The sequence below is a fragment of the Streptomyces kanamyceticus genome, from assembly GCF_008704495.1.
GTDB classification, from domain to species: Bacteria; Actinomycetota; Actinomycetes; order Streptomycetales; family Streptomycetaceae; genus Streptomyces; species Streptomyces kanamyceticus.
The window spans coordinates 3501305-3616647 of record NZ_CP023699.1 but is presented as its reverse complement, the minus strand read 5'-3'; the positions used below and the strand labels follow the sequence as shown (position 1 = coordinate 3616647).

The window sequence follows — 115343 nt, the reverse complement described above, 5'->3', positions numbered from 1 at the left end:
CTCGCCGTCGGCGGAATCGCCCTCTCCGCAGGAGCCGCGCGGCTCGCGCTGGGGCTCGGGGGCGCGGTCGCCGTGGCGGTGGCCCTGCGCATCGCCCTCCGGTACGGGCCACTGCGCACCTCGGCCCGTCCGGCGCCGTCCACGCGCGCGTGGACGTGCTTCCTCCTCGCGTACGCACTCCTGGGCGACGGGCTGTTGGCGGGCGCCGTGGCGGGCGGACCCGACGAGCTCTGGACGCCGTCCTTCGCCGCGGCCCTCGCTCTCTCCCTCGCCGTCGCGCCCGCGATCTGGTGCGCCCGGCTGTTCGCCGTGCGGGCCGGGGGGCGGCTCGGGGCCAGCCGCGGACTCGATGAATTCGCCCACGCGGTGCGGCCGTTGCTCCTCGGCGCGGTCGGCATCTTCCTGGCGGCGCTCGCGGCCCTCCTCGTGCTGTCCGGTGCGGTGCTGGGCGAGTGGGGCGATGCGCCCGGCGGCGTGCCGGGCGGCGCGTCCGGTGCCGCGCTCGGCGACGTGTCCGGCGGTGCCCTCGGCGGGGCCGGTGCGCTCGGGGCGCTGCTGCTGCTCGCACGGCTGCTCGGGGCGTACGGCTCCACGCGGGCGCCCGCCCTGCTGCTCGGCGCGGCCGGTGCGGCCGAAGCGGTGGCCGTGGCCCTGGTGTTCGCGGGGCGGCTGCCCGGCTGCGAGGTGCTCGCGGAACCCGTCACGGCCGTCGTCGACGTCTGGGGCCCCGGCGCCGTACCCACCCTCGCCTGCGGCATCGCGGCCCTCGCCCTGCTGATCCACGCGACCAGGACCCTGACCAGGGCCTCCGCCCACGCCCGCCCCGGCGACGCGCTGTGAACCGGCGCGACGCGAGCGCCCGCGTCGGGAGCGCCCCCGACCGCACCTCAGCCCGCCCCGCAGGGGCCCTCGCGCACCACCGTGCAGACCACTCTCCCGCGGGGCCGACACCGCGGGCCTTATCCCGTGCACCACGGCAACCTCCCGAAGGAGAAAGACAGATGATCACCCGCAGCCGCCTCCACCTCCGCCTCCGCGCGGTAACCCCGGGAGGCCCCCGATGAGGGTGCTGCTGATCGGAGCCAACGGCTACCTCGGCCGCTTCGTCGCCGACCGGTTGCTCGCCGACCCGGCGGTGCAGCTGACCGCGCTCGGCCGCGGCGACGACTCGGACGTACGCTTCGACCTCGCGAGCGGCAGTCCCGGCGCGCTGACCCGCTTCCTCGACGCGGTGCACCCGGGCGTCGTCATCAACTGCGCGGGTGCCACGCGAGGGGGTGCCCGCGAGCTGACCCGGCACAACACCGTCGCCGTCGCCACCATCTGCGAGGCCCTGCGCCGCAGCGGCTGCGGGGCCCGGCTCGTGCAGCTGGGCTGCGGCGCCGAATACGGGCCGAGCCAGCCGGGATCCTCGACCGCGGAGGACGCGGTGCCACGGCCCGGCGGGCCCTACGGCGTCAGCAAGCTGGCGGCCACCGAACTCGTGCTCGGCTCCGGGCTCGACGCCGTCGTCCTGCGCGTGTTCTCGCCCGCGGGCCCCGGCACCCCCGCGGGCTCCCCGCTCGGGCGGCTCGCGGAGGCCATGCGGCGCGCCATGCAGGCGGGCGACGGCGAGCTCAAGCTCGGCGGCCTCGGCGTGCAGCGGGACTTCGTCGACGTACGGGACGTGGCGCGCGCCGTGCACGCCGCCTCGCTCTCCGCCGCCCAGGGCGTGGTGAACATCGGCGCGGGCCGCGCCGTGCGGCTGCGCGACGCGGCCGCCGTGCTCGCCCGCGTCGCGGGATACGGCGGTGCGCTGCACGAACTGGACCAGGTGCCCGTACGGCCATCCATCGGGCACCCCCGCACCGAATCAGAGCACGGGGCCCCGGCCGCGTACCCCTACCCGGACGGCTGCGGCAGCTGGCAGCAGGCGGACGTGCGCACCGCGCGCGACCGGCTCGGCTGGCGGCCCCGCATCAACCTCGAAGAGTCACTCGCCGACATCTGGATGGAGGCCGCATGCCGCATCTGACCAGGACCGCTTGGGGCACCGCGAGCACCGACGTACGCATCGGCTTCGGCATTCCGGGCTTCGCCCACCCGCTCGTGGCCGCCGCCGAATGGTCCGAACTCACCCGCCCAGGAACCCCTTTGAAGTGGGTTGTCCTGAATGTCGCGAACGGACCAGGGGAGCGCCCCGATCCACACTGCCTGGAGGCGGCGGGGCGGCTGCGGAACGCGGGCGTCCGCGTCCTCGGGCACCTCGACATGACGTACGGCGCCCGCCCCTTCGGCGAGTTGGTCTCCGACGCCCACCGCTATCTCGACTGGTACCAGGTCGACGGCTTCTCGCTGGACCGCTGTCCCACCGAGCGGGCCGCGCTGCCCGAGGTCCGCAGGACGGTCGCGACGCTGCGCGCACTGATCGACGACGCGCACATCGTGCTCGGCCACGGCACCCATCCGTACCCCGGATATGCCGAGACCGGCGACCAGTTGGTGACCTTCACGGGCCCGTGGAGCGACTACCGCTGGTCGCAGGTGGCCGAGTGGACCGCCGACTATCCGCCCGAGCGTTTCTGCCACTTCGTGCACGGCATGCCGCGCGGGCATCTGGAGGAGGCGTTGCGCATCGCGCGCTGGCAGGGCGCCTCGACGATCTACTTCACCGACCGGGTCGGTGACGGCGGTACGAACGCGCCCTGGGAGTCCATGCCCGGTTACTGGGACGAAATCGTCTCGCGCATCGGAACAGGTGTCTCGGAATGAAGGAGGGCGTGGCAGTGTTACACGCAGAACAACCGTTCCGAATTTCCGACCAACGGAGTCCCCGTGTCGCTGCCACCCCTGGTCGAGCCCGCCTCTGAGCTCACCGTCGACGAGGTCCGCAGGTACTCCCGCCACCTGATCATCCCCGATGTCGGGATGGACGGGCAGAAGCGGCTGAAGAACGCCAAGGTGCTCTGTGTGGGCGCCGGTGGTCTCGGATCGCCCGCCCTGATGTACCTGGCCGCCGCCGGTGTGGGCACGCTCGGCATCGTCGAGTTCGACGAGGTCGACGAGTCCAACCTGCAGCGCCAGATCATCCACAGCCAGGCGGACATCGGCCGCTCCAAGGCGGCGTCCGCGAAGGACTCGGTCCTCGGCATCAACCCGTACGTGAACGTGATCCTCCACGAAGAGCGGCTCGAGGCCGAGAACGTGATGGACATCTTCAGCCAGTACGACCTGATCGTCGACGGCACGGACAACTTCGCGACCCGCTACCTGGTCAACGACGCGTGCGTGCTGCTCAACAAGCCGTACGTCTGGGGTTCCATCTACCGCTTCGACGGCCAGGCCTCCGTCTTCTGGAGCGAGCACGGTCCGTGCTACCGCTGCCTCTACCCGGAGCCCCCGCCGCCCGGCATGGTCCCCTCCTGCGCCGAGGGCGGCGTCCTCGGCGTGCTGTGCGCGTCGATCGGCTCCATCCAGGTCACCGAGGCGATCAAGGTCCTCACGGGCACGGGCGACGCGCTGGTCGGCCGCCTGATGATCTACGACGCCCTGGAGATGCAGTACCGCCAGGTCAAGGTCCGCAAGGACCCCGACTGCGCGGTCTGCGGCGAGAAGCCCACCGTCACCGAGCTCATCGACTACGAGGCCTTCTGCGGCGTCGTGTCGGAGGAGGCCCAGGAGGCGGCGGCCGGTTCGACGATCACTCCCAAGCAGCTCAAGGAGTGGATCGACGGCGACGAGAAGATCGAGATCATCGACGTCCGCGAGCCGAACGAGTACGAGATCGTCTCCATCCCCGGCGCCAAGCTGATCCCCAAGAACGAGTTCCTCATGGGCACCGCCCTGGAGAGCCTTCCGCAGGACAAGAAGATCGTCTTGCACTGCAAGACGGGTGTCCGCAGTGCGGAAGTCCTCGCGGTCCTGAAGTCGGCGGGCTTCTCGGACGCGGTGCACGTGGGCGGCGGCGTGATCGGCTGGGTCAACCAGATCGAGCCCGATAAGCCGGTCTACTAGACAAGCCGGTCTACTAGGCGTAGCGCCTGAACGGAGACGGGGGGCCCGCACCTTTTGGTGCGGGCCCCCCGTTCTTGCGTCAACTGCTCGCCTTGAGGGCTCGTCCTCAAACGCCGGACGGGCTTGGTTCCCCGCGGGTTCCCTCAGGACGAGCAGACCTTGCCGTCCTTCGGGACCGTGCCGGTGAGGAGGTAGTCGTTGACCGTGCCGTCCACGCAGTCGCTGCCGTTGCCGTACGCCCCGTGGCCCTCGCCCTTCCAGGTCAGCAGCGTGCCGACGCCCTTGCCGAGCTCGTCCGCCATCTTGCGGGCGCCTTCGTAGGGGGTCGCCGGGTCGCCGGTGTTGCCGACGACGAGGATCGGGGCGGCGCCGGGGGCGCTCACCTCGGGGGACTCGTACTGTCCGGCCACCGGCCAGTCGTGGCACCAGCCCGCCGTGTCCCAGCCGAGGAACTCGCCGAAGACCGGGGAGATCTCACGGAACCGGCCGAGCCGCTGCTTCGCCTCCTCCGGAGTCGTCCGCGCCTTGTCGTCCAGGCAGGAGATCGCCCGCTGCGAGTGGCTCTGCGTGCTGTAGTGGCCGGACGGATCGCGTTCGTTGTAGGCGTCGGCGAGCTGAAGGAGCGCCGTGCCGTCGCCCTTCTCCGCGTCCTGGAGGGCGCGGGTCAGCGTCGGCCAGGTCTGCTTGCTGTAGAGCGTGATGGTGATGCCGGTCATCGCCAGGGACTCGGTCAGCTCGCGGTCGCCCGAGGTGCGCAGCGGCTCGGCGTCGAGGCCCTTGAGCAGCTTCACGACCTTCGCGGAGCCCTTCTTCGGGTCCTCGCCGAGCGAGGTGAAGTAGTTGTCGAGGGCGCGCTGGAAACCGCGTGCCTGGTTCTCCGCGTGGCCCACGGAGTCCGCGCTGGGGTCGACGACCGCGTCGAGGGCCAGGCGGCCGACCCGCTTGGGGAACAAGTGCGCGTACGTCCCGCCGAGTTCGGTGCCGTACGAGATGCCCATGTAGTGCAGCTTGTCGTCGCCGAGGACCTGGCGCATGACGTCCATGTCGCGGGCGGCGTCGGCCGTGGAGACATGGCCGATGACCTTCTTCGCCCCGCGCGCGCAGCCCGCGCCGAAGTCGGCCGCGTCCTTGAAGTACGTCTCCTCCTCGGCCGCCGTGTCCGGCGTGAGGTCCACCTTCCGCTCGGCGGCCTGCGTCGCGCTGTCGTCGCGGCACCGCACGCCCTCGCTGGCCGCGACGCCGCGCGGGTCGAAGCTGACCAGGTCGTAGCGGGTGCGCAGCTTGTCGTACATGTCGGCGAAGGAGGGCAGCCCGGAGACGCCCGAGCCGCCGGGGCCGCCGAAGTTGAAGAGCAGGGAGCCGATGCGGTCGCTCTTCTTGCCGGTGGTCTTGGCGGTGGTCTTGGCGGTCGATGTGGCACGGATCAGGGCGATGCCGATCGTCTCGCCCTTCGGCTTCGCGTAGTCGAGGGGGACCTTGAGGGTCGAGCACTGCCATTGCGCGCCCGGCGCGGTGCCTCCCTCGGGCGCCTCGCAGCGGGACCAGTCCAGCTTCTGTGCGGTGACCGAGGGCGGCAGGGAGGAGGAGGGGTCGGGCTTCGGCGCCGCGTCCGAGCCGCTCGCCGCGGAGTCCTCGCCGCTGCTCTTGCCGCTGCCTTTGGCGTCCCCCTCGCCGTCGTCCGAAGAACAGCCGACGGCGAGCCCCGCCATCAGGACCCCGGCCGCGGCCAGGGCCGCGGAACGCACGAAACGCTGCATGGACGCGCTTCCCCCCTTGGAAGACAGTCAGGCCATAGTAGGCGGGGCCACTGACAGCGGCCGGGGCGGTGGTGCGAGTGTGGGTGTGGGTGTGGGGGCGGGTGCCGAGGTCAGCCGCAGACCGTTCCCGCCTTCGGCACGGTGCCGTCAAGGAGATAGCCGTTCACCGCGTCCCGTACGCACGCGTTCTTGCTGTCGTACGCCCCGTGGCCCTGGCCCTTGTACGTCAACTCGACCCCGACGCCCTTGCCCAGCGCCTGCGCCATCTTGCGCGCGCCTTCGTAGGGCGTGGCCGGGTCGCCCGTGTTGCCGATGACGACGATGGGCGGCGCCCCTTGCGCACCGACGTTCGGGTGGTCGGCCTGGCCCTCCACCGCCCAGTCCGTGCAGCCGACCATGCCCCAGGCCAGGTAGTCGCCGAACAGCGGTGACGCCTCGCGGAACTCGGGGAGCTTCTGATCGACGTACTCCCTGGTGTAACGCGCTTTGTCGTCCGCGCAGTTGATGGAGACGTTGGCCGCCTGGATGTTGCTGTACTCGCCGTCCTCGCTGCGTCCGTTCATCGAGTCGGACAGTGCCATGAGGATCTTGCCGTCGCCGTCGTACGCCTCTTCGAGTCCTTGGGTGAGGTACGGCCAGAAGTCCTTGGAGTACAGGGACTGCGCGATGCCGTTGGTGGCGGCGGTCTGGGTCAGTTCGCGGGGCGGCAGGCCGGTGATGGGCTTGCTGTCGAGGTCCTTGAGGAGCTTCGCGATCCGGTCCTTGACGTCCTGTTCGGTGTCGCCGACCGGGCAGTCCTCCACCTTGGAGGTGCAGTCCTTCGCGAAGTTGTCGAGCGCGAGCTGGAATCCCTCGGCCTGGCCGAGGGAGCCCTCTTCGGCCGTCTGGGTGGGGTCGACCACCGCGTCGAAGACGGCCCGGCCCACCTTCTTGGGGAACAAGTGGGCGTATACGCCGCCGAGTTCGGTGCCGTACGAGATGCCGAAGTAGTGCAGCTTGTCGTCGCCGAGGACCTGGCGCATCAGGTCCATGTCGCGGGCCGCGTCGGTGGTGCGGACGTGCGGGAGAGTCTTGCCGGAGTTCTTCTCGCAGGCGTTGTTGAACGACGTGACGTTGTCCACGAGCTTCTTCTTCTCGGCGGCGTCGTCGGGGGTGGAGTCCTGCTGGAAGTAGTCGTCCAGCTGTTCGTCGTCCTCGCACTTGATGCCCGCGCTGCGGCCGACGCCGCGGGGGTCGAAGCTGACCAGGTCGTAGCGGGTGCGCAGCTTGGCGTAGTCCGCGCCGAAGGCGGGCAGGGTGGTGACGCCCGAGCCGCCGGGGCCGCCGAAGTTGAAGACCAGGGAGCCGATGCGGTCGTCCTTGTTCCCGCTGGTCTGGGCCCTGATCAGCGCGATGTCGATCGTGTCGCCCTTGGGCTTCGCCCAGTCGAGCGGCGCCTTCATGGTGGCGCACTGCCACTCGGCGCCACCGGGCAGCGGCGACGGAGCGCCGCCGCTGCCCTCGGCGGCCGAGGGCGCGGGGCAGTCCTTCCAGCTCAGCTTCTGGTCCGGCAGGGCCTCGTCCTTGGAGTCGCCACCGCCACAGGCCGCGAGCGTGGCGACGAGCAGGGCGGCGGTGGTGGCGGCGGCACGTGGCTGGAGCAGTGTGGGCATGAGCCCATCCTGCGGGGGCTCCAGACGGCGCGCTCGGGGCGCGGGCCGTGTGGGTGAGGTGTGGGGCCGCCTCGGGCCGTGGGGCGCGCTGCTGTGGGCAAGCGTTCCGCAGGGCGGAACGGGTGGGCACAGCCCCCGGTGCCGAGGGGCGAGGGCTCGGGCCACGGTGCGGGTGGGTACGGCCATGGTGCCGAGGGGGCAGACGGGGGCACCTGCCGCGGTGTGGGCGGGCACCGGCCACGGGGCGGATCTCACCCCTCGGTGAGCGCCCGCGCGGCCCCCGTCCCAGTGGAAACGCACGCCGCGACCCCCACCCCCTCGTACGCCGCCCCGCACAGCTGGATCCCGGAGAGCTTCCCCACCGCCTCCCGGACCCGGGCGACCCGCTCCTTGTGGCCCACCCCGTACTGCGGAAGCCCCCGCTCCCAGCGAGTCACCCGCGCCGCGACGGGCTCGCCGATGGAGCCGAGCGCCTGGTGCAGCTCGATGACCGAGCTGCGCACGAGGTGCCGGTCGGGGACGTCGAGGCGGTGTTCCTCGCAGACGCGGCCGATCGAGGTGCGCAGCAGGAAGACGTCGGGCGCGGCCTCGCTCTGCCACCGCCACTTGTTGGAGAGGAACGTGGCGGCCTTGATGGTGTGGCCGTCGACGGCCGGCACCAGGAAACCGTTGCCCTCGGGCAGCGCGTCACCCCGCGCGAGCGCCTTCGTCCGGGGGAACGCCATGGTCACCACGGCGGTACTGGCGTGCTGGATGGCGCCGAGATCCGCGTCGGCGAGCGGCGCGTGCGGACGCAGTAGTTCGGCCGCCTCGTACGCGGGCACCGCGAGGACCACCGCGTCCGCCTCCATCAGGAGCGGCCCGTCACTGGTCACGGCGAGCACCCGCCACCGCCCCGCCGCGGTGCGCTGCAGCTCACGCGCGCGCGTGCCGGTCAGTATCCGCGCGCCGCTCGCCTCGGCGACGGCCCGCGGCAGGCGACCGGTGCCGCCGCGCAGCCCCTGGACCGGGACGACCCTGGGGCCCTGCGCCGCGCCCCGGGGCGTACGCATCCTCCGCAGCGCGGACAGCAGCGGCTCGCCCCGCTCCGCGACCGCCGCCACCCGCGGCAGCGCCGCCCGCAGCGAGAGCCGGTCGGGGCGGCCCGCGTACACCCCGCCGAGCAGCGGCTCCACCAGGCGGTCCACGGCCTCCTGGCCGAGCCGCCCGCCGAGGTACTCGGCCACGGACACGTCCTCCGTGAGGGCCTCGGCGGGCAGCGCCTCCTCGTGGCGGAGCCGGGCCGCGCCCTCCTCGGACAGCAGCCCGGTGCCCGCCAGCGCGTCGGGCTCGGTGGGGATGCCCATGACGTGGCCCTGCGGCAGCGGCCGCAGCGCCCCGTCCGACCACAAGGTGGTGGGCGCGGGCGCCGGATCGCACAGCTCGGCGCCGAGGCCGACGTCCTGGGCGAGCCGGACCGCCTCCGGGCGCAGCGCCATCAGCGACTCCGCGCCCTCGTCGACGGGCGCGCCCGCCAGCGTGCCCGTGCGGAGCTTGCCGCCGATGCGGGGGCCGCCCTCAAGGACGGTCACCTCCGCGTCGCCACGCAGCCGCCAGGCGGCCGTCAGACCACTGATGCCGCCGCCGACGACGATCACTGAACGCGTCATGCCGCGCTCCCTTCCGTACGGGCGGCGCGCGTGGGACGGGCAGGCGCCGCGTCCGCGAGCAGCTCCCGCAGCTCGTCCTGGTACGGGAAACTGCCCGGCTCGTACGCGCACCACGGGTCGGCGGCGAGCACCCGCCCCGTCGCCCCGTACGCACGCGAACGGGAGCCCCCGCACACGGTGTTGAACTCGCAGCGCCCGCACGCGCCGCCGAGCAGCGAGGGGTCGCGCAGCGTCGCGAAGAGCGCGGAGCCCCGGTAGATGTCGCCGAGCGGATGGTGCTTCACGTTGCCCGCCGACAGCGGCAGGAAGCCGCTGGGGTGCACCTCGCCGGTGTGCGAGACGAAGACGAAGCCGCGCCCCGAGGAGACGTCCATGGGTGGCCTGCGCACCGCGCGCCGTTCCCCGTCGTGCAGACCGAGCTCACGCGCGCGTGCAGTCAGGCGCGCGTACAGGGGGCCCAACTCGGGCGTCTCGCCGTGCCGTTCCAAAATGGTGCGCTGCAGCGCCACACGGCGGAAGTGGTGGCCCTCGGTGGTCTTGGTGGCGAGCACCGCGCCCGTGTCGTACAGGAAGTGCAGGACGTCCTCGACCTCGTCGGCGCCGAGCGCGGAGAGCTGTTCGCCGCGGCCCGTCGGGACCAGCACGAAGCCGCTCCAGAGCATCGCGCCCTCGCGCCGCACCAGGGCCGCGATGTCCGCGAGGTCCTCCAGGCTGTCACGCGTGACAGTGGTGTTGACCTGCACCTTCAGGCCCAGCTCACGGGCGGTGCGCCAGCCGTCGATGGTCCATTCGAAGACGCCGTCCACACCGCGGAAGGCGTCGTGGCGCGCGGGCGTGGACCCGTCGACGCTCAGGGACAGGGCGATGGCTCCCGCGTCCCGCACCGCCGTCAGATTGGCCCGGTCGAGCGTCGGCGTCCCCGAGGGGGAGACGGCGACGCGCAGGCCGAGCGCCGTGCCGTACGCGATGAGGTCGGTCAGGTCGGCCCGCTGGAACGGGTCGCCGCCCGTGATCACGAAGAGCGGGGACGGCTTCCCGAAGGCCGCGATCTGGTCCATCAGACGGCGGGCGTCAGCGCCGTCGAGCTCGCGCGGGTCCCGTTCGGGCTGGGCCTCGGCCCTGCAGTGCAGACAGGCCAGCGGGCACGCGCGCGTGGTCTCCCAGATGACGATGAAGGGCCGCTCGTCGACGGCGTGCCGGGGCCGCCGTACGACGCGTGCGGGGCGTGCTCCGGCGGCGCTCATGAGACGCGCTCCCAGCCGCGCTTGGGCTTGCGCCCCGCGAGCTGGCGGGGGTCGCGGCCGCGGTAGACGACGTACGGCCTGAAGAGGTACTTGAAGGGGGCGCTGACGATGTGCGCGAGCCGTGAGAAGGGGATCAGCGCGAACAGCGCGAAGCCGAAGACGATGTGCAGCTTGAAGGCGAGCGGCGCCGCGCCCATCAGGTGGTAGTCGGGCTGGAGCGTGAACAGGCTCCGGAACCACACGGAGATGCCCTCGCGGTAGTTGTAGTCGACCACTCCGGAGGAGTTCAGGACGGTCGCGATCAGGCCGAGCAGCATCGCGCCCAGCAGGACCGTGTACATCACGTGGTCGCTACGGAGCGTGGCCTTTCGTACGGCGGGCACCCGTAGGCGCCGGTAGACGAGGATGCCGATGCCCGCGGCCGCGGCGAGCCCGGCGACGGCTCCCGTGGAGACCGCCATCAGGTGGTACGCGTGGTCGCTGACGCCCACCGCGTCCGTCCAGCTGTCCGGGATCAGCAGCCCGACGACGTGGCCGAGCACCACGAACGCCATCCCGAAGTGGAAGAGCGGCGAGCCGATCCGCAGCAGGCGCGACTCGTGCAGCTGCGAGGAGTGCGTGGTCCAGCCGAACCGGTCGTAGCGCGCCCGCCACACCAGGCCCGCGATGAGGAGCGTGACGGCGACGTAGGGCATGACGCCCCACAGGAGGAGGTCCATTACGCCGGGGTCCTTTCCGGGACGGTGGGCCAGGGGAGTTCGACTCCGGGGCCGAAGGGTTCGAGCCCGACGGTCTCGCGCGGCGGCCCGCTGCGGGCGAGCGCCTTCGCCTCGGCCCGCGTCTTCGGAGAGGGCCCCGGGAGCGTCCCGCAGACCGCTTCGAGCACGCGCGCGTAGGGCGTGCCGACGTCGGTGACGGCCAGGCGGAGGAGTTCGAGTCCGGCGCGGTGCTCCTCCAGCAGGGCGGTGCCCGCGGCCTCTTCGCGCGCGGCGAACTCGAGGAGGACGGGCAGGAAGTCGGGGAGCTCCTCGGAGGCGAACTCCAGGCCGTGCTCGCGGTAGACCCGCTTGACGCGCACCAGGGAGAGCCCGCGGTTGCGGGTGTCGCCGTCGGACCACCAGGTGAGGTAGAGGCAGCGGCGGTTACGGGTGTCGAAGACGTCCGTGTAGTGCGCGGCGAGGTCCAGCGGCCGTTGCCCACGCGCGTGGGCGATGAATTCCCGCAGGGCGGGCTGGTCCACCGCTTCGTGGAGCAGGTCCAGATCCGCGTAGAGGCGCTCGTCGGGGTACTGGAGGAGCCGCCCCGCGACGAGCCGGACGAGGGCGTCGGGGGTCATGCGCTCCTCCGGGTGGGGCTGAGGTTGAGCAGGACGCGCTCTCCGGAGGCGCCGTCCGGGGCGTCGGCCACCGGACATCCTCCGGCGGCGTCCTCGAAGGGGTGCGCGTCCGCGAGGGCGTCCGCTTCGGTGCGGGCCGCGGTCGGAATCACGTACCTGTCCTCGTACTTGGCGATCGCGAGGAGACGGAACATGTCCTCCATCTCCTGCCCGGTCAGGCCGACCGCCGTGGCGATGGACTCGTCGCGCTCCTGGCCGAGGTTGACGCGGCGCATGTACGCGCGCATGGCGGCCATCCGGCGCAGCACCGCGTCCACGGCGTAGGTGTCGCCCGCCGTGAGGAGCGCGGCGAGGTACTCCACCGGGATCCGCAGCGCGTCGATGGCGCCGAACAGGTTGCCCGCGTCCTCGCCGTCCCGGCCGGCCGCGGCGACCGCCTCGACCACCGGGGAGAGCGGCGGCACGTACCAGACCATCGGCATCGTGCGGTACTCCGGGTGCAGCGGCAGCGCCACCTGGTACGTCCTGATCAGGTCGTACACGGGGGAGCGGCGGGCCGCGTCGAGCCACTCGTCGGTGATGCCGGACGCGCGCGCGGCGGCCGCGACCGCAGGGTCGTGCGGATCGAGGAAGCACTCCAACTGGGCCGGGTAGAGGTCGTGTTCGTCCTCGACCGCGGCGGCCTGCGCCACCTTGTCGGCGTCGTACAGCATCACGCCGAGGTAGCGCATGCGCCCCACGCACGTCTCGGAGCAGATCGTCGGCAGCCCGGCCTCCACGCGCGGGAAGCAGAACGTGCACTTCTCGGCCTTGCCGGTGGAGTGGTTGAAGTAGACCTTCTTGTACGGGCAGCCGGTCACGCACATCCGCCAGCCCCTGCACTGGTCCTGGTCGACCAGGACGATGCCGTCCTCCACGCGCTTGTACATCGCTCCGGAGGGGCACGAGGAGACGCACGCGGGGTTCAGGCAGTGCTCGCAGAGCCGCGGCAGGTAGAACATGAAGCTCTGCTCGAACTCGAAGCGGATCTTCTCGCCGACCTCGTCGCGGATCTTCTCGACCAGCGGGTCCTTGGGCGCGTGCTCGGGGGCGCCGCCGAGGTTGTCGTCCCAGTTCGGGCCCCACTCGATGGTGCCGATGGGCTCGCCGGTGACCTGGGCGACCGGCTTGGCGACCGGCATGTCGTCACCGGCCGGGGCGTCGGTGAGGTTCTTGTACTCGTACGTCCAGGGCTGGTAGTAGTCCGAGAGCTCCGGCAGTTCGGGGTTGGCGAAGATCTGGCCGAGCCGCTTGAGGCGCCCTCCGGCCCGCAGCCGCAGCCGCCCCGACCTGGTCCGCTCCCAGCCGCCGCGCCACCGCTCCTGGTCCTCCCAGCGGCGCGGATAGCCCTGTCCCGGGAGCGTCTCGACGTTGTTGAACCAGACGTACTCGGTGCCTTTGCGGTTGGTCCACGCCTGCTTGCAGGTGACCGAACAGGTGTGGCAGCCGATGCACTTGTCGAGGTTCATGACCATGGCTACTTGGGCCATCACGCGCATGGTGTCAGTACTCCGGGGCTTCTAGTAGGACACGGTCTGCGAGCGGCGGCGGATGACCGTCACCTCGTCGCGCTGGTTGCCGGTCGGGCCGAGGTAGTTGAAGGCCCAGGTCAACTGGGCGTAGCCGCCGACCAGATGGGTGGGCTTGAGCATGATCCGGGTGAGCGAGTTGTGGATGCCGCCCCGGCGGCCCGTCTTCTGCGTCTTCGGGACGCCGACCGTGCGCTCCTGCGCGTGGTTCATGTAGACCGTGCCGGGCGGCATCTTGTGCGAGACGATCGCGCGGGCGGTGATGACGCCGTTGCGGTTCACGGCCTCGATCCACTCGTTGTCGCGGACGCCGATGGCCTCCGCGTCCTGCGGCGACATCCACACGGTCTGCCCGCCGCGCCCCAGCGACATCATGTAGAGGTTGTCCTGGTACATGGAGTGGATCGCCCACTTGTTGTGCGGGGTCAAGAAGCGCACCGCGACCTCACGGCCGTCCGTTCGAGATCCCAACTCGGGCTCTCCGTAGAGGCGGTGCATGTTCAGCGGCGGCTTGTAGACGGGCAGCGCCTCGCCGACCTCGTGGATCCAGTCGTGGTCGATGAAGAAGTGCTGCCGCCCGGTGAGCGTGTGCCAGGGCTTCAGGTGCTCGGTGTTGACGGTGAACGCGGTGTAGCGGCGCCCGCCCGACTCGCTGCCCGACCACTCCGGAGACGTGATGACCGGCACCGGGCGGGCCTGGGTGTCCGCGAACGTGATGCGCTTGCCCTCCGCCTCGGCCGCCAGGTGCGCCAGATCCGTCCCGACGCGCTTCTCCAGGGTCTTGAAGCCCTGAGTGGCCAGGCGGCCGTTGGAGGTCCCGGAGAGCGACAGGATCGCCTCGCAGGCCCGCTGCGCGGTGTCCAGACGCGGCCTGCCGTCCGCGACGCCGCCGCGCACCGTGCCGTTCTTCTCCTTCAAGTACGCGATTTCCTCCGCGACGTCGAAGGTGACCGCCTTCGTGGTGACCCCGAGCCCGTCGACCAGCGGGCCGAGCGCCGCGAACTTCTCCCCGACCGCTCCGTAGTCGCGCTCCACGACGGCGAGGTTGTACATGGTGCGCCCCGGGACCGGCTCGCACTCGCCCTTCGACCAGTCGAGGGCGACCCCGCCGGGCTGGGCCATCTCGCCGCCCGGAGTGTCGTGCTGCAGCGCCGTGGCGACCAGATCGCGGCGTACGCCCAGGTGCTCGCCCGCGAGTTCGCCGAAGCGCCGGGCCACCGCGTGGAACGCGTCGTAGTCGGTGCGCGCCTGCCAGGGCGGGTCCACGGCCGGTGTGAAGGCGTGCAGGAAGGGATGCATGTCGGTGGACGACAGATCGTGCTTCTCGTACCAGGTGGCGGCAGGCAGGACGACATCGGAGAGCAGCGTCGTGGACGTCATCCGGAAGTCGAGGCAGAGCAGCAGATCGAGCTTGCCCTCGACGTCGTCGGCGTGCCACTTCACATCGCGCGGCGCGCAACGCGGCCCGTCCTCGGGCAGGTTGGAGTGGGTGCCGAGCAGATGCTTCAGGAAGTACTCGTTGCCCTTGGAGGACGAGCCGAGCAGGTTGGCCCGCCATACGTTGAGCACGCGCGGCCAGTTGCCCGGCGCGTCGGGATCCTCGCCCGCGAAGCCCAGCGTGCCCTCCTTGAGTTCGCGGACGGTGCTCGCCACCGGGTCGTCGGCCTCGCCGAGATCCAGCGGATTGCGGTCGAAGGTCGGGTAGGACGGCATCCAGCCCATCCGCGCCGACGCGGCCAGGCAGTCGGCGCCGGACATCCCCTCGAAGCGGCCTTCGCCGAGCGGCGAAGCGAGGGACTCGGCGGGCAGCGTGTCGTAGCGCCACTGGTCGGTGTGGAGGTAGAACCAGCCCGCGCCGATCATGTGCCGGGGCGGCCGCGCCCAGTCGGACGCGCTCGCGAGCGTCGCCCAGCCGGTCACCGGGCGGCACTTCTCCTGCCCTACGTAGTGACCCCATCCGCCGCCGTTGCGCCCCTGGCAGCCGGTGAGCGTGAGCAGCGCGAGGAAGGTCCGGTAGATGGTCTCGGAGTGGAACCAGTGGTTGGTGCCCGCGCCCATCAGGATCATGCAGCGGCCCTGCGACGCCTCGGCGGTCTCGGCGAACTCCCGCGCCACGCGCGTGGCCTGCGCCGCCGGTACCGAGGTGAGCGTCTCCTGCCAGGCGGGCGTGCCGGGCTGGGAGGCGTCTTCGTAGGAGTCGGGCCACTCACCGGGCAGCCCCGCGCGCGGGACGCCGTACTGGGCGAGCATCAGGTCCAGGACGGTGGTGACCAGACGGCCGCCGATCCGGCGCACCGGCACTCCCCGGCGGATGACGCCGTCCGCGTCGTCCTCGAAGCGGGGCAGCAGGATCTCCGCGCTCTCGGCGCCCTCCCCGTGCAGCGTGAGCCGGGGCACGGTGTCGCCGAGGTCGAGATTCCAGTCGGGGGTCTCCGACTCGCCCCAGCGGTGGCCGAGCGTGCCGCCCGGCACCGTCGGCTCGCCGCTCGCGTCGTCGATCAGGACGGTCTTCCACCGCGCGTTCTCCGTCTCCTCGCCGAGGTCGGCCGCGGTGAGGAACTTGTGCGGTACGAGGCCCTTTTCGGTCTCGTCGAGAGTGACCAGGAAAGGGAGATCCGTATAACGGCGTACATAGTCCTCGAAGAACGGCGTCTGCCGGTCGACGAAGAATTCCTTGAGGATGACGTGGCCCATGGCGAGGGCCAGCGCGCCGTCCGTGCCGGGATGCGGGTGCATCCACTCGTCCGCGAATTTCGTGTTGTCCGCGAAGTCCGGCGAAACGGTGACGACCTTCTGCCCCCGATAGCGTGCCTCGGTCATCCAGTGCGCGTCCGGCGTCCGCGTCACCGGAACGTTGGAGCCCCACATCATCAAATACGCGGCGTCCCACCAGTCGCCCGATTCCGGCACGTCGGTCTGGTCTCCGAACACCTGCGGCGAAGCCACCGGAAGATCCGCGTACCAGTCGTAGAAGGAGAGCATCGGGGCGCCGATGAGGGAATGGAAACGCGCGCCCGCGGCATGCGACGCCATGGACATCGCGGGAATGGGGGAGAAGCCCGCGACCCGGTCGGGGCCGTGCTCCTTGATGGTGTGGACGTGCGCGGCCGCGACGATCTCGACGGCCTCGTCCCACGTCGCCCGTACCAGACCGCCCTTGCCGCGGGCCTGCTGGTACTTCCTGCGGCGCGCCGGATCGGCCTGGATGTCCGCCCAGGCGAGCACCGGGTCCTTCAGCCGGGACTTCGCCTCCCGGTACATCTCCAGAAGCGTGCCGCGCACATGGGGATAGCGCACGCGTGTCGGCGAATACGTGTACCAGGAGAAAGAGGCGCCGCGCGGACATCCCCGGGGTTCGTATTCGGGACGGTCGGGTCCGACGGACGGATAGTCCGTGGCCTGCGTCTCCCAGGTGATGATGCCGTCCTTGACGTACACCTTCCAACGGCACGATCCCGTGCAATTCACGCCGTGCGTGGAATAGACGACCTTGTCGTGGCTCCAGCGGTCCCGGTAGAAGGCTTCGCCGTCCCGGCCCCCGATGTGCTGCACCCGGTGCAGATCATCGGACGTCTCAGCGGTACGGGAAAAGAAACTCCCGGCCTTCACGAGCGTCTCCGCGACGTCTTTTCTCTGCTGCAACGTCACATCTCCTGGGCGTCCCGAAGAAAAGGCCGCACGGCACGTGCCGCCTGCATCGACCCTAAGCCTCAATTCGGTTGCCACCCCGGGGACTTAGGTCCCGTACAGGCGTGACCTCCTGCCGGAATTCCGCGGGCCCTGTGCTGCCAGACTGGCCGCATGGCCAAGAAGAAGAGGGGCGTGCTCCGCACCTGGCTGCCGAATCAGCACGGCGCGTGGGCGATGCTCGCGGTGCCCTTCGCGGCGGGCGTCTTCCTCCCCGACGGACCGGGGCAGGGCCCCCGGTGGGCCCATCTGCCGCTCTTCGCCGCCTGGTTGACGGGGTACATCGCCGCCTTCCACGTACAGCAGTGGCTCAGGCTGCGCCGCATCTCCCGCAACCCGCGCGCCCCGCGCCGTCACGTGCGCCCCGCCCTGGGCTCGACGGCGCTCTGCGCGGCCTGCGGAGTGCCCCTCCTGTTCGGCTACCCGTGGCTGCTGCTCGCGGCGGCCTGCGCGGCCCCCTTCGTGGCGCTCAACACCTGGTACGCCCGGCGGAACAGGGAACGGGCGCTCCTCAACGGCCTGGCGGCCGTGGTCCCCGCCTGCGGCATGCTCCTGGTGACCCTGCGGATGGGCGGCGGCGACCTCACCGACGGCTGGCGCCCCGCCCTGGCCTGCCTGCTCTTCTTCGTCGGGACGGTGCCGTACGTGAAGACGATGATCCGCGAGCGCGGCTCACGCGCCTACTACGGGGCGTCGGTGACCTACCACGCGCTCGCGGTGCCCGCCGCGTACGCGCTGAACCCCTGGCTCGCGGTCCCGTTCGCGGCCTACCTGGCCCGCGCGGCACTCCTGCCCGGCAAGGGCGTGAAGGTGCCGGTGGTCGGCGCGGTGGAGGTCGTCGGGGCCGCACTGCTCCTGACGGCACTCCTGCTGCTGTTCTGAAGGGGGCGCCCCGTAAGGGGCGCGGGGAACGTCGCGCCAAGCCCCCACGCACCCGCAGGAGAACCCTGCCCCCCAGCGAAGCGCTAAAGCAGCCCCTTCCTTGTGAGGTGGTTGAAGAACAGCCACCCCGGAAGCACCGGCAGCCACAGCGTAAGAAGTCGATAGAGCAGCACCGCGGGCGCGGCCACGTCCCGGGGCACACCCACCGCGATCAGACCGAGCGTCAGCGTCGCCTCGACCGCGCCCACACCGCCGGGAGTCGGCGCCGCGGAGCCCAGCGCGTTGCCGGCGAGGAAGACCACCGCGACGCTCGCCAGACTCAGGTTCGTCATCTCGTCGCTGCCGAACGCCCTGACCGAGGCGTCGAGACAGAGCACGAAGAGGAACGTGAGCAGCAGCATGCCGCCGAGGCCGGTGAGCAGCTTCTGCGGCCGCTGCAGTACGTCCAGCATGCGTGGCACGACACCGGCGAAGAGCGAGCGCACGCGCGTGACGACGAATTTCCGCAGGAACGGGATCGCGGTCACCACGAGGACGAGCACCGCGACCGAGAGGAGACCGGCGATGACGGTGCGGGACGGCGTGAACGACGGCGTCTTCTCCGTACCGGTCAGATAGCCGAAGACGAGCAGCAGCATGATGTGCGAGCCGAGCCCGAAGAGCTGCGAGGCCCCCACGCTCGCCACCGCGAGCCCCGACCGCACTCCGGAGCGCTGCAGGAAGCGCGTGTTGAGCGCGACACCGCCGACCGCGGCGGGCGCCACGATCTTCACGAACGACCCGGCGACCTGCGCCGCCACCGTCCGCAGGAACGGCACCCGCTCCGGCACGAAGCCGAGCAGGCTCATCGCGGCGGCGAAGTAGCTCAGCGCGGAGAAGCCCACCGCGGCGGCCACCCAGCCCCACTGCGCCTGCTGGAAGAGCGTGCCGAACTCGACGTGCGTGAGCTGCGACAACAGGAAGTACGCGCCGATGGCACCGGCGATGAAACTCATCAGCGTGCGCGGCCTGATCCGCTCGAGCTGCGCGGGCTCGACCGGCGCGGTCGGGCGGATCAGCAGCACCTGGTGACGGATCTGGGTGAGCAGATCCTCCTCGCGGGCCTGCTCAAGGGCGTCGTCTATGGCCTGCTTCTCGGCCTGCCGCTCCTGCTTGGCGGCCTGCTTCTCCTGCTTCTGGGCCTGCTTGCCCGTCTGCTCGTCGTCGGCCACGTGCGCGCGTGCGCCCTGTTTGGCCGTGCGGGACGCCTCGAGGACCGCGTCACGCTCGCGCTGGGAGCGCTCGCGGGCCAGCTTGCGCAGGGTGGCGCGGGTGGCGCGGGTGAGGGCGATCGGCTGCAGCAGCGGCAGACAGTCGGCCACCGCGTCGGGACCGAGGACCTCGACGGCCGACGCCACCGTGCGCTCGGCGCCCACGCGCAGGCCGACGGCGGTCAGGAGCTGGGCGATGTCCATGCGCAGCACCAGGTCGCCGGCGGCGATCTCACCGCCGCGCAGATCGGTGAGGATCACCGTGCCGGAACGATCCACCAGAATCGCGTCTCCCGCGAGCCTGCGGTGCGCGATCCTGCGGGACTGCAGCGCCTGCACCTGCCGCCAGGTGTCGCGCAGCAGCTCGTCGGTGACGGCATCGTCGGGCAGGGAGTCCAGGGACCGGCCGCCCGTGTGCTCGTAGACGAGCATCACCGCGTCCGGGCCGAGCTCGGAGGTGGCGATCAGCTTGGGCGCGTTGGCCCCTGCCGCGATCGCCGCGTACGCGAGCAGGGCCTCCTGCTCCAGCGCCTGGCGCAGCGACTGCAGGCTGCGCCGCTGGGTGATCCCGCGCAGCGTGAGCCTGCGCCACACGCGGTAGAAGAAGCCCTGCGCCTGCTGCTCGCGGTCGATGACCGTGACATCGAGCGGAGGGCCGTCCTCCAACGTGACGAAATAGCGGCGCCCCCGGTCGCCGTGCTCGCTGTCGGGGGACTCCTCGCGCGCGGCGCTCACGGGATGGAAGCCGACGTGCCGCAGGCCCGCGAGCAGGGTCTGCCCGGTGGGCCGCACGTTCGGCGAGCCGACCGCGTAGAGCGTTCCGTAGGCCACGGCCCAGCCGATCAGCACCGTCAGGATGATCGAGAACGGCGTCGTATAGCCGGTGACCAGCATGGTGAAGGCGTCGAGCAGCAGAATCACGAACAGGACGAGGCGCCAGCGCGGCCTGCGGGACATGCCGACGGCCGTCATGTACGCGATGACGGGCGCGAGATAGCCGTGCACCGGATCGGTGAACGCGTGGATGTCGGCGGGGGACGGCTTGGTGAGCGCGTCCTGGATGGAGCCGGGGGCGGCCTTCGCGACCCAGAGATCGGTGGCCAGCGTCACGCCGTGGGCCAGGACGGCGGCGAGCACCCCGTCGGCGATGCGCAGTCCGTCGCGTTTGACGAGGCGCTCGATGGCGAAGGCGACGGGGACGAGGAGGACCCCGATGCTCGCGACGAGCCCCGCCACCTTGATCAGCAGGTCGGGTGCCTGCTCGGTGCCCTTGTCGATGTCCTGTTCGAGCCCGGACGTCGTGCCGTGCGCGAACGCGGCGATCGCGAGGAGTACGGCGATGGCCAGGACGCCGACGAGCAGCCGCATGAGGTCGGAGGGGCGGTGCACGCGCGCGGCGAGGAGCGGTTCGTCGCGCTCCACGCGGTCGGTGTGCGCGGCGTCGCCCTCGATGCAGTCGGCGCCGTGGTCGGCCTGCTGCTCCGTCTGCTCGGCCTGCTCGGCCTGCTCGGTCTGGTTCTTCTCGGTCTTCTCGGTCTTCAGGGCGCGCTCACCGGTGTCCAGGTGTGACTCGGACGCAGAGGTGCCCGCTTTCTCATCGGGATGCACGCCCTGCCGTTCCGTCGTCTCTTCTTGATCTCGTATCACCAGTCACCGCCCGCACGATGGTGGCATGCCAGGTCGCCGCAGGGGGGCAGCAGGGGGCAACGCAAGGACGCGAAGTGGTCACGAAACGACACTTTGTGCCCTGTCGCACGGGGCGCGGCACGTTCCGTTCCGAGCCCGTCACCGTGTCGGCGGGGTGCGGCAGGATGGGCCGGATGAACGAGGAGAGCCGAAGGGAACAGGCCCCGTCCGACCGTGCGGCGCAGGTCTTGCCGGAGTACGCGGAGCGGGTTCTCGATGTCACGGAACTGATCCCTCCGGGGCGCGTGATGACCTACGGAGACATCGCCGAGTGGCTGGAGGAGGGCGGCCCCCGGCAGGTGGGACGGGTCATGGCCCTCTACGGAGAAGTCGTTCCGTGGTGGCGTGTCGTGCGCTCGGACGGAGTACTTCTGCCGGGTCACGAGCTGCACGCGCTGGAGCGGTACCGCGAGGAAGGCACGCCGTTGCGACAGGCTTCGCGCGCCGCCCAAGGGCATGTGCCGAAGATCGACATGCGCAGGGCGCGCTGGGACGGCGGTGACGCGGGTCACGGTCTCGGTGGTGCCGACGATGACGCAAGGGCCGCGGCGCGGGCTGAGACAAGGGCCGACACCACGGGGGACGCTCGCCCGCAGGCTCCGGAGGCTCACACCTGACAGCTTCCGCCATCCCGGGGCTCGATGGCGGCCCGGTGGCCCGTACGGGGGAAGCGCCGCGTCCTCCCTGCCCACTGGCGTAGCGTCGACAGCACGCATCCCCCTCACCCCTCGGCCACCGCCCGGCCGCTCATCGACCAGCACACCCACCAGGACCGGCGACCCACGTGAGCTCCCCTTCTTCCGCCCGGATCATCCGGCACCCGTCGCACCACCAGGTACGACAGGGGACCCCGGGTGCCTACCGACTGGTGCGTACCCTGCCGGACCGGCTGGATCCCCCTCGCTTGGACGCACGTCAGCGCGCGGTGGTTGACCACAGGAGCGGGCCGCTCCTCGTCCTCGCGGGACCGGGCACCGGCAAGACCACCACGCTCGTGGAGGCCGTCGCCGCGCGTGTCGCCGAGGGCGCGGACCCCACACGGATCCTGGTGCTCACCTTCAGCCGCAAGGCCGCGGTGGAGCTGCGCGACCGCATGGCGCTGCGCATCGGCGCCGCGCGCGCCCCGCAGGCGACCACGTTCCACTCCTTCTGCTACGCCCTGGTCCGCGCCCACCAGGACGCCGACCTGTTCGTGGAGCCGCTGCGGCTGCTCTCCGGGCCCGAACAGGACGTGGCGGTGCGCGAGCTCCTCGCGGGCCAGGTCGACCTCGCGCGGGAGGGCCGCGCGCACATCCGCTGGCCGGACGAGCTGCGCGCCTGCCTCACCACCCGCGGCTTCGCCGACGAGGTGCGCGCGGTGCTCGCCCGCAGCCGCGAGCTCGGCCTCGGGCCCGCGGCCCTGAACGACTTCGCCCGGCGCAGCGGCCGACCCGACTGGGGCGCCGCCGCGTCCTTCCTCGCCGAGTACCTGGACGTGCTCGACATGCAAGGAGTGCTCGACTACGCGGAACTGGTGCACCGCGCGGTGCTCCTCGCGCGCCGCCCCGAGGTGGCACGGGCGCTCGGCGCGCAGTACGACGCGGTCTTCGTGGACGAGTACCAGGACACGGACCCGGCCCAGGTGCGGCTGCTGCACGCGCTCGCCGGGGGCGGCAGGTCCCTGGTCGCCTTCGGAGACCCCGACCAGTCGATCTACACCTTCCGGGGCGCCGACGTGAACGGCATCCTGGAGTTCCCGTACGCCTTCCCGCGCGCGGACGGCACCCCGGCGCCCGTCGAGGTCCTGACGACGTCCCGCAGGTCCGGCGCGCAGCTGCTCGCCGCGACCCGGCTGGTCACCCGCCGCATGCCGCTGGCCAGGCTGCCCGCGGACAAGGTGCGGGTCCACCGGGAGCCGACACCGGTCCGTGACGGCGGCCGGGTCGAGGTCTACACGTACCCGACGGCAGGCACGGAGCTCGACAACATCGCGGACATCCTGCGCCGCGCGCACCTGGAGGACGGCGTCCCCTGGAGCGACATGGCGGTCCTGGTCCGCGCGGGCGCCCGCACGATCCCCGCGGTCCGGCGCAGCCTCAGCGCGGCGGGCGTCCCCCTCGACATCGACGGAGACGACATCGCGCTGCGCCACGAGCCCGCGGTGGTGCCGTTGCTGTCGGCACTGCGGGTGGTGGCGACGGCGGTGCTGGAGGAGGCGGGTGCCTCTGAGGAGGGGACTTCTGAGGAGGGGATTTCTGAGGGGGGCGCTCCTGGGGAAGACGCATCCGAGGCCGACGCCTCGGGGGGAGACGCTCCTGAGGCTTCTGGAGAAGGGGCACGCGAAGGGGACGTTTCCGTAGGGGACGCCCTTGAAGGGGGTGTCTCCGATCGGGACGTCTCCGAAGGGCGCGTCTTCGAGGCGGACGCCTCCGAACAGGCCATCTCCGAGGGGGATGCCTCCGAACGGCACGCCCCCGAAGAGCCCGGCGCCCCACGTACTGAAGTCACCACCGCCCCCGCCTGGCTCGGCACCGAGACCGCCCTCACCCTCCTGACCTCCCCCCTGGCAGGCATGGACGCCGCCGACCTGCGTCGGCTCGGCCGCGCGCTGCGTGAGGAGGAGCGCGCCGCGGGCAACCATCTGCCGCCGCCCTCCGACGAGTTGCTGGCCCGCGCCCTCGCCGAGCCGGAGCGGCTCGTCGCGCACGACCCGACGTACGCCCGCGGCGCCCAGCGTCTCGGCGCGCTGCTGCGCAAGGCCCGTGAGCGCCTCGCGGGCGGCGGTACGGCCGAGGAGGCGCTGTGGGAGCTCTGGGACGGCACGCCGTGGCCCAAGCGCCTGGAGCGCACCGCGCGGCGCGGCGGCGCGGCCGGGCGCAACGCCGACCGCGACCTCGACGCGGTGTGCGCGCTGTTCGCCGCGGCGGCCCGCGCCGAGGAGCGCACCGGTGGCCGCGGCGCCCTCAACTTCCTGGAGGAGACCGAGGCGCAGGACATCGCCGCGGACACACTCACCCGCAGGGCCGTACGCCCCGAGGCCGTACGCCTCATGACGGCGCACCGCGCCAAGGGCCTGGAGTGGCGCCTCGTCGTGGTCGCGGGCGTCCAGGAGGGCCTCTGGCCCGACCTGCGCCGCCGGGGCTCCCTCCTGGAGGCCGACCGCATCGGACGCGACGGCCTCGCCGAACCCCTCACGCCGGGAGCGCTCCTCTCCGAAGAACGCCGCTTGTTCTACGTCGCCGCCACCCGCGCGCGTGAACGCCTCGTCGTCACCGCGGTCAAGGCACCGGCGGACGACGGCGACCAGCCCTCCCGCTTCCTCACCGAACTCGGCGTCGAACCAAAGGACGTAACGGGCCGTCCGCGCCGCCCCCTGTCGGTCTCCGCGCTCGTCGCCGAGCTGCGCGCCACCACCGTCGACCCGCGCGTCTCGGAGACCCTGCGGGAGGCCGCGGCCCAGCGCCTGGCCAAGCTCGCCGCGCTCGGTGACGCCGACGGACGCCCCCTCGTACCGTCCGCGCACCCCTACCGCTGGTGGGGCATGTACGAGCCGACGGCGAGCGAAGTCCCCCTGAGGGACAGGGACAAGCCGGTCGTGCTCTCCGGAAGCGCACTCGACCAGCTCGCCAACACCTGCTCCCTGCAGTGGTTCCTGGGCCGCGAGGTGAAGGCGGACGCGCCCGCGACCGCCGCCCAGGGCTTCGGCAACGTGGTGCACGTCCTGGCCGACGAGGTCGCGTCCGGACGTACGCCCGCCGACCTCGCCGTCCTCATGGAGCGCCTCGACTCGGTGTGGGACGCGCTCGCCTTCGACGCGCCCTGGAAGTCGTCGCAGGAGAAGGAGCACGCGCGCGTGGCGCTCGAACGCTTCCTCCAGTGGCATGTGATGGACCGCGCGAGCCGCACCCCCCTCGCCAGCGAGCACGGCTTCGACGTGACCCTCGGAGCGGGTCCCTACGAAGTGCGGGTGCGCGGCTCCATGGACCGCGTCGAGCAGGACGCGGAAGGCCGCGCCTACGTAGTGGACTTCAAGACCGGCAAACAGGCTCCCACCGCCGCCGACGTCGCCCGCCATCCGCAGCTCGCCGTCTACCAGCTGGCGGTCCGCGAGGGCGCCGCGGACGACGTCTTCGGAGGCGTACGCCCCGAACCGGGCGGCGCCGAACTGGTGCAGCTGCGCCAGGGCGCCGCCAAGAAGAACGGCGGCGACGCCCTGCCCAAGGTCCAGGCCCAGGAGCCCCTCTCCGGAGAGTGGATCGGCGACCTCCTTGCGACGGCCGCGGGCAAGGTCCTCGACGAACGCTTCACCCCGACCGCGGGCCAGCACTGCGCCCACTGCGCCTTCCGCGCCTCGTGCAGCGCGCGCCCGGAGGGCCGTCACGTAGTGGAGTGACGACGGCGACACGTGTGCCTTTGGTGGTGGAAGTCACGGTGGGCCAACCGCGTTCATAGCAGGCTCACAGGCCATCTAAGGTCTCGGTAAAGCTGAACCGTGCACTCAGCGGACCGCCCGATCGTGCACCTTTCCGAGGAGACATACACATGGCAGCCAACCGGAAGCTCCTGGCAGTGGCCGCCGTCGCCTGCGCCGCCGCCGTCATCGGCGTCACGGGCTGCAGCAGCGACGGTGACAAGGACCCCTTCGACGGCATGAGCGCCGACAAGATCGCCGAGAAGGCGTCCAAGGCATCCAAGGACGCGGGGTCCTACCGGATGAAGGGCCAGATGAAGCAGAACGGCCAGACGAGCGACATCGAGTTCGCCGTCGCCAAGTCCGGCGACTGCAAGGGCACGATGGGCTCGGCCGAGACGGGCAAGGCCGAGTTCCTGGCCTCCGGCGAGTTCTCGTACACCAAGGGCGACGACAAGTTCTGGGAGTCCACCACGGGCAGCGGCGGCGCTGCCAAGCTCCTCAAGGGCCGCTGGACGAAGCAGTCCAACAAGGGTGGCAAGCCCGTCTGCAACCCGGACGACATGTTCAGCAACAAGAACCTCAAGAAGCTGAAGCGGGGGGACGACGCCGAGGTCGGCGGCGCGAAGGCGGCCGTCCTGACCCGCAAGAAGGGCAGCGAGACCACCACCTTCTACGTCGCCCTGGAGGGCAAGCCGTACTTCCTGAAGGTCGTGAACAAGGGCAGCGAAGGCCCCGGCACCGTGAACTTCAGCGACTACGGCAAGGCCGTCGACGTCAAGGCTCCGCCGGCCAGCGAGGTCGTCGACCCGAAGAAGCTGGCCTCGGGTTCCTGACCCCACGCTTGCCATGAGCGGGCGGTGGCCGCCCGCGTCCGGTTTCGTCCCGGATGTCAGTGGCCACCGCTAGCCTCTCTGACGTGCCACCTCGTATCACCGACCCCGAGCAGCTCAAAGAGCTCCTCGGCATCCCGTTCACCCCGGAGCAGACGGCCTGCATCACCGCGCCGCCCGCCCCGCAGGTGATCGTTGCCGGAGCGGGGTCGGGCAAGACGACGGTGATGGCGGCCCGCGTGGTCTGGCTGGTCGGCACCGGACAGGTCGCCCCCGAGCAGGTGCTCGGCCTGACGTTCACGAACAAGGCGGCGGGCGAGCTCGCCGAGCGGGTGCGCCAGGCACTCGTCAAGGCGGGCGTCACCGACCCCGACGCGGTCGACCCGGACAACGCTCCCGGCGAGCCCGTCATCTCCACGTACCACGCCTTCGCGGGCCGCCTCCTGACCGACCACGGCCTGCGCATCGGCCTGGAGCCGACCTCCCGCCTGCTCGCCGACGCCACCCGCTTCCAGCTCGCCGCGCGCGTGCTGCGCGAGGCGCCAGGACCCTATCCGGCGCTGACCCGGTCCTTCCCCGACCTCGTCAGCGACCTCCTCGCCCTCGACAGCGAGCTCGCCGAACACCTCGTGCGGCCCGAGCGCCTTCGCGCGTACGACACCGAGCTGCTGCGCGCCCTGGCGGACGCCAAGCTCAGCAACGCCGAGCTGCGCAAGGTCCCGGAGACGGCGGCCGCCCGCCTCGAACTGGCCGAGCTCGTGGGCCACTACCGCGCGGCCAAGCGCTCCAGGGACCTCCTCGACTTCGGCGACCAGATCGCCCTGTCCGCGACGCTCGCCCGCACCCGCGGGGAGGTTGGCGAGATCCTCCGCGACGAGTTCCGCGTCGTCCTCCTCGACGAGTACCAGGACACCTCGGTCGCCCAGCGCATCCTCCTGTCCGGCCTGTTCGGCGGCGGCACGGGCCATCCGGTGACCGCGGTCGGCGACCCCTGCCAGGCGATCTACGGATGGCGCGGCGCCTCGGTGGCGAACCTGGACGACTTCCCCGAGCACTTCGCGTACGCCGACGGGCGCCCCGCCACCCGCCACGCGCTCAGCGAGAACCGCCGCAGCGGCGGCCGCCTCCTGAACCTCGCCAACGGCCTCGCGGAGCCGCTGCGCGCCATGCACGCGGGCGTGGAGGCCCTGCGGCCCGCGCCCGGCGCCAAGCGCGACGGCGTGGTGCGCTGCGCCCTGCTGCGCACGCACGCCGAGGAGATCGACTGGCTCGCCGACTCGATCGCCCACCTGGTGCGCACCGGCACGGCACCCGGCGAGATCGCGGTCCTGTGCCGCACGGCGACGGACTTCGGCGAGATCCAGGGCGCCCTCGTCGCCCGCGACATCCCCGTGGAGGTCGTCGGCCTCTCCGGACTCCTGCACCTCCCCGAGGTCGCCGACCTCGTCGCCGTCTGCGAGGTCCTCCAGGACCCGGGGGCCAATGCCTCCCTGGTGCGGCTCCTGACCGGCCCCCGCTGGCGCGTCGGCGCCCGCGACCTCGCCCTCCTGGGGCGCCGCGCCCGCCTCCTCGTACGGCACGGGCACGCCGCCCCCGACGATCCCGACCGGCGCCTCGCCGAGGCCGTCGAGGGGGTCGACCCGGCCGAGGTCATATCGCTCGCGGACGCCCTTGACACCTTCCTGGAGACACCGCTCGCCGCGGACGACCCCTCCGGAGGGGACGACGGGCTGCCGTTCTCGGCGGACGCGCGGGTGCGCTTCGCCCGGCTCGCCGCCGAGCTGCGCGAGCTGCGCCGCTCTCTTTCCGACCCCCTGATGGACGTGCTGCACCGCGTGCTCGCCGTGACTGGCCTCGAAGTGGAGCTCTCCGCCTCCCCGCACGCCCTCGCCGCCCGCCGCCGCGAGACGCTCTCCAACTTCCTCGACGTCGCCGCGTCCTTCGCCGCCAACGACCAGGGCGCCTCGCTGCTCGCCTTCCTCGGCTTCCTGCGCACCGCCGCCCAGTACGAGAAGGGCCTGGACAACGCCCTGCCGGGCGGCGAGAACACGGTCAAGGTGCTCACCGCCCACAAGTCCAAGGGCCTGGAGTGGGACGTCGTCGCGGTCCCCGGTCTGGTCAACGGCACCTTCCCGAGCGCACAGGGCCGCGAGAAGTGGACCGCCCAGGCCAAGGTCGTGCCGCACGAGCTGCGCGGTGACGCGGCCACGCTGCCCGACGTCGACGCGTGGGACGCCAAGGGCATGAAGGCGTTCCACGAGTCGATGAAGGACCACCAGCGCACCGAGGAACTCCGCCTCGGCTACGTGACGTTCACCCGCCCCCGCTCGCTGCTCCTCGGCTCGGGCCACTGGTGGGGCCCCTCCCAGAAGAAGCCGCGCGGCCCCTCGGACTTCCTCCAGGCCCTGCACGACCACTGCGCGGCGGGCCACGGCGAGATCGAGGTCTGGGCGGACGAACCGGCGCAGGACGAGGAGAACCCGGCGCTGCGGGAGGAGACGGCCGACCGCGCCTGGCCGCTCCCGCTGGACGACGCCTCCCTGGCCCGCCGCCGTGCCGCCGCGCGGACGGTCCTCGACCACCTGGACCGCCTGACGGGGGAGAGCGCGCCCGAGCACGCCCGCTCCCACGAGGAGGCCCACCCGTCGGCGCACGACGACGTGCCCCCGGCCGACGACCCCGAGTGGCCGCCGCCCCCTCCGGAGGACGAGGAGGGCGCCGCCGACGCCGACGCGGCGGACTGGGACTCCCTGGCGAAGGAGCGCCCGGCCGTCCCGCACCCCGCGGACGCCCCCGGCACCGAGACCGCCCGCCCCGGCGCCCCCGCCGGCGGCGGCCACGCCCGCGTGCCGCTGCCCGCACCCGCGCCCGACGCCCGCCCGCACCCCGCGGAGCGCGTCCCGGACACCCGCACCGCGCCGGACGCGCCCCGCGCCCGCCTCACCCCGGAGGAGGCCCGCACCCTCGCCTCCTGGGACCGCGACCTGGACGCGCTGACCGGCGAGCTGCTGCGCGCCCGCGAGGCCGTCAGGGACGTGCCCGTGCCGCCCTCGCTCACCGCGTCCGAGCTGATGCGCCTCGCCGCCGACCCCGAAGGGTTCGCGCAGGACCTGGCCCGCCCCATGCCGCGCCCGCCGCAGCCCGCCGCCCGCCGGGGCACCCGCTTCCACGCCTGGATCGAGTCCCGCTTCGAGAGCCTCACGCTGCCGATGCTCGCCCCGGAGGACCTGCCGGGCGGTGGCCCCGACGAGGCCGAGATCGCCGACGAGCGCGACCTGGAAGCCCTCAAGGATTCCTTCGAGCGCACCGAGTACGCCCACCGCACCCCCTACCGCGTGGAGGTCCCCTTCCAGTTCGTGATCGCGGGCCGCGTCGTCAGGGGCCGCATCGACGCCGTCTACAAGGACGGTGACGGAGCCGACACGACGTACGAGATCGTCGACTGGAAGACCAGCCGCACCCACAGCGCCGACCCCCTGCAGCTCGCCGTCTACCGGCTGGCCTGGGCCGAGCAGCAGGGCGTCCCTCCGGAATCGGTGAAGGCCGCCTTCCTGTACGTGCGCAGCGGAGAGACCGCGCGGCCCCGGCACCTGCCGGGCCGCGCCGAGCTCGAACGCCTGCTGCTCGAAGAACCGGCCACCGACCCGGACGCCGAACCGCCGGAAGAGCCGGCCCCGGATGGCGGATAGGCTCGTGACCATGAGCGAGACACCGGACAGCGCCGTCCGTACGTACATCGAGAACAACCGTGCCGCCTTCCTCGACGACCTCGCCGAGTGGCTGCGCATACCGTCCGTGTCGGCCCAGCCCGACCACGCACAGGACGTGCGCCGCAGTGCCGACTGGCTCGCCGCCAAGCTCAAGGAGACCGGCTTCCCGACCGTCGAGGTCTGGCAGACGCCGGGCGCGCCCGCCGTGTTCGCCGAGTGGCCTTCGGACGACCCGCGGGCCCCCACCGTCCTCGTCTACGGCCACCACGACGTGCAGCCCGCCGCCCGCGAGGACGGCTGGGACACCGACCCGTTCGAGCCGGTCGTCGAGGGAAACCGGCTGTACGCGCGCGGGGCCGCCGACGACAAGGGCCAGGTCTTCTTCCACACCCTCGGTGTCCGCGCCCATCTCGCGGCCACCGGCCGCACCGCGCCCGCCGTCCACCTGAAGCTGCTCATCGAGGGCGAGGAGGAGTCGGGCTCCCCGCACTTCCGCGCGCTCATCGAGGAGCACCGCGAGCGCATCGCCGCCGACGCGGTGATCGTCTCGGACACCGGCATGTGGTCGGAGGACACCCCCACCGTCTGCACCGGAATGCGGGGCCTGGCCGACTGCGAGATCGAGCTGCGCGGACCCGACCAGGACATCCACTCCGGCTCCTTCGGCGGCGCGGTCCCGAACCCCGCCACCGAGGCCGCCCGCCTCGTCGCCGCCCTCCACGACGAGCACGCGCGCGTGGCGATCCCCGGCTTCTACGAAGGCATCACGGAACTCACGGACCGCGAGCGCGAACTCTTCGCCGAGCTGCCCTTCGACGAGGAGCGCTGGCTGCGTACGGCCAAGTCGCACGCGACCCACGGCGAGGCGGGGCACACCACCCTGGAGCGCATCTGGGCCCGCCCCACCGCCGAGGTCAACGGCATCGGCGGCGGCTACCAGGGAGCGGGCGGCAAGACGATCGTCCCGTCGTCCGCGTTCCTCAAGCTGTCCTTCCGGCTTGTCGCGGGCCAGGACCCGGACCGCGTCGAGGAGGCCGTGCGCACCTGGGTCGCCGACCGGCTGCCCCCGGGCATCCGGCACACGATCACCTTCGGCTCCGCCACGCGCCCGTGCCTGACCCCGCTTGACCACCCGGCGCTGCAGTCCGTCGTCCGCGCGATGGGACGCGCCTTCGAGCAGCAGATCCGCTTCACGCGCGAGGGCGGCTCGGGGCCTGCCGCCGACCTCCAGGACGTCCTCGGCGCGCCCGTGCTGTTCCTCGGCATCTCCGTCCCCTCCGACGGCTGGCACGCGCCGAACGAGAAGGTCGAGCTCGACCTGCTCCTCAAGGGCGTGGAGACGACCGCCTACCTGTGGGGCGACCTCGCGGAGAACTGGCGCGATGCACACTGAGAGTCCCCGGATCGCCGAGCACGCCCGGCAGACCGTTGAGCACGTCCTGCTGAACCACCCATTCCATCGGGGGAGTTGGAAGCACCTGTGACCACCTGGACCGACCGCACCGCAGACCGGCCCGTCTCGCTCACCGCGCAGAGCGGCATCGACCGCGCGGCCCACCACCGCATGGACGAGGCCTGGCTCGCCGCAGCCTGGAGCCACCCGACGACCCGGGTCTTCGTGGTCTCCGGTGGTCAGGTGCTCATCGACGAGACACCGGAGGGCGCCACGGAACTGGTGATGACGCCCGCCTTCGAAGCGCCCCTCACCGAGGAGCACCGCTACTTCCTGGGCACGGGCGACGACGGCGTCAGCTACTTCGCGCTCCAGAAGGACACCCTGCCGGGCCGCATGGACCAGTCCGCGCGCCCCGCGGGGCTGCGCGAGGCGGGGCTGCTGCTCTCGCCGCGCGACGCGGGCCTGATGGTGCACGCCGTCGCCCTGGAGAACTGGCAGCGCCTGCACCGCTTCTGCTCCCGCTGCGGCGAGCGCACGATCATCGCCGCCGCGGGGCACATCCGCCGCTGCCAGGCGTGCGGCGCCGAGCACTACCCGCGCACGGACCCCGCGGTGATCATGGCGGTCAGGGACGCCGAGGACCGCATCCTCCTGGGCCGCCAGGTGCACTGGCCCGAGGGCCGCTTCTCCACCCTCGCGGGCTTCGTCGAGCCGGGCGAGTCCATCGAGCAGTCGGTGCGCCGGGAGGTCTTCGAGGAGGCGGGCGTCACGGTCGGCGACGTCGAGTACGTCGCCAGCCAGCCCTGGCCCTTCCCCTCCAGCCTGATGCTGGGCTTCATGGCCGACGCGACCTCATCGGAGATCCAGGTCGACGGCGAGGAGATCCAGGAAGCCCGCTGGTTCTCCCGGGAAGACCTGCGGGCCGCATTCGAGTCCGGGGAGGTCCTGCCTCCCTACGGAATCTCGATTGCGGCCCGTCTGATCGAGCTCTGGTACGGCAAGCCCCTGCCGAAGCCGGGGACCGTGGGCTGAGCCGAGGCCTCGGCCCGGCGTCCGCCCGATCAGGCCAGCTTCTGCTTGACCTGCGCGAGCGAGGGGTTCGTGAGCGTGGAGCCGTCCGGGAAGAGGACGGTGGGAACCGTCTGGTTTCCGCCGTTCGCCTTCTCGACGAAGGCCGCGGAATCCGGGTCGTGCTCGATGTTGACCTCCTCGTACGCGATGCCCTCACGGTCCATCTGGCCCTTGAGGCGGCGGCAGTAGCCGCACCACGTGGTGCTGTACATCGTCACGGTGCCCGGCATCTCTCGTGTGCTCCTTCATCGCTCGGGGTGCGTCTTCGCAATCAGTCGAACGTACGCGACCCGGCCACCATTCCCGCATTAGTACGACCGGCTGCGGCGCCCTGTGGACAACGGGCTCACCGGCCCCTGGCGACCTGGCAGCATGGCAGGGTGACATCAGCAACGCACTCCACTCTCTTCCCGCAGGTCCCGGACTCTGCCGACGCGGTGCTCGCCGGGCTCGACCCGGAGCAGCGCGAGGTGGCCACCGCCCTGCACGGGCCGGTGTGCGTCCTCGCGGGTGCCGGTACGGGCAAGACACGGGCGATCACCCACCGGATCGCCTATGGCGTGCGCGCCGGGATCCTCCAGCCCGCCAGCGTGCTGGCTGTCACGTTCACCAACCGCGCGGCGGGCGAGATGCGCGGCCGGCTGCGCCAGCTCGGCGCCTCCGGCGTCCAGGCGCGCACGTTCCACTCGGCGGCCCTGCGCCAGCTGCAGTTCTTCTGGCCGAAGGCGGTCGGCGGCTCGCTGCCCCGCATCGTCGACCGCAAGATCAAACTCGTCGCGGACGCGGCCGCCGCCTGCCGCATCCGCCTCGACCGGAACGAGCTGCGGGATCTGACCAGCGAGATCGAGTGGTCCAAGGTCACCCAGACCGTCCCCGCGGACTATGCGGCGGCCGCCGTCAAGTCCGGCCGTGACGTCCCGCGCGACCCGGCCGAGATCTCCCAGCTCTACGCGGCGTACGAGGACCTCAAGCGCGACCGCGCCGTCATCGACTTCGAGGACGTCCTGCTGCTCACCGTCGGCATCCTCCAGGACCGGCATGACATCGCCGAGCAGATCCGCTCCCAGTACCAGCACTTCGTGGTCGACGAGTACCAGGACGTCAGCCCCCTCCAGCAGCGCCTGCTCGACCTGTGGCTCGGCGAGCGCGACAGCCTCTGCGTCGTCGGCGACGCCAGCCAGACGATCTACTCCTTCACCGGCGCGACCCCCGACCACCTGTTGAACTTCCGCACCCGCCACCCGGGAGCGACCGTCGTCAAGCTGGTCCGTGACTACCGCTCCACGCCCCAGGTCGTCCACCTCGCCAACGGCCTGCTCTCCCAGGCCCGCGGCCGCGCCGCCGACCACCGCCTGGAGCTGATCTCCCAGCGCGACCCCGGGGCCGAGCCGGTCTACGTCGAGTACGCGGACGAGCCCGCCGAGGCGGAAGGCGCGGCCCGCCGCATCCGCGCCCTCCTCGCCGACGGCGTCCCGGCCAGCGAGATCGCGGTCCTCTTCCGTACGAACTCGCAGTCGGAGATCTACGAACAGGCGCTCGCCGACGCCGGAGTGCCCTATCAGCTGCGCGGCGCCGAGCGGTTCTTCGAGCGCACCGAGGTGCGGGAAGCGGGCGCGGCCCTGCGCGGCGCGGCGCGCTTCGGCGGCAACGACGCCCTCTTGGACGACGTGGTCGACCTGCCCTCCCAGGTCCGGGCCGTGCTCTCCACCAAGGGCTGGACGAACCAGCCCCCCGCGGGCTCCGGGGCGGCCCGGGACCGGTGGGAGTCCCTCGCGGCGCTCGTGCGCCTCGCCGAGGACTTCGCGCGGGCCAAGCCGGAGGCGACCCTCGCCGACCTCGTGGCCGAGCTGGACGAGCGGGCGAACGCCCAGCACGCGCCCACCGTCGAGGGCGTCACGCTGGCCTCGCTGCACGCGGCCAAGGGCCTGGAATGGGACGCCGTGTTCCTGGTCGGCCTCGCCGAGGGCATGATGCCGATCACCTACGCCAAGACCGACGAGCAGATCGAGGAGGAGCGCAGGCTCCTGTACGTGGGCGTGACCCGCGCCCGCGTCCACCTCTCCCTCTCCTGGGCCCTCTCCCGTTCCCCGGGCGGCCGCCCGAACCGCCGCCCCAGCCGCTTCATGGACGGCCTGCGCCCGGGCTCGGGGGCGGGTGCGGCGGCGCGTGCCGCGGGCGGTGGCCCCGGCGGCGTCGAGCGCGGCAGCGGCGGCGAGGGCACCGGCACCCCCGCGGGCCGTCGGCAGCGGAAGAACCGGACCCCGGCCCGCTGCCGGGTCTGCGGGCGGACGCTGACCGAGGCGGGCGAGATGAAGCTCATGCGGTGCGAAGACTGTCCTTCCGACATGGACGAAGGACTCTACGAGCGTCTTCGGGAGTGGCGCTCGGGTCAGGCGAGCCGCCTGGGGCAGCCCGCGTACTGCGTCTTCACGGACAAGACCTTGATCGCCATCGCGGAGGCCGTGCCGGACGACGAGGGGGAGCTGGCCCGGATCCCGGGAGTCGGCGTCCGTAAGTTCAACCGCTTCGGAGCCGACGTCCTCGCTATCTGTGCAGGTCAGGAGCCTGTAAGGGGCGCCGATGAAGAATGATTCAAACTCGTCGAAAAAATAGTTTGCGCATGCGCAAGGAAGACCCATAGGTTCTTAACACGGAAACGGCGGCTTCTCCGAAGCCCCGGTTCCGTGCTGTACTTGACAGTCCGCAGGATCGGCCCCGGCCGATCCACTAGACGCCGAGAGGAGGCGAATTCCAGTGATCAGCATCAACGAGAGCTTCATCAGCACCGTCAAAATGACCGATCGCTCGGTCGTCGCTTCCTGCCTGCTCGGCTTCTCGAACCAGGGCACCGGTCTGTCCGGCGGCATCCCCGCCGTGCGTCCGATGTCCGCCGCCCTGCCTCTCGCCGGTCTCCCGATCGTCGAGGCCAATGAGGGCAATGAGCGACCGACCAAGGCACCGGAAGCAGCAGTAGCGGAGGCGCAGGCCTATGCCTTTGCGGCAGCCGGTGCCGGATTCCGGAAGCAGACGACGCAGCACCACACGATGTGGGCCTTCCGTGGGCTCGAACCCTGGAGTGATCCAGTCTGATCCTCGATCAGACCGGCGCCTTCAGGGCCGCGGAACCCCACCCGGGATCCGCGGCCCTTCTGTTTTCCCCAGAACAGGGAGAACGGAGTGAAGGGGCCACCAGAAAGACCCGGTACCAGCCGCCAACCGGCCGACCCAGGCCGGCACGACCAGACGAGGAAAACACCACCGTGCAACTCGAAGCGCACGCCCCGTCCGTACCGCCTTCACAGACGCTCCCCCCGCCCGCACCCACGGAGGACCCGACCTTGACTCCCCTCACCGCGCTCACCGCGCTCGACGACGCCATCGAGAACCTCGGCGTACCCGTTCCCTGCCGTGCCTACGACCCGGAGGTCTTCTTCGCCGAGTCGCCGGCCGATGTCGAGTACGCCAAGTCGCTCTGCCGCACCTGTCCGCTGATGGAGGCCTGCCTCGCCGGCGCCAAGGAGCGGCGTGAGCCTTGGGGCGTCTGGGGCGGCGAGCTCTTCGTCCAGGGCGTGGTCGTCGCTCGCAAGCGGCCGCGTGGTCGTCCGCGCAAGAACCCGGTCGCCGCATGAGCACCGTCGGAACGATCGATCGCCCCTTGACGCACGACCCCCAGAAGCAGGCCCCGATGAAGGCAGCCACCAGCGAGCCCGCAGGCTCCGCGATCACAGACTTCACCACCACCGGTGCGAACACCTCGCGCCAGAACAGGACCCGTGAGATGCAACTCATCCCAGAAGCCATGGCTCGTGCGCATATGCACGAACGCATGCGTGAGGCCGAGGCCCAGCGCCCGGCCGAGCGCCTGATGGCGGCCCGCCGCATGCAACGCCGCGCGGAGCGCGCGTCGCTGCGCGCCCGGCGCGCGCTCGCCATCGCCGTCATGCAGTAGGAGCCGCCCACGCGGCTCAGTACAACGACAGAACGATGCGGGGGCCGGTCCGAACGGACCGGCCCCCGCGGTGCGTTGGACTCACCGATCTTCCGCGCGCGGCGCTATGGTCGCCGGGTGGACCAGCAGAATCCTCAGCCCACCGGCACGGACAATGCGGGCACGGAGAATCTCGTGTGCTCCCGCTGCGGCACCATCGCCGAAGGCGCGCCGCCGACCTGGACCTGCTCCGTGGAGAACGGCAGCCGTCACTACTTCTGTGACTCCTGCGCGCGCGACAACATCAGAGCCATCGAGGGCCGCCTCGACTCGCCCTGGTGGTGAACGCTCAGGCCTCGTCCGCCTCCGCTTCCTCTACCTCCGCTTCCTCCGCTTCCTCCGTCTCGGTCTCCACGGCGAAGCCGGGCAGCCACTCCTCCAGCTCGTCCCGCATCCGCACCGTCGAGCCCAGTTGGCACAGGACCCCGATCGTGCTCAGCGTCACGCGGTGTATCAACAGATACGACGGCGGCAGGTTCAGTTGCTTGCCCAACTGATAGGCGGGGGAGCGGGGGTCGGCCACCCGGGCCGCCTGGCTGCGCATCCAGCCACGCGTGAACGTGAACTCCTCGACCAGCATGGGCTCGATGATCGGCAGCAGATAGTCGAGCACCGCGTCCGGCTCGAGGTCGACGCTCTCCTTGACGAAGCCCTCCTCGCGCAGCATCTCGTAGACCGCGTCGGCCTCGCCGTCGAGCGTCATCCGCAGCGATTCACCGATGGGTACGGGCAGCCCGCCGGGCAGCCGGTCCACCGTGCCGAAGTCGAGGACCCCAAGGCGCCAGCCGCTCTTCTCGTCGGGCAGCAGGCGGAAGTTGCCCGGATGCGGGTCGGCGTGCAGCAGGCCGGTGCGCGCGGGGCCGGAGAAGAGGAAGCGGGCAAGGAGCTGACCCGCCCGGTCGCGCTGCTCCTGCGTGCCGTCCGCGATCACCTCCGACAGGGGCGTCCCGTCGATCCACTCGGTCACCAGGACCTGATCGCTCTGGTGCACCACCGCGGGGACGACCACATCGGGGTCGCCCGCGAACTCCTCCGCGTGCGCCTGCTGCGCCTGCGCCTCCAAGCCGTAGTCGAGCTCCTCCGACACCCGGTCGCGCAACTCGGCGATCAGCGGCTTGATGTCCATCCCCGGAATCAGCGGCCCCAGGAGCCGGGCGAACCGGCTCAGCTGAGTCAGGTCGGACAGCAGCGCCTCGCCCGCGCCCGGGTACTGGACCTTGACCGCGACCTCGCGCCCGTCCGCCCAGACGGCCCGGTGCACCTGGCCGATCGACGCGGCCGCCGCGGGCTTGTCCGTGAACTCCTGGAACAGGTCGCGCCAGTCCTCCCCGAGGCGCTCCGCGAGCACGGCGTGCACCGTGCGGGTCGGCATCGGCGGCGCCGCTTCCTGTAGCTTCGTGAGTGCCGCGCGGTAGGGACCCGCGACCTCCTCCGGCAGCGCCGATTCGAAGACGGACAGCGCCTGTCCGAACTTCATCGCCCCGCCCTTCAGCTCGCCGAGGACCTTGAACAGCTGCTCCGCCGTGCGCTGTTGCAGCTCGCGTCCGACGATTTCCGCGGACTTGCCCCCGATCCGCTTGCCGAGCCCCCAGGTCGCGCGCCCCGCGAAGCCGAGCGGGAGGGCGGCCAGTTTGGCAGTACGGGTGACCGCCTTCCGGGGAAGATCAGACATGCGCCCCTCCAAGTCCCAGACAGCCGCGCCTTGTCAGGCGGTTACCCGGCCATTGTGTCGTGCGGCTCTCGGTCCACGGTGGCCTGATCCCCCTTATTGCGCGCACCCGCTCCGCAAGAGCATGCGGGATGCGGCCAAACCGGACGAGAGTGCCACTCGAATCCGGGCACGGACGCCTCCCAGCGGGCGCCCGCGCAGGCCGAGGAGACTCCGTCCAGAAAGGCGAGCGCATGCCCCGCGGCCAGCCCCGCGGCCGCGGTCGACAGGGCCAGGTCGCAGGCGGGCACCTGCCGCGCGGGCCCCGAGCGCCACTGCGCCAGCATCCGCGGCCAGGTGGGGTCGCGGTCCGCACGCTGCTGGAAGAGACAGCCCGCACACGCGCTCGCCCCGGGCAGGACCAGCGGGCCCACCACAGCGGTGCCCTCGATCACCCCGACGTAGAGATGAGGGGTGCCCGCGGTGATGAGTCCTTCGACGGCTGCCGGATCGGGGGCGTACGCCGCGAGTCCGTCGCGCGGGGCGATGATCACGAGGGAGAGCCCCGCTTCTCCCTCCGGCGCCCTGGGCGGACGATCCGGTGCCCACTGCCGCACGATGCGGCGCGCGGTGGTGTCCCGTCGCTCGCCGATCGACTCGGCGGGCAGTCCACCCGGCGCGACGTCCCACGGCTCGACGTGCCCGCCGTCCAGCACGTCGACCCGGCCCACGCCCGCCCCCGCGAGCACCGAGGCCAGCGCCACGCCGAGCCGCCCCGCGCCCTGCACCCGCACGCGCATGGACCGGCGCGCCGCCAGCTTGTCGATCGCCTCGCCCGGCTCGGGGGAGAGCAGCGAGAGCGAGGCCAGGTCGGACCGGAGCCGGTCCATGACCGCGCCCCGCTTGCGCAGGGATTCGGCCGCGGGGCCGCCGCCCGTCGAGTCGTCGAGCAGGCCGGCCCGGGACAGCTCGCCGAGCAGCCTGTCCACGTGTCCGTCGGGCAGGCCCATCCGCTGCGCCTCCGCCCGCAGCAGCGGCAGTCCCCGGGTCCCGTCGAGCAAGGTCAGGAAGCTGCCCGTCGCCGTGTCCATCGGGCCGAGCATCAAGGCGTGCGCGGAGGCGACCCCGAACTGCACGGTGCTCAGGTCACGCCAGCCGCGCCGCAGCGCGGGCTTCAAGATCGGATGCATGGTCGTCCCCCGTAGGCCGCTCGGCACGTCCCGTCCGCCGTGTCGATCGATTGCCAGAATGCCCGTCACGCCGGACAGCCGCGCCGCGTTGTCCACAGGCAGGGGATGCTTGTCGTACTAATCCAGCGCACGGGGAGCGGAACAGCGCCGAACCGTCCCGGAGGCGGGACTTCCCCTATGCCCAGCGGGTAACGTCGGGGCGTGCCCGCCGACCCGTCCCCTCGCGTCGCTGGGGAGACCTCGGCGCATCGCGCCGGAACTCCACAGCGCAGCACGACCAGTCCACCGTCGTCCGGCGGAGGTGCCAGCGCGGTCGAGGTCAGACGGAGCGCCCGCCGCCGCAGAACGGTCTCCGCCTACCGCGAGGGCGACCGCACCGTCGTCCTCATCCCCGCCCGGATGTCCGAGGCGGAGGAGCAGCGCTGGGTCAACGTGATGCTGGACAAGCTCGCGGCGCAGGAGAGCAAGCGCCTCCTCGGGGACGCGGAGCTCGCCGAGCGCGCGGGGCAGCTGTCCGACCAGTACTTCGAGGGCCGGGCCAGGCCCGCCTCCGTTCGCTGGGTCACGAACCAGAACACTCGCTGGGGTTCCTGCACCCCTTCCGAGGGCAGCATCCGCCTTTCGCACCGGCTGCAGGGCATGCCCGAGTACGTCGTCGACTACGTCCTCGTCCATGAACTGGCACATCTCCTCGTACCCGGACACGGCCCCCGATTCTGGCGTCTTCTGGAGGCCTACCCCCGTACGGAGCGGGCCAGGGGGTACCTCGAAGGGGTGGTCGCGGCCGATCGGCTGCCCCATCTGCCGGCCGCTCGCGAGGAGTGAACGTCCGCCGGATCCCGCTGTTGTGTAGCGGGTCTGTACCGGCTTGGCTCGCTGTCGGACTTTGCGGTTAGCCTGACGCGACGCATTCACATTCGGGATGGGGGACGGTCGTTACGTATGGCCAGGGAATTCCAACGCGGCCACAAGGCCAAGATCAGTGACCTCACCGCGGGGACCGATCTGTACGTAGGCGTACAGATCACTGCCCCCGGATTGACGTTCGACATCAGCTGCTTCGGCCTGGACGCGAGCGAGCGGCTCTCGGACGACCGTTACTTCATCTTCTTCAACCAGCCCAAGTCACCCGAGGAGTCGATCCAGCTCCTGGGTGCGCAGGCGGGCGACACCGAGTCCTTCCGCGTCACGCTCGACCGCATCCCGCAGCAGATCCAGCGGCTCTCCTTCACGGCGACGATCGACGGCGCCGGGCAGATGTCGCAGGTCGCCTCCGGGTACGTCCGCATCGTCGCGGGCGGCGAGGAAGTGGCGCGCTACGCCTTCAGCGGCGCGGAGTTCTCCACCGAACGCGCCGTCATGCTGGGCGACTTCTACCTGAAGGACGTCTGGCGGTTCGCCGCGATCGGCCAGGGCTTCGACGGCGGGCTCGACGCCCTGCTGAAGAACTTCGGCGGAGAGGTCGCGGAGGAGGAGCCCGCCGCCCCGGAGCCGCAGGCCGCCGCGCCTTCCTTCGCCCCGCCCGCGCAGGCCGCCGCGCCGCCCGCCTTCGGCGCTCCCGCGGCCGCCGCGCCGCCGCAGGCCCCCGCCCCTGCTCCCGCGCAGAACTTCGCACCACCTCAGGGCGCCACTCCGCCCCCGCCCCCTGCTCCCGCGGACCCGTCGGTGCACGCCGCGCAGACCATCGTGGCTCCGATGAACCAGCCGCCCGGTGGCACCATGCCGCCCCCGCCGGCCCCCGCGCCGTACGGACAGCCCGGCCAGCAGCCGCCGCCGCAGCAGCCGCAATTCGGCCAGGTGCCAGGACAGCAGCAGGCCCCGATGCCCCCTGGGTACGGCCAGCAGCCCGGTGCCCCGATGCCCCCTGGGTACGGCCAGCAGCCCGGTGCCCCGATGCCCCCTGGGTACGGCCAGCAGCCCGGTGCCCCGATGCCTCCCGGCTACGGCCAGCAGCCCCCGGGCGGCCAGTTCCCCGGCCAGGCCGGGGCTCCGCAGGGCGCGGCCCCACAGGGTGCCGGTGTCGCGGCGGCCCTCCAGAAGTACCGCGAGGCCCCCACGGGACAACGCTGGACGCAGCAGAACGAGAAGCTGATCCGCGTCGACCTGGGCGTCGCCGACCAGCCGATACTCGCCCGCCAGGGCAGCATGGTGCTCTACCAGGGCAAGGTCGAGTTCAGCTACAAGGGCGCCGGGTTCGCGGGCCGCATCGTGGGCAACTCCACCGGCCAGGAGATGCAGCTCATGCGGTGCTCCGGCCGGGGCCAGGTCTTCCTCGCCGAGGAAGGCACGCATCTGCACCCGATCGAACTCCAGGGCGACGCGATCTGCGTCTCCGCGGAGAACGTCCTCGCCTTCGACGAGACGCTGCAGCACGAGGTGCGCAGGATCGAGGGCCACGGCATCCCCGGTGGCGCGCTGTTCGTCATGCAGTTCCAGGGCACCGGCACGGTCATCGTGAAGACCCACGGCGTGCCCGTCGTGCTGCCCGTGACGCCGACGACGTTCGCCGACTGCCACGCCGTCGTCGCCTGGTCGGCCGCCGCACAGGCGATCGTTTCCAGCCAGGTTCGGCTGCGCAGCAACGCGTACGCGGGCTCCACGGGGGAGAGCGTGAACCTCCAGTTCCGTGGCGCGCCCGGCAATTTCATCGTCGTCCAGCCGTACGAGGTCTGAGGGAGCCCGTCATGAATCAGCAGCAGTTCGCGGGCTTCGCTCCCGCACCCGTCGCCGCCCGCATGGAGAACCACGGCCACCACATGCTCAAGGTGGCCATGCAGACCGGCAACGACCTCTTCGCGCGCGTGGGCTCGATGGTCGCCTACGAAGGGTTCGTGCAGTACGAGCCGAATCCGCCCGCCGTCCGACAGGTCGCGCGCGAGTGGATGACCGGTGAGGGCGCGCCCCTGATGAAGTGCTCCGGAGACGGCCTTCTCTACCTCGCCGACTACGGAGCGGACGTCGTCGTCATCAATCTGGCGGGCGACTCCCTCTCGGTGAACGGCACCAACCTGCTCGCCTTCGACGCCTCCCTCCAGTGGGGCGTGGAGCGGGTCAAGGGCATGGCCAAGTTCGCCGGACAGGGCCTGTGGAACATCAAGATCTCCGGCCAGGGCTGGGTCGCGCTGACCTCCCGCGGCACGCCGATCGTGGTCGACTGCGGCCGCGGCGAGGACGAGACGTACGTCGACCCGGACGCCCTGATCGCCTGGTCCCCGAACCTCAAGGTGAAGGGCAAGCGCAGCTTCAAGGCCGGTTCCCTGATCGGGCGCGGCAGCGGCGAGGCCTACCAGATGGGCTTCTCCGGAGAGGGCATCGTCGTCGTACAGCCCAGCGAGGACAGCACCGACCGTCTCCGAGCACGGGGCTGAGGGGGAGCAACACACCATGCAGAGCCCACTTTTCGCGCATGCCGAACAGCAGACGCAGGAGCGCTACTCCGTCCAGAACCCGCAGATGCTGCGGGTCGCCCTGGAGGGCCACGACGACGTCCTGGCCCGCAAGGGCGCCATGGTCGCCTACCAGGGGCTGATGGAGTTCGACGCCGAGTACCAGAGCCGGGGCAACCAGCGGGCCCGCGCGCACACCGGCGAGGGCCTTGACCTGATGCGCTGTCACGGACAGGGCACGGTCTACCTCGCCAACCTCGCGCAGTACATCCACGTCGTGGACGTGGAACAGGACGGCCTGACCGTGGACAGCAGCTACGTCCTCGCGATGGACTCGTCGCTGACCCACCAGGTCATCGCCGTGGACAGCCAGTACGGCATCTCCGGCTCCGGCAAGTACCAGCTCAACATCACCGGGCGCGGCAAGGTCGCCCTGATGACGTCGGGCCAGCCGCTGATGCTCCAGGTCACGCCGGACCGGTACGTCAACGCCGACGCCGACGCGATCGTCGCGTGGTCCAACGGGCTGCGCGTCCAGATGCAGGCGCAGACCCATTCCTCGGGCGTGTGGCGGCGCCGCGGCAACACCGGCGAGGGCTGGGAGCTCAGCTTCATGGGACAGGGCTACGCGCTCGTCCAGCCCAGCGAGATGCTGCCGCCGCAGAACGCGGTTCTCGGGCGGGGCGCCCAGGCGCAGTTCGGGATGGGTCAGCAAGGTGCCCGCGGGCAGAACCAAGGCAACGTCTGGAGTTAGCCCCTCCCGCGGGGCAAGCGGGAAGGGGCGCGGGGATCTGTGTGCGGGCCGTATGTGGCTGGTCGCGCAGTTCCCCGCGCCCCTTTCAGGGGCACATACCTACAGGCGCGCCCTTGTTGCCTCTACCAGTCGTACGACCGAGTCGTCCGCCACATCCGCCACCTCGTCGTACGCGAACCAGCGCAGGTCCAGGGACTCGTCGCTGATCGCCTCCACCGCGTCGGAGGGGGCGAGCGCCGCGTACTGGACGTCGAGGTGCTGGGTGCACGGGCCCGGGATCGGGTGCCTGTCCAGGCGGATGGGGCCGCCCGCGACGAGCGTGAGGCCCGGTACGCCGGACTCCTCGGTCGCCTCGCGCAGCGCGGCCTCGGCCAGCGTCGTGTCACCCGGCTCGCAGTGGCCGCCCATCTGGAGCCACATCCGCAGCTTCTTGTGCAGGGTCAGCAGCACGCGCCCGCGCGAGGGGTCGACGACCAGGGCGCTCGCCGTGATGTGCCCCGCGGTGCAGGGCTTCCACATGCCGTCCTCGCCGTGCGTGGACAAGTGGTCCAGATAGGCCTGGCGCAGCTCGGCCTGCTCTTCGTACCCCTTCAGGACGAGGACGGCGTCGTCGTACAGGCTCACTTACCGCCGTCCTCGGTGCCCTTGTCGCCCTTGTCGCCCTCGTCGTCGCCCTTGGCCGCCTCGCCGAGCATCTTGTCCAGCTCGGAGAAGTCCAGCTGCTCGTGGTGCACGAAGCCGTCGGGGTCGTCCAGGTCGGAGGCCGTCGGCAGCATGTCCGGGTGCTCCCAGAGGCCGTCGCGGCCGTCGACGCCGCGCGCGTCCGTGAGCGAGGCCCACAGACGCGAGGCGTCCCGCAGACGGCGCGGGCGCAGTTCGAGACCGATCAGCGTGGCGAACGTCTGCTCGGCGGGGCCACCCGTGGCACGGCGGCGGCGCAGCGTCTCGCGCAGGGCGTCGGCGGAGGAGAGACGCGGCTTGGCGGCGGCGTGCACCACTGCGTCCACCCAGCCCTCGACGAGCGCGAGAGCCGTCTCCAGGCGGGCCAGGGCGGCCTTCTGCGCCGGGGTGTCCTCCGGCTGGAACATGCCCTGCTGGAGCGCTTCCTGCAGCTGCTCCGGATTCTGCGGGTCGAGCTGGCCGACCACGTCCTCCAGCTTGGAGGTGTCGACCTTGATGCCGCGCGCGTATCCCTCGACCGCGCCGAACAGGTGCGAGCGCAGCCACGGGACGTGGGCGAAGAGCCGCTGGTGGGCGGCCTCGCGCAGCGCCAGGTAGAGCCGCACCTCGTTCTTGTCGATGCCCAGGTCCTTGCCGAAGGCCTCGACGTTCACCGGCAGGAGCGCGGCCTTGCCGGACGGGCCGAGCGGCAGGCCGATGTCGGTGGAGCCGACGACCTCGCCCGCGAGCACGCCCACGGCCTGGCCGATCTGCTGGCCGAACATGGCGCCGCCCATGGAGCGCATCATGCCGATCAGCGGGCCCGCCATGGCCTGCATCTCCTCGGGCAGCACATCGCCCATGGCCAGGCCGACGCGCTCGGCGACCGGATCGACGAGCTCCTTCCACACCGGCAGGGTCGCCTCGACCCACTCGGCGCGGCTCCACGCCACGGCCGTGCCGGATCCGGAGGGCAGCGACGTCGCGTCGTCCAGCCACAGGTCGGCCAGGCGCACGGCCTCCTCGACGGCGGAGCGCTCGGCGGGTCCGACGCTGGCGTCCTTGGTGCCGTCCGCCGTGCCCTGGGACACGGTCTGGCGGGCGATGTCCTTGGCCATGTCCCAGTTCACCGGGCCGCCCTCGTACGAGAGCATCTGGCCGAGCTGCTGGAAGGCGGCACCCAGGTCGTTCGGATTCATCGAACCGAACATCGCGGCGAACGGATTGTCACCGCCGCCGGGGCCGCCGGGGCCGCCCGCTCCGGGGAACCCGAAACCGAACGGGTTCGCGGGGCCACCGGCGCCCTGTCCGCCGCCTTGTCCCCCGCCCTGTCCCTGTCCAGGGGATTCCTTCTTCTTGCCCTCGTCGCCGTCTTCCGGCTCCTCCGGCGGAAGGCCGAATCCGAATGGGGTGTCACTCACGGGATTCCTCGGCTCGTCAGGCCGCCGGTATCGTTCCGGCGGCGGCGCTACAACACCACCCAGCGTAGACACCGTGACGGGATCGGGCCTCGGTGCTTCGCCGACTCATGGCCTGCGGCAGGATGGATGCCACCTGGTACGTACGCGTCATTCGCGTACGTACTGAAGACAACCGCTGGAGACGCCCGGTGAGTTCCCCAGATCCACAGGTTCGCGCAGCGCGAAACCCCTCAACCCCGTCGCCTGTCCGCGGGCCCGTGGTCGCCGTCACCGGCGCCGCCTCGGGGGTGGGCGCGCTGCTGACCGAGCGCCTCGCGGCCTCGGAGGAGATCAAGCAGGTCATCGCCATCGACGAGCGCCGCGGCGACTGCTCGCAGGCTCAGTGGCACATTCTGGACGTCCGGGATCCGGCGATCGCCGAGAAGCTGCGCGGCGCCGACGTCGTGGTGCACCTGGCGCTCGACCTCGACCTGGAGACCGACGGCGCGGCCCGCACCGCCTACAACGTGCGCGGCACCCAGACCGTCCTCACGGCGGCCGCGGCCGCGGGCGTGCACCGTGTGGTGCTCTGCACGTCGGCGATGGTCTACGGAGCGCTGCCCGACAACGAACTGCCCCTCTCCGAAGACGCCGAATTGCGCGCCACCGCCGAGGCGACCGGCGTCGGGGACCTCCTGGAGGTCGAGCGGCTCGCCCGCAGGGCGCCCCGCGCGCACCCCGGCCTCAATGTCACCGTCGTACGCCCCGCGACCCTGGTCGGCGGCACGGACACGGCCCTGACCCGCTACTTCGAGTCGCCCCGCCTTCTCGTCGTGGCCGGTTCGCGGCCCGCCTGGCAGTTCTGCCACGTCGAGGACCTGTGCAGCGCTCTGGAGTACGCCGTCCTGGAGAAGGTCGACGGCGAGCTCGCCGTCGGCTGCGACGGCTGGCTGGAGCAGGAGGAGGTCGAGGAGCTCAGCGGGATCCGGCGCATGGAGCTGCCGTCGGCGGTCGCGCTCGGAGCCGCCGCCCGGCTGCACCGCATCGGTCTCACTCCGTCCCCGGCCGGTGACCTCGCGTACACGATGTACCCCTGGGTGGTCAGCGTCAGCGGGCTGCACGACGCCGGGTGGCGGCCGCAGTGGACCAACGAGGAGGTCCTCGCGGAGCTGCTCGAAGAGGTCTCGGGACGGCGTACGGTCGCCGGGCGCCGCCTCGGCCGCAAGGACGCGACTGCGGCGGGGGCCGCGGGTGCGACGGTGGCGCTGCTCGGTGCGGCGGCGGTGGTCCGCAGGGCGCGGAAGGCGCGGCGGCGCATCTGAGGCGGCGGGTGGGGCTGGCCCTTCCCGTGGCTGGTGCCCCGCTTACGCTCCTCGGCGGACGGGGGCCGTGCCTCCTGCCCTCTCCACCGCTCCTCGGCGCCGGGGTGCCGTGCTCCATGCCCCCGCGAGCGCCACTCGGCGACGGGGTGCCGTGCCCACCCGTGCCGCCCCAGCGGCACGATTGCCCACGGCGGGAGCTCCCCGTCCAGCACAGCCCTGTAGGGAACTCCAACCCGGCACGCGCGCGTGCCGGTCGAAAGGTCTATTCCGTGTCGGGCGCGCAGTGCGGCACCATGGCCGCATGGCACGCACCACGATGGACCACCCCGGCGAGCAGGCCGCACAGGACCCGATCCGCCTCCTCGCGATCCGCGAGACCCCGCTCTCCTTGGACGAGGTCTTCCGGGCCGCGGGTGACGACGCCGCGGGCGGCACGGCGCTCTTCGTGGGGACGGTCCGCAACCACGATGGCGGCGCGGACGTCGACGAGCTCGGCTATTCGACGCACCCCACCGCCGAGGCCGAGATGCGCCGGGTGGCCGAGAAGGTCGTCGCCGAATATCCGGTGCGCGCGCTGGCCGCCGTCCACCGCGTCGGTGATCTGGCCGTCGGCGACCTCGCGGTGATCGTGGCCGTCTCCTGCCCGCACCGCGCCGAGGCCTTCGCCGCCTGCCGCAAGCTGATCGACGACCTGAAGCACGAGGTGCCGATCTGGAAGCACCAGCGGTTCTCGGATGGCAAGGATGAATGGGTGGGCGCGTAGCGCTCGTTGAGGGGCGGTGGTCGGGCGACGGGAGGGCGGGTCGGCGCCTGTTGAGGCTGCTGGTGCGCGATGGGTGCGGGTGACTCCGGTTGCGTAACCGGACCCCTGCCGTGAGCGTTGACCATGCGGATGGTTAATCTGCTGATCTGTCAGTGGTGGTCGCTCATGGGGTCGGGAGGTCGACGTGGCATCGCTCGCCTGGTTGCTGATTCCGCTTCTCGCCGCGGTCGGCGCGGGTCTGTGGGGCAGCTGGGCCGCCCGCAACCGCAAGTCGGGACGGACCGGCGACGTCACCGAGCTCAACGGCTACGCGGCGTTCCGCGAGGCCATGGAGAAGTCGCACTCCGGCACCTGAGCCGTCACCGCGTCCCGCGCCATCCGGTGAATTCCCCGTACGGACCGGCCCCAGGGGTGCGCTGACAGGCCCGTCCCGTACTGTCGTTCCATGCCACGCCGCACCACGACGATGCTCGCGTCCACCCTGATGCTGATCGCGCTGCTCTGCGCGGGAGTGCTCATCAAGGTGCCCTACTCGGAGATGTCCCCGGGGCCCACGGTGAACACCCTCGGTGACCACGACGGCGAGCCGGTGCTGCAGATCTCCGGGCGCAAGACCTATCCCACGACCGGCAATCTCAACATGACGACGGTCAGGGTCACCAGCGCCGACTACAAGATGAACCTCGCCGAGGCCGTGTACGGCTGGCTGGCCCACGACAACATCGTGGTGCCGCACGACACGCTCTACCCGGACGGCAAGACCGAGCAGCAGTCCTCCCAGGAGAACGCCGAGGAATTCAGTCAGTCCCAGGAGAGCGCCAAGGTGGCGGCACTCAAGGAGCTGGACATCCCGGTGAAGTCGCAGGTCGTCGCCACCACCGTCTTCAAGGACAGCCCCGCGGAGGGCAAGCTGCACGCGGGCGACGTCATCAAGAAGGTCGACGGCGCGCCCGTGAAGGAGTGGCCGGACGTGGCCAAGCTCGTCACCAAGCACAAGGCGGGCGAGGACGTCGTCTTCACCGTGGTCCCGGTCAAGGAGGCGGCCGCCGCCGAGAAGGCGGGCAAGGAGCCGACCAGTACCGAGGACATCAAGATGACCACGGAGAAGGCGAAGGACGGCCGCGCGGTCGTCGGCATCAAGGCAGGGACCGACCACACCTTCCCGTTCACCATCGACATCAAGCTGGCCGACGTCGGCGGGCCGAGCGCCGGTCTGATGTTCGCGCTCGGCATCGTCGACAAGCTGACTCCGGAGGACCTCACCGGCGGCAAGTTCGTGGCAGGCACCGGCACCATCGAGGACGACGGCAAGGTCGGACCGATCGGCGGCATCGAGATGAAGACGGTCGGCGCGCGCGAGAAGGGCGCCGAGTACTTCCTCACGCCGAAGGACAACTGCGCGACCGCCGCGAAGGACGTTCCCGACGGGCTCACCCTCATCAAGGTGGACACCATCGACGACGCCGTGAAGTCCCTCGAGGACCTCCGCAAGGGCCACACCGCCGACCTGCCCAAGTGCACCGCGAAGTAGAAGCGTAGAAGTGCACGCGGGTGGGGGGAGACCCACCCGCGTGCGCGACGAACCAGGGGACCGCTACGCGAACGTCGCCGCCAGCGCGTCCGCCAGACCCGGCACCAGGTCCGAACCGGTGAGGACCTCGGTCGGCGAGTCCTTCTGGCGCAGCCGCAGCGCCGACTCACGGGCGCCGTCACGGAGCACCGCGACCGTCATGCGGACCTCCTGGCGGTCCGGGTGCTCGGCCACCCACTTGGCGAGCTGAGCCTCGCTCAGCCCCTCGGGGACGGACGTCTCCGCGGACGGCGGCAGCATCAGCCGCTCCACCGTGAGGGCGCAGCCGGTCACGGAGTCCGGCCAGGCGATGGTGCCGAGGAATTCGTCCAGCGGCTTGGCCGCGGGGATCTCCTCCTGCTCGATGGGGGTGAATCCGGCGTGTTCCACGCCGTCGTCGAGGCCGAGCTGGGAGGCGAGGCCGGGTTCTTGGGTGCGCAGTCGCGCCGTGTCGACGAGCGCGAAGAGGCGTGCGGGCCGGTCCCAGCCGAGGCCGGATACGTACTCGTCGATCTCGAGTACGGCCCGGGTGAGGGGACTCGCTGCCATGGGAGTGTTGGACATGGTCACAATCCTGCCTCGTTAGTCCCGCGAAACGGGAACCGAGTAAAGCGTAGGTAAGTTGCATAGGTGTGGGTCCGCGATCTCCGGGGGCCTGACGGACCAACAGAGAATCAACAGCGAACTTCGAGGTGCGCACCTTGGCTTTCCAGATGCCGGACCGCGGCGGAGGCCCGACGGGGCCACGGATCAGAGTGGGCCGGCCCTCCCGGCGGGTCCGGACCCTGCTCATGACATTGGGCGTCCTGGCCGTGCTGGCCATGGCCTTCGTCATGTTCGCGGGGTTCTGGACGGACTGGCTGTGGTACCGCTCGGTCCACTATTCATCGGTCTTCACCACGACCCTGTGGACCAAGATCGGTCTCTTCTTCGTCTTCGGCCTGCTCATGGCGGCCGCCGTCGGAGTGAACATCTGGCTGGCGCACCGGCTGCGCCCGCCGCTGAGTGCCATGTCGATGGAGCAGCAGAGCCTCGACCGGTACCGCATGGGCATCGCCCCGTACAAGAAGTGGCTGCTGATCGGGATCACCGCCCTGGTGGGCCTGATCGCGGGCGCGTCCGCCGCGGGGCAGTGGCGCACCTGGCTCCTTTGGGTCAATGGGGTGCCCTTCGGCCAGAAGGACCCCCAGTTCCACATGGACGTGTCCTTCTTCGCGTTCGACCTGCCCTGGTACCGCTTCCTGCTCGGCTTCGGCTTCGCGGCCGCGGTGCTCTCGCTGGTCGCCGCCGCCCTGACGCACTACCTGTACGGCGGGCTGCGGATCACCAGCCCCGGGGCGCGCGCGACAGCGGCGGCGACGGGCCACCTCTCGGTGCTGCTCGGCGTCTTCGTCTCGCTCAAGGCCATCGCGTACTGGCTCGACCGGTACGGCCTCGCGGTGAAGTCCAGTGACTTCAAGGCGACGGACAACTGGACGGGACTGAAGTACGTCGACGCCAACGCCTACCTGCCGGCGAAGACGATCCTGTTCTGCATCGCCGTCATCTGCGCCCTGCTCTTCTTCGCCACCCTGTGGCGGCGCACCTGGCAGCTGCCGGTCATCGGCTTCGGCCTGATGGTGCTCTCGGCGATCCTCATCGGCGGGCTCTACCCCGCGATCGTCCAGAAGTTCCAGGTCCAGCCGAACGAGCAGGCCAAGGAAGCGCCGTACATCGAGAAGAACATCGAGGCGACCCGCAACGCCTACGGCATCAGCGGAGTGAAGCCCGAGTCCTTCAAGGGCGAGGGCAAGGTCGACGCGGGCGCCAAGAAGAAGCGTGAGGACGCCGACACGGCGGCCAACTACCGCCTCAACGACCCGAACATCGTCTCGCCGACGTTCCAGCAGCTGGAGCAGGAGCGCAGCTACTACCAGTTCCCCAAGACGCTGGACGTGGACCGCTACAACGGCCAGGACACCATCGTCGGCCTGCGCGAGCTCAACGTGAACAAGCTCGACAAGCGGAACTGGATCAACGACCACTTCGCCTACACCCATGGCTACGGCATGGTCGCGGCCAAGGGCACGGAGACCAAGAAGGGCTCCAAGGGCGCCCCGGCGTTCACCGAGTCAGGACTGCCCACCAACGGCAGCCTCGGTGAGTACGAGCAGCGGATCTACTACGGCGAGAAGACCTCGCAGTACTCCATCGTCGGCGGGCCCCAGAAGGAGCTCGACTACGAAGAGGACGGCGGGGGTCAGAAGACCTACAGCTACAAGGGCAAGAGCGGGGTCAACCTCTCCAACCCGATCAACCGCGCCGCGTACGCGGTGTCCTTCGGAGAGCCGCAGATCCTGTACTCCGGAGCGATCGGCGAGGGCTCGCGGATCCTCTACAACCGCACGCCCAAGGAGCGCGTGGAGGCGGTCGCGCCCTGGCTGACGATCGACGGTGACGTCTATCCGACGGTGGTCGACGGCCGCATCCAGTGGGTCGTGGACGCCTACACGACCAGCAACGGCTATCCGTACGCGTCGCGCACCACGCTCGGCGACTCCACCGCGGACTCGCTGTCGCAGGCCGACAGCCAGCGCACGGTGATCGCCCAGCAGAACCAGGTCAACTACATCCGGAACTCGGTGAAGGCGACCGTCGACGCGTACACCGGTGACGTCAAGCTCTACACCTGGGACGAGAAGGACCCGGTCCTGAAGACCTGGAAGAAGGCGTTCCCGGGCACGGTCAAGGACAAGAGCGAGATCCCGCCGAAGCTGATGGACCACCTGCGCTACCCGCAGGACATGTTCAAGGTGCAGCGCGAACTGCTCACGAAGTACCACGTCACGGACGCCGGCCAGTTCTACAACGCGAGTGACGCCTGGCAGGTGCCGAACGACCCGACGAAGAAGGACGACAGCGCGGTCCCGCCGTACTACCTGTCCATGAAGTCGCCGGGCCAGACGCAGCAGCAGTTCTCACTGACGACGACGTTCACTCCGAACGAGCGGCCGAACCTACGGGCCTTCATGTCGGTCGACGCCGATGCCAGAAGCGAGAACTACGGCAAGATGCAGCTGCTGAGAGTGGGCGGCGACGTCGACGGCCCTGAACAGGTGCAGAACAAGCTGAACTCCATGGCGGAGGTCGGCAACTTCGTCCGGGACATGAAGGGCGCCGACTCCGACGTCCTCTACGGCAATCTGCTGACCGTGCCACTGGACGACGGCTTCCTGTACGTCGAACCCGTCTACGTACAGGGACGCAAGTCGGCGTATCCCCTCCTGAAGAAGGTGGCCGTGTCGTACGGCACGGAGACGGCCTTCGCGGACTCCCTGAAGGACGGCCTCGACCAGGTCTTCGGGGCCGACGGCGGCACCAAGCCACCGGCCGACGACGGGGGCGACACCACCAAGCCGCCGTCGACGAACGACCCGACGGTCCAGGACGCCCTCGACGACGCCCAGAAGGCGTTCGAGGACGGCGAGAGCGCCATGAAGGACAACGACTGGAAGGCGTACGGCGAGGCGCAGGACCGCCTCCAGGAGGCGCTGCAGCGGGCCGAGGACGCCTCGGCGAAGGCCGCGAAGAAGAGCGACAAGGGCTCTGACAAGGGCGCCGACAAGAACGCCGGCAAGAACGGCGATCAGGCGGCCGACAAGGGAGCCAAGGACCCAGGGGCCGACAAGGCCGACTGACCGGGCGGTGGAACCGGGCGGTAAAAGCTCCACCTCGCGCCGTGGTACGGTTTGAACACAACGGCGCGGGGTGGAGCAGCTCGGTAGCTCGCTGGGCTCATAACCCAGAGGTCGCAGGTTCAAATCCTGTCCCCGCTACTGCAAGGTGAAGGCCCGGATCCTTACGGATCCGGGCCTTCGTCGTGTGTCGTGGTGCCGGTCGTGTGCGGGTGTCCTATGCCAAGAAATGCGAACGGTGCTCTGTCGGGGGAGAGTTGGGGGATCTGTGTTTCACTTATCTCTCTGTGGGCATGTCGACAAAACGCTGAAGTGACCTCACTGGCTGCGGTATACCAGGTGTACCCAGGTTGCAGGTGGTGCGACGATGGACGTTATGGGGGACAAGGCAACTCTGTTGGAGACGGGGCGGTTTGCGCAGCCGGCCGACCGGGAGGATCCCGGGGCGGCGGCCGAAGAAATGCGTCATCGGCTGGCCGCCGAGGCCGGGGACGTCGACGCGATGAGTGTGCTCGGAAGCCTGCTGCTGCGCCGCGGTGACCTCGACGGGGCCGAATCGATGCTGCGCGCGGCGACCGCCGAGGGCGACCGCGCCGCGGCGAACAATCTCGGGGTCCTTCTCCACCAGCGCGGATACGCCGAAGAGGCGGCCGGCTGGTGGCGGGTCGCCGCGGTCGCGGGGTCCGCTGCGGCGGCGCACGCGCTCGGGCGGCACCACCGCGAGCGCGGCGACGAGCCCGCCGCCGAGTACTGGCTGCGGCAGTCCGCCGAGCAGGGCCACACCCTGGGGGCGTACGCGCTCGCCGATCTCCTGGAGCACCGCGGTGACGTCGGGGCCGAGCGCTGGATGCGGACCGCCGCCGAGCGGGGGCACCGTGAGGCCGCCTACCGGCTCGCGCGCGCGCTGGACCGGCGTGCCGACGCGGAAGGCGCCGAGCGCGGCGAGCGGGGCGCCGAGCGCGGCGGGCGGTCCGGACAGGCGAGGCAGGCAGGGCGGGCCGGACAGGCGGGCCGGGCCGGGGACGGCGCGCCGTCGCCCGCCGACGAGGCCGAGCAGTGGTACCGCCAGGCGGCCGCGCGCGGCCACCGACGGGCCGCACTGCACCTCGGCGCGATCCTGGAGCAGCGCGGCGACCTCAAGGAGGCCGGGCGCTGGTACCTGAACTCCGCCAAGGACGGGGAGTCCAGGGCGGCCTGCGCGCTCGGCTTCCTGCTGCGGGACGCGGGCGACGAGGAGAGCGCCGCCGTGTGGTGGCTCAAGGCCGCGCAGGACGGCGACGGGAACGCGGCGAACGCGCTCGGCGCGCTCCACGCGGAGCGGGGCGAGACCCAGACCGCCGAGCGGTGGTACCGCGCGGCGATGGACGCGGGCGACGTGAACGGCGCGTACAACCTCGGCCTGCTCTGCGCCGAGCAGGGGCGCACCGCGCAGGCCGACCAGTGGTACCGCCGAGCCGCGTACGCCGGGCACCGCGAGGCCGCCAACGCGCTCGCCGTGCTGCTGCTGCAGCACGGCGACGCCGCCGGGGCCGAGCCGTGGTTCTCCAAGGCGGCCGAGGCGGGCAGCGTCGACGCCGCGTTCAACCTCGGGATCCTCTACGCGAGCAGGGACGACGAGGCGGCCGCCCTGCGCTGGTACGAGCGCGCGGCGGCGGCCGGGCACACCGACGCCGCGCTCCAGGTGGGCACGGCGCGGCTGCGCGAGGGCGACGAGCAGGACGCCGAGCGGCATCTGCGGTGCGCGGCGGGCGGCGGCAGCGCGGAGGCGGCGTACCGGCTCGGCACCGTGCTCGACGCGCGGAGCCCGTCCGTCGGGCCGCCGGTCCTCGGCGAGCCCGCGGCGGAGAAGACCGAGTGCGAGGAGTGGTACGAGCGGGCCGCCGAGCTGGGGCACCGGCGCGCCCAGGTCCGGGTCGGGATGCTGGCCGCGGGGCGTGGCGATGTCGTCGAGGCCGCGCGGTGGTACCGGCTCGCGGCGGAGGCCGGGAGCCGGAACGGCGCGTTCAACCTCGGGCTGCTGCTCGCCAGGGAGGGCAGCGAGCCGGAGGCCGCGCTCTGGTGGACGCGGGCCGCGGACGCGGGGCACGGACGGGCGGCGCTCAGGCTCGCCCTCCTGTACGCCCGGCGCGGGCAGCTGGCGCAGGGACAGCGGTGGGCCTCGCGCGCCGTCGAGCTCGGGCCCGCGGAGGTCGCGGAGCGGGCCGCCCGGCTCAAGGAGGCGCTCCACCAGGAGCTGACCGCGTGACGCGCGGACGGTGACTCGGGGGCGGCGACTCGCGGGCGGGCGGGGCGAATGGGAACGGATTTGCGCTGGTCGGGGGCCTGACGTAGAGTTGGGTTTACCGACGCGGGGTGGAGCAGCTCGGTAGCTCGCTGGGCTCATAACCCAGAGGTCGCAGGTTCAAATCCTGTCCCCGCTACTGACGGTCGAGGGCCGGAAGCCAATTGGCTTCCGGCCCTCGATTCATTTCCGGCCCGCTATCTGTGGCCTGTCACGCGGGGCCTGTCACGTGGGGCTCGTCATTTGTGGCCCACCGCCTCCGCGTACAGCTTGCGGTTCACCACCTTCGTCTCGGGGATCTTGGCGCCCTCCGAGACGCCCGCCGCGCGGTACGCGTCCTGGAGGCGGTCCGTGGTGCCCGCGCGGATCTCCCAGTCCATGTGGAGCGACGGGGTCGACTTCAGGACCGCCTCGTCCGTCTTCAGGAGCTTCGCCAGCTCGCCGACGAAGGCGGGGTCCCGCTTGTAGTCGCCCGCGAAGTACGTGTTGACCGTCCTGATGTAGGCGCGCAGCAACGCGACGCCCGCGTCCGGGTCCTTGGTCAGCAGGTTCGGGCCGAAGAGCAGTCCGCCCAGGGGCTCGCCCCGGGGCTGGCCGCCCAGGAACGCGTACTGCTTGTCGCCGTCGACCTTGCGCCACACCGGGTCGAGCAGCCAGGCCGAGTCGGTGCCGCCGTTCTGCAGGGCCGTGAGGACGTCCGCGGAGCCGAGCTGCTGGAACTGAACCTCGTCGAGGCCGCCGCCGTGCTTCTTCAGGGTCTTGTCCATGGGGTACGCGATGACGGAGCCCTTGCCGATCAGCGTGCCGAGCTTGCGGCCCGCCATCGGCACGTGGGCCGCCGTCTCGTTCTTCCTCAGCTTCACCCACAGGCCGCTCTTGGAGGCGGCGGCGGGCGAGAAGTTCCCCGCGGTCCACTTGATGTCGAAGCCGCTGGTGATGCCGTTCATCACGGCGGCCTCGGGGGCCGCCCACTGGGCGTCGATGTCGCCCTTGGCGAGCAGGGGGAGGGCGTCGGGGGTGGGCAGGACCTTCAGGTGGACGTTGAGGCCCTCCTTCTTGAACTCGCCCTTGTCCACGGCCATTTGGAGCGGTGCCACGTACTCGGCGCTCAAGGTGCCGGTGGCGATCGTCAGGCTGCGCTCCTTGGGCAGGGGCCTGGGGGCGGGCGCCTTCGGGGAACAGCGGGCCGGTGCGCGGTCGGGGTCCAGGTCGGCGGGATCGGTCCAACTGCCCTTGCCGCAGCCGGACACCGAGGTGACCGTGCGGGGCTTGGCGGGGGTGGAGGGGGCCGCGTCGTCCTCCTTCGCGCAGCCCGTCGCGGCGAGCAGCGAGCCCGCCGTGAGCAGGGTCAGTGCGGTGGTGCGGGTGCGCATGGTGCCTCCGAGCATGCCGCGTACGGGAGTTGGGGTCATGACTGGCTCCGGCCCCGGTCGCGCGGGGCCCATGGAGTGAGCAACCGGCCCGCGATCCTGACCAGTTCGGAGAAGACGACGCCGAGCACGGCGACGCAGACGATGCCGACGAACATCACGTCGTTCTGGAAGAGCGCGCGCGAGTCGAAGATGAGATGGCCGAGGCCGTCCGCCGCCGCGATCTGCTCGGAGGCGACGATCACCAGGACCGCGACCCCGGCCGCGATCCGCGCGCCGACGAGGACGGCGGGGAGCGAGGCGGGCAGCAGGACGTGGCGGAACATCTGCCACGGTGACGCGCCGAAGACCTGGCCCGCGTCCCGGTGTCCCGACGGCACGGCGAGGACCGCCGCCATCGTGGAGATCCAGACGAAGAAGAAGACGGTGGCGGCGACCAGGGCGACCTGCGGGCCCTCGCCGAGGCCGAACATGTTCAGGAAGACGGGCAGCAGGGCCAGCTTCGGCACGACGTACAGCGCGTCGAGCGTGGGCTCCAGTGCCGCGCGTACGAGGGAGAGCGAGCCCATCAGGAGGCCGAGCGCGTACCCGGCGACGGTGCCGAGCGCGTACCCGGCGAGTACGCGCTTGAGTGTCGCCCAGACGTCCGGCCACAGCTCCCCGTCGGCCGCCCGGCCCCAGCCGTCCTCGATGATGGTCTGGGGCGCGGGGTAGACGCGGTCGTCGATCCAGCCCTGGACCGCGGCGAGTTGCCAGAGCAGGACCAGTGCCGCGGGGACGCCGACGGCGAGTGACAGTTCGAGCGCGCGGCGTCTGCGATGGGTGCGGGTGGGGTGCAGCTCGCGTGGTCCCGGCCTTCTGACCAGGACGTCCTCGCCGCGCTCCGCGGAGGCGGCTTTCCTGGTGGCCGTGCTCATGCCGCCGCCTCCGTGCCGACCTCGCCGCGCAACAGGTCCCACAACTCGCTCTTGAGCGCGGTGAATTCGGGGGTGGTGCGGATCTCGCCGGAGCGGGGGCGGGGGAACGGCGGGCGGCGCTCGGCGATGATGCGGCCGGGGCGGGCGGACATCACCAGGACGCGGTCGCCGAGGACGATCGCCTCTTCCAGGCTGTGGGTGATGAAGAGGGTGGTGGTGCGGGTGGTCTGGGTGAGGGCGAGGAGTTCGTCCTGGAGGATCGTGCGGAGCTGGGCGTCCAGGGCCGCGAAGGGCTCGTCCATCAGCAGGATCTCGGGCTCCACGGCCAGCGCCCGGGCGATCGCCACGCGCTGGCGCATGCCGCCGGAGAGGGCGGCGGGGTAGGCGTCGGCGAAGTCGGCGAGGCCCATGCGGGTGAGCCAGTCCGTGGCGCGGGTGTTCGCCTCGCGGCGGGGGACCTTCTGGATGTCCAGGCCGAAGCGGACGTTGGCCTGGACGGTCTTCCAGTCGTAGATGCCGTAGTCCTGGAAGATCATCGCGGCGGGTCGCTGCGCGGCTGTGCGGATCGTCAACTCGCCTCTGCTGGGGCGCAGTAGGCCTGCGGCTATGCGGAGGAGGGTGCTCTTTCCGCAGCCGGAGGGGCCGACTACGCAGGTGAACTCGCCGGGGGCGATCTTGAGGTCTACGGGGCCTAGGGCGTGCACGGCCTTGGTGCCTCGGCCGAAGGTTCTCGTTACTGCGTGGGCTTCTAGTTTGGGGTGCGGATCTCCCACGGGGGTCTCCTTGCGGAGGGCGGGCGGATGGTCTTGGCGTCGCCGAGAATATGACGGACCGTCAGATACTGGAAGAGGTCTGCCCTGGCTGAGATTCGTCGTTCTCTGCGGACCGTGGTCGGTTTGTGCCCACCCGTTCCGCCCTGCGGAACGCCTGCCCACAAACCGACGGCGGCCCCGGCACCTTTCGGTGCCGGGGCCGCCGCGAGCGTACGGAAAAGCGCTACCCCGCCGCGCAGTTCGGGCAGATGCCCTTGTAGGTGACCTCCACGCCCTCGACCGTGAAGCCGAAGCGTTCGGAGTCGGGGAGGCTGGTCAGGGGGTTGCCCGTGGGGTGGACGTCGCGGATCGCGCCGCAGCGGGCGCAGACCAGGTGCTGGTGGGGTTGGTGCGCGTTCGGGTCGTACCGCTTGGCGCGGCGGTCCGTCGAGACTTCGAGGACCTCGCCGAGGGTCACCAGCTCGCCCAGCGTGTTGTAGACGGTCGCCCGGGAGATCTCGGGCAGCTTGCCGACGGCGCGGGCGTGCACTTCGTCCGCCGTGAGATGGACGTGTTCCCCGTCGAGGACCTCGGCCACGACGCGTCGTTGGGCGGTCATGCGCCAGCCGCGTCCGCGCAGTCGTTCCAGTAGGTCACTCATGAGGGCCAGCCTAACAGGCAAGGGACCTAAGTCCCGAACGGGTGTGACTTTGGACGTTTACTTGACTTAGACAATGTCCATTGTAGGATCGGAACCGGCATACGCCAAGGGACAGGAAACGCAGGCAATGACGCAGGAGGCGCACGTGACGCAGGGACCGCTCACCACGGAGGCCGGAGCGCCGGTCGCCGACAACCAGAACAGCGAGACCGCGGGCGTCGGCGGGCCGATGCTGATCCAGGACCAGCTGCTCCTCGAGAAGCTCGCCCACTTCAACCGCGAGCGGATCCCGGAGCGCATCGTGCACGCGCGCGGTGCCGGTGCGTACGGCACCTTCACGCTCACCCGGGACGTCTCGCAGTGGACGCGCGCCAAGTTCCTCTCCGAGGTCGGCAAGGAGACCGAGACGTTCCTGCGGTTCTCCACCGTGGCGGGCAACCTCGGCGCGGCCGACGCGGTGCGTGACCCGCGCGGCTTCTCGCTGAAGTTCTACACCGAGGAGGGCAACTACGACCTCGTCGGCAACAACACCCCGGTCTTCTTCATCAGGGACGCCATCAAGTTCCCCGACTTCATCCACACGCAGAAGCGCGACCCGTACACGGGCTCGCAGGAAGCCGACAACGTGTGGGACTTCTGGGGCCTGAGCCCGGAGGCCACGCACCAGGTGACCTGGCTCTTCGGCGACCGTGGCATCCCCGCGTCGTACCGTCACATGGACGGCTTCGGCTCGCACACCTTCCAGTGGAGCAACGAGGCGGGCGAGGTCTTCTGGGTCAAGTACCACTTCAAGACCGACCAGGGCATCAAGAACCTCACCGCCGCCGACGCCGAGGTGCTCGCGGGCAAGGACCCCGACTCGCACCAGCGCGACCTGCGCGAGGCCATCGAGCGCGGTGACTTCCCGAGCTGGTCCGTGCAGGTGCAGATCATGCCCGCGGCCGACGCGGCGAAGTACCGCTTCAACCCGTTCGACCTCACCAAGGTGTGGCCGCACGCGGACTACCCGCCGATCGAGATCGGCAAGCTGGAGCTCAACCGCAACCCGGAGAACATCTTCGCCGAGGTGGAGCAGGCGATCTTCTCGCCCGCGCACTTCGTGCCGGGCATCGGCCCCTCGCCCGACAAGATGCTGCAGGGCCGCCTCTTCGCGTACGGCGACGCGCACCGCTACCGCGTCGGCATCAACGCCGACCACCTGCCGGTGAACCGCCCGCACGCCACCGAGGCGCGCACCCACTCCCGTGACGGCTTCCTGTACGACGGCCGCCACAAGGGCGCGAAGAACTACGAGCCCAACTCCTTCGGCGGCCCGTACCAGACGGACCGGCCGCTCTGGGCGACCACCGCGGTCTCCGGCGGCACCGGCAACCACGAGACGCCCTCGCATGCCGAGGACAACGACTTCGTGCAGGCGGGCGACCTCTACCGGCTGATGTCGGAGGACGAGAAGGCGCGGCTGATCGAGAACCTCGCGGGCAACATCGCGGGCGTCTCGCGCGACGACATCGCGCAGCGCGCCATCGACAACTTCCGTCAGGCGGACGGTGACTTCGGCAAGCGGCTGGACGCCGCGGTCCAGGCCCTGCGCGGCTGACCAGCACCACTTGTCGTAGAAGAGCGGCGGGCCGGTTCCCACGGGAGCCGGCCCGCCGCCGTGTTCAGCCCGTCAGGGTGGCGGTGCGCGCCGCCCGCCGGTCGGGCGCCCAGCAGCGGATGATGTCGCGTACGGAGACGATGCCGGTCGGTTCGTTGTGGTCCATGACGATCAGGTGCCGGAAGCCGCCGTGCGACATGGCGTCCGCGGCGTCCTCGAGCGTCCAGGCCGGGGTGGCGAAGACGATCTCTGTCGTGGTGTGCGTTCCCGCGGTCTCCAGGTCCGGGTTCTGGCCCGTGGCCAGCGAGTTGAGGATGTCCCGCTCGGTGAGAATGCCGAGGCCCCAGGTGTCGGGGTCCAGGACCACGGCGGCGCCGACCTTACGGGCCGACATCAGCCGGGCCGCCTGGCGGAGGGTGTGGGTGGGGCCGATGGTGAGGACCATCGAGCTCATGGCGTCGCGGACGAGCATGGGCGTGAGCCACCTCCTTGGTGAAACCGAGGCCCCCCTGTGGGCGAAGGATTGCCTCCGCTCCCTGCTGGAGAACGGATTCACAAGTTCACAAGTGGGGGGACTCTCAGAGTCGCAGCCTCGCAGGGGCCCAGCAAGGGGGCGCGCGGGGTCAGTTCAGGGCGTACGGGACGCGTCAGTAGCGCTGGTTCCGTAGCGCTGATTCAGTAGCGCTGGTTGAGATAGCCGAGCAGCTCGTCGTGGAGCAGCCCGTTCGACGCCGCCGCGTTGCCGCTGTGCGGTCCCGGCCTGCCGTCGAGGCCGGTGAAGTCGCCGCCCGCCTCGGTCACGACGATCGCGGTCGCCGCCATGTCCCACAGCGAGAGCTCCGGCTCGGCGCAGATGTCGACCGACCCCTCGGCCACCATCATGTACGGCCAGAAGTCGCCGTAGCCACGGGTGCGCCAGACCGCGCGCGTGAGGTCCATGAAGCCGTCCAGGCGGCCCTGCTCCTCCCAGCCCGAGAGGGAGGAGTACGCGAGGGAGGCGTCGGAGAGCCGCGAGACCTCGGAGACCCGCAGCCGGGTCGCCGAGGTGAGGCTGCGTCCCGTGTAGGCGCCGCCGCCCTTCGCCGCCCACCAGCGGCGGCCGAGCGCGGGCGCGGAGACGACGCCGACCACCGGCTGGAAGCCGCCCTCGCCCGCCTCCATCAGGGAGATGAGCGTGGCCCAGACCGGGACGCCGCGCACGTAGTTCTTGGTGCCGTCGATCGGGTCGATCACCCAGCGGCGCGGACCCGTGCCCTCGATGCCGTACTCCTCGCCGAGGATCGCGTCGCGCGGCCTCGCGCGCTGCAGCTGGGAGCGGATCAGCTCCTCGGCCGCCTTGTCGGCCTCGCTCACCGGCGTCATGTCCGGCTTGGTCTCGACCTTCAGGTCGAGGGCCTTGAACCGGTCCATGGTCTGGGCGTCGGCGGCGTCCGCGAGGACATGGGCGAGACGCAGATCATCGTGGTAGTCGGACATGAGTGAACAGTATCGATCTCGTACAGCACGAGCCACAGCGCCCGGGCGCGCGCCAGCGGCCACCTCGCGCCGGACCTCTTGACAGTGCCCCCCAGCGCGTCAACTCTGGCACCGGAGCCGCTGCGGCCCGGGGAGGCGACGATGCCTGCAGCACGGGAATCCTTACTCGACGCGGCCTACACCGCGCTCGCCAGGCGACCGTGGCCCGGCGTCCGCATGGTCGACGTCGCGGCCGTCGCCGGGGTGTCCCGGCAGACCCTCTACAACGAGTTCGGCAGCAAGGACGGGCTCGCCCGCGCCCTGCTGCGGCGCGAGACGGACGGCTATCTGCACGGCGTCGAGCGCGCGCTCGCCGAGGAGCGCGAGCCCGCGGAGCGGCTGGCCGCCGTGGCCGCGTGGACGGTGGGCGCCGCGCGCGGCAACGCGCTGGTGCGGGCCGCGCTCACCGGCTGCTGGGGCGAGCGCCTTCCCGCGCCGAGCAGGTCGAAGGGGTCCACGTCACCGGTGCCCGCGCAGCGCCGCGCGGACGCCGGGGTGCCCACGTCGGCGGAGCTGCTCGCGCTGGTGCGGGACCGCGCGGTGCTCGCGCTCGGCGGCAGGGGCCGCTCGGCACGGGACCCGGAGCTCGCCCTCGCCTGCGAGAGCGCGGTCCGGCTCGCCCTGTCGTACGTCGTGGCGCCCGCCGGAAGCGACGACGACCCCGCGGAGCTGGTCCGCGGGGCCATCGGGCGCTGGGTGAGCGCCAAGTGAGCGGGTCGCCCACGGAGCGGGAGCCGCTCAGTGCGCGGAGCCGGACAGCTGGAGCCCGATCACTCCGACGATCACGAAGGAGATCGAGACCAGCTTGAGCGTGGAGACCAGGTCGCCGAGGAAGATCATTCCGTAGATCGCGGTGCCCGCCGCGCCGATGCCCGTCCAGACCGCGTAGGCGGGCCCGACGTCCAGCTTCTTCAGGGCGAGCGTCAGCAGGCCGAAGCTGCTGAGCGCGAAACAGGCGAACGCGATCGTCGGCCAGAGCCGGGTGAAGCCGTGCGAGAGCTTCAGACAGACCGCGAAGCCGGTCTCAAGAATCCCCGCCACGATGACCAGCAGCCACGCCATGTGTCCCTGCCTCCCGTACCCGTAGACGATCCGCGACCGCTTCGTCTGGCTTGAATCCGGCTTGGTGCGATTATGCATTTACCTGTGCCGGGGAGGCGCAAACAACAGGCAGATCAGTCGCCGTCGCGTCGCTCCCGCGTGGCGAGCAGTCTGCGCAGTGAGTAGAGGCGTTGCGGGTCGGCGTGTCCGGCGGCCACCCAGGCGTCCAGAGCGCAGTCCTTCTCGTCGTGGCTGCAGCCGCGCGGGCAGTCCACCGTCCCCGGCTCCAGGTCGGGGAAGGCGAGGATGACCCGCGAGGGGTCCACGTGGTTGAGCCCGAACGACCGTACGCCCGGAGTGTCGATCACCCAGCCGCCCACGCCCGCGAGGGGGAGCGCCAGGGCGGACGTGGTGGTGTGCCTGCCGCGGCCGGTGACCGCGTTGACGTGCCCGGTGGTGCGCCGCCGCTCCGGCGGGACGAGCGCGTTGACCAGCGTCGTCTTGCCCACCCCGGAGTGCCCGACGAACGCGGTGACGCGCCCGTCGAGCAGCGCGTGGACCTGCGCGAGCTCGGCGCCGTCGGTGAACTCCTCGCGGCTGGTGACCACATAGGGGATGTCGAGCGTGGCGTACGTCTCCAGGATCTTGTCGGCGGGTGCCAGGTCCGACTTGGTCAGTACGAGGATCGGTTCGAGCCCGCCGTCGTACGCCGCCACGACACAGCGGTCGATCAGGCGCGGGCGCGGCTCGGGGTCGGCGAGCGCGGTGACGATGGCGAGCTGGTCGGCGTTGGCCACCACCACGCGCTCGTAGGGGTCGTCGTCGTCCGCCGTACGGCGCAGGACCGACGCGCGCTCCTCGATGCGCACGACCCGCGCGAGGGTGTCCTTCTTGCCGGACAGATCCCCGACGACCGCGACCCTGTCGCCCACCACGGCGGCCTTGCGGCCCAGCTCGCGGGCCTTCATGGCCAGCACGATCCGGTCGTCGACCAGGACCGTGAGGCGGCCGCGGTCGACGGTGAGGATCATCCCTTCGGACGCGTCCTCGTGCTTGGGCCTGATGTGGGTGCGGGGGCGGTTGCCCTTGCGGTTGGGGCGGACGCGGATGTCGTCCTCGTCGGGGTTCTTGCCGTAACGGCGCATGGTCGTCGATCCGCCCGTCAGTTCCCGAGCATTCCGGTCCAGAGGTCGGGGAAGTCCGGGAGGGTCTTGGCCGTCGTCGCGACGTTCTCGATCTCCACGCCCTCCACCGCGAGGCCGATGATCGCGCCCGCGGTCGCCATGCGGTGGTCGTCGTAGGTGTGGAAGATGCCGCCGTGCAGCCGCCGGGGGCGGATGTGCAGGCCGTCCGCGGTCTCGGTGACGTCGCCGCCGAGTTCGTTGATCTCCTTGGTGAGCGCGGCGAGGCGGTCCGTCTCGTGCAGGCGCAGATGGGCGACGCCGCGCAGCGTCGAGGGGGAGTCGGCGAGGGCCGCGACCGCCGCGATGCCCGGGGTGAGCTCGCCGACCTCGCTCAGGTCCACGTCGATGCCGTGCACGGAGCCGCTCCCGGTGAACACCAGGCCCTGCTCGGTCAGCTCGCAGGAGCCGCCCATCTCCGTGAAGATCCCGCGCAGCGCGTCACCGGGCTGCGTGGTGTGCGCGGGCCAGTCCGGGATCGTCACCGTGCCGCCGGTGACCAGGGCCGCGGCGAGGAACGGCTGGGCGTTCGACAGGTCGGGCTCGACGGTCAGATCGCGGCCGAGCAGGGCGCCGGGGGTGACCCGCCACACGTTCGGCTCGCCGCCCGACTCCGGGGTGTCCACCTGGGCGCCGATCGCGCGCAGCATGTCCACGGTCATCCGGATGTGCGGCATGGACGGCAGCGGGCCGCCCACGTGCCGCACCTCGACGCCCTGGTTGAAGCGCGGGCCCGAGAGCAGCAGGGCGCTGACGAACTGGGAGGAGGACGAGGCGTCGATCTCGACCCGGCCGCCCTCCAGGGCGCCGCCGCCGTGCACGGTCAGCGGCAGGGCGCCGGGGCTGCCGTGCGTGCTGTCGTCGATCCGGGCGCCGAGCACGCGAAGCGCGTCGATCACGCCGGTCAGCGGGCGCTCGTACGAGCGGGGGTCGCCGTCGAAGCGGATCGGGCCGTCGGCGAGGGCGGCGACCGGGGGCAGGAAGCGCATGACCGTACCCGCGTTGCCCACGTCGACCGTGGCGGGTCCTTGCAGGCCCGAGGGGATCACGCGCCAGGCCTCGCCGGAGCCGTCCGGGCCCACGCCCTCCTCGATGCCGACGCCCATGGCGCGCAGTGCGCCCGCCATCAGCAGGGTGTCGCGCGAGCGCAGCGGGCGGCGCAGCCAGCCCGGCTCGGCGGCGAGCGCGGCGAGGACGAGCGCGCGGTTGGTGACCGATTTCGAACCGGGGACGTGGACCGTCGCGGTGACGGCTCCGCTTGCGTGCGGGGCGGGCCAGAGGGCGGTGTGCGCCGGAGTTTCGGTCATGCCCTCACTTTAGTGGCTGGCCGCGAGCCCGCTCAGACGTCTCCTTAGTGGCTGGCCAGGAGCCCGCTCAGACGTCCAGCAGCCAGCGCCCGCCGCCCATCAGGGAACAGAGGGACACGGCGTGGAAGAGGAAGAGCCACATCCCCGCGGGCACGTGGGTCAGCCGGGACAGCTGGTCCGCGTCCGAGTCGCCCGCCCCGCCGTGCCTGCGCTTGGACTGCAGCTCGAAGGCGGGACGCACGCCGCCCAGGAGCAGGAACCACACCACCGCGTACGCGAAGGCCGCCTGCACGTCCGTGGGCGCGAGCCAGGAGACGACCAGGAAGGCGCCGCCCGCGACGACCACCGTCAGGGCGCCGTACGCGTTGCGGATCATCACCAGCATCGCGATGAGCAGCGCGGTGGCGATCCACAGGAACGCCGTGATCCGCCCCGACGAGAGCAGTGCCGCGCCGCCGAGGCCGAGCAGCGGCGGCGCGGTGTAGCCCGCGGCCGCGGTCAGGATCATGCCGATGCCGGTCGGTTTGCCCCGCGAGACGGTCAGGCCCGAGGTGTCGGAGTGCAGCCGGATGCCGTCCAGGCGGCGTCCGGTGAGCAGGGCGATCAGGCCGTGGCCGCCCTCGTGCGCGATGGTGATCGCGTTGCGGGCCACGCGCCAGACGCCGTGCGGGACGACGACGGCGAGCGCGACGACACCGGCCGCGATCACCAGCCACTGTTCGGGCGCGGCCTGGGTGCCGAAGAGCCGGTCCCAGAGGTCGGCCGGGCTGGCGTTGGCGGTGCTTTCCATTGCTTGGACTGCTCCCTCTGGTCGTACGCGGTCTGGCAGTCTGGCACGCATGTGCGGACGGTATGCATCCAGTCGTAGGCCCGAGGATCTCGCGGGGGTCTTCGAGATCGAGAAGTGGGAGCCCGAGGAGGCCCTGGCCCCCGATTTCAACGTGGCGCCCACCAAAGAGGTCTACGCGGTCCTCGACCGTCCTGTGAAAGACGCGGCGGACCCGCGTCCGGTTCGCCAGCTCCGCACCCTGAAGTGGGGTCTTGTGCCCTCCTGGGCCAAGACGCCCGAGGGCGGCGCCCGGATGATCAACGCCCGCGCGGAGACCGTCCACGAGAAGCCGTCCTACCGCCGCGCCTTCACCTCCCGGCGCTGCGTCCTGCCCGCCGACGGCTATTACGAGTGGGTGACCGCTCCCGACGAGCGGCAGCTGGAGGTCGAGGGCAAGAAGAAGCGGCCGCGCAAGCAGCCCTACTTCGTGACGCCCGCCGACGGCTCGGTCTTCGCCATGGCCGGGCTCTACGAGTTCTGGCGCGACAAGACCCTGCCCGACGAGCACCCCCTCGCCTGGTGGGTGACCTGCACGGTGATCACCACGGAGGCGGAGACCACGCCGCTCGCGGCCGCCCCCGACGACGGCCCGCGCTCGCTCGCCGACATCCACCCGCGGATGCCGCTGATGCTGACCCCGGACCGCTGGGACGCCTGGCTCGACCCCGCCCGCACGGACGCCGACGACCTGCGCACGCTCCTGGAGCCGCCGCCGCACGGTCTGCTGCGCGCCTATCCGGTGTCCACCGCCGTCAGCAACGTCCGCAACAACGGCCCGGAGCTCCTGACGGAGCTGGAGGGTCCCGAAGAAGGCACGCTCTTCTGACACCCTGCACACGTGACCAAGATCGAGACCGTTGAGACCGACGCCGGTGCGGCGAGGATCACCTGGCACCCGGCCGTCCCCGCGAAGAGCGCCCGCCTCGTGCTCGCCGTCAGCCACGGCGCGGGCGGCGGCATCGAGGCCCGTGACCTCCAGGCCCTCGCCGCCGTGCTGCCCGCGCACGGCGTGAGCGTCGCCCTCGTGGAGCAGCCCTGGCGGGTCGCGGGCAAGAAGGTGGCGCCCGCGCCGAAGACGCTGGACGTGGGGTGGCGCGGGATCTGGCCCGCGCTGGTGAGGAAGGGCCTCCCGGTGATCTCCGGCGGCCGCAGCGCGGGGGCCCGCGTCGCCTGCCGCACCGCGACCGAGCTCGGCGCGGCCGCCGTGCTCGCGCTCTCCTTCCCCCTGCATCCGCCGGGCAAGCCGGAGAAGTCCCGCGCCGACGAACTGCTCGGCTCCGGAGTGCCCACCCTCGTCGTACAGGGCGGCAACGATCCGTTCGGGAAGCCCGCGGAATTCCCCGACGGTACGTACGAGCTGGTGGAAGTTCCGTACGGCGATCACGGGTTCGCGGTGCCCAAGCGGGCGGAGATCTCGCAGGACGAGGCAGTGAACGGCATCACGGACGCCGTGGCCCGCTGGGCGGGAATGTTGGCCGGGTGACCTCTGTTGTGCAGAACAGACGGCAGACGCCGTCCGAAGCTGTTCGTACGAGAGGGAGTCCGCCGCATGGGTTCGACCATCTGCCCGAACCGCTCCACGTCGTCTGACCTGGAGTGGACGGTGCTGAGCGCGCCCAAAACCACACCTATTCGGGCGGCGCGCGGAGCGGATCGTCGTCTATCCTCCGATTCGAGTGGGGCTGCTTTCGGTCTCACCACGTCGTTGGAGGAGGTGGGTCCGGTCACTGGGACCGACGCAGGGGCCGAGCACGGCCAGGCGGAGCAGCCCCGAGAGGACTCGGCGAAGTCCGAGACGGCCGCGGAGCGCACGGCCCGCTTCGAGCGGGACGCGCTGACGTTCCTCGACCAGATGTACTCGGCGGCGCTGCGCATGACGCGCAATCCGGCGGACGCGGAGGACCTGGTGCAGGAGACCTACGCGAAGGCGTACGCGTCGTTCCACCAGTTCCGCGAGGGCACCAACCTCAAGGCGTGGCTCTACCGCATCCTCACGAACACCTTCATCAACTCGTACCGCAAGAAGCAGCGCGAGCCCCAGCGCAGCGCCGCCGAGGAGATCGAGGACTGGCAGCTGGCGCGTGCGGAGTCGCACATGTCCACCGGTCTGCGCTCCGCCGAGTCGCAGGCACTGGACCACCTGCCCGACTCGGACGTGAAGCAGGCGCTCCAGGCCATCCCCGAGGAATTCCGCATCGCCGTCTATCTGGCCGACGTAGAGGGCTTTGCCTACAAGGAGATCGCGGACATTATGGGGACACCCATCGGTACGGTGATGTCCCGACTGCACCGCGGCCGTCGCCAGCTGCGCGGCATGCTGGAGGACTACGCCCGTGACCGCGGGCTCGTCCCGGCGGGTGCCGGGGAGTCGAACGGAACGAAAGGCTCGGGCTCATGAGCTGCGGAGAGCCGCACGAAACTGACTGCACCGAAGTCCTGGACCATCTCTATGAGTTCCTGGACCACGAGATGCCGGACAGTGACTGCACCAAGTTCGAGACGCACTTCGAGGAGTGCTCTCCGTGCCTGGAGAAGTACGGCCTGGAGCAGGCGGTCAAGAAGCTGGTGAAGCGCTGCTGCGGCCAGGACGACGTTCCGGTCGACCTGCGGGCCAAGGTGATGGGGCGCATCGACCTCATCCGCTCCGGGCAGGCCGTGCCGGAGAACGACATCACGCAGGACGTGGCGGCGGGCGAAGCCTGAACCGCCGTGCCACCGGCGTGAGTTGACCGTACGAGGGCGGGCCGCGACATTGAATGTCGCGGCCCGCCCTCGTTCTCCCCGTTCTCCCCTTCGGTCACTCGAACGTGCTAATTCACGGCTGCCGGGCGCTGGCCGCGATGCCACCGCTCTACTCTCCGGAACTGGAACGGTGAGGAGAACTCCATGCGGTCGGTGCCGGCGCGGGCCCGCGTGTACATCCTGTGCGTCGCCCTGACGGGCGCCGCCTGCGCCGTGCCCGCGTTCGGCGCGCCCGTGCCCGGTCTGCCCGCGCTCGGCGCGCGCACGCCGTGGCCCGCCGTCGCCCTGCTCGCGGTGCTCTACGCCGGGTGCGAGCAGATCACCCGGTGCCGCTTCGTCGGCCGCCGGGCCCCGCGCGGCCTCGGCACCTTCTTCCCCGTGCTGCTCGCCGGGGTGTTCCTGCTGCCGCCGTCGGCCGCCGCCCTCGTCGCCGTGCCCGGCGCGCTGCTCGCCCGCGTCGAGCGGCATCCGCGATGGGTGCGCAGGCTCTGGCGCGCGGCCCAACTCGCCGTCGCCGCCTGGGTGGCGGCCCGCGTGTTCGGCGCGCTCGGCGGTCCCGGGGCCTGCGCGGCGCCCGACTTCCCGTACGTCCTGGGGCCCGCGGGAGCCGCCGTGCTAGCGTTCTCCGCCGTGCTCGCGGCCCTGGACGGCGGGGTCGCCGTGACCGCCGAGCGGGTGCCGGTGCGGCTCGCCTGGCGGGGGCTCTTCCCGCGCGCGCTCGCGCCCGTCGCGGTGCACGGCCTCGCCGGGCTGATGATGGCGGTCCTGTGGACCAGCCCCTACGGCCCGGCGGCCGGGCTGCTCGTGCTGCTTCCGATGGGCGTCTCCTGCTGGGTGTTCGCGCAGTACCACCGTGAGCGGGCCGCCCACCAGGCCACCATCAGGGCGCTCGTGCAGGCCGTCGACCTCAAGGACAAGTACACCCGCGGCCACAGCGAACGGGTCGGCCGCGCCTCGGTGCTCATCGCCAGGGAGCTGGGCATGGGCGACGAGCGCGTGGAGGTGCTCCGGTTCGCGGGCATCCTGCACGACGTCGGCAAACTCGGCGTACCCACCCGGCTGTTGCGCAAGGACGGACCCCTGACACCGGAGGAGCGCCGCGTCATCGAGCTGCATCCCGAGTACGGACACGAGATGGTGCGCGGCATCGGATTCCTGGGCGACGCGCGGGCGGCGATCCTGCACCACCACGAGCGGATCGACGGGAGCGGGTATCCGTACGGCCTCGCCGGGGCGCAGATCCCCGAGTCCGCGCGGGTGGTGGCCGTCGCGGACGCGTTCGACGCGATGACGTCCACGCGGTCCTATCGGCGGGCCCGGCCGGTGCCGGTGGCCCTGGAGGAGCTCGCCCGGTGTGCGGGGGCGCAGTTCGATCCCGCGATGGTCGGGGCGTTGGCGCGGGCGCTCGAGCGGTACGGGTGGCATCCCGAGGTCACCTCTGACGTTCCTGCCCCCGGTGGCGCGGTGCCGTCCGCGCCGGTTCTGCCCGCGCCCGCGGTGCCTGGCTCGGTGTCGGGGTGAGTGCCTCCGTTCCCTCGCTCGGCACCGTGGGCACGGCAGTGGCGTCCTGTCTCGCCGTGGGCTCCCTCGGGTGGACCCTCTGGCACGGCATCACCGAAGGGCGCGTCGCGTTCGCCTTCGGGGTGCTCGTCGCGCTCGGGGAGCTGGCCCGGTGGGGGAGCGTGCGGGACCGGGAGCCCGCGCCGCTCGGGGCCGCGGGGGCCCTGGCGTACGCCCTGCTCGGGGAGAACGCCGGGCAGCCCACGCACCACGGCGCCCCGCAGGTGATCGCCGTGGTCGTCGCGGCCGCGCTGGTCGGCGCCGTGCCGCACGTGGCGCTCGGCAAGGGGCCATCGCCCGACCACATGGCGCGCCGCGTGCTGACCGTCGCGTTCGCCGCCGTCTGTTTCCAACCCCTGTACAACTCGGGGAAGTTGAAGGAGTGGGTCGGCCACGGTCCGTACTTCGCGCTCGTCATCGTCGCGCTGCTCGTCCTGACCGCGCTCTGCGACGCCGTGCTCGCCGCGACGACGGCGCGCGCCCGCACAGGATGGCCGTTCGGCCCGCTCCTGCGGGACGAGCTGCGGGCCATGCTCGGCATCGGCTCCGCGGTGTGCGCGACGGGCGCGGTGATGGCGCTCGCGGTGGCCGTGGCGGGGCTCTGGGCGCTGCCGGTGTTCAGCGTTCCGCTGCTGCTCACCCAGCTGTCCTTCCGGCGGTACGCGGCCGTCCGCGCGACCTACCGGCAGACCATCGCGTCCCTGGCCAGGGCGACGGAGATCGCCGGATACACCCCCCAGGGGCACGCCCGCAGGGTCGCCGGGCTCAGCAGGGCCGTGGGGCGCGACCTCGGTCTGTCCGAGCCCGACCTCGTCGTCCTGGAGCACGCGGCGCTGATGCACGACATCGGCCAGCTCTCCCTGGTCGACCCGGTCCCCGCGGGCGCCACCGCGGCCCTCCCCGAGACGGAACAGCGCCGGATAGCCCTGCTGGGCGGGGCCGTGGTGCGCCAGACCGGGGTGGACTCGGCGGTCGCCGTCGTCGTGGAGCGCCAGGCGGATCCGTACCGCGACCAGCCGCTCACCGCGCGAATTGTGCGCACCGCGAACGCGTACGACGAGATGGCGCGGGGAGAAGGACCCAGGGGATCGCTCGACGGCCCGCTGCGGGCCCTGGAGCGGTTGCGCCTGGCCACCGGGCGCGACTACCAGGCGGAGGTCGTGGAGTCCCTCGCACGGGTGCTGTCCAGGCGGGGCGGCCCCTAAGGGTGTCCGGGCCGCGCGACAGCAGGGAACGGGCGGGCCTGAGGTGGTGCCGGGCTGGGTAACCCATGGGTAATGAGCGGGCGTCCGACCGTACGTGGTTGGATGCGAAGAAGAGGGTGCACGGGGGCACGGACCCCGACGCCGCGCCCTCGGAGGATGTGTCTTCAAGAAATCGTGACAGGCGGGAATCAGGCGGGAATCGTGAGGATCTTCGGCAAGGGACGGCACCGGCCCTCCGCCTCATGGCGGCAGGCGACCGACCGCGCGTTCACGCTGATCGGCGACGGCCGGTACGAGGACGCGGGGGCACTGCTCACGCGCGCGGCGGATCTCGAACCCTGGTTGTCCGAGTCCTGGTTCAATCTCGCGCTCCTGCACAAGTTCCGGCACGACTGGGAGCAGGCGCGGGCCGCCGGGCTGCGCGCCGTCGCGCTCCTGGACCGGTCGGCGGGCGCCCCCGACTGGTGGAACGTCGGCATCGCGGCGACCGCCCTCCAGGACTGGCCGCTGGCCCGCCGCGCCTGGCAGGCGTACGGCCTGAAGGTGCCCGGCGGGGTCGCGGCGTCCGGCGAGCCGACGGGCATGGACCTCGGCAGCGCGGCCGTGCGGCTCTCGCCGGAGGGCGAGGCCGAGGTCGTGTGGGGCCGCAGGCTCGACCCGGCACGCATCGAGCTCCTGTCCATCCCGCTGCCCTCGTCCGGGCGCCGCTGGGGCGAGGTCGTGCTGCACGACGGCGTCCCGCACGGCGAGCGGACCACGGCGGCCGGGCACTCCTACCCCGTCTTCGACGAGATCGAGCTCTGGGCGCCCTCGCCCGTGCCGACCTGGGTGGTGCTCCTGGAGGCCGCCACCGAGGCCGACAGGGACGCCCTGGAGCAGCTCGCCTCCGACGCGGGCTTCGCCGCCGAGGACTGGTCGTCCTCCGTACGGCTGCTCTGCCGGATGTGCTCCGAGTCCCGGATGCCGAGCGACGAGGGCGACGGCGAGCACCTGGACCCGCACGACCACAGCGAGCCGGGCCACCCGGGCCCGCTCGGCCACCGCAGCCCGGGAGCGGTCTGGGTGCCCGAGCGCGAGTGCGGCATCGCGGCGCCCGCGGGCCTGGTGCGCGGTCTGCTCGACGGCTGGGTGGCGGACAGCCCGGACTCCCGCGACTGGCGGGATCTCGAAGAGGTCTGCTGACGCTTCGCCGTAGGCTGTACCGGCACAAACTCTTGAGGGCTTCAAGGAAGGCGTACGGCGGACATGGCGCAGGACACTGAGCAGCAGTTCTCCGACGGGGTGCTCCCCGTCGACGACGAGGGCTTCGTCATCGACACGGAGGACTGCGAGGAGCGCGAGACGGCCTACCGCGAGCGCGGCTCGTCCCGGCCGATCACCGTCGTCGGCAATCCGGTCCTGCACAAGGAGTGCAAGGACGTCACGGCCTTCGACGACGAGCTCGCGAAGCTGATCGACGACATGTTCGCGACCCAGCGCGTCGCGCAGGGCGTGGGCGTGGCCGCCAACCAGGTCGGCGTCGACCTGAAGGTGTTCGTCTACGACTGCATGGACGACGAGGGCGTGCGCCACGTCGGCGTGGTCTGCAACCCCGTCGTCCAGGAGCTGCCCGCGGAGCGGCGCAGCCTGGACGACTCGGGCGAGGGCTGCCTCTCCGTGCCGACCGCCTACGCCCCCCTCGCCCGCCCCGACTACGCGGAGGTCACGGGGCAGGACGAGAAGGGCAACCCCATCAAGGTGCGGGGTACGGGCTACTTCGCGCGCTGCCTGCAGCACGAGACGGACCACCTGTACGGCTACCTGTACATCGACCGTCTCTCCAAGCGGGAGCGCAAGGACGCGCTGCGGCAGATGGAAGAGGGCACGCCGCGCTACCCGGTGGTGCCGAACGACTGACGCACGCGACGCCTGAGAGGCGTGGGAACCGCGTGACACGAGCGGCCCCTGGTCGGGAACTACTCCCCGACCAGGGGCCGTTGTCGTGAGCCGATCGGATGTGCGAGCAAAATCAGCTGCTGGTGATCCATATTCAGTCATGTAAGGGGATGTTCTCGGCACAGGGGGGTAGTGAATGGCGCAAATCTGTTCCCTGAACGGTCAGTTGTGGTGCTGAATGGAAAGCGCGGGGATACGCAACGGCGCGCGCCCGGCACGGCGGGAGGGGCGTGCGTCCTCAAGCGGCTGAAAGGGGTTCGTCCGTGCCTGCATATTCCGGGAGCACTTCACAGACACAGCCACACACACAGACGGTATCGGTCCCACCGGCGCTGGCCGTTCCGGTGATCGAGGCAGCGTTTCCTCGCCGTCTGCACCCGTATTGGCCAAAGCTTCAGGAGAAGTCCAGGACCTGGCTCCGCGAAATGCGGCTCATGCCCCCGGACAAGGTCGAGCGGTACGCGGACAGCCTGTGCTACACCGACCTGGTGGCGGGCTACTACATTGGCGCGCCGGACGAGTTGCTCACCGCGATAGCGGACCTCAGCAGCTGGTTCTTCGCATGGGACGACCGGCACGACAGGGACTCGGTGCACGGCAGGACGGCACAGTGGCGGTGGCTGTGCCGGGGCCTGCACGGGGCCCTCAACGAACCTCGCCCGTACCTGGACCACAGGGACCCGTTGGTCGCGGGGTTCGCCGACTGCGTCCTGCGGCTCTACGCGTTCCTCGGCCCCAGCTGGAACGCCAGGTTCGCCCGGCACTTCCACCCGGTGATCGACGCGTACGACGAGGAGTTCAGGAACCGGCGCACCGGCACGGTGCCCACGGTCGAGGCGTACGTCGAGCTGCGCCGCCTCACGTTCGCGCACTGGGCGTGGATCGACCTGCTCGAACCCACCGCGCGCCGCGAACTGCCGCGCCCCGTGCGGAAACACCCCGCATACCGGCGGGCGGCCCTCGCGACCCAGGACTTCTCGGCCTGGTACAACGACCTGTGCTCACTCCCGAAAGAACTCGCGGGAGACGAACTGCACAATCTCGGGATCAGCCTCATCCACCATGAGGGAATGACGCTCGAACAGGCCGTGGCGGAGGTCCACAGGCGCGTCACGCGATGCGTCACGGAATTCCTGGCGGCGGAGGAGGAAGTGCATTCATTCGCCGCCCAATTGGCGGACGGCAGTGCCGAGGGACGGAATCTCGCGGACGCGGTGGAATCCTGCGTCTTCAACATGCGGAACTGGTTCTCTTCCGTTTATTGGTTCCATCACGAATCCGGCCGCTATCGCGTGGACAGCTGGGACGACCGATCCATACCCCCCTACGTCACGGAAGGCACCGTGGCGGAAAACAAACTGGTTGGTGAGGAATGAGCGTCGAATCCGCAATACCCGCCCCCGCCGCTTCAGGACCGGGCCCGCTGCGCACCCCGCCGCTCGTCGCCGGGGGCGCGCCCTTGCTCGGCCACGCCTGGAACCTGGTGCGTGACCCACTGGGCTTCCTCGCCGATCTGCGTGACCATGGGGATCTCGTACGGATCAGGCTGGGGCCCAAGACGGCGTACGCGGTGTGCGATCCGGAACTGGTCGGCGCCCTCCTGAAGAACCCCGAGTACATCGTCGGCGGACCGCTCTGGGACACCCTGGAAGTGCTCCTCGGCAAGGGCGTGGCGACCAGCAACGGCAAGCTGCACCGGCGCCAGCGCCGCATGATGCAGCCCGCGTTCAGGCCCGAGCGGATCGCTGACTACGCCAAGGTGATGGAGGAGGAGGCGCGCGCCACGGCGGCCCGCTGGCAGCCGGGCGGCACCGTCGACGTCAGCGCGGAGATGTTCCGCACGGCGGTGCGCGTCGTCTCCCGCTCGCTCCTGGAGGTCGACTCCATCGGCGAGAAGGCGGACCGCATCAGCGAGTCGCTGCACACCGTCTTCGAGGGCCTCTACCGCCGGATGGTGCTGTCGGTCGGGCCGCTCTACCGGGTGCCGACCCCGGCCAACCGGCGCTTCGAGCGCGCGCTCGCCGATCTGCACGCGCTCGTCGACGAGATCGTCGCGGAGCGCCGTGCGGCCGGGCCCGGCGGCCCGGACGACCTGCTCGCGGAATTGCTGCGGGCCACGGACGAATCCGGGGCGCCCATAACCGATCAGGAGATCCACGACCACGTGGTTTCCCTGGTCGTCGCGGGAGCCGAGAATGTGGCCTCGACACTGGCGTGGGCGTTCCATCTCCTGACCGAATACCCGGAGCAGGAAAGGCGATTGGTTGAAGAGGTAAATTCCGTCGCGCAGGGGCGGGCGATCACATTCGCCGACCTGGGCGGGCTGCCGCACCTCCGGAATGTCGTCACGGAGGCCATGCGTATACGGCCCGCGGCTTGGATATTCACCCGCAGGTCCGTGGCCGAAACCGAGCTGGGCGGCTATCGCATTCCGGCGGACGCCGACATCGTCTACAGCGTGTACGCGATGCAGCGCGACCCGCGTTCCTTCGAGCGGCACTTGGAGTTCGACCCGGACCGCTGGAATCCGGAACGCGCCTCCGACGTCCCCGAGTTCGCGATGATGCCGTTCAGTGTCGGCAACCGAAAGTGCCCTGGAGACCACTTCAGCCTCGCTGAACTGGCCCTGATCCTGGGCACGGTGATCCCGAAGTGGCGCCTGACGCCGGTCGCGGAGACCGATACCGGTACCAAGATCGGCATCACGCTGCACCCCAAGCGGCTCGTCCTGCGGGCCGATCCGCGCTGAACGAGCGGTGTGCCCACCCCACCCCCCGTGACGGGGCGGGCACACCGGGACCCGGTTGCGCCAGACTCAGAACTCGTCGTCGAAGGAGACCGAACCCTCGACCGCGACCTGGTACGCGGAGGGCCGCCGCTCGAAGAAGTTGGTCAGCTCCTGCACGCCCTGCAGCTCCATGAAGGAGAACGGGTTCTCCGAGCCGTAGACCGGCGCGAAGCCGAGCCGCTGCAGGCGCTGGTCGGCGACGCACTGCAGGTACTCGCGCATCGAGTCCGTGTTCATGCCGGGCAGGCCGTCGCCGCACAGGTCGCGGGCGAACTGCAGCTCGGCCTCGACGGCCTCCTTGAGCATGTCCGTGACCTGCTCCTGGAGCGCGTCGTCGAAGAGCTCGGGCTCCTCCTTGCGGACCGTGTCGACCACGTCGAAGGCGAAGCTCATGTGCATCGTCTCGTCACGGAACACCCAGTTGGTGCCGGTCGCGAGGCCGTGCAGCAGGCCGCGGCTGCGGAACCAGTAGACGTACGCGAAGGCACCGTAGAAGAACAGGCCCTCGATGCACGCGGCGAAGCAGATGAGGTTGAGCAGGAAGCGGCGGCGGTCGGCCTTGCTCTCCAGGCGGTCCAGCTTCTCGACCTCGTTGATCCACTTGAAGCAGAACTCGGCCTTCTCCCGGATCGAGGGGATCTCCTCGACCGCGTCGAAGGCGGCGGCGCGGTCCTCCGGGTCGGGCAGATAGGTGTCGAGCAGCGTCAGATAGAACTGGACGTGCACGGCCTCCTCGAAGAGCTGACGGCTCAAGTAGAGCCGCGCCTCGGGGGAGTTGATGTGCTTGTAGAGCGTGAGCACCAGGTTGTTGGAGACGATCGAGTCACCCGTCGCGAAGAACGCGACCAGACGGCCGATCATGTGCTGCTCGCCCGGCGAGAGCTTGGCGAGGTCGGCGACGTCCGAGTGGAGGTCGACCTCCTCGACGGTCCAGGTGTTCTTGATCGCGTCCCGGTAGCGCTCGTAGAAGTCCGGGTAGCGCATGGGACGCAGGGTCAGCTCGAAGCCCGGGTCGAGCAGGTTCTTCTCGGAGTTGGTGGTGGAGCTCATTACTGGCAGGCCTCGCAGGACTCGGGGTTTTCAAGAGAGCAGGCGATCGCGTCGGCGTCGGGGGTCGCCTGCTGGACGGGGATCGGGGCGGCGGCCTGGGCGGTCGTGCCCGAGGCCGCGCGGGCGATGCGCGTCGCCGGACGTGAACGCAGGTAGTACGTGGTCTTCAGGCCGCGCTGCCAGGCGTAGGCGTACATCGAGGAGAGCTTGCCGATGGTCGGCGTCTCCAGGAACAGGTTCAGGGACTGCGCCTGGTCGAGGAACGGGGTGCGGTCGGCCGCCATGTCGATCAGGCCGCGCTGCGGGATCTCCCACGCGGTGCGGTACAGGTCGCGGACCTCTTCGGGGATCCAGCCGAAGCCCTGCACGGAGCCGTTGGCCTCGCGCAGCGCCTCACGGGTCTGCGCGTCCCAGACGCCGAGCCGCTTCAGCTCCTGCACCAGATAGGCGTTGACCTGGAGGAACTCGCCGGACAACGTCTCGCGCTTGAAGAGGTTGGAGACCTGCGGCTCGATGCACTCGTACACACCCGCGATGGACGCGATCGTGGCGGTCGGCGCGATGGCGAGCAGCAGGGAGTTGCGCATGCCGGTCGTGGCGATGCGCTCCCGCAGGGCCGCCCAGCGCTCCGGCCAGGTCAGCTCGACGCCGTAGTGGTCGGGGTGCAGGACGCCGCGCGCGGTGCGGGTCTTCTCCCAGGCGGGCAGCGGGCCGTTGCGCTCGGCGAGGTCCGCGGACGCCTCGTACGAAGCGAGCATGATGCGCTCGGCGATGCGGGTGGAAAGGGCGCGCGCCTCGGGGGAGTCGAACGGCAGCTTCAGCTGGAAGAAGACGTCCTGGAGGCCCATCGCGCCGAGGCCCACCGGGCGCCACTTGGCGTTGGAGCGCCCGGCCTGCTCGGTCGGGTAGAAGTTGATGTCGACGACGCGGTCGAGGAAGGTGACGGCGGTGCGGACGGTCTCGTCGAGCCGCTCCCAGTCGATGTCACCCTCGCGTACGAACGATCCGAGGTTGACCGAGCCGAGGTTGCAGACGGCCGTCTCCCCGTCGTCCGTCACCTCCAGGATCTCCGTGCAGAGGTTGGAGGAGTGCACCGTGTGGCCGGGCTCCGCCGTCTGGTTGGCGGTGCGGTTGGCGGCGTCCTTGAAGGTCATCCAGCCGTTGCCGGTCTGCGCGAGGGTGCGCATCATGCGGCCGTACAGGTCCCGGGCCGGGATGGTCTTCTTCGCGTGACCCGCGGCCTCCGCCGCGCGGTAGGCGGCGTCGAACTCCTCGCCCCACAGGTCGACGAGCTCGGGCACGTCGGCCGGGGAGAACAGCGACCAGTCCTGGTCGGCGGCGACCCGGCGCATGAACTCGTCGGGGATCCAGTGCGCGAGGTTGAGGTTGTGCGTGCGGCGCGCGTCCTCACCGGTGTTGTCGCGCAGCTCCAGGAACTCCTCGATGTCGGAGTGCCAGGTCTCCAGGTAGACCGCGGCCGCGCCCTTGCGGCGCCCGCCCTGGTTCACGGCCGCGACCGAGGCGTCGAGGGTCTTCAGGAACGGCACGATGCCGTTGGAGTGCCCGTTCGTGCCGCGGATCAGCGAACCGCGGGAGCGGATGCGGGAGTAGGAGAGCCCGATGCCGCCCGCGTGCTTGGAGAGCCGCGCGACCTGGTGGTAGCGGTCGTAGATCGAGTCGAGCTCGTCGAGCGGGGAGTCCAGGAGGTAGCAGGAGGACATCTGCGGGTGCCGGGTGCCGGAGTTGAACAGCGTCGGCGAGGACGGCAGGTAGTCCAGGCGGCTCATCAGGCCGTACAGCGCGGCGACCTCGTCCAGGGCGCGGGCGCTGGCTGTCTTTGCATCAGATGCAGTCTCCGCGAGGCCGCTCGCCACGCGCAGCATGAAGTGCTGCGGGGTCTCGATGACCTGCCGGGTGATGGGGTGGCGCAGGAGGTAGCGGCTGTGCAGGGTGCGCAGGCCGAAGTAGCCGAAGCGGAAGTCCGCGCCGTCCGCGAGCGCGGCGTCCACGAGCGCGTCGAGCCGGGCCGCGTGCTCGGTGACGAAGGACGCCGTGCGGTCGGCGATCAGGCCCTCGCGGTGGCCGACCGCGACGGAGTCGGTGAAGGAGCGCACGCCCTGCGTGGCCGCTTCCTCGCGGATGCCGATCGACAGGAGCCTGGCGGCGAGCTTGGAGTACGCCGGGTCCTCCGAGATGAGCCCCGCGGCCGCCTCGGTCGCCAGTTCCCGCAGCTCGGCCACGTCGGCCCGGGCCGACCTGCCGCGCAGCGCGGCGGCGGCGACCCGCCCCGCGTCGGCGTCGGGCAGGTCGGCGGTGAGGTCGGTCAGGGTGCGCAGCAGCGCGGTCCCTGGCGCGTCGGTACCCTCGGCGGTCGGCGTGGTCGTCGCTGACGCAGGTTCGGCAGGCGCGATGGTCACGTGGAGCTCTCCCTCGCTCGGCTCTGGGCCAGGGGAGGGAATGGTGCACGGGCGCACCCGGGCAGGGCGGCGTACCGCGTCCACCGGCCCACTCCACGAGGCCCGGACGGTCGGCACCCGGGCCGGACGGCTCGGGTGCGCTGCCGGCAGGTCCTCGGACTTGCGGGTACGACAAAGACGTACACATACACCGTTGCGGGACAGTTCCGGACTTGCACCGGATTCCCCTGCGACGACAGCGAGCACGAGCATACATCTTGTGCCGGGTTTCTGAAGCAGGCCCACATCTTGTGTCGACGCCGAACGGCCGGTGGTGCGGAGAGTGTCCTAGAACGTCAACTCGTAGGTCAGCAGCGTCAGGTCGGGGATCGGCTGCCAGTCCCGCTCCGGGGTCCGTACGAAGCCGAGGCGCTCGTAGAGCCGGTGGGCGGCACGCATCGAGGGCTGGGTGGACAGGACGAGCCCCGTGCGGCCCGCGTCCCTGGCGCGCCGCAGGCACTCCCGCACCAGGGTCTCGCCCGCGCCCCTGCCGCGCGCCGCGGCGGATACGGCCAGCATGCGGATCTCCGCCTGGTCGGCCCGCGCGATGTCGGCCATCGGCCCGCCGGACGGGACGAAGGCCACGCAGCCGAGCGGCCCCTCGTCGGCCGCGGCCACCAGGACCTCGGTCTGCGCGGCGCGTCCCGCCACGTCCCGCAGCACCGAGAGGTAGGGGTCGTCGGCCCCGAGGCTCAGATGTCCGTCGTCGAGGTATGCCCCCGCGGTGAGGTCGCCCAACGCCTCGTACTCGTCGGGGCGCGCGTCTCTGATCGTGATGTCCATGTGGCGAAGTGTGCAACAGGGGTACGACGATGGGCCGCCGGTTTTCCGGCGGCCCATGTCGGGTGTGGAAGGAGCGGGTCAGGGGATCAGTGCCCGGCGCCGGCCGTCGCCTTCGGCAGGTCCTGGACCACGCCGGGATCGCCCGCGTCCGCCGTGTAGTCCCCGGGCGAGGTCTCGTCGATGCCCTCGGGGGCCTTCAGCGCCTTCAGGGCGAAGGTGAGGACCACGGTCACGATCACGTTCAGGACGAACGCGGTGAGGCCGATGTAGCCGATCTCACCGATGCCGGGGATCGTGTCGGACGAGCCACCGAAGTGCTTCTGCGTGGGCGAGGCGACGCCGTACGCCGCGAGCGTGCCGTAGACCATGCCGACCGCCCAGCCCGCGAGCAGCGCCCAGCGGTGGGGCCAGCGGGTGAACAGGCCGCCGACCAGCGCGGGCATCGTCTGCAGGATCCAGATGCCGCCGAGCAACTGGAAGTTGATCGCGACGGTCTTGTCCATGGTCAGGACGAAGACCAGCGCGCCCACCTTCACCAGGAGCGAGACCAGCTTGGAGATCTTGGTCTCCTGCTCGGGCGTCGCGTCGGGCTTGAGGAAGTCCTTGTAGATGTTCCTGGTGAAGAGGTTCGCGGCCGCGATGGACATGATGGCGGCGGGCACGAGCGCGCCGATGCCGATCGCGGCGAAGGCGACGCCGGTGAACCAGTCGGGGAACATGTCCTCGAAGAGCTGCGGGATCGCCAGCTGGCCGTTGTCGACCTTGATCCCGGCCGCGATCGCCATGAAGCCGAGCAGCGCGAGCAGCCCCAGCATCAGTGAGTACAGCGGCAGGATCGTGGTGTTGCGGCGGATCACGTTGCGGCTCTTGGAGGAGAGCGTCGCCGTGATCGAGTGCGGGTACATGAACAGCGCGAGGGCCGAGCCGAGCGCCAGCGTCGCGTACGTCCACTGGCCCGCCTCGGGCGGCGCGAGCGCGCCGCGCGGCTTGTCGGTGGCCGGGTTGGTCTGCTCGAAGGCGTGACCGGCCTTGGCGAAGATGTCGTCGAAGCCGCCGAGCTTGATGGGGATGTAGATGATGGCGACGATGATGACGAGGTAGATCAGGCCGTCCTTCACGAACGCGATGAGCGCGGGGGCGCGCAGGCCCGAGGAGTACGTGTAGGCGGCGAGCACCGCGAAGGCGATGAGCAGCGGCAGGTCCTTGACGAACCAGTTGGTGTCGGGTCCTCCGCCGACGCCCATCACGTCCAGGACGGCCTGGATGCCGACCAGTTGGAGCGCGATGTACGGCATCGTGGCGAGGATGCCGGTGACCGCGACGGCCAGTGAGAGCCCCTTGGAGCCGAACCGGCCGCGGACGAAGTCCGACGTGGTCACGTACCCGTGCTTGTGCGAGACCGACCACAGGCGCGGCAGGAAGGTGAAGATCAGCGGGTAGACGAGGATCGTGTACGGGACGGCGAAGAAACCGGCCGCGCCCGCCGCGTAGATCGCCGCGGGGACGGCCACGAAGGTGTACGCCGTGTACAGGTCGCCGCCGAGCAGGAACCAGGTGACCCAGGTGCCGAACGACCGTCCGCCCAGGCCCCATTCGTCCAGGCTCTCGGTCTCGGCCTTGCGCCAGCGGGCGGCGAGGAAGCCCATCACCGTGACGGCGATGAAGAAGAAGATGAAGACGGCGAGCGCGACGCCGTTGACTCCGTCGTTCATGAGCGCCCGCCTTCCTTACGGGCGCGCTGGTCACGCTGCCACAGCTTGTACGCGATCATCGTCAGGAGCGTGGAGATGAGCACCCACAGCATCTGGTACCAGTAGAAGAACGGGATGCCGATGAAGGTCGGTTCGATCTTCGCGTAGGAACTCACCCAGAGCATCGCCACGAACGGCGCGACGAGACAGAGGGCGATGACCACCCGGACCGGTGTGACCACCGGTCGGCTCACTTCAGGCGCATCTGACATGTCACGGCTCCGCTCCCTCGCTTATCCCACCTTTAACGTGCGGGAAATCTAAGCGAGAGTCTTGATCTATGGAACCCCCGTCCGGATAACGGACGGGTCAACAGTGCGTCAATGTGCCTGCTCAGCAGCAGCGGAACCCCTGTCGGGGGTCCGACTCCTGGCCATCTGTCCGCTTACGCTCAAAAGTGCGGCGGCTGGGGACAGTTGCGGCCGGATGGTCCCTGCGAATATGGGCCACGTACCGTTCGTACGCCGACTCGTCGGTCAGCTCACGGACGTACCACCGCATCCAGCGCGCGCCGCGCAGCAGCCACGTCATGGAATCAGCTCCCGTTTCTCCTCGCGCGTCGCGATCAGTCCGGCGGGGGCCGTCAACTTCGACTCCACGTACGGCGCTTCGCTCAGGCGCGAGGCGGCGGGATCGCGGATGTGCTTGACGCAGATCCGGGCCGCGTCGGCGATCACGATGACGATGAGCAGGGCGAGCGCGGCCGAAAGGACGCCGTCCACCGTGGAGTTGGTGACCACGGTGTGCATGTCGTCCATGGTCTTGGCGGGCGGCAGGACCTTTCCGGCGTCGATCGCGTCCTGGTAGTTCGAGCGCTGCTGGAAGAAGCCGACGCGCGGATCGCTGGAGAACACCTTCTGCCAGCTCGCGGTGAGCGTGACCGTGGCGTCCCAGACCAGCGGAATCCCGGTGATCCAGGCCCACTTGAGGCGCCCGGACTTCACGAGGAGCGTCGTGCAGACGGCGAGTGCCACGGCCGCGAGCAGCTGGTTGGCGATGCCGAAGATCGGGAAGAGCTGGTTGATCCCGCCGAGCGGCTCGTGCACGCCCACCCACAGGAAGTACCCCCACAGGCCGGTGACCGCGGCGCTGGTGAGGACGAGTCCGGGACGCCAACTCACGTTCCTGAAGGGCTTGTAGACGTTGCCGAGCATGTCCTGGAGCATGAAGCGGCCCACGCGCGTGCCCGCGTCGAGCGCGGTGAGGATGAACAGCGCCTCAAACATGATCGCGAAGTGGTACCAGAAGGCCCGCATCGAGCCGCCGGTGACCTTCGAGAAGATCTCGGAGACGCCGATCGCGAGGGTGGGCGCGCCGCCCGTGCGCGAGAGCAGCGAGGACTCCTCGACGTTCTTGGCGGCCTGCGCCAGATCGGCCGGTGAGATGGAGTACCCGAAGCCCGCGACGGCCTTGGACGCCTCCTGGACGGTGTCGCCGATGACGCCCGCCGGTGCGTTCATCGCGAAGTACAGGCCGGGGTCGATGATGCTCGCCGCGACGAGAGCCATGATCGCGACGGCCGACTCCATCAGCATGGAGCCGTAGCCGATCATCCGGACCTGCGTCTCCTTCTGGATCATCTTCGGCGTCGTACCCGAGGAGATCAGCGCGTGGAAACCGGAGAGGGCACCGCAGGCGATGGTGATGAAGACGAAGGGGAAGAGCGATCCGGCGAAGACCGGGCCGTCGCCGCGCGAGGCGAAGTCGGTGACCGGGTCCATCTTCAGCGTCGGCAGGGTGATCACCACGCCGAGCGCGAGCAGCACGATGGTGCCGATCTTCATGAACGTCGACAGGTAGTCGCGCGGCGCGAGCAGCATCCACACCGGCAGGATCGAGGCGATGAAGCCGTACGCCACCAGCCAGATGACCAGCGTCGAAGGCGCCAGCGTGAAGGTGTCCGCGAGCGAGGACTCGGCGACCCAGCGCCCGGAGACCAGCGCGAGCAGCAGCAGGGCGATGCCGATGAGGGAGACCTCACTGACCCGGCCCGGACGCAGTACGCGCAGGTAGAAGCCCATGAGCAGGGCGATCGGGATGGTCATCGCGATGGAGAAGGTGCCCCACGGCGACTCGGCGAGCGCGTTGACGATGACGAGCGCGAGCACCCCGAGCAGGATGATCATGATGGCGAAGGTGGCGAGCAGCGCCGCGGCCCCGCCGAACGGGCCGATCTCCTCGCGCGCCATCTGCCCGAGCGACTTCCCGTCGCGCCGGGTGGAGAAGAACAGCACGACCATGTCCTGCACGGCACCCGCGAAGATCACGCCGACGATGATCCAGATGGTGCCGGGCAGGTACCCCATCTGCGCGGCGAGCACGGGCCCCACCAGCGGTCCCGCGCCCGCGATCGCGGCGAAGTGGTGACCGAGGAGCACCCGGCGGTCGGTCGGGTGGAAGTCGATGCCGTTGTCGAGCCGCTCGGCGGGCGTCGCCCGCGACTTGTCGACCTTGAGGACCTTGTACGCGATGAACTTGGAGTAGAAGCGGTACGCGATGGCGTACGTGCCGAGGGCCGCGGCCACCATCCAGGCGGCCGACACCTCCTCGTCGCGGGCGAGTGCCAGGACGGCCCAGCCCGCGGCGCCGATCAGCGCGACGAGGGACCAGATGACGATGGATCGAGGAGTTGCTCTGCGCACCGGGGCGTCCTCCCGTTCATCATGCGATGACGGGAGGAACGTAGAGCAGCGAAGTGATCCGCGCCAGACCCCGGGCGGGTGTCGGCCGAGTGTCGGCCGGTGGCCGGATCAGTCCGTGGGGCGCTTGAGGCGGGCCACGAACTTGTACCGGTCGCCGCGGTAGACCGAGCGCACCCACTCCACCGGCTGCCCCGAGCCGTCGAGGGAGTGCCGGGACAGGAGCAGCATCGGCAGGCCGACGTCGGTGCCGAGCAGACCCGCCTCGCGCGGGGTGGCGAGCGAGGTCTCGATGGTCTCCTCGGCCTCCGCGAGGTGCACGTCGTACACCTCGGCGAGCGCGGTGTAGAGCGAGGTGTACTTGACCAGGGAGCGGCGCAGTGCGGGGAAGCGCTTGGCGGACAGATGGGTCGTCTCGATCGCCATCGCCTCGCCGTTGGCCAGGCGCAGCCGCTCGATCCTGAGCACCCGGCCGCCCGCGCTGATGTCGAGCAGGCCCGCGAGGGTGTCGTCCGCGGTGATGTAGCCGATGTCCAGGAGCTGCGAGGTCGGCTCCAGGCCCTGGGCCCGCATGTCCTCGGTGTACGAGGTGAGTTGGAGGGCCTGCGAGACCTTCGGCTTGGCGACGAAGGTGCCCTTGCCCTGGATGCGCTCCAGGCGGCCCTCGACGACCAGCTCCTGGAGGGCCTGGCGCACCGTCGTACGAGAGGTGTCGAACTCGGCGGCGAGCGTACGCTCCGGGGGGACGGGGGTGCCGGGGGGCAGCGTTTCGGTCATGTCGAGCAAGTGACGCTTGAGGCGGTAGTACTTGGGAACGCGTGCGGTACGGCCGACTGTCGCACCCTCCGAGGGCGCGCCCACATCGGTCCCCGTGCCACCCGTCTCGGTGCCCATCGGCTGCCTTCCCGGCTCCTGTGCTGCTGCCGTCACCGGCTCCTCCGTCTGTCGCGGCTCACATCGTGGCACGGTACGGGCCGAGCAGACTCCGCCTGCTCAGGTGTCGGTCCGATAACGGACGCGACAGCCCTTCTTATACACCCTTGACACCCCTAAAGGTCTAGGCCAAGCTCCCCGTACTGGTCTACACCATTAAAGACCAGGTTCCAGTCCCACGGGCAGATCTCGGTCCATTTGGTCGCTGCGGGTGGGGGGTTGACTGGCATCCCTTGAGGAGGGTGACGTGAAGCGCAAGCTCATAGCGGCCATCGGTGTCGCGGGCATGTTGGTCTCGGTCGCGGCCTGTGGCGGTAGCGACGACGACAGTAAGGCCGGGGGCGCCGACGGCTACAAGGGCGAGACGCTGACGCTCTGGGCGATGGACGGCTCGACGCCGGACAAGTGGCAGAAGGACGTCACGGCGGCCTTCGAGAAGAAGACCGGCGCCAAGCTGAAGTTCGAAGTCCAGCAGTGGAACGGCATCCAGCAGAAGCTGACCACCGCCCTCTCCGAGGAGAACCCGCCGGACGTCTTCGAGATCGGCAACACCCAGACCGCCGCGTACGCCAAGACCGGTGGCCTCGCCGAGCTCGACGACCTCAAGAAGTCGATCGGCGCCGACTGGACCGAGTCGATGAACAAGGCCTCGGTCATCGACGGCAAGCAGTACGCCGCCCCGTGGTTCGTCCTCAACCGCGTCGTGGTCTACAACAAGAAGATCTGGGCCGACGCCGGCATCAAGGAGCTTCCCAAGACCCGCGCCGAGTTCCTCAAGGACCTCAAGCAGATCGGCGAGAAGACCGACGCCGAGCCGATCTACCTGCCCGGCCAGAACTGGTACCACTTCGTCGGCCTGACCATCGGCGAGGGCGCCGAGCTCGTCAAGAAGGACGGCGACAAGTACGTCTCCAACCTGGACGACCCGAAGGTCGTCAAGGCCATGAACACGTACAAGGAGTTCGCGGACCTCTCCAAGGCGCCGAAGAACAAGGACGAGGCCACCCCGCAGCAGGCCGAGGTCTTCGCCAAGGGCAAGACCGGCGCCTTCATCGGCATGAGCTGGGAAGCCCCCACCGCCATCAAGGCCAACCCGAAGATCGAGAAGGACATCGGCTTCTTCACGATCCCCGGCGCCACGGCCGACAAGCCCGAGGGTGTCTTCCTCGGCGGCTCCAACCTCGCCATCGCCGCGACCAGCAAGAAGCAGGACCTCGCCAAGGAGTTCCTGAAGATCGCGCTGTCCGACAAGTTCGAGGGTCAGTTCGCCAAGGAAGGCGGCACGATCCCGAACAAGAAGGCGCTGGAGTCCAACCTCAAGGGCAACCCGGCCGCCGAGGCCGCGGCCCCCGCCACCTCCGGCGGCGGCACCACCCCGCTGATCCCGGAGTGGGGCGCGGTCGAGAACCCGCCGAACCCGATCAAGAACTACATGACCGCGGTGCTCAACGGTAAGTCGCCTGCCGCCGCCGCCAAGCAGGTCGAGGGCGAGCTCAACAAGCGCCTGGCGCAGAAGCAGTAAGGACGCGTGCCCTGCCGGGGGCGGCGGGTGACACGACCCCGCTGCCCCCGGCGTAACCATGCGCACTGCGCGCACCCCGCGTTCCCTGCGTTCTCCGCGCTGCCCCCCGGCGATATCCGGGCCGACCCCGGCGTTCCCCGGACGGCCCCAGCGCTTCGCGTTGCCCACGAAAGAGATGGCGAGCATGACCGTGCAGAAGACCGAACGGCCGCCCTCCGGCCCGACGGAGGTGCAGACATCGGACGGCGGGCCACGACCAGGGGGCCCGCGCAGATCCGCCGGACGTCTCACCGGCGTCACGCCCTATCTGCTTCTTGCCCCCGCGATCATCGTCACCCTGCTGTTGCTGGGCTGGCCGCTGGTCAACAACGGGATCCTGTCGTTCCAGAACCTCAACATGCGGCAGTTCATCCTGCACTTGACCGAGTGGAACGGATTCGACAACTACAAGGAGGTCCTCACCGGCGAGGACTTCTGGCGGGTCACCGGGCGCTCGGTCGCCTTCACCGCCGTCAACGTCGTGCTGATCATGGTCCTCGGCACGCTCGTGGGACTCCTGCTCGCGCGCCTCGGCCGGAAGATGCGCACCTTCCTCCTGGTCGGCCTCGTGCTCGCCTGGGCGATGCCCGTCGTCGCGGCGAGCACCGTCTACCAGTGGCTGTTCGCGCAGCGCTTCGGCGTCGTCAACTGGGTGCTCGCCAAGATCGGCTTCGAGTCGATGGCCGACCACGACTGGCTGGCCACGCAGGCCTCGACCTTCTTCGTCGTCCTGCTGCTGATCGTCTGGATGTCCATCCCCTTCGTGGCGATCAACCTGTACGCCGCCACGACGACCATTCCCAAGGAGCTGTACGAGGCCGCGTCCCTCGACGGCGCGGGGGCCTGGAAGCAGTTCACCCAGGTCACGATGCCGTACCTGCGGCCCTTCCTCTACGCCACGACGTTCCTGGAGATCATCTGGGTCTTCAAGGCGTTCGTCCAGGTCTTCACGATCAACGAGGGCGGCCCCGACCGGCTCACCGAGATCCTGCCCGTCTACGCCTACATCGAGGGCATGGGCAACCAGCACTTCGGCATGGGCGCGGCGATCGCGCTGCTCACCATCGTCATCCTGCTGGCCATCACCTCGTTCTACCTGCGGATCGTGCTCAAGCAAGAGGAGGACGAGCTGTGAAGCGCTCGCTGATGGGCCGTCTGTGGCCCAACCTGGTCGCTGTCGTCATCTTCATCTTCTGCGTCTTCCCCGTGTACTGGATGTTCGCGACGGCCTTCAAGCCGACCGGCGACATCATCGCCGAGGACCCGGTCTGGTTCCCGACCAACGCCACCTTCGAACACTTCAAGACGGCGGTGGACGCCGACCACTTCTGGACGATGGCGGGCAACTCCCTCATCGTCACGCTGCTCGCGGTGGTCTTCTCGCTCATCATCGGTGTGACCGCGGCCTTCGCCCTCGCCCGGATGCGCTTCAAGGGGCGGCGCGGCTTCATCATCGGCTTCATGCTGGCGCAGATGGCGCCGTGGGAAGTCATGGTCATCGCGATCTACATCATCGTGCGCGACGCGGACATGCTGAACAGCCTGATCCCGCTGACCCTCTTCTACATGGTGATGATCCTGCCCTTCACCCTCCTCACGCTCCGCGGCTTCGTCGCCGCGGTGCCCAAGGAGCTGGAGGAGTCCGCCATGGTGGACGGCTGCACCCGCATGCAGGCCTTCCGCCGGGTGATCCTGCCGCTGCTCGCGCCCGGCCTGATGTCGACCTCGCTCTTCGGCTTCATCACCGCCTGGAACGAGTTCCCGCTGGTCCTCGTGCTCAACAAGGAAGCCGAGTCCAAGACCCTGCCGGTGTGGCTCTCCAGCTTCCAGACCCAATTCGGCGACGACTGGGGCGCCACCATGGCGGCCGCCTCGCTCTTCGCCGTCCCGATCCTGATCCTCTTCGTCTTCCTGCAGCGCAGGGCCGTGAGCGGCCTGACCGACGGCGCAGTGAAGGGATAACGCCGCACCATGACGACTTCCACGACCCACGCCGGTGACACGCTCACCCGCAACGCCCTGACCGTTCTCCAGCCCGGCTTCGACGGCACCACCGCCGTGCCGGACTGGGTACGCCACCGGATCGGCGAAGGCCTCGCCTCCGTCAGTCTGTTCGGCCGCAACGTGCGCACCGCCGAGCAGGTCGCCGCCCTCACCGCGCAGCTGAAGGCCGAGCGCGACGACCTCCTGATCGCCATCGATGAGGAGAGCGGCGACGTCACCCGCCTCGAGGTGCGCACCGGCTCCTCCTACCCGGGCAACCACGCGCTCGGCGCCGTCGACGACACCGACCTCACCCGTGAGGTCGCCGCCGACCTCGGCCGCCGCCTGGCCGCCTGCGGCATCAACTTCAACTGGGCGCCGTCCGCGGACGTCAACGCCAACCCGGACAACCCGGTCATCGGCGTACGTTCCTTCGGATCCGATCCCCTCGTCGTCGCGCGGCACACCGCCGCCTACGTCGAGGGCATGCAGTCGGCCGGCGTCGCCACCTCCGCCAAGCACTTCCCGGGGCACGGCGACACCGCGGTCGACTCGCACCACTCGGTGCCGCTCATCGACGTCGGCAGGGACGTGCTCGACTCCCGTGACCTGGCGCCGTTCCGCGCCGCGATCGCCGCGGGCACCCGCGCCGTGATGAGCGGCCACGTCCTGGCCCCGGCCCTCGACCCCGACAACCCGGGGACGCTCTCCCGCCGCATCCTCACCGACCTGCTCCGCGGGGAGTTCGGCTACGAAGGCCTGATCGTCACCGACGGCATGGACATGCACGCGATCGCCGGGACGTACGGCTTCGAGCGCGGCTGCGTGCTCGCCATCGCCGCGGGCGCCGACGCGATCTGCACCGGCGGCGGCCCCTCGGACGAGGGGACCGTGCTGCGACTGCGGGACGCCTTCGTCGAGGCGGTACGCACCGGGGAACTCCCCGAGGAACGCCTCGCCGACGCGGCCGAGCGCGTACGGGCGCTGGCGAGCTGGACCTCGGTGTCGGGCGCGGCCAGTCGTTCGGGGGGCGCGCCCGACACCGAGATCGGTCTCGTCGCGGCCCGCCGCGCGCTGACGGTCACCCGCGGCGAGACCTACGCGGCCCCGGTCACCGAGGCCCCCTACGTCGCCACGTTCTCCCCGCTGCCGAACATCGCGGTCGGCGACGAGACCCCCTGGGGCGTCACCGCCGAGCTGACGGCCGCCTTCCCCGGCACGGAGTCGGGCACCTTCTCCGGGGACGGCGCGGGCGCGAAGGCGCTCGCGGCCGCGGGCGGGCGCCGCATCGTCGCGGTGGTCCGCGACGCCCACCGGCACGCCTGGATGTCCGACGCCCTGAAGACCCTCGTCTCGGCCCGCCCCGACACGGTCGTGGTGGAGATGGGCGTCCCCAAGTCCGCCCCGATCGGCGCCCTGCACATCGCCACGCGGGGTGCGGCACGGGTGTGCGGGACCGCGGCGGCGGAGGTCGTCATCGGCGGCTGACACCCGCGCCGGGCAACCGACGCGGGAAGGGGCGCCCCCTGGCGGGGGCGCCCCTTCCGTGTCTGCGTGTCTGCGCGTGTCTGCGTGCGTCTCCCTTACAGACCCTGCCAGTCGGGCTTGTTGACGAAGGTGTGCCGGAAGTAGTCGGCGAGCTTCAGCTTGGAGGCCGCGGCCTCGTCCACGACGACCGTGGCGTGCCGGTGCAGCTGCAGCGCGGACGCCGGTACGACGGAGGCCACGGGCCCCTCGACCGTCGCGGCCACCGCGTCCGCCTTGCCCTCACCCGTGGCGAGCAGCACCAGGTGCCGCGCCTCCAGGATCGTGCCGATCCCCTGGGTGATGACGTGGTGCGGGACCTGCTCGATGTCGCCGTCGAAGAAGCGCGCGTTGTCCACCCGCGTCTGCTCCGTCAGCGTCTTGATCCGCGTCCGCGACGCGATCGACGAGCACGGCTCGTTGAACCCGATGTGCCCGTCGGTCCCGATGCCGAGCAACTGGAGATCCACGCCACCGGCCTCGGCGAGCGCCTTGTCGTATGCCTCGCAGGCGGCCTGCACGTCCTCCGCGCTGCCGTCGGGGCCCATGAAGGAAGCCTCGCTGAGCCCGAGCGGCTCGACGACCTCACGCAGGACCACGGAACGGTAGGACTCGGGGTGCCCGACCGGCAGCCCGACGTATTCGTCGAGCTGGCAGATGCGCGCACGCGAGGCGTCCACGGCACCGGCGGCGACCTTGGCGGCCAGCGCCTCGTAGATGGGCAGCGGGGTGGATCCGGTGGCGACACCGAGCAGGGCGTCAGGCTTGCGGCGCACCAGGGCGGCCATGGCCTCCGCGATGAGCTCGCCGCCTGCCTTGGCGTCCGGGACGATGACAACTTCCACGCTGGGCCTGCCGATCTGGAGAGGGGCTTCAGAGGACTGGTGGTATAGACCAATCTAGCAGAGCTGCGCCGCCAGAACAGTCGATTCCTGCGGTCCATGCTCGGCTCTCCACACCGCCTCCGCCCGTCGAGCGCCCGACCCCCACGCGAACCCCGCCCCACATCCCTCCCGCCTTCGCGCCCTGCCCTTGGCGCCCCCCAGCCCTTCGCTCCTTGCCCTTGGCGCCCCCCTGCCCTTGGCGCCCTTGGTGTCCCCGCCCCCCGTCACGCGGCGGGCCGCAGCAGAGGCGCCCCGCGCTCCGAGCGGGGAGAGTGGGAGGCATGACCGCCATGACTCCGCAGGACGGGCGCCACCCGCAGGGCGAGGGCAATGCGCAAGGCGGGGGCAATGCGCAGAGTGAGGGCAATCCCCAGGGCGGGCACCATGCCCAGGGCGGGCGCGACCCGCAGGGCGGGCACCATCCCCAGGGTGGGCATCACCCCCAGAGTGGGCACCACCCCCAGGGCGAGCACCATCCCCAGGGTGGGCATCACCCCCAGGGCGAGCACCACCCCCAGAGTGGGCACCATCCCCAGGGCGAGCACCACCCCCAGAGCGGGCGCGACCCGCAGAGCGAGCTGCCGGGGCGGATCATGTGCCGGGAGATGGCCGAGCAGCCCGAGGTGCTGCGCCGCATCCTCGACACGGGCGCCCCCGAGATCCAGGAGACCGCGCGGCTCGTCGCCGAGAAGAAGCCCCGCTTCGTCCTGCTCTCCGCCCGTGGAACCTCCGACCACGCCGCGCTCTACGCGAAGTACCTCCTCGAAGTGCGTCTCGGTCTGCCCTGCGGCCTCACCTCGATGTCCACCATCACGGCCTACGGGGCCAAGCCCGACCTGCGGGACGTCCTGGTCGTCACCGTGAGTCAGTCCGGTGGCTCGCCCGACCTGGTGGCCTCCGCCCAGGCCGCGCGCGAGGCCGGTGCGATCACCCTCGCGGTGACCAACAATCCGGATTCACCCCTGGCCGCCGTCTGCGAACACCACATCGACATCCTCGCGGGACCGGAGAGGGCGCTCCCCGCGACGAAGACGTACACCGCCGCTCTGCTCGCCCTCCACCTCTTCGTCGAAGGGCTCGCCGGGCCCGGCGGCGACACCGGCGCCGCGCTGCTGCCGGACCTCGCGGCCCAACTCCTCGACAGGCAGGGCGAGGTCAAGGTCCTGGCCGCCCGCTACCGCTTCGCGGAGCGCATGGTGATCACCTCCCGTGGTTACGGCTATCCGACCGCCAAGGAAGCGGCCCTGAAACTGATGGAGACCAGCTACATCCCGGCGCTCGCCTACTCCGGCGCCGATCTGCTGCACGGCCCGCTCGCGATGGTCGACAACATCTCGCCCGTCATCGCGGTCGTGCCGGACGGCCGGGGTGGCGAGGCGCTCCAGCCCGTCCTTGACCGGCTGCGCGGCCGCGGCGCCGACCTGGTGGTCATCGGCCCGAAGGCACAGGTCGAGCAGGCGTCGGCCGGTTTCGTCCTGCCCACCGACGACGTACCCGAAGAGCTCCAGCCGATCCTGGAGATCATCCCCCTGCAACTGCTCGCCTACGAGGTGACCATCGCGCGCGGGCAGGACCCGGACGCGCCACGGGCCCTCGCGAAGGTGACGGAGACGCGCTGACCCGCCCACCGGCCCGCGCCGCCGCGGACCCCGGCACGGGCCGCCGACCAGCAGGTCACAGTCCCAGCATCGAGCCGCCCGTCGCGTCGATGTACTGGCCGGTGACCCATCGCGCGTCGTCCGAGGCCACGAAGGAGACGACGTCCGCCACGTCGGCGGGCTGGCCTATGCGGTCGAAGGTCGAATACCCCGCCATCTCCGCCTGCTGTGCCTCGGGGATGCCGTCCATCATCTCCGTCTCGATGATGCCCGGCGCGACCGCGTTGACCGTGATCCCGCGGGGGCCGAGCTCCTGCGCCAGCGTGTGCGTCAGGACGTTCACCGCGCCCTTCGTCATCGAATACGCCACGGTGACCGGGAAGGCGATGCGCGTGACGCCCGACGAGATGTTGATGATCCGTCCGCCGCCGCGCAGCCGGTCGAGTCCCTTCTGGGTGACGAAGAACAGTGCCTTGGCGTTGACCGCGAACACGCGGTCGTAGTCCGCCTCCTGGACCTCGCCCACGTGGCTGTAGAGGCCGATGCCCGCGTTGTTCACCAGGATGTCCAGGCCGTCCGCGTGCCGGTCGAACTCCGTCCAGAACGCTTCGGCGTCACCGGGCACCCCCAGCTCGGCGCCGAACGCGAAGGCCGATCCGCCCGCGGCCTCGATCGCCGTCACGGTCTCCTTCGCCGCCACCTCATTGCTGCCGAAGTGCACGCCGACCCGCGCCCCGTCCCGCCCGAGCCGCTCGGCGATGCCTCGCCCGATGCCCCGGCTACCGCCCGTGACCAGCGCCGTCTTCCCCGCAAGCCTGCCCGCAGATGCACCCATGTCAGGCGCCCCCTCTTCCTCTGGGAATTTCTCTAGTGGTCGCTACAGAAAAAAACCGTACCCGATCCCGATCGCATTTACTAGCGCCCGCTATACAATTCACCCCATGGCGACGAAACAGCGTGGACGCCCCCGCTCCTTCGACCGGGAAACGGCCCTTGAGCAGGCGATCCGCACCTTCTGGGAGAACGGGTACGAGGCGACGTCCGTTTCCGACCTCACACGCGTCATGGGCATCGGGGCCCCCAGCCTCTACGCGGCGTTCGGCGACAAGCGCACGCTCTTCGACGAGGTCGTCGTGCGGTACGGGGCGACCCACGGGGCCTTCGGCGGCCGCGCCTTCGACGAGGAGTCGACCGCGCGCGGCGCGGTGTCGCGGATGCTGCACGAGGCGGCGGCCGAGTTCACCGACCCGGACCACCCCCGCGGCTGCCTCGTCATCACCGCGGCCACCAACTGCACGACGCCCGAGGTGGAAAAGGCCCTCCGCGAGCGGCGGAACGCCAACGTGGCGGGCATCGAGTCCCGCATCGCCGCGGCTGTGGCGGCGGGGGAGCTGCCCGCGGACACCGATCCCGCCGCCCTGGCCCGCTATACGGCGGCGGTCTTCCAGGGGATGTCGCAGCAGGCCAGGGACGGTGCCACCAGGCAGGATCTGGAGGCGGTCGCCGATCTCGCCATGAGCGCGTGGCCGCAGGGCCGACTGTCGGAGAATGGCGTCTGACGCTCGGAGGAAGAGACGACAACAAACATCTGCCGACGCATAGACATGGGAGAATGGTCTAGTCCACAATGCGTGGGTAAAGCATCCGCCCTCCCCGCACAGGAGGGTGGACCGAGGAGCCGGCGCTCTCTGCCCTGACCGCGCCGGAGCCTCCCGATCGGCGGCCAGTACCGCACATTCTGGCGGCCGATGCACCTGAAGGGCTGCGGTGCCGTGGGTGGGTTGAGGGTCCCGCCCTGGCGCCGCGGCTCGTCGGGAAGCGCGGAGCCCCTTGCCGCGCCGCCGGATCACCGGCGGAAACCTCGGGGGAGTGGCCCCGCGGGAAGCGAAAGGTACGCTCGCACGCGTGCCCTCCATGAACGAACTCGTACGCCAGCACACCGCCCTCGGTGACTCCGACCTCGAGTGGCTGCACCTGCTGGTCTCGGAGTGGCAGCTGCTCTCCGACCTCTCCTTCGCCGACCTCGTGCTCTGGGTCCCCACGCGCGACGGCACCCGCTACGTCTCCGTGGCACAGATGCGGCCGAACACCGGCCCCACCTCCTACCAGGACGACATGGTCGGCCACCTGGTCCCGCGCGGTCGCCGCCCGCTGCTCGACGCCGCCCTCGACGAGGGCCGCATCGTGCGCGAGGGGGACCCGGAGTGGCGCGAGGAGGTCCCGGTGCGGGTCGAGTCGATCCCCGTACGCAGGGAAGGGCGCGTTCTGGGCGTCATCGCGCGCAACACCAACCTCCTGACCGTACGCACCCCTTCGCGTCTGGAGCTGACCTATCTCCAGTCGGCGTCCGACCTCGCACAGATGATCGCCGCCGGTTCGTTCCCGTTCCCGGGGCAGCAGGTCGACATGGACGCGTCCCCGCGCGTGGGTGACGGTCTGTTGCGGCTCGACGCCGACGGCGTCGTCCAGTACGCGTCGCCGAACGCGCTCTCCGCGTACCACCGGCTCGGTCTCGCCTCCGACCTCGTCGGCCACCACCTGGGCAGGGCGACGGCCGAACTCGCGCCGTCCCGCGGCCCGGTGGACGAGGCGCTCGCCAAGGTCGCGAGCGGCTGGGCGCCGCGCGAGTTCGAGATCGAGGGCGGCGACGGTGTGATCCAGCTCCGCGCGATCCCGCTCAAGCCCAAGGGGCCCCGCATCGGCTCTCTCGTACTCCTGCGCGATGTCACCGAACTCCGCCGCCGCGAGCGCGAGTTGATCACCAAGGACGCGACCATCCGGGAGATCCACCACCGGGTGAAGAACAACCTCCAGACGGTCGCCGCGCTGCTGCGCCTCCAGGCCCGCCGTATCGATTCCGCGACGGGCCGCGAAGCCCTCGAAGAGGCCGTACGACGGGTGGGCTCGATCGCCATCGTCCACGAGACGCTCTCGCAGAACCTGGACGAGCGCGTGGAGTTCGACGAGATCGCCGACCGGGTGCTCGCGATGGTCGCCGAGATCTCCCCCGGCAAGGTGACGGGCCGGCGCACCGGCCGCTTCGGGATCCTCGACGCCGAGGTAGCCACCCCGCTGTCCATGGTGCTCACGGAGATCCTGCAGAACGCCCTGGAGCACGGCTTCCGCGAGGGGGACACCGGCACGGTCGAGGTCTCCGCGGTGCGCGGCGGCACGAGCAAGGAGGCGCGGCTGCTGATCACCGTCCAGGACGACGGCGTCGGCCTGCCCGACGACTTCGATCCGCACCGCTCGGGCAATCTCGGCCTGCAGATCGTGCGCACGCTGGTCGAGGGGGAGCTCGGCGGCACCTTCGACATGGTCCGCGCCCCCGAGCGCGGCACGCGGGTCATCCTCGACGTGCCGGTGAGCGGCGACAAGTAGGAGCTGCCCGTAGCGGCGGCAAACGGACACGGCAAAGCAGTGAGCCCCGGACCGATGTGGTCCGGGGCTCACTGCTCACGTTGCGATGCGCATCGGGGGTACTGCGCGGCTGCGGCTCGGGGGCGGGAGATGCGTACTCGCTGTACGCGCCGCCAAGCTCAGGCTCGTAGGGGGCGTGGTCGTCAGGCGCTGGCCTGGCGTGCACGGTTGCGAGCGGCGCGGCGCTTCATTGCGCGGCGCTCGTCCTCGCTGAGGCCACCCCAGACGCCGGAGTCCTGGCCGGACTCGAGCGCCCACTGCAGGCACTGCTCCATGACGGGGCAGCGGCGGCAGACGGCCTTGGCTTCCTCGATCTGCAGCAGCGCAGGACCGGTGTTGCCGATAGGGAAGAAGAGCTCGGGGTCTTCCTCGCGGCAAACGGCGTTGTGACGCCAGTCCATGGCTGCTACCTCTCCTTGGTATTACATGCGGGTTGCTTGTGAATGTGAACGCTTTCACGAATCCCCCCGCACGGGAAGGGCCGACAACCAGTCGCCTGGTGTGGACCTGTGGTGGAGGAGGGGTTCTGGCTCTCTGTGGGGCCGATGTTGCGGGCCGTCCCGATCGCCATGTAGAGATTCGCAAACCTCGGCTGCGGATACAACCCCTTCAGGAAAGTTTTTTTTGATTCCTCAGTGTCGACTGGGTCACAGCCGTACTTCTATGGGGTGGACCCTGGCCTAAACGTTCGAGTGAAAGGACTTTAGGCCCTTCCACTCACACAATCACACGCAGTGCACGGCGTACGCCTGTGAACGTCACGCTCGTCCGCAGCCCTAGGTGGTCACCGTCCATCTGGAGGGGGAGGGGGACCTTCGATTGCAAGGTGAAGTCCGTGAGGTCGTGGAGCGTAACCGCGTGCTTACCGTGCGGTCCGCGATCCGGCGTCGACGTCAGGAGCTGCGTGCCGTACCTGGCCACCGCGGCGGTGGAGAGCTTCTTCAGACCCAGGACGTCGAGGCCCGTGTCGAAGGACGCCTGCGGGGACGCGTACAGGGGGCGATTGCCCAGGTAGGAGTAGGGGGAGGTGTTGCAGACTATGGACATCACCAGGTCGGTCACCGGGTCCTCGCCGGGCCGCTCCAGCGTGATCATTCCGTGCCTGCGGTGGGGCTCGTCGATGAACTGACGGAGCACTTGGCGCACATAGAGGGCGTGCGTCGAGCGCCTGCCGAGCTCCCGCTGCTGTTCGACCCTGCCGACCACGCCGCCGTCGAAACCGAGCCCGGCGCAGAACGTGAACCAGCGCGACGGCACGGCTTCGTCCTCCGTGCCGGGAGTGCCGCCCGCGATGCCGAGACCCACCGTGCGCTCGCTGCCCTCACGGAGGGCGTCAAGGAGGGCGCCGGTGGCCTCTACGGCGTCGTTCGGCAGCCCCAGGGCGCGCGCGAAGACATTGGTGGAGCCGCCGGGCACGACGGCGAGACGGGGGAGCCTGTCCGGATCGGGGCCGTGGTGCAGCAGGCCGTTGACGACCTCGTTGACCGTGCCGTCGCCACCGAGGGCGACGACCAGCTCGATGTCCTTGCTCTCCGCGGCCTGCCGACCGAGGTCCCTGGCGTGGCCGCGGTACTCCGTAGTGACCGCCTCGAGCTTCATCTCGCTCGCGAGGGCGTGGACCAGGACATCACGCGTACGCGCACTGGTGGTGGTTGCCGCTGGATTGACCACGAGGAGTGCACGCATGCGAAGCAGACTACCTAGCCGTCTTTACCTGGCCTAGACCGAGGTGCCGGGCCGCGCCTACGCAGAGCTACCCTGCTGGAGTGAGTACTGAGCGGAAAACCACCCCCGAAGCCCCTCAGGCGCCCGAGACGGGGCCGCGTCCCGGACGGCTGACCGCCGCGGCGGCACTCGCCGGTCTGGAAGGGCTCGCCCTCCTCGGCGGGGGTGTCTACATGCTCGTGATGGGGCTCGCGGGGTCGCCCGACAGTCCGCGGCAGGCCGAGACGGGCGGCATCACGCTGATCGTCCTCGCGCTGCTGCCGCTCCTTGCCGCGCGCGGGCTCCTGAAGCTGCGCCGCTGGAGCCGCGGGCCCGCGATCATCACGCAGATCATGGCGCTGCCGGTGGCCTGGCAGCTGCTGCAGGCCGACAGCGCGGCGATTCCGGCGGGCATCGCGCTCGCGGCCGTGGCGATCGCCTCGCTCGTACTCCTGGTCAATCCCGCGGCGACCGAGGCCCTGGGGATCCGGGGCCCCGGCGATGTGCAGGACCAGAAGTAGTCACTGAGTCATCACTCCTTGAGTCATCGCTCCGCTGGAGTCATCACTCTTCGACGAGGAGCTTCTCGCGCAGCTGTGCGAGCGTGCGCGCGAGCAGGCGCGAGACGTGCATCTGGGAGATGCCGACTTCCTGGGCGATCTGCGACTGCGTCATGTTGCCGAAGAAGCGCAGGAGCAGGATGCGCTTCTCGCGCGGCGGCAGGTCTTCCAGGAGGGGCTTGAGCGATTCGCGGTACTCGACGCCCTCCAGGGCCTCGTCCTCGGCGCCCAGGGTGTCCGCGACGGCCGGTGACTCGTCGTCCGTGTCGGGGACGTCCAGGGACAGCGTGGAGTACGCGTTCGCCGACTCCAGGCCCTCCAGGACCTCCTCTTCGGAGATGGCCAGTTTCTCCGCGAGCTCGTGCACGGTGGGTGAGCGGCCGTGCAGCTGGGAGAGCTCGGCGGTCGCCGTCGTCAGCGCGAGCCGCAGCTCCTGCAGACGCCGCGGCACGCGGACCGCCCACCCCTTGTCACGGAAGTGCCGCTTGATCTCGCCGACGACCGTCGGCGTCGCGTACGTGGAGAACTCCACGCCGCGCTCCGGGTCGAAGCGGTCCACCGACTTGATCAGACCGATCGTGGCGACCTGGGTGAGGTCGTCGAGCGGCTCGCCGCGGTTGCGGAAGCGGCGGGCCAGGTGCTCGACGAGCGGCAGGTGCATGCGGACCAGCTGATTGCGCAGCTCCGCGTACTCCCGACTGCCGTCCTTCAGGGCGCGCAACTCGATGAACATCGCGCGTGCGCCGCTGCGGTCCCGTGGATCGTGCCGGCCGTGCTCGTGCTCGCTCATGTTTCCCGCCCGTCGCCCGCCGCCTCGGCCGGAGAGCTTCCTGAGCTCGTCCTTGGCGGTCGGCTCTGCCTGCTCCGACACATCGGCCGCTGCCAGCGGACCCGGCTTCCCCGGGTCCTCCGGGTGCGGCTTGGCCTGCTGCTCGGGGATTCCGGTGGTCATACGGGACGTCCCCTCCCTGCCGCCGACGGGCAGACCTTGTGTGCCACGCTCTTCGTCCCGCACCGGCCCGTCCCCGTTCCTCACGCCGGCCCGGGTCCCGCGCCGCGCTTCTTGTAGAGGCTGATCGAGACGGTGTTGTCCTCGGCGACGGTGGAGTCGACCTGGCCCGCGAGGGCCGACAGCACAGTCCAGGCGAAGGTGTCCCGCTCAGGGGCCCGGCCGTCGGTCGTGGGCGCCGAGACCGTCACCTCCAGTGAGTCGTCGACGAGCCGGAAGACGCAGCTGAGCACGGAGCCGGGCACGGCCTGCTGGAGCAGGATCGCGCAGGCCTCGTCGACCGCGATACGGAGGTCCTCGATCTCGTCGAGAGTGAAGTCCAAACGCGCCGCGAGGCCGGCCGTCGCCGTCCGCAGCACCGACAGGTAGGCGCCCGCAGCCGGAAGGCGGACCTCCACGAAGTCCTGATTCCCGGGTTCGCCTGCGATCTGGGACACCCTCACCTCCAAGGTGGTACAAGCACTTTCGGGGCTCCGGGCCTGCCGTGCAGTGGCGGGTCCGGACTGCGTCACACGGGTAACGCACCACGTCGTTCTGCGGTGACGCTACCGCGCTCCCCAGCTCCGTGTCCCGGAGACCCCGCCCCGATGCTGTCACTCATAGTAAGCCTACGGGTACGGACAGTGGCTAGGGGTCTGCGGGCCCAATTGCAAAGTATGGGCCGTCACTTCAACAGGGAGGTGACGTACCCAGGCCTCAGACGATCGAACCGTCCACGAAGCACCAGCGCCAGCTCTCGCCCGGTTCGAAGGTGCGCATCACCGGATGTCCGGTGTCCTTGAAATGCGCCGTCGCGTGCTGGAACGGCGACGAGTCGCAGCAGCCCACGTGCCCGCACAGCAGGCACAGCCGCAGTTGGACGGGGTGGCTGCCGACCGCGAGGCACTCGAGGCACGTTTCGCTCAGCGGCTCGGGTTCGGGGTGCGGCAGCGCTGTGACGTGCGAGCACTCGTTCATGATGGCCAGGTTACGACGGGAACGAGGAACGCGGAGGGGTCTGGCGATGGACGTATTGCCGCTGGTGGCACTGATCGCGGCGAGCGCGGTGGTGGCCGGGGCCGCGCGCAGGACTCCGGTGCCGGCGCCGCTGCTCCTGGTCGGGGCGGGGCTCATCGCCGCCTACGTCCCCGGAGTGCCCGACTACCACCTCGATCCGCACGTGGTGCTGCCGCTGATCCTGCCGCCGCTGCTGCACACGGCCGCCCTGGAGAGCTCCTATCTGGACCTGCGCGCCAACCTCAGGCCGGTCGCGCTGCTCTCGGTCGGTTACGTCCTGTTCGCCACGCTCGCCGTCGGCTGGCTCGCGTATCTGCTCATCCCGGACCTGCCGCTCACCGCGGCGCTCGTCCTCGGCGCCGTCATCGCGCCCCCCGACGCGGTCGCGGCGACCGCCATCGCGCGCCGGGTGGGGCTCCCCTCGCGGATCACCACGATCCTCCAGGGCGAGTCCCTGGTGAACGACGCGACCGCGATCACCGCCTACAAGGTCGCGCTCGCGGCGGCCGTCGGCGAGGGCGCGAGCTGGGCGGGCGGCATCCAGGAGTTCCTGCTGGCCGCGGTCGGCGGGGTCGGCGTCGGGCTGCTCCTGATGGTGCCGATCCACTGGCTGCGCACCCACCTGAAGGAGGCGATGCTGCAGAACACGCTGTCGCTGCTCATCCCCTTCGTGGCGTACGCGGCCGCGGAACAAGTGGGTGCCTCCGGAGTGCTCGCCGTGGTCGTCGTCGCCCTCTACCTGGGGCATCGCTCCTGGCAGGTCGACTTCGAGACGCGGCTGCAGGAGGCCGCGGTGTGGCGGGTCGTCGCGTTCATCCTGGAGTCGGCCGTCTTCGCGCTCATCGGGCTCCAACTGCCCGTCGTTCTCAAGGGGCTCGGCGAGTACGGCGTGGGGCAGGCGGTCGGGTACGCGGTCGGGGTCTTCGTCTTCGTCGTGCTGGTGCGCTTCGTGTGGTCGTATCCGGCGACCTATCTGCCCCGGTGGCTGTCGACGCGGATCAAGGAGCGCGAGGACGACATGGACTGGCGGCGGCCGCTGATCGTCAGCTGGGCCGGGATGCGGGGCGTGGTCTCGCTGGCGATCGCCTTCTCCATCCCGCTCGTCATGGATGACGGAGAGCCCTTCCCCGCGCGCAATCTTGTCTTGTTTCTGACCTTCACGACCGTGATCGGCACGCTAGTCGTGCAGGGGCTCTCGCTGCCCTGGCTGATCCGTGTCCTGAAACTGCCCGGACGGGACGCGCAGGCGCAGACCCTCGCGGAGGCGCAGGCGCAGAACGCCGCCTCGCAGGCCGCGGAGGCGCGGGTGGAGGAACTCATGCGGGACCGTCGCAACTGCCTTCCTCCGCCCCTCCAGGACCGTCTGCGGACCGTTCTGGAGCGGCGCCGCAACTCCGTGTGGGAGCGGCTCGGCCAACCGAACCCCGTCACGGGGGAGTCGGCGGACGACACCTACCGCAGGCTGGCGCGCGAGGCGATCGCCGCGGAGCGGGAGGTCTTCGTGAAGATGCGGGACGAGCGGCGCATCGACGACGAGATGATGCGGACACTGCTGCGCAAGCTGGACCTGGAGGAGGCGGCGGCCTACCGGGAGGTCGAGGACTGAGCCAGGTCCTCGCGCGCACCGGTGATCACGGCGGTGAGGCGGGTCCCGGGCCGGAAGGCGCCCTCTTCGGAGAGGGCGGTCAGCGCGTACAGGAGCTTGGCGACGTAAAGGCGCTCCACGGAGAGGCCGAGTGCCTGGCCGTGCCGGTCCTCGAAGTCCTCGGCGAAGGCGATGAGTTCGGGGGTGGTGCGGGCGTAACCGCCGCAGTGGAAGCGGTCGTCCAGGTGCCAGTTGGCGGTCGGGGCGCCGAACGTGCCGCGCTGCAGGGCCCGTATCTCGGGGCCCAGGAAGTCGCCCTTGAGGACCGGTATGCCGACGGCCTGCCGGTCGGGGCCGAGCCCGGCGGCCAGGCCCGCCAGGGTGCCGCCGGTGCCACAGGCCACGGCCGCCACGTCGGTGCTCTCGCGCAGCTCCTCGCCCAGCGCGGTACAGCCGCGGACGGCAAGGGAGTTGCTGCCGCCTTCCGGGATCACGTACGCGTCGCGGGCGCCCGCCGCGCCCAGGAGCTCGGCCAGCGTTCCGGGCTCGTGCTTGCGGCGGTACGTCGCCCTGTCGACGAAGCGCAGCCGCATGCCGTCGGACACGCAACGGGCCAGGGACGGGTTCAGGGGACGCCCGGCGAGCTCGTCGCCGCGCACCACGCCGATCGTGGCGAGCCCGAGGAGACGGCCCGCCGCGGCGGTGGCGCGCAGGTGGTTGGAGTAGGCGCCGCCGAAGGTGAGCAGGGTGTCGTGGCCCGCGCCGGTCGCCGCCGCCAGGTTCAGGACGAGCTTGCGGTACTTGTTGCCGGCCAGGTCCGGGTGGATCAGGTCGTCCCGCTTGAGTCGCAGCCGCACGCCGTGGCGGGTGAAACGGTCGTCGTCGACGTGCTGCAGCGGCGACGGCAGCCGGGGCCGCAGGGCGGCCGGGGCGGGTGTGACGGGCGGGGTGGGGCGCACTCAGCCATTGTCCCCCGGGGCATGCCGTCCGGCAGGGGAGCCCCGCGCCGGGCTCCCCGTGGGGTGTTTCTCGTGGGCTGTTTCCCTTGGGCTACTTGAGGCGCTCTTCGATCCGGTCCCTCATCCAGTCCATGGTGAAGCCGCGCGGGTCCACCTTGCCCGGCTGCCACTCCAGGTGGCCGATGACCGAGCGCTCCGTCCAGCCGTGGTGGCGGCAGATCGCGGCCGAGACCTTCTCGATCGCCTCCAGCTGCTCGTCGGGCCAGGGGTCCTCGCCGTCGCCGAGGTTCTCGCACTCGAAGCCGTAGAAGTAGCGGTTGCCGTCGGTGTTCGCCTCGTTGTCGGGCGGCAGCCGCTTCTCGGCGATCACGGCGCGCAGGACGTCGTCGTCGCCGAGCCCCGCGTGGTTGGCGCGGCCGTAGCCGACCAGGTGGACGCGGCCGTCCTTGGTGATGACGCCGTGGCAGAGCGGGCCGGGCAGCGACGCGTATCCGTCGCGACAGATCTCCACCGTGCGCTGGCTGCCCGACGTCACCGTGTGGTGGATCACGACGCCGTGCACCGGACCCCAGGGGCCCTTGTGGTTGCGGTTGTGGTGCTCCCAGTCGCCTACCTCGACGACGGTCACGCCTTCGTCTCGCAGGATGTCCAGGAACCTGCCAGCGGACATGGGTGGGGCCATGACCGTCTCCTTTGCAAGGCGCGACGGCCGCCGGTCGCGGTCCGCCTCGTACGCCCTGCTTGTACCGGAACTCCGGTGCCCGGACCAGTTGTTCGGAAGTAATCCGGTGGCTGTTCGGGCACCGTGCGAGTCGATCCGGTCAGTTGCCGTGCAGGAAACCGTCACCGTTGGCCGCGACGTGGCTCTCCAGGGCCTCCAGTGCCTGCTGGGTGGCCTGGGGGGATCCGGTGCCCCGGCGCTCCGCGTAGTACGCGGCGCCCAGCTTCTTCAGGAGGGCGTCGCCCGCGCGCTTCTCCTGGACCTCGTCGACCTTCTGCTTGCCCTGCGCGAGGGCGCTCTGCGCCTGTTCCTTGGCGCGATCCAGGAAGCCTGCCATTGCTGTCTCCTGCCGGTCGGTGCGGTGGATGCGGGTGGGGCCGTTGCCCCGCGTGTGGTTCAACGGGTGCGCGGATCTTGTAGTTCCCCGCTCCTGTGCGGCTACGCCGTGAGCTTGCGCATCAGGCGTACCCCCTGGGAGGGCTTCATGTGCGGCAGATACGCCTTGCCGATCGCCCGGGTGATGTTGGGCAGGGCCGCCGGATCCGGGTAGCACATGTACATCGGGTGGTACCGCGGCTGGAACTTCGCCTTGAAGTTCAGCAGCGAACGGAATCCGTAGACCGGCTCCAGGACGCGGCCCGCGTGGTCCAGGAGGCGCTGCAGGGCGGCGGGCGGCTCGCCGGTGTCGGAGCGGGCCAGCGGCGCTCCGGAGAGGCTCAGGAACGCGGCGCCCTCCTCCTTGAAGCCGAGTGCCGCCGACGCGATCAGGAACTCCATCGAGCCGCGGAAACCGTCGGAGCGGCGCCGCATGAAGTCCAGGGTCCAGCCCACCGGACGCGGCCCGGCCCCGTCCTCGCGTGTGTCGACGTCTCCGTAGACCGGCATCCAGCTCGTGATGCCGTGCACCGTGCGGTCCTCGTCGACGGCGAGCAGACAGCGCACGTGCGGATCATCGAGCTCGTCGAGGCCACCGAGCGTGAAGCCCATCTCCGGCAGCCCCTTGTCGGCCACCCACTCCTCGGAGATCGAGCGGACCTGGTCCGTCAGGGCGATCGGCGCGTCGGGGAAGGAGTGCCATTCGGCGGTGATGCCCTCCTTCTTGGCCTTGTTCAGGGCCGTGCGGACGTCCTGCCACTTCTTGCCCGTGAAGGCCAGCTCCGCGAGCGGTACGACGGTGTCCTCCGCGACCTGCACCGCACTCCAGCCCAACGCGTCCGTACGGGCCTTGGCCTCGGCCGTGACGCTGTAGAAGCAGGGGGTCCAGCCGCGTTCGTCGCAGTACTCGGCGAAGCCGTCGATCGCGTCCGCGCGCGCGGACGTCTCGCCGAAGGGGTCGCCCGTGGTGAGCGCGACCGTGGAGTGCACCCGGTAGGCGACCGCGGCCCGGCCGTCCGCGGCGAACCAGTAGTGGTTGCCCGGCCAGGTCGTCAGATACGAGAGCGTGGAGCCGCCGTGCGCCGAAAGCAGGGCACGCGCGTGCGTGGCCGCTTCGTCGTCGGCGTGCGTCAGGGGCCGCCGGAACGCCACGAAGAGGGCGATCAGGGTGACCACCCAGAAGAGCATTCCGCAGTACTCGTACAGCGCGAGCGCGGTGCCGCCGACCGGGACGGGGGCCTGGCCCTGGAAGAAGAACGGTTCGTAGCTGGGCGGGAAGAACTGGGTGGGCAGGCCCGACACCAGCTTCGAGAACGTCGCGTCGGGCGTGAACTGGTCGCGCACCGCGTAGCCGATGCCCACATAGGCGAGACAGGCCAGCAGCAGCGCGCCGCCGACGGTCCCCAGGAGCCAGGTCACGGTGGCCCGGGCGAGGCGCTGGTCGAAGAGTCCCCGGGCGAGGAGGAGCAGCACGAGGACCAGCAGCGGCAGCAGCATCTGCTCGACGACCGCCTGGATCATCGCGGCCTTCTGATCCGCCTGGTCGCTGCCCTCCAGGACGTAGCGGTCCGCGTGCGAGACGACGTCGCTCAGCAGGTACGCCATGAGCCCGAGCCACAGCAGCTGCGCGGCCACCGTGATCCGCCAGGAGAGCCGCAGACCGCGCCGCAGCCCCTCGGCGAGGACGAGGAGCAGCAGCGGGATGGCGATGCCCATGAGCATCGCGGGGGAGCCGTAGAAGTGGTCCTCGGCGCGGATGCGGGCGCACTCCGTGCCCGCTCGCACGCAGGCGTCGGCGATCTCCTGGGCGCTCGGGCCGCCCGAGACGTACAGATCGAGGACGTTGAAGGGGCCGAGCGAGTCCTTGTAGAGCGTGGCGACGAGCGGGCCGATGGCGGAGGCCGCCACCACCAGGGCGACCAGGACCCGGCCCTCCGCGTGCGAGGCGTGCGGCATCCGAAGCCGGTGCGTCTCGCGGTGCGCGAGCGCGCCGAGCGCCAGACCGACGACCGTGCCGGCCAGGACGAGGACGTTCTGGAGGTGGCCGACGTACAGCGCGAGCATCAGCGGGAAGACGATCAGGATCAGCTGGAGCCTGCGCCGCCACAGGGCGCTGAGCCGGAAGCTGAGGAAGGCGCCGACGGCGCAGGCGGCGATGCCGGGCGTCGCCGTCAGGTCCCGCGCGAGCCCGTCGAGCCAGTCCTCGCCCGCCAGCGAGCCGAGCTTGACGACCGCGGTGCCGAGCAGCGAGCCGAGCACCTGTCCGAGGAACAGCACGACGCCGGTGCGCAGCGAACCCATGCGCTGCTCGGCAGCCGAGCCGAGCAGCAGCAACAACAGCGTGGATCCGATGTAGTTGCCGATCCCCGAACACCACAGGACCGCCGTCAGCGGCGTCCACCAGCGGCCGTCCGCGAACGCGGGCACCCCCACGCCCACGTCGGTCAGGAGCGCCTCGGGCGGGCCGCCGCCGAGGCTGCCCGTGAACGCGCCCACCGCCCACAGCGCGACGACGGCGAACACGGTGACCGGCGCGCGGCGGACCGGTTCGAAGGCCCGGCCGATGGCGCGCAGCCAGCGCACCGGGCCCCGCTCGCCCGGCGGCGCGAGCGGGGCCGACGGAGCCGGATCCTCCGCGGCGGCTGCGGATGCCTCGGAGGTGGTCATCTCCCGAGCCCACCAGTCGGCGGGGTCCGACACATCCCGAGCTGGGCCGAACGAGTGGAAACGCCCGCCCTGCCCAGCCGAGGGGAGATCCATTCCCGCTCGTTTGTGTAATGGCGCGGGCACGCTGAGTGCTGGAAGGCTGGGCTGCCGAGATCACCGTGGGTAACTGGGGAGGGCATAGCCAATGTCGGTAGGCGAAGAGATCCGTGCCGAGTCGGAGCAGCCGCAGCAGAGTCTCGGCACGTCGGCCGCACGGAATCTGGCCACCACCACCAAGTCGGCACCGCAGATGCAGGAGATCAGCTCCCGCTGGCTGCTGCGGATGCTGCCATGGGTGCAGGTACAGGGCGGTACGTACCGGGTGAACCGAAGGCTGAGCTACTCGGTGGGCGACGGCCGGGTGACCTTCGTGAAGACGGGGGACCAGGTGCAGGTCATCCCCGCCGAGCTCGGTGAGCTGCCGATGCTGCGGAACTTCGAGGACCAGGAAGTGCTCGGGGAGCTCGCGCAGCGCTGCCGCCAGCGTGAATTCGCCGCGGGTGAGGTCCTGGCCTTCTTCGGCAGCGCGGCGAACGAGGTGTTCCTGCTCGCGCACGGCCGCGTCGAGAAGGTCGGCGCGGGCCCCTACGGCGACGACACGGTGCTCGGGACGTTCGCCGACGGCGCCTACTTCGGCGAGCAGGCGCTCCTCGACGCCGAGTCGATCTGGGAGTACACCACGCGCGCGGTGACCGCGTGCACCGTCCTCGCGCTGCCCCGCCAGGACCTCGAAGAGGTCGCGGGGCGCTCGGAGTCGCTGCGCGCCCACCTCCAGCGGCTGCGCTCCATGCCGACGCAGCGCACCAACACGTTCGGCGAGGCGCCCATCGACCTCTCCGCGGGCCACGTCGGCGAAGCGGTGCTGCCCGGCACCTTCGTCGACTACGAATCGTCCCCGCGCGAATACGAGTTGAGCGTCGCCCAGACCGTGCTGCGCATCCACACGCGCGTGGCCGACCTCTACAACCAGCCGATGAACCAGACCGAGCAGCAGCTGCGGCTGACGGTCGAGGCGCTCAAGGAGCGCCAGGAGCACGAGCTCGTCAACAACCGCGAGTTCGGGCTCCTGAACAACTGCGAGTACGACCAGCGCATCCAGCCGCACGACGGCGTGCCCAGCCCGGACGACCTGGACGAACTGCTCAGCCGCAGGCGCGGATCCAAGCTCTTCCTCGCCCACCCGCGCGCGATCTCCGCGTTCGGCCGTGAGCTCAACAAGCGCGGACTCGTCCCCGAGACCATCGACGTGGGCGGCAACCGGATCCCGACCTGGCGCGGCGTGCCGATCTACCCGTGCAACAAGATCCCGGTCACCGAGGCGCGGACGACGTCCATCATCTGCATGCGTACGGGAGAGGACGAGCAGGGCGTCGTCGGGCTGCACCAGACGGGCATCCCGGACGAGATCGAGCCGAGCCTGTCCGTGCGGTTCATGGGCATCAGCGAGCAGGCGATCATCTCGTACCTGGTGTCCACCTACTACTCCGCCGCAGTGCTCGTGCCGGACGCGCTCGGTGTGCTGGAGAACGTCGAGATCGGCCGCTGGAGGTGAGTGAGCGGTCGTGGCCGTGACCGTGTTCGTGCTCGGCGCACGGGGTACATGCCCTTCGTACGCGCCCACAGGCCGAGGAAACGCCACCGTCCACATCCTTTTCGGGGTGAGTCCATGACGGACACGACGATGGACAGGGGTTCGGGGTCGGGGTCGGGATCGAGTTCGGGGCCGGGTTCTGGTTCGCGGTTCCGCTCGGGCTCGGAAGCGGGTGGGGAGCGTGAGGCCGGTGAGATATTGGCGGCCGCGCGGCTCTGCGTCGATCCGGAGCTTCGCCGGGCCGTGGACTCGCTGCCCGGGTCCATGCGCCGGGTCGTGCTCTACCACTTCGGGTGGGAGCACGCGGACGGTACGGCCGCGGCCGGGCACGCGGGCAAGGCCATCAGGCCCGCGCTCGTGCTCGCCGCGGTGCGGGCGCTCGGTGGGGAGCCCGCGATGGCCGTGCGGGCCGCGGCGGCCGTGGAGTTGGTCCACAACTTCACGTTGCTGCACGACGACGTGATGGACCGCGGCACCACGCGTCGCCACCGGCCCGCCGCGTGGACCGTGTTCGGTGACGCCGACGCGATCCTCGCCGGAGACGCCTTGCAGGCGCTGGCGCAGCGGCTGCTCGCAGAGGATCCCCATCCCGGGGCCTCGGTGGCGGCCGCCCGCCTGGCCGCGTGCGTCGTGGAGCTCTGTGCGGGGCAGCACGCGGACTGTGCGCTGGAGCGGCGCGGGCCCGATGAGGTCACGCTCGACGAGTGCCTCGCGATGGCCGAGGCCAAGACGGGGGCGTTGCTCGGGTGCGCGTGTGCGCTGGGGGCGGTGTACGCGGGGGCGGGCTGTGAGGAGGTCGAGGCGCTCGACGGGTTCGGGCGCGAGGCCGGGCTGGCGTTCCAGCTCATCGACGACGTCATCGGGATCTGGGGAGATCCGCGACGGACCGGGAAGCCCGCGGGGGCGGATCTCGCGGCTCGGAGGAAGTCGTTGCCCGTGGTTGCCGCGTTGGGGTCGGGGACGGCGGCTGCGGGGGAGCTGGCCGAGTTGTACGGGAGGGTGGCGGGGCGCGGTGCGGGGGCCGGTTCCGGTGCTGGTTCCGGTGGTGGGGCTGATGTCGGTTTGGGAGAGGGGGAGTTGGCGCGGGTTGCCGGGGCGGTGGAGAGGGCCGGGGGGCGGGATTGGGCGCAGGTGCATGCGGCCGATCGGATGTCCCGGGCGGTGGGGCAGTTGGCCCGGGCCGTGCCCGATCCGGAGGCCGCGGGTGGGTTGTTGGCGCTCGCGGAGTTCGTCACTCGGCGTACGTACTGAGGTGGCGGGGGCGCTTGTGCGGTGAACGGTTCGTGGTTTGCCCCCCCCCATTACCGTTCTCGTAGTCCCGCAACGGGACTACCGGCCTTCGGAGTTGGCATGACTACCTCCCCTTGTCGAGTGCATGGCCCGGGGGGTGGTGTCACCGGCTCCGAAGGCACTGACAGACCGCTGATTAGAGGCATGACCACCGGCCTTTCCCCAGGTCGGGAGGCTCTTCGTAATGTGGATGTGGCGATCAGTGCCGTGGCGAGGCCGGGTGAACAGCACCGAAGGAACCACGACGTGATCGACATCAGCGACATCGACGTCTTCCTCGGCCTGGACGTCGGCAAGGGCGAACACCACGCCACCGCTGTCACATCGGCCGGGAAGAAGGCCCTCGACAAACGCCTGCCCAACAGCGAACCCAAGCTCCGCGAGGTCTTCACGAAACTCCAGGCCAAGCACGGCATCGTGCTTGTGGTCGTCGACCAGCCGGCCTCCATCGGAGCCCTGCCGCTGGCCGTTGCCCGAGCCGTCGGCTGCCAGGTCGCCTATCTGCCCGGACTGACGATGCGGCGGATCGCCGACCTCTATCCGGGCGAAGCCAAGACCGATGCCCGCGACGCGTTCATCATCGCCGACGCCGCCAGGGCGATGCCGCACACGCTTCGCTCCATCGAGCTGGACGACGAGACCGTCGCCGAGCTGGAGATGCTCGTCGGGTTCGACGACGACCTGGTCGCTGAGGCCAACCGGCTCTCCAACCGGCTCCGCGGCCTGTTCACGCAGGTCCACCCGCACCTGGAGCGGGTGCTCGGCCCGCGCATGCAGCACCCGGCCGTCCTGGTCCTGCTGGAGAGGTTGGGCTCGCCCGCCCAGATCCGCCAGACCGGACGCCGCAAGGTCACCCACCTGCTGCGGCCCAAGGCTCCGCGGATGGCGGCCCGTCTGACCGAGGACGTCTTCACCGCGCTCGACGAACAGACCGTCGTCGTCCCGGGCACCGAGGCGGCCGCACTGATCGTTCCCAGCCTCGCCCGGTCCCTGACCGCCGTGCTCGACCAGCGCCGTCTGCTGGAGAAACGACTCGACGAGCTGCTGGAGACACACCCTCTTTCCCAGGTCCTGACGTCGATGCCCGGCGTCGGCGTCAGGACCGCGGCCCGCCTCCTCATCGACGTCGGCGACGGCACCAGGTTCCCCTCAGCCGCCCACCTCGCCGCCTATGCGGGACTCGCGCCGACGACCCGCAGCTCGGGCTCCTCGATCCGCGGCGAACAGCAGTCCAGGAGAGGGAACAAGCAGCTCAAGCGGGCTTTCTTCCTCTCCGCGTTCGCCGCCCTGTCCGATCCCGCCTCCCGCACCTACTACGACAAGAAGATCAAGGAAGGCAAGCATCACACCCAGGCCCTCCTCTGCCTCGCCCGACGCCGAGCCGACGTGCTCTTCGCGATGCTCCGCGACGGGACCTTCTACCAACCACCAACCCCCGTTGCCCCTTGACCGAAGTCATAGAGGCACCCCCCCGTGTGTGGGGTGAGCCCGGTGTGGTCGCGGCGGTATGCCCGTCCTTGCTCCTTGCTCCTTGCTCCGCGAGAGGGCTCCCGTCGCACGTGAGGGGTGTGGGGAGCGATCGCTTAGGCTGCAGCCGCTGGGTGCGTCTGAGGTAAGGGGCGGGTTGTGGGTGTGGCGATACGGCGGGGCGGCGTGGCCGATCGGGCGGACATCGTCCGGCTGCTCGACGAGGCGTTCATGCGGGACCCGGTGAGCAGTTGGGTGTTTCCCGGTGAGGAGCATCGGCTGCGTATGCACGGCGGGTTGATGGGGGCCTTCTTCGATCTCGCGCTCGCCGAGGGGTACGTCGATGTGACCGAGGACGGCGACGCCGCCGCCCTGTGGTGGTCGGTGCCCGGCGGGGTGGCCGAGGGGGAGGAGGACGGGCCCGCGTTGTTGCGCGAGGCGGTGGATCCCGCGAACGAACGCGTCGAGCTCATCGGGCGGTTGACGGACGCGATCCACCCGACCGACCGGGCACACGAGTATCTGCACATGATCGCCGTGCGGCCCGGGCGGCAGGGCGAGGGGCTCGGATCGGAGTTGGTCAACGCCGTTCTCGAGCGGTGTGACCGCGACGGGCTGCACGCCTACCTCGAAGCGAGCAACGCGCGCAGCCGCGATCTGTACGCGCGGCTCGGGTTCGTCTTCATGGGGACGACGCTGGACCTGCCCGACGGCCCGCGCATGTGGCCGATGTGGCGTGAGCCGAGGGGAGTTGTGGGCGGGGTCAGCGCCTGACGTCGCGGGGGCTGTCTCGCTGTTCGTGGCCGGAATAGCCTGATGACATGGGCAGTGATGGGGGCGGGGCAGATCCGGCAGGCCCCGGAGCGCAGGGCGAACCTGTGTGCGGGTGCTGTGGGCAGATCGTGGGTACGGCGATCCGGCGGCGCAAAGTTCTCGGGGTGTTCGTCCCCGCGTGGGGGCCCGGGCCGTGCCGCAACGCGGAGTGCGAGGCGTACGTCGTGGACGAGGAGAGCGGGGAGCCCGCCGTGCGGCGTCGCGGGCATGGGCATTCCCCCTCGCGCGTCAGGTCCAAGGGGCGGCGGGGCGCTGAGGGGGCCGGGGGGTCCCCGGGGTCTGGTGATACGGATTCGTCCGGCGGTGAAGGCGTGCCCGGCGGTGAAGGCGTGCCCGGCGGTGAGGGTGTGTCGGATGTGGGGAGTGCCGATGTCGATGCCGGTGGGGGGCGTTGACGCGGGTGGGGCGTGGCCTCTTTGTGCGGCGTTCTCGTGCGGGGTTCTTGTGTGGCGTTCTTGTGTGCCCCTTTTGTGCCTTCATTGTTCTAGTAGGATGCGAACAAGGGAGGTTTTCTATATGTCGCAGGTTGAGGGGTCCGTTGGACGTTCCGGTCGCGAGCGTCCTCGCGGCCGTGCCGGTCTTGTCTCGGTCGCCGTACTGCCGTTCGCGCTCGCGTTCCTCGGCGAGCTGGTGGTGTACGCGGTGCTGCGGGACCGGCTGCCCGGGCGGATCGCCAGTCACTTCGGTGCCGACGGTGCCGCCGACGGGTACGTGGGGCGGGGTGCCTATCTGGTGGTGGGCAGTGCGCTGTTCGTGGGGCTCGGCGCGGTGGCCGTGTTCATGGTGCTCAAGAGTGGATTTGGCACGTATCGGCGCGGACTTGCGGGGCTGCTCGCCGGTTGCTGGGCGGCCGCCGCGTTCCTCGGGTGGCCGATGGCGGCGAGCCTCGTCGCCAACCGTGACCTCGCGGACGGTGCGTCGGCCCGGTTCCCGCTGTGGCAGTTGGCCGTGGCGGTCGGCGTCGCCGCGGTGGCCGCGGGGGTCGGGGCGCTCCTCGGGCTCGCGCTGGCCCGGCGTATGGCGCTGTCGGACGTCCCGGCGGGCGGCGCCGCGCGGGACGCCGATGCCGTGCGGCTCGGGCTCGGCGACGCGGAGGTGGCCGGGTGGGTCCGCAGGACGGGCTCGGCCTGGCTCGGGGGGCTCGGTGCCGCGATGGCCGGGGCGGGGGTCGCTCTGGCCTGGATGCAGGGTGAGTGGACGGGCTCGCTCGTCTTGGTCGCGGCCGGGCTGCTCGTCGCCGCGTTCGCCCGGCCCTGCGTCACCGTCGACCGGCGGGGTCTCACCGTCTCGCCCAGCGCGTTGGCCTGGCCGCGCATACGGCTGCCGCTGGACCGGATAGAGCGGGCGGACAGTGAGTCCATCAACGCCATGGCGGATTACGGTGGTTGGGGATATCGGGTACGGCCAGGACGGTCCGGGGTCATCGTCAGGTCCGGCGAGGCACTGGTCGTACGGCGTACGAGTGGCAAGCTGTTCGCCGTGACGGTGGAGGACTCGGCCACGGCCGCCGCGCTCCTCAACACCCTGGTCGAACGACGGACCGCGGAGCGCTGACGGCATGCTGTTCCGGATCGATACGACATCGGCGGTGCCGCTCGCCGATCAGATCGCGGCCTGCGCGCGCCGTGCCGTCGTCGACGGCAGCGCCGGGCCGGGGGAGCGGCTGCCCGCCGCCCGGATGCTCGCCGGATCGCTCGGCGTGAACGTCCACACCGTGCTCCGCGGCTATCAGCGCCTGCGGGACGAGGGGCTGATCGAGCTCCGCAGGGGGCGGGGTGCCATTGTCGCCGACAGCGCGTCGGCGCGGGCTCGTGCCCAACTCGTGGAGCGAGTGCGGGAGTTCGTATCGGACGCTGTTGATCTCGGGCTTTCCGAGGACGAGGTTCTCTCGATGGTGGGGGATGCGCTGAAGGCGTGAGGCCGTCGGAGGGGGCGGATTCCGGCGGGGAGTAGGGTCCCACGGTCGGTTGGTGATGTCGCCTGGGGAGGGGTTCGATGAGGGCGCGGTGGGGTGTACTCGCTCTGGTGGGGGCCGTGTTGGAGGGGTGCGGGTCCGGGGACGGGCCTGGTGGTGGCGGGGTGTCTGGCCGGAGTCTTGGGGACGGTGAGCCGCGTGTGAGGAGTAGCGCGGACTATCCCGAACTGCCGCTGGACGCATATGAGTTGAGTGATCGCGACAGCGAGCGCATGGGGCAGGCGACGTCGCGTCTCGTGCAGCGTTGCATGCGCTCCTACGGCTTCGCCGACTTTCCCCTCAATCCCCGGCGGGAGCCGTTTCGGGAGATGGGCACGACCTTCACCTCGACGGTGGTCTCGATTTCCCCGTACGGGGTGCTCGACTTCGACCACGCCCGCCGCTGGGGCTACGGCTTCGACCCGGACGCCAAGTTCACGCCGAAGCCCGCGGGGCCGGAGGGGCGGGCGGTGACGCAGCGAGAGCACGAGGTGCTGGACGACTTCGGCGGGGCCGGGCACGCGGGTGCCGTGGTGCACGGCCTCAAGGTGCCCAAGGGCGGTTGTACGGGGGAGAGTTCGCGTCGGCTCATGGGGGACGCGACGAAGCGCACGCTCCTGTGGGGGTACGTCACCAAACGCTCCGAGAAGATCGGCAAGGCCGTCGCCAAGGACGCGAGGGTGCGTAGGGTGTTCGGTGATTGGTCGCGCTGCGTCCAGGACAAGGGCTTCAAGGCGTACGACAGTCCGCGGGACGCCTTCCTCGACAAGGCGTGGCGCAAGGGCGCCTCGGACGGCAACACCGCGCGGACGAAACGGGAGTTGGGTACGGCCGTCGCCGACATCGAGTGCAACAGGAAGCTGAACGTCG

Annotated in this window: 97 protein-coding genes, 2 tRNA genes, 1 pseudogene and 1 riboswitch (2 of these 101 running past the window's edge); of the genes and pseudogenes, 56 read left to right on the top strand and 44 right to left on the bottom strand. The window is 70.8% G+C overall.

Going from position 1 to position 115343, the window contains the following annotated elements; all coding sequences use genetic code 11:
• The 4 genes from CP970_RS14610 to moeZ form a co-directional block, all read left to right on the top strand.
• Window positions 1-840, top strand: the 3' portion of a protein-coding gene (locus tag CP970_RS14610) for a hypothetical protein (RefSeq protein ID WP_224058440.1). Its footprint begins 573 nt before the window's first position; 840 of the gene's 1413 nt are visible here — the last part of the coding sequence; its start codon lies beyond the left edge, outside the window; its stop codon occupies window positions 838-840.
• A gap of 220 nt (window positions 841-1060) precedes the next feature.
• The gene (locus CP970_RS14605; protein ID WP_055553343.1) at window positions 1061-2014 is read left to right on the top strand and encodes an NAD-dependent epimerase/dehydratase family protein; all 954 of its coding nucleotides are present in this window, start codon (window positions 1061-1063) and stop codon (window positions 2012-2014) included.
• Window positions 2002-2751 carry a spherulation-specific family 4 protein gene (locus CP970_RS14600; protein WP_055553341.1) on the top strand — a complete coding sequence of 250 codons (750 nt, stop codon included), beginning with the start codon at window positions 2002-2004 and terminating at the stop codon, window positions 2749-2751. The genes CP970_RS14605 and CP970_RS14600 overlap by 13 nt, the downstream gene beginning before the upstream one ends.
• Window positions 2752-2814: 63 nt before the next feature.
• On the top strand, window positions 2815-3993 hold the full coding sequence (gene moeZ / locus CP970_RS14595; RefSeq protein ID WP_055553339.1) for an adenylyltransferase/sulfurtransferase MoeZ: 1179 nt from the start codon (window positions 2815-2817) through the stop codon (window positions 3991-3993).
• Between the two features lie 143 nt (window positions 3994-4136).
• Here moeZ and CP970_RS14590 read toward each other — a convergent pair whose 3' ends face one another.
• The 8 genes from CP970_RS14590 to CP970_RS14555 all read right to left on the bottom strand — a co-directional run bounded on the left by CP970_RS14590 (window position 4137) and on the right by CP970_RS14555 (window position 16847).
• On the bottom strand, window positions 4137-5750 hold the full coding sequence (locus CP970_RS14590; RefSeq protein ID WP_055553337.1) for an alpha/beta hydrolase: 1614 nt from the start codon (window positions 5748-5750) through the stop codon (window positions 4137-4139).
• 110 nt (window positions 5751-5860) lie between these two features.
• A complete protein-coding gene (locus tag CP970_RS14585) occupies window positions 5861-7402 on the bottom strand; it encodes an alpha/beta hydrolase (RefSeq protein ID WP_055553335.1) in 1542 nt (513 codons plus the stop codon).
• Window positions 7403-7653: 251 nt separating this feature from the next.
• Entirely contained in the window at window positions 7654-9051 is a 1398-nt protein-coding gene (gene hemG, locus CP970_RS14580; protein ID WP_224058435.1) for a protoporphyrinogen oxidase, read from the bottom strand.
• On the bottom strand, window positions 9048-10295 hold the full coding sequence (locus tag CP970_RS14575; RefSeq protein ID WP_150493384.1) for a TIGR04053 family radical SAM/SPASM domain-containing protein: 1248 nt from the start codon (window positions 10293-10295) through the stop codon (window positions 9048-9050). The genes hemG and CP970_RS14575 overlap by 4 nt, the downstream gene beginning before the upstream one ends.
• Window positions 10292-11014, bottom strand: coding sequence for a respiratory nitrate reductase subunit gamma (gene narI, locus CP970_RS14570; protein ID WP_150493382.1), 723 nt, complete (start codon window positions 11012-11014; stop codon window positions 10292-10294). Before narI ends, CP970_RS14575 begins: the two co-directional genes overlap by 4 nt.
• On the bottom strand, window positions 11014-11631 hold the full coding sequence (gene narJ / locus CP970_RS14565) for a nitrate reductase molybdenum cofactor assembly chaperone (RefSeq protein WP_150493380.1): 618 nt from the start codon (window positions 11629-11631) through the stop codon (window positions 11014-11016). Before narJ ends, narI begins: the two co-directional genes overlap by 1 nt.
• Window positions 11628-13169 (bottom strand): nitrate reductase subunit beta, encoded by a 1542-nt coding sequence (gene narH / locus CP970_RS14560; protein WP_055548374.1) that lies wholly within the window; start codon window positions 13167-13169, stop codon window positions 11628-11630. The genes narJ and narH overlap by 4 nt, the downstream gene beginning before the upstream one ends.
• Before the next feature lie 21 nt (window positions 13170-13190).
• Window positions 13191-16847, bottom strand: a complete 3657-nt coding sequence (locus tag CP970_RS14555; protein ID WP_055548372.1) for a nitrate reductase subunit alpha — start codon at window positions 16845-16847, stop codon at window positions 13191-13193.
• A 153-nt stretch (window positions 16848-17000) separates the two neighbouring features.
• Between CP970_RS14555 and CP970_RS14550 the strand changes: the two genes are divergently transcribed.
• On the top strand, window positions 17001-17768 hold the full coding sequence (locus CP970_RS14550; RefSeq protein WP_055548370.1) for a YwiC-like family protein: 768 nt from the start codon (window positions 17001-17003) through the stop codon (window positions 17766-17768).
• A gap of 83 nt (window positions 17769-17851) precedes the next feature.
• On the opposite strand, the gene CP970_RS14545 is transcribed toward CP970_RS14550, so the two are convergent.
• On the bottom strand, window positions 17852-20626 hold the full coding sequence (locus tag CP970_RS14545) for a lysylphosphatidylglycerol synthase domain-containing protein (protein ID WP_398655097.1): 2775 nt from the start codon (window positions 20624-20626) through the stop codon (window positions 17852-17854).
• A gap of 203 nt (window positions 20627-20829) precedes the next feature.
• Between CP970_RS14545 and CP970_RS14540 the strand changes: the two are divergent.
• The 6 genes and pseudogenes from CP970_RS14540 to nudC all read left to right on the top strand — a co-directional run.
• Window positions 20830-21219: pseudogene (locus CP970_RS14540) on the top strand (MGMT family protein); the annotation flags it as partial.
• A gap of 269 nt (window positions 21220-21488) precedes the next feature.
• The gene (locus CP970_RS14535; protein ID WP_079043565.1) at window positions 21489-25076 is read left to right on the top strand and encodes an ATP-dependent DNA helicase; all 3588 of its coding nucleotides are present in this window, start codon (window positions 21489-21491) and stop codon (window positions 25074-25076) included.
• A 149-nt stretch (window positions 25077-25225) separates the two neighbouring features.
• A complete protein-coding gene (locus CP970_RS14530) occupies window positions 25226-25930 on the top strand; it encodes a hypothetical protein (protein WP_055548363.1) in 705 nt (234 codons plus the stop codon).
• Window positions 25931-26013: 83 nt separating this feature from the next.
• Window positions 26014-29616 (top strand): UvrD-helicase domain-containing protein, encoded by a 3603-nt coding sequence (locus CP970_RS14525; protein WP_150493378.1) that lies wholly within the window; start codon window positions 26014-26016, stop codon window positions 29614-29616.
• A gap of 10 nt (window positions 29617-29626) precedes the next feature.
• Window positions 29627-31030 (top strand): dipeptidase, encoded by a 1404-nt coding sequence (locus tag CP970_RS14520; RefSeq protein WP_055555185.1) that lies wholly within the window; start codon window positions 29627-29629, stop codon window positions 31028-31030.
• An 87-nt stretch (window positions 31031-31117) separates the two neighbouring features.
• Window positions 31118-32065 (top strand): NAD(+) diphosphatase, encoded by a 948-nt coding sequence (gene nudC, locus CP970_RS14515; RefSeq protein WP_055555165.1) that lies wholly within the window; start codon window positions 31118-31120, stop codon window positions 32063-32065.
• 29 nt (window positions 32066-32094) lie between these two features.
• Here the strand turns inward: nudC and CP970_RS14510 are convergent, their stop codons facing one another.
• Window positions 32095-32334 carry a mycoredoxin gene (locus CP970_RS14510; RefSeq protein WP_055555167.1) on the bottom strand — a complete coding sequence of 80 codons (240 nt, stop codon included), beginning with the start codon at window positions 32332-32334 and terminating at the stop codon, window positions 32095-32097.
• 27 nt (window positions 32335-32361) lie between these two features.
• Between CP970_RS14510 and CP970_RS14505 the strand changes: the two genes are divergently transcribed.
• From CP970_RS14505 to CP970_RS14485, 5 genes are all read left to right on the top strand, one after another.
• The gene (locus CP970_RS14505) at window positions 32362-34695 is read left to right on the top strand and encodes an ATP-dependent DNA helicase UvrD2 (RefSeq protein WP_079043979.1); all 2334 of its coding nucleotides are present in this window, start codon (window positions 32362-32364) and stop codon (window positions 34693-34695) included.
• 163 nt (window positions 34696-34858) lie between these two features.
• Window positions 34859-35194, top strand: coding sequence for a hypothetical protein (locus CP970_RS14500; protein WP_055555171.1), 336 nt, complete (start codon window positions 34859-34861; stop codon window positions 35192-35194).
• Window positions 35195-35364: 170 nt separating this feature from the next.
• Window positions 35365-35733, top strand: a complete 369-nt coding sequence (locus CP970_RS14495; RefSeq protein WP_055555173.1) for a WhiB family transcriptional regulator — start codon at window positions 35365-35367, stop codon at window positions 35731-35733.
• Window positions 35730-36053: a hypothetical protein gene (locus CP970_RS14490; RefSeq protein ID WP_055555175.1), complete on the top strand. Its 324-nt coding sequence runs from the start codon at window positions 35730-35732 to the stop codon at window positions 36051-36053. Before CP970_RS14495 ends, CP970_RS14490 begins: the two co-directional genes overlap by 4 nt.
• 117 nt (window positions 36054-36170) lie before the next feature.
• The gene (locus CP970_RS14485) at window positions 36171-36377 is read left to right on the top strand and encodes a hypothetical protein (RefSeq protein ID WP_055555177.1); all 207 of its coding nucleotides are present in this window, start codon (window positions 36171-36173) and stop codon (window positions 36375-36377) included.
• A gap of 4 nt (window positions 36378-36381) precedes the next feature.
• On the opposite strand, the gene CP970_RS14480 is transcribed toward CP970_RS14485, so the two are convergent.
• Together CP970_RS14480 and CP970_RS14475 are read right to left on the bottom strand one after the other, a co-directional pair.
• Window positions 36382-37764: an ABC1 kinase family protein gene (locus CP970_RS14480; protein WP_055555179.1), complete on the bottom strand. Its 1383-nt coding sequence runs from the start codon at window positions 37762-37764 to the stop codon at window positions 36382-36384.
• A 41-nt stretch (window positions 37765-37805) separates the two neighbouring features.
• Window positions 37806-38930 (bottom strand): TOMM precursor leader peptide-binding protein, encoded by a 1125-nt coding sequence (locus CP970_RS14475; RefSeq protein ID WP_055555181.1) that lies wholly within the window; start codon window positions 38928-38930, stop codon window positions 37806-37808.
• Window positions 38931-39131: 201 nt separating this feature from the next.
• Here CP970_RS14475 and CP970_RS14470 point away from each other — a divergent pair, with 201 nt between their 5' ends.
• The 4 genes from CP970_RS14470 (at window position 39132) to CP970_RS14455 (ending at window position 43070) form a co-directional block, all read left to right on the top strand.
• Complete coding sequence (locus CP970_RS14470; protein WP_063806238.1) at window positions 39132-39755, top strand: M48 metallopeptidase family protein; 624 nt, start codon at window positions 39132-39134, stop codon at window positions 39753-39755.
• Between the two features lie 117 nt (window positions 39756-39872).
• On the top strand, window positions 39873-41603 hold the full coding sequence (locus tag CP970_RS14465; RefSeq protein ID WP_150493376.1) for a TerD family protein: 1731 nt from the start codon (window positions 39873-39875) through the stop codon (window positions 41601-41603).
• Window positions 41604-41614: 11 nt separating this feature from the next.
• Window positions 41615-42298, top strand: coding sequence for an AIM24 family protein (locus CP970_RS14460; protein ID WP_055556420.1), 684 nt, complete (start codon window positions 41615-41617; stop codon window positions 42296-42298).
• A gap of 16 nt (window positions 42299-42314) precedes the next feature.
• Complete coding sequence (locus CP970_RS14455; RefSeq protein ID WP_055556423.1) at window positions 42315-43070, top strand: AIM24 family protein; 756 nt, start codon at window positions 42315-42317, stop codon at window positions 43068-43070.
• 99 nt (window positions 43071-43169) lie between these two features.
• Here CP970_RS14455 and CP970_RS14450 read toward each other — a convergent pair whose 3' ends face one another.
• Window positions 43170-43694, bottom strand: coding sequence for an NUDIX hydrolase (locus CP970_RS14450; RefSeq protein ID WP_055556425.1), 525 nt, complete (start codon window positions 43692-43694; stop codon window positions 43170-43172).
• Entirely contained in the window at window positions 43691-45151 is a 1461-nt protein-coding gene (locus CP970_RS14445) for a zinc-dependent metalloprotease (protein WP_055556427.1), read from the bottom strand. Before CP970_RS14445 ends, CP970_RS14450 begins: the two co-directional genes overlap by 4 nt.
• Window positions 45152-45339: 188 nt before the next feature.
• Between CP970_RS14445 and CP970_RS14440 the strand changes: the two genes are divergently transcribed.
• The 4 genes from CP970_RS14440 to CP970_RS14430 all read left to right on the top strand — a co-directional run bounded on the left by CP970_RS14440 (window position 45340) and on the right by CP970_RS14430 (window position 48746).
• Window positions 45340-46452 carry an SDR family oxidoreductase gene (locus CP970_RS14440; RefSeq protein ID WP_055556429.1) on the top strand — a complete coding sequence of 371 codons (1113 nt, stop codon included), beginning with the start codon at window positions 45340-45342 and terminating at the stop codon, window positions 46450-46452.
• Between the two features lie 301 nt (window positions 46453-46753).
• Window positions 46754-47215, top strand: coding sequence for a molybdenum cofactor biosynthesis protein MoaE (locus CP970_RS14435; RefSeq protein WP_191094915.1), 462 nt, complete (start codon window positions 46754-46756; stop codon window positions 47213-47215).
• 184 nt (window positions 47216-47399) lie between these two features.
• The gene (locus CP970_RS44190; protein WP_169801310.1) at window positions 47400-47570 is read left to right on the top strand and encodes a hypothetical protein; all 171 of its coding nucleotides are present in this window, start codon (window positions 47400-47402) and stop codon (window positions 47568-47570) included.
• A 90-nt stretch (window positions 47571-47660) separates the two neighbouring features.
• Complete coding sequence (locus tag CP970_RS14430) at window positions 47661-48746, top strand: YlbL family protein (RefSeq protein WP_055556430.1); 1086 nt, start codon at window positions 47661-47663, stop codon at window positions 48744-48746.
• 63 nt (window positions 48747-48809) lie between these two features.
• On the opposite strand, the gene CP970_RS14425 is transcribed toward CP970_RS14430, so the two are convergent.
• The gene (locus CP970_RS14425) at window positions 48810-49349 is read right to left on the bottom strand and encodes a PPA1309 family protein (protein ID WP_055556433.1); all 540 of its coding nucleotides are present in this window, start codon (window positions 49347-49349) and stop codon (window positions 48810-48812) included.
• A 149-nt stretch (window positions 49350-49498) separates the two neighbouring features.
• Here CP970_RS14425 and CP970_RS14420 point away from each other — a divergent pair, with 149 nt between their 5' ends.
• The 4 genes from CP970_RS14420 to CP970_RS14405 all read left to right on the top strand — a co-directional run bounded on the left by CP970_RS14420 (window position 49499) and on the right by CP970_RS14405 (window position 54879).
• The gene (locus CP970_RS14420) at window positions 49499-52462 is read left to right on the top strand and encodes a UPF0182 family membrane protein (protein WP_079044048.1); all 2964 of its coding nucleotides are present in this window, start codon (window positions 49499-49501) and stop codon (window positions 52460-52462) included.
• 64 nt (window positions 52463-52526) lie between these two features.
• Window positions 52527-52600 (top strand) — tRNA-Met (locus tag CP970_RS14415).
• Window positions 52601-52826: 226 nt separating this feature from the next.
• Window positions 52827-54704, top strand: a complete 1878-nt coding sequence (locus CP970_RS14410) for a tetratricopeptide repeat protein (protein WP_150493374.1) — start codon at window positions 52827-52829, stop codon at window positions 54702-54704.
• A 101-nt stretch (window positions 54705-54805) separates the two neighbouring features.
• Window positions 54806-54879, top strand: a tRNA-Met gene (locus CP970_RS14405).
• A gap of 100 nt (window positions 54880-54979) precedes the next feature.
• Here CP970_RS14405 and CP970_RS14400 read toward each other — a convergent pair.
• The 4 genes from CP970_RS14400 to CP970_RS14385 form a co-directional block, all read right to left on the bottom strand.
• A complete protein-coding gene (locus CP970_RS14400; protein WP_150494784.1) occupies window positions 54980-56113 on the bottom strand; it encodes an ABC transporter substrate-binding protein in 1134 nt (377 codons plus the stop codon).
• 35 nt (window positions 56114-56148) lie between these two features.
• Window positions 56149-57027 (bottom strand): ABC transporter permease, encoded by an 879-nt coding sequence (locus CP970_RS14395; protein ID WP_055557204.1) that lies wholly within the window; start codon window positions 57025-57027, stop codon window positions 56149-56151.
• The gene (locus CP970_RS14390; RefSeq protein WP_150493372.1) at window positions 57024-57800 is read right to left on the bottom strand and encodes an ABC transporter ATP-binding protein; all 777 of its coding nucleotides are present in this window, start codon (window positions 57798-57800) and stop codon (window positions 57024-57026) included. The genes CP970_RS14395 and CP970_RS14390 overlap by 4 nt, the downstream gene beginning before the upstream one ends.
• Window positions 57801-58023: 223 nt before the next feature.
• Window positions 58024-58440: a Fur family transcriptional regulator gene (locus CP970_RS14385; protein WP_055551148.1), complete on the bottom strand. Its 417-nt coding sequence runs from the start codon at window positions 58438-58440 to the stop codon at window positions 58024-58026.
• 127 nt (window positions 58441-58567) lie between these two features.
• Between CP970_RS14385 and CP970_RS14380 the strand changes: the two genes are divergently transcribed.
• Window positions 58568-60037, top strand: a complete 1470-nt coding sequence (locus tag CP970_RS14380; protein ID WP_055551147.1) for a catalase — start codon at window positions 58568-58570, stop codon at window positions 60035-60037.
• 64 nt (window positions 60038-60101) lie between these two features.
• On the opposite strand, the gene CP970_RS14375 is transcribed toward CP970_RS14380, so the two are convergent.
• Entirely contained in the window at window positions 60102-60509 is a 408-nt protein-coding gene (locus CP970_RS14375) for a CBS domain-containing protein (protein WP_055551145.1), read from the bottom strand.
• A gap of 203 nt (window positions 60510-60712) precedes the next feature.
• On the bottom strand, window positions 60713-61513 hold the full coding sequence (gene hisN, locus CP970_RS14370; RefSeq protein WP_055551143.1) for a histidinol-phosphatase: 801 nt from the start codon (window positions 61511-61513) through the stop codon (window positions 60713-60715).
• A 141-nt stretch (window positions 61514-61654) separates the two neighbouring features.
• Here hisN and CP970_RS14365 point away from each other — a divergent pair, with 141 nt between their 5' ends.
• Window positions 61655-62263: a TetR/AcrR family transcriptional regulator gene (locus tag CP970_RS14365; protein WP_055551141.1), complete on the top strand. Its 609-nt coding sequence runs from the start codon at window positions 61655-61657 to the stop codon at window positions 62261-62263.
• A gap of 27 nt (window positions 62264-62290) precedes the next feature.
• Here the strand turns inward: CP970_RS14365 and CP970_RS14360 are convergent, their stop codons facing one another.
• From CP970_RS14360 to CP970_RS14345, 4 genes are all read right to left on the bottom strand, one after another.
• On the bottom strand, window positions 62291-62614 hold the full coding sequence (locus CP970_RS14360; protein WP_055551139.1) for a DMT family transporter: 324 nt from the start codon (window positions 62612-62614) through the stop codon (window positions 62291-62293).
• Between the two features lie 113 nt (window positions 62615-62727).
• Complete coding sequence (gene rsgA, locus CP970_RS14355) at window positions 62728-63738, bottom strand: ribosome small subunit-dependent GTPase A (protein WP_055551136.1); 1011 nt, start codon at window positions 63736-63738, stop codon at window positions 62728-62730.
• A gap of 17 nt (window positions 63739-63755) precedes the next feature.
• Window positions 63756-65081: a 3-phosphoshikimate 1-carboxyvinyltransferase gene (gene aroA / locus CP970_RS14350; RefSeq protein WP_055551133.1), complete on the bottom strand. Its 1326-nt coding sequence runs from the start codon at window positions 65079-65081 to the stop codon at window positions 63756-63758.
• Window positions 65082-65148: 67 nt separating this feature from the next.
• Window positions 65149-65871, bottom strand: a complete 723-nt coding sequence (locus CP970_RS14345; RefSeq protein ID WP_055551131.1) for a M50 family metallopeptidase — start codon at window positions 65869-65871, stop codon at window positions 65149-65151.
• A 49-nt stretch (window positions 65872-65920) separates the two neighbouring features.
• Here CP970_RS14345 and CP970_RS14340 point away from each other — a divergent pair, with 49 nt between their 5' ends.
• From CP970_RS14340 to CP970_RS14295, 10 genes are all read left to right on the top strand, one after another.
• On the top strand, window positions 65921-66736 hold the full coding sequence (locus tag CP970_RS14340) for an SOS response-associated peptidase (RefSeq protein ID WP_055551129.1): 816 nt from the start codon (window positions 65921-65923) through the stop codon (window positions 66734-66736).
• 12 nt (window positions 66737-66748) lie between these two features.
• Window positions 66749-67393, top strand: a complete 645-nt coding sequence (locus CP970_RS14335; protein ID WP_191094914.1) for an alpha/beta hydrolase family protein — start codon at window positions 66749-66751, stop codon at window positions 67391-67393.
• 231 nt (window positions 67394-67624) lie between these two features.
• The gene (locus CP970_RS14330; protein ID WP_055551127.1) at window positions 67625-68308 is read left to right on the top strand and encodes a sigma-70 family RNA polymerase sigma factor; all 684 of its coding nucleotides are present in this window, start codon (window positions 67625-67627) and stop codon (window positions 68306-68308) included.
• A complete protein-coding gene (gene rsrA, locus CP970_RS14325; RefSeq protein ID WP_055551125.1) occupies window positions 68305-68613 on the top strand; it encodes a mycothiol system anti-sigma-R factor in 309 nt (102 codons plus the stop codon). Before CP970_RS14330 ends, rsrA begins: the two co-directional genes overlap by 4 nt.
• Before the next feature lie 183 nt (window positions 68614-68796).
• On the top strand, window positions 68797-70173 hold the full coding sequence (locus CP970_RS14320; protein ID WP_055551123.1) for an HD-GYP domain-containing protein: 1377 nt from the start codon (window positions 68797-68799) through the stop codon (window positions 70171-70173).
• The gene (locus tag CP970_RS14315) at window positions 70170-71417 is read left to right on the top strand and encodes an HD-GYP domain-containing protein (RefSeq protein WP_055551121.1); all 1248 of its coding nucleotides are present in this window, start codon (window positions 70170-70172) and stop codon (window positions 71415-71417) included. Before CP970_RS14320 ends, CP970_RS14315 begins: the two co-directional genes overlap by 4 nt.
• Window positions 71418-71618: 201 nt before the next feature.
• Window positions 71619-72599, top strand: coding sequence for a tetratricopeptide repeat protein (locus tag CP970_RS14310; protein WP_055551119.1), 981 nt, complete (start codon window positions 71619-71621; stop codon window positions 72597-72599).
• 63 nt (window positions 72600-72662) lie between these two features.
• On the top strand, window positions 72663-73313 hold the full coding sequence (gene def, locus CP970_RS14305; protein WP_055551117.1) for a peptide deformylase: 651 nt from the start codon (window positions 72663-72665) through the stop codon (window positions 73311-73313).
• A gap of 302 nt (window positions 73314-73615) precedes the next feature.
• Window positions 73616-74728, top strand: a complete 1113-nt coding sequence (gene cyc1 / locus CP970_RS14300; RefSeq protein ID WP_079043749.1) for an epi-isozizaene synthase — start codon at window positions 73616-73618, stop codon at window positions 74726-74728.
• Window positions 74725-76101 carry a bifunctional albaflavenone monooxygenase/terpene synthase gene (locus tag CP970_RS14295; protein WP_055551113.1) on the top strand — a complete coding sequence of 459 codons (1377 nt, stop codon included), beginning with the start codon at window positions 74725-74727 and terminating at the stop codon, window positions 76099-76101. Before cyc1 ends, CP970_RS14295 begins: the two co-directional genes overlap by 4 nt.
• Before the next feature lie 66 nt (window positions 76102-76167).
• On the opposite strand, the gene CP970_RS14290 is transcribed toward CP970_RS14295, so the two are convergent.
• The 8 genes from CP970_RS14290 to CP970_RS14255 form a co-directional block, all read right to left on the bottom strand.
• On the bottom strand, window positions 76168-77190 hold the full coding sequence (locus tag CP970_RS14290) for a ribonucleotide-diphosphate reductase subunit beta (protein WP_055551111.1): 1023 nt from the start codon (window positions 77188-77190) through the stop codon (window positions 76168-76170).
• On the bottom strand, window positions 77190-79607 hold the full coding sequence (locus CP970_RS14285) for a ribonucleoside-diphosphate reductase subunit alpha (RefSeq protein ID WP_055551109.1): 2418 nt from the start codon (window positions 79605-79607) through the stop codon (window positions 77190-77192). The genes CP970_RS14290 and CP970_RS14285 overlap by 1 nt, the downstream gene beginning before the upstream one ends.
• A 128-nt stretch (window positions 79608-79735) precedes the next feature.
• Window positions 79736-79859, bottom strand: a riboswitch (cobalamin riboswitch).
• Between the two features lie 75 nt (window positions 79860-79934).
• The gene (locus tag CP970_RS14280; protein WP_055551107.1) at window positions 79935-80429 is read right to left on the bottom strand and encodes a GNAT family N-acetyltransferase; all 495 of its coding nucleotides are present in this window, start codon (window positions 80427-80429) and stop codon (window positions 79935-79937) included.
• Window positions 80430-80515: 86 nt separating this feature from the next.
• Window positions 80516-82141 (bottom strand): monocarboxylate uptake permease MctP, encoded by a 1626-nt coding sequence (mctP, locus tag CP970_RS14275; protein WP_055551105.1) that lies wholly within the window; start codon window positions 82139-82141, stop codon window positions 80516-80518.
• On the bottom strand, window positions 82138-82392 hold the full coding sequence (locus tag CP970_RS14270; RefSeq protein WP_079043748.1) for a DUF3311 domain-containing protein: 255 nt from the start codon (window positions 82390-82392) through the stop codon (window positions 82138-82140). The genes mctP and CP970_RS14270 overlap by 4 nt, the downstream gene beginning before the upstream one ends.
• A 121-nt stretch (window positions 82393-82513) precedes the next feature.
• A complete protein-coding gene (locus tag CP970_RS14265; protein ID WP_055551101.1) occupies window positions 82514-82711 on the bottom strand; it encodes a CstA-like transporter-associated (seleno)protein in 198 nt (65 codons plus the stop codon).
• Entirely contained in the window at window positions 82708-84822 is a 2115-nt protein-coding gene (locus tag CP970_RS14260) for a carbon starvation CstA family protein (RefSeq protein ID WP_055551099.1), read from the bottom strand. The genes CP970_RS14265 and CP970_RS14260 overlap by 4 nt, the downstream gene beginning before the upstream one ends.
• A gap of 108 nt (window positions 84823-84930) precedes the next feature.
• Window positions 84931-85713, bottom strand: a complete 783-nt coding sequence (locus CP970_RS14255; RefSeq protein WP_055551097.1) for a GntR family transcriptional regulator — start codon at window positions 85711-85713, stop codon at window positions 84931-84933.
• Window positions 85714-85999: 286 nt separating this feature from the next.
• Between CP970_RS14255 and CP970_RS14250 the strand changes: the two genes are divergently transcribed.
• From CP970_RS14250 to CP970_RS14235, 4 genes are all read left to right on the top strand, one after another.
• Window positions 86000-87274, top strand: coding sequence for an extracellular solute-binding protein (locus CP970_RS14250; protein WP_055551095.1), 1275 nt, complete (start codon window positions 86000-86002; stop codon window positions 87272-87274).
• 184 nt (window positions 87275-87458) lie between these two features.
• Window positions 87459-88448, top strand: coding sequence for a carbohydrate ABC transporter permease (locus CP970_RS14245; RefSeq protein ID WP_055551150.1), 990 nt, complete (start codon window positions 87459-87461; stop codon window positions 88446-88448).
• Window positions 88445-89275: a carbohydrate ABC transporter permease gene (locus CP970_RS14240; RefSeq protein WP_055551093.1), complete on the top strand. Its 831-nt coding sequence runs from the start codon at window positions 88445-88447 to the stop codon at window positions 89273-89275. Before CP970_RS14245 ends, CP970_RS14240 begins: the two co-directional genes overlap by 4 nt.
• A gap of 9 nt (window positions 89276-89284) precedes the next feature.
• Window positions 89285-90784, top strand: coding sequence for a glycoside hydrolase family 3 protein (locus CP970_RS14235; RefSeq protein ID WP_055551091.1), 1500 nt, complete (start codon window positions 89285-89287; stop codon window positions 90782-90784).
• Between the two features lie 95 nt (window positions 90785-90879).
• On the opposite strand, the gene nagB is transcribed toward CP970_RS14235, so the two are convergent.
• Window positions 90880-91665, bottom strand: coding sequence for a glucosamine-6-phosphate deaminase (nagB, locus tag CP970_RS14230; protein ID WP_055551089.1), 786 nt, complete (start codon window positions 91663-91665; stop codon window positions 90880-90882).
• Window positions 91666-92297: 632 nt separating this feature from the next.
• Here nagB and CP970_RS14225 point away from each other — a divergent pair.
• Complete coding sequence (locus CP970_RS14225; RefSeq protein WP_055551708.1) at window positions 92298-93323, top strand: SIS domain-containing protein; 1026 nt, start codon at window positions 92298-92300, stop codon at window positions 93321-93323.
• A gap of 55 nt (window positions 93324-93378) precedes the next feature.
• Here the strand turns inward: CP970_RS14225 and CP970_RS14220 are convergent, their stop codons facing one another.
• Window positions 93379-94137, bottom strand: a complete 759-nt coding sequence (locus CP970_RS14220; protein ID WP_055551711.1) for an SDR family oxidoreductase — start codon at window positions 94135-94137, stop codon at window positions 93379-93381.
• A 106-nt stretch (window positions 94138-94243) separates the two neighbouring features.
• Between CP970_RS14220 and CP970_RS14215 the strand changes: the two genes are divergently transcribed.
• Together CP970_RS14215 and CP970_RS14210 are read left to right on the top strand one after the other, a co-directional pair.
• Window positions 94244-94861 (top strand): TetR/AcrR family transcriptional regulator, encoded by a 618-nt coding sequence (locus tag CP970_RS14215; RefSeq protein WP_055551714.1) that lies wholly within the window; start codon window positions 94244-94246, stop codon window positions 94859-94861.
• Between the two features lie 355 nt (window positions 94862-95216).
• Window positions 95217-96683 carry a sensor histidine kinase gene (locus tag CP970_RS14210; RefSeq protein WP_055551716.1) on the top strand — a complete coding sequence of 489 codons (1467 nt, stop codon included), beginning with the start codon at window positions 95217-95219 and terminating at the stop codon, window positions 96681-96683.
• A gap of 182 nt (window positions 96684-96865) precedes the next feature.
• On the opposite strand, the gene CP970_RS14205 is transcribed toward CP970_RS14210, so the two are convergent.
• Both CP970_RS14205 and CP970_RS14200 read right to left on the bottom strand, forming a co-directional pair.
• Window positions 96866-97123 (bottom strand): WhiB family transcriptional regulator, encoded by a 258-nt coding sequence (locus tag CP970_RS14205; protein ID WP_016639615.1) that lies wholly within the window; start codon window positions 97121-97123, stop codon window positions 96866-96868.
• A gap of 316 nt (window positions 97124-97439) precedes the next feature.
• Entirely contained in the window at window positions 97440-98408 is a 969-nt protein-coding gene (locus CP970_RS14200; protein WP_055551718.1) for a diacylglycerol/lipid kinase family protein, read from the bottom strand.
• 80 nt (window positions 98409-98488) lie between these two features.
• Here CP970_RS14200 and CP970_RS14195 point away from each other — a divergent pair, with 80 nt between their 5' ends.
• Entirely contained in the window at window positions 98489-98947 is a 459-nt protein-coding gene (locus CP970_RS14195) for a hypothetical protein (RefSeq protein ID WP_055551721.1), read from the top strand.
• Window positions 98948-98990: 43 nt separating this feature from the next.
• Here CP970_RS14195 and CP970_RS14190 read toward each other — a convergent pair whose 3' ends face one another.
• The 3 genes from CP970_RS14190 to CP970_RS14180 all read right to left on the bottom strand — a co-directional run bounded on the left by CP970_RS14190 (window position 98991) and on the right by CP970_RS14180 (window position 100952).
• Window positions 98991-100022 (bottom strand): RNA polymerase sigma factor SigF, encoded by a 1032-nt coding sequence (locus tag CP970_RS14190; protein WP_079043789.1) that lies wholly within the window; start codon window positions 100020-100022, stop codon window positions 98991-98993.
• Window positions 100019-100432 carry an ATP-binding protein gene (locus tag CP970_RS14185; RefSeq protein WP_030780840.1) on the bottom strand — a complete coding sequence of 138 codons (414 nt, stop codon included), beginning with the start codon at window positions 100430-100432 and terminating at the stop codon, window positions 100019-100021. Before CP970_RS14185 ends, CP970_RS14190 begins: the two co-directional genes overlap by 4 nt.
• Before the next feature lie 259 nt (window positions 100433-100691).
• Complete coding sequence (locus CP970_RS14180) at window positions 100692-100952, bottom strand: UBP-type zinc finger domain-containing protein (RefSeq protein WP_055551725.1); 261 nt, start codon at window positions 100950-100952, stop codon at window positions 100692-100694.
• Window positions 100953-100998: 46 nt separating this feature from the next.
• Here CP970_RS14180 and CP970_RS14175 point away from each other — a divergent pair, with 46 nt between their 5' ends.
• Window positions 100999-102597, top strand: coding sequence for a Na+/H+ antiporter (locus tag CP970_RS14175; RefSeq protein ID WP_055551727.1), 1599 nt, complete (start codon window positions 100999-101001; stop codon window positions 102595-102597).
• Here CP970_RS14175 and CP970_RS14170 read toward each other — a convergent pair.
• From CP970_RS14170 to CP970_RS14155, 4 genes are all read right to left on the bottom strand, one after another.
• On the bottom strand, window positions 102576-103535 hold the full coding sequence (locus tag CP970_RS14170) for a 1-aminocyclopropane-1-carboxylate deaminase/D-cysteine desulfhydrase (protein WP_150493370.1): 960 nt from the start codon (window positions 103533-103535) through the stop codon (window positions 102576-102578). The genes CP970_RS14175 and CP970_RS14170 overlap by 22 nt on opposite strands.
• A 91-nt stretch (window positions 103536-103626) precedes the next feature.
• Window positions 103627-104217: an N-acetylmuramoyl-L-alanine amidase gene (locus tag CP970_RS14165; RefSeq protein WP_150493368.1), complete on the bottom strand. Its 591-nt coding sequence runs from the start codon at window positions 104215-104217 to the stop codon at window positions 103627-103629.
• A 139-nt stretch (window positions 104218-104356) separates the two neighbouring features.
• Window positions 104357-104593 (bottom strand): hypothetical protein, encoded by a 237-nt coding sequence (locus CP970_RS14160; protein ID WP_055556598.1) that lies wholly within the window; start codon window positions 104591-104593, stop codon window positions 104357-104359.
• Window positions 104594-104694: 101 nt separating this feature from the next.
• Complete coding sequence (locus CP970_RS14155; RefSeq protein ID WP_055556595.1) at window positions 104695-107298, bottom strand: bifunctional lysylphosphatidylglycerol flippase/synthetase MprF; 2604 nt, start codon at window positions 107296-107298, stop codon at window positions 104695-104697.
• Between the two features lie 184 nt (window positions 107299-107482).
• On the opposite strand from CP970_RS14155, the gene CP970_RS14150 reads away from it, so the two are divergent.
• From CP970_RS14150 to CP970_RS14115, 7 genes are all read left to right on the top strand, one after another.
• Entirely contained in the window at window positions 107483-108889 is a 1407-nt protein-coding gene (locus CP970_RS14150; protein WP_055556593.1) for a family 2B encapsulin nanocompartment shell protein, read from the top strand.
• Between the two features lie 114 nt (window positions 108890-109003).
• Window positions 109004-110179 (top strand): family 2 encapsulin nanocompartment cargo protein polyprenyl transferase, encoded by a 1176-nt coding sequence (locus tag CP970_RS14145; RefSeq protein ID WP_150493366.1) that lies wholly within the window; start codon window positions 109004-109006, stop codon window positions 110177-110179.
• Window positions 110180-110464: 285 nt separating this feature from the next.
• A complete protein-coding gene (locus CP970_RS14140) occupies window positions 110465-111667 on the top strand; it encodes an IS110 family RNA-guided transposase (protein ID WP_107099142.1) in 1203 nt (400 codons plus the stop codon).
• Between the two features lie 177 nt (window positions 111668-111844).
• On the top strand, window positions 111845-112459 hold the full coding sequence (locus tag CP970_RS14135) for a GNAT family N-acetyltransferase (RefSeq protein ID WP_055557206.1): 615 nt from the start codon (window positions 111845-111847) through the stop codon (window positions 112457-112459).
• Window positions 112460-113035: 576 nt separating this feature from the next.
• The gene (locus CP970_RS14125; RefSeq protein WP_063806305.1) at window positions 113036-114073 is read left to right on the top strand and encodes a DUF1648 domain-containing protein; all 1038 of its coding nucleotides are present in this window, start codon (window positions 113036-113038) and stop codon (window positions 114071-114073) included.
• A 4-nt stretch (window positions 114074-114077) separates the two neighbouring features.
• A complete protein-coding gene (locus CP970_RS14120) occupies window positions 114078-114437 on the top strand; it encodes a GntR family transcriptional regulator (protein ID WP_150493362.1) in 360 nt (119 codons plus the stop codon).
• A gap of 197 nt (window positions 114438-114634) precedes the next feature.
• Window positions 114635-115343: the 5' portion of a hypothetical protein gene (locus CP970_RS14115; RefSeq protein ID WP_157877798.1), read on the top strand. It continues 134 nt past the right edge of the window; 709 of the gene's 843 nt are visible here — the first part of the coding sequence; it begins with the start codon at window positions 114635-114637; its stop codon lies off the right edge, out of view.

Bases quoted from the DNA above. Each gene is read 5' to 3' on its own strand.
- CP970_RS14265 (WP_055551101.1), bottom strand. From the start codon at position 82,711: ATGACGTGGCTGCTGCGCGGCGCGCGCTGGATGCGGTGGTACGTCCGT.
- CP970_RS14400 (WP_150494784.1), bottom strand. From the start codon at position 56,113: ATGCGCACCCGCACCACCGCACTGACCCTGCTCACGGCGGGCTCGCTG.
- narH (WP_055548374.1), bottom strand. From the start codon at position 13,169: ATGCGCGTGATGGCCCAAGTAGCCATGGTCATGAACCTCGACAAGTGC.
- CP970_RS14530 (WP_055548363.1), top strand. From the start codon at position 25,226: ATGGCAGCCAACCGGAAGCTCCTGGCAGTGGCCGCCGTCGCCTGCGCC.
- CP970_RS14215 (WP_055551714.1), top strand. From the start codon at position 94,244: ATGGCGACGAAACAGCGTGGACGCCCCCGCTCCTTCGACCGGGAAACG.
- CP970_RS14160 (WP_055556598.1), bottom strand. From the start codon at position 104,593: ATGGCAGGCTTCCTGGATCGCGCCAAGGAACAGGCGCAGAGCGCCCTC.
- rsgA (WP_055551136.1), bottom strand. From the start codon at position 63,738: ATGCGCCGTTACGGCAAGAACCCCGACGAGGACGACATCCGCGTCCGC.
- CP970_RS14360 (WP_055551139.1), bottom strand. From the start codon at position 62,614: ATGGCGTGGCTGCTGGTCATCGTGGCGGGGATTCTTGAGACCGGCTTC.
- CP970_RS14270 (WP_079043748.1), bottom strand. From the start codon at position 82,392: ATGTCAGATGCGCCTGAAGTGAGCCGACCGGTGGTCACACCGGTCCGG.
- narI (WP_150493382.1), bottom strand. From the start codon at position 11,014: ATGGACCTCCTCCTGTGGGGCGTCATGCCCTACGTCGCCGTCACGCTC.
- CP970_RS14225 (WP_055551708.1), top strand. From the start codon at position 92,298: ATGTGCCGGGAGATGGCCGAGCAGCCCGAGGTGCTGCGCCGCATCCTC.
- CP970_RS14460 (WP_055556420.1), top strand. From the start codon at position 41,615: ATGAATCAGCAGCAGTTCGCGGGCTTCGCTCCCGCACCCGTCGCCGCC.
- CP970_RS14385 (WP_055551148.1), bottom strand. From the start codon at position 58,440: ATGAGTGACCTACTGGAACGACTGCGCGGACGCGGCTGGCGCATGACC.
- aroA (WP_055551133.1), bottom strand. From the start codon at position 65,081: ATGACCGAAACTCCGGCGCACACCGCCCTCTGGCCCGCCCCGCACGCA.
- mctP (WP_055551105.1), bottom strand. From the start codon at position 82,141: ATGAACGACGGAGTCAACGGCGTCGCGCTCGCCGTCTTCATCTTCTTC.
- CP970_RS14380 (WP_055551147.1), top strand. From the start codon at position 58,568: ATGACGCAGGAGGCGCACGTGACGCAGGGACCGCTCACCACGGAGGCC.
- CP970_RS14150 (WP_055556593.1), top strand. From the start codon at position 107,483: ATGTCGGTAGGCGAAGAGATCCGTGCCGAGTCGGAGCAGCCGCAGCAG.
- CP970_RS14155 (WP_055556595.1), bottom strand. From the start codon at position 107,298: ATGACCACCTCCGAGGCATCCGCAGCCGCCGCGGAGGATCCGGCTCCG.
- CP970_RS14340 (WP_055551129.1), top strand. From the start codon at position 65,921: ATGTGCGGACGGTATGCATCCAGTCGTAGGCCCGAGGATCTCGCGGGG.
- CP970_RS14465 (WP_150493376.1), top strand. From the start codon at position 39,873: ATGGCCAGGGAATTCCAACGCGGCCACAAGGCCAAGATCAGTGACCTC.
- CP970_RS14605 (WP_055553343.1), top strand. From the start codon at position 1,061: ATGAGGGTGCTGCTGATCGGAGCCAACGGCTACCTCGGCCGCTTCGTC.
- CP970_RS14575 (WP_150493384.1), bottom strand. From the start codon at position 10,295: ATGAGCGCCGCCGGAGCACGCCCCGCACGCGTCGTACGGCGGCCCCGG.
- CP970_RS14125 (WP_063806305.1), top strand. From the start codon at position 113,036: ATGTCGCAGGTTGAGGGGTCCGTTGGACGTTCCGGTCGCGAGCGTCCT.
- CP970_RS14520 (WP_055555185.1), top strand. From the start codon at position 29,627: ATGAGCGAGACACCGGACAGCGCCGTCCGTACGTACATCGAGAACAAC.
- CP970_RS14425 (WP_055556433.1), bottom strand. From the start codon at position 49,349: ATGTCCAACACTCCCATGGCAGCGAGTCCCCTCACCCGGGCCGTACTC.
- CP970_RS14235 (WP_055551091.1), top strand. From the start codon at position 89,285: ATGACGACTTCCACGACCCACGCCGGTGACACGCTCACCCGCAACGCC.
- CP970_RS14435 (WP_191094915.1), top strand. From the start codon at position 46,754: ATGGCACGCACCACGATGGACCACCCCGGCGAGCAGGCCGCACAGGAC.
- CP970_RS14410 (WP_150493374.1), top strand. From the start codon at position 52,827: ATGGACGTTATGGGGGACAAGGCAACTCTGTTGGAGACGGGGCGGTTT.
- rsrA (WP_055551125.1), top strand. From the start codon at position 68,305: ATGAGCTGCGGAGAGCCGCACGAAACTGACTGCACCGAAGTCCTGGAC.
- CP970_RS14200 (WP_055551718.1), bottom strand. From the start codon at position 98,408: ATGCGTGCACTCCTCGTGGTCAATCCAGCGGCAACCACCACCAGTGCG.
- CP970_RS14175 (WP_055551727.1), top strand. From the start codon at position 100,999: ATGGACGTATTGCCGCTGGTGGCACTGATCGCGGCGAGCGCGGTGGTG.
- narJ (WP_150493380.1), bottom strand. From the start codon at position 11,631: ATGACCCCCGACGCCCTCGTCCGGCTCGTCGCGGGGCGGCTCCTCCAG.
- CP970_RS14145 (WP_150493366.1), top strand. From the start codon at position 109,004: ATGACGGACACGACGATGGACAGGGGTTCGGGGTCGGGGTCGGGATCG.
- CP970_RS14490 (WP_055555175.1), top strand. From the start codon at position 35,730: ATGAGCACCGTCGGAACGATCGATCGCCCCTTGACGCACGACCCCCAG.
- CP970_RS14585 (WP_055553335.1), bottom strand. From the start codon at position 7,402: ATGCCCACACTGCTCCAGCCACGTGCCGCCGCCACCACCGCCGCCCTG.
- CP970_RS14600 (WP_055553341.1), top strand. From the start codon at position 2,002: ATGCCGCATCTGACCAGGACCGCTTGGGGCACCGCGAGCACCGACGTA.
- CP970_RS14420 (WP_079044048.1), top strand. From the start codon at position 49,499: ATGCCGGACCGCGGCGGAGGCCCGACGGGGCCACGGATCAGAGTGGGC.
- CP970_RS14475 (WP_055555181.1), bottom strand. From the start codon at position 38,930: ATGCATCCGATCTTGAAGCCCGCGCTGCGGCGCGGCTGGCGTGACCTG.
- CP970_RS14220 (WP_055551711.1), bottom strand. From the start codon at position 94,137: ATGGGTGCATCTGCGGGCAGGCTTGCGGGGAAGACGGCGCTGGTCACG.
- CP970_RS14280 (WP_055551107.1), bottom strand. From the start codon at position 80,429: ATGGACATCACGATCAGAGACGCGCGCCCCGACGAGTACGAGGCGTTG.
- CP970_RS14510 (WP_055555167.1), bottom strand. From the start codon at position 32,334: ATGCCGGGCACCGTGACGATGTACAGCACCACGTGGTGCGGCTACTGC.
- CP970_RS14120 (WP_150493362.1), top strand. From the start codon at position 114,078: ATGCTGTTCCGGATCGATACGACATCGGCGGTGCCGCTCGCCGATCAG.
- CP970_RS14180 (WP_055551725.1), bottom strand. From the start codon at position 100,952: ATGAACGAGTGCTCGCACGTCACAGCGCTGCCGCACCCCGAACCCGAG.
- CP970_RS14210 (WP_055551716.1), top strand. From the start codon at position 95,217: ATGAACGAACTCGTACGCCAGCACACCGCCCTCGGTGACTCCGACCTC.
- CP970_RS14205 (WP_016639615.1), bottom strand. From the start codon at position 97,123: ATGGACTGGCGTCACAACGCCGTTTGCCGCGAGGAAGACCCCGAGCTC.
- def (WP_055551117.1), top strand. From the start codon at position 72,663: ATGGCGCAGGACACTGAGCAGCAGTTCTCCGACGGGGTGCTCCCCGTC.
- CP970_RS14290 (WP_055551111.1), bottom strand. From the start codon at position 77,190: ATGAGCTCCACCACCAACTCCGAGAAGAACCTGCTCGACCCGGGCTTC.
- CP970_RS14590 (WP_055553337.1), bottom strand. From the start codon at position 5,750: ATGCAGCGTTTCGTGCGTTCCGCGGCCCTGGCCGCGGCCGGGGTCCTG.
- CP970_RS14255 (WP_055551097.1), bottom strand. From the start codon at position 85,713: ATGGGCACCGAGACGGGTGGCACGGGGACCGATGTGGGCGCGCCCTCG.
- CP970_RS14480 (WP_055555179.1), bottom strand. From the start codon at position 37,764: ATGTCTGATCTTCCCCGGAAGGCGGTCACCCGTACTGCCAAACTGGCC.
- CP970_RS14320 (WP_055551123.1), top strand. From the start codon at position 68,797: ATGCGGTCGGTGCCGGCGCGGGCCCGCGTGTACATCCTGTGCGTCGCC.
- CP970_RS14455 (WP_055556423.1), top strand. From the start codon at position 42,315: ATGCAGAGCCCACTTTTCGCGCATGCCGAACAGCAGACGCAGGAGCGC.
- CP970_RS14365 (WP_055551141.1), top strand. From the start codon at position 61,655: ATGCCTGCAGCACGGGAATCCTTACTCGACGCGGCCTACACCGCGCTC.
- CP970_RS14550 (WP_055548370.1), top strand. From the start codon at position 17,001: ATGGCCAAGAAGAAGAGGGGCGTGCTCCGCACCTGGCTGCCGAATCAG.
- CP970_RS14165 (WP_150493368.1), bottom strand. From the start codon at position 104,217: ATGGCCCCACCCATGTCCGCTGGCAGGTTCCTGGACATCCTGCGAGAC.
- CP970_RS14295 (WP_055551113.1), top strand. From the start codon at position 74,725: ATGAGCGTCGAATCCGCAATACCCGCCCCCGCCGCTTCAGGACCGGGC.
- CP970_RS14395 (WP_055557204.1), bottom strand. From the start codon at position 57,027: ATGAGCACGGCCACCAGGAAAGCCGCCTCCGCGGAGCGCGGCGAGGAC.
- hisN (WP_055551143.1), bottom strand. From the start codon at position 61,513: ATGTCCGACTACCACGATGATCTGCGTCTCGCCCATGTCCTCGCGGAC.
- CP970_RS14345 (WP_055551131.1), bottom strand. From the start codon at position 65,871: ATGGAAAGCACCGCCAACGCCAGCCCGGCCGACCTCTGGGACCGGCTC.
- CP970_RS14430 (WP_055556430.1), top strand. From the start codon at position 47,661: ATGCCACGCCGCACCACGACGATGCTCGCGTCCACCCTGATGCTGATC.
- hemG (WP_224058435.1), bottom strand. From the start codon at position 9,051: ATGACGCGTTCAGTGATCGTCGTCGGCGGCGGCATCAGTGGTCTGACG.
- CP970_RS14375 (WP_055551145.1), bottom strand. From the start codon at position 60,509: ATGCTCGTCCGCGACGCCATGAGCTCGATGGTCCTCACCATCGGCCCC.
- CP970_RS14245 (WP_055551150.1), top strand. From the start codon at position 87,459: ATGACCGTGCAGAAGACCGAACGGCCGCCCTCCGGCCCGACGGAGGTG.